The sequence below is a fragment of the Pontibacillus sp. HN14 genome, assembly GCF_021129245.1.
Lineage (GTDB): Bacteria > Bacillota > Bacilli > Bacillales > BH030062 > Pontibacillus.
Genome location: NZ_JAJOLR010000006.1, coordinates 57,672 through 173,014, shown reverse-complemented (window position 1 = coordinate 173,014; position 115,343 = coordinate 57,672). Strand labels below are relative to the sequence as shown.

The window sequence follows — 115,343 nt, the reverse complement described above, 5'->3', positions numbered from 1 at the left end:
TGGGAATAGGCTTCACTCAACAAATACGGAATAAAGCCTGTTCGCCAATCATGACAATGGAGGAGGTCAGGCTTATGCTTAAGTTCTGGTAATACTTCAAGAACAGCCTGACTAAAGAATGCAAAACGCTCAGCTTCATGAAAAGACTGAGGGTCTCCGTAAATTTCTTCCTCACCAAAATACTCTTCTTGTTCGACAAAATAATAACGGATTCCATCAAACACGGCTTCCTTCAAATGAAAACCCTTCTCTCTCCATCCTAGCCTGACACGGCATGTTGCCCTGGTATCCATCACGGTACGGAAATGAGATGGAATTGCTTTATATAAAGGGAGTATGACACTTACTTCAACACCCTTCTCTTGAAGGGCCTTCGGTAAGGACCCAAGAAGGTCAGCTACTTCATTTGTTTTACAAAAAGGCATGCATTCTGAAGCAATGTGTAATACGTTCATATTCCCTCTCCTTACATTCATCTTCTAACAGACGCTTAACAGTCTAAAAGGCATATAGAAAAATGTATGCACAGGTTGAAGAAACATGACGCTTTTCCGGTAGCATAAAAAAGCCCAACCACGCTTGTGGTCAGGCTTTTCTCTATCCTTCTATACTTCTCCATAGAGTAAGTGAGGCATAACTTTTGTATGGGGTCCACTCTGGACTCATGGCATCTATTTGGTCATGCTTTGGCTTTGACTCTAACTCAAAGTATCGCTTCAGTGCATTTTGAATCCCGATATCAGCTTTTGGTAAAAAGTCTGCTCGTCCTGCACCAAATAATAGCCAATTCTCAACTGTCCAGGGGCCAATCCCGCGGATCTTCGTGAGCTTCTTCATGACCTCTTCATTCCCAAGCCCAGTGAGCTCATTTAGGTCTAGCTCTCCATTAACAATCTTCCTCGAGGTATCGATTACATATTCCGCTTTTCGTTGACTGAACTGTAGCTCCCTAAGTTCTTCATACGGAATATCTGCTACACGTTCAGGGGTTGGATAGAACCATACTCCATCAATTTCATTCCCATAAGTCTTCACAAACCGAGTACTCAATGTATAGGCAAACTTCATATTGAGTTGCTGATGAATAATCGTTTTCATCAGGCAGTCATAAGGATGATAGTCTTTGACAATCGGCGTATGAGGGTGATCAGTAAATAATTGAGCAAGATTCGTATGCATAAAGTGCTCTTGAATCACCCCAAGGTCAATATCCCACTGAAATAAATCATGGATCCGGTGAAGCAACTCTTTTTTTCTATCCTCGGAGTCGCCCCTAATGACAAACTCAGGCTCTTCTCTTGTTCCTCTAGCTTCCACATGCACAACGTGTTGTTCATCCCCTAGTTGTACAGGAATAAGAACCCATCTTTCTTCTTTGCTTAAATGACTTAATGGATCAAGACTAAAGCGAATCAGCGTATAGTCAAAATCATAAGGGGTTGATAACCGAACGGTTTCCTCCCACACCTGAACCCTCTCCCTTCTTCGACGATCTGATTTCTTATTACGCTACCTAAAAACCTTCCTATTGTAAATCAATAAGGTTTTCTTGTTTACCCTTCCCTTAAAAAAGGAAAAGAAAAAGCAACAGAACGTAAACAATGCGAAGAGGTGAACATAATGGATGACAAATTAATCGTTAAAATTGCAACCATTGAAATCCCAGTTTCAGACTTGGACAAGTCACAAGAGTTTTATACTGAAATACTCGGGCTACACACAGTAGAGAAGAAAGACCATGTTTGTTACCTTTCTTTCGGCGAAAAGGGAACAGCAACCATTAAATTAACGGAAACAGATCAGGTTTCACCTTTATATTTTTCTAACTCAAACGAGAATATTGAGCACAATCCTGTCATAGATTTTTATACAACGGATATTCATGCCTGCCATCACTTCTTCCACGATGTGAGCCTCTCGGTAACCAATATTGAAGAAGCCGATCGCGGGAAAGCTTTTTACTTCCAAGATCCTGATGAGCACTGGCTATCCATGAGTTCCACGAACCACGCAAATGAATAGGAGTTGATTTCATGAGCTCCGAGCAAATGGGGGCGGTTCATTCTTATCCAGATTCCCCCAAAGGATATCATCATTTTATTCAAACGTGTGAAAGAAATGGCACCTGTTTCGTTAACAAGAACGTCTTAGTTCTAGGATGCGGAAGCGGCTCGTTCACAAACGCTCTCTCCCAACATCAAGTGCATGTTACAGGGCTTGATCGTTCTGAGGAGAAACTTAAAGTGGCCAAAAGCCAAAATGAAAAGATTATTTATCGCAAAGGAGATGCAGAGCACCTCCCATTTGAAAAGGACAGTTTCGATATCGTGGTGGCATTTGGGGTATGGCACTTATTTGACCGCCCTAAAGTATTAAGCGAAGTCAGTCGTGTCCTAAATGACAAGGGTCTCCTTTTCATCGCACAGGAAGCCATGCATTCGGCCGAGCGTCAAACCAAAATTCTCCCCCATTTCCCAGAGGTATGGAGCAAAGAATGGCAAGAAACAAAATGGCAGATCAAAGATCAGTGGCAAGTTCAGCCCCTCCCATCTTCCTCCGAACGTGAAAAAACGTTTTTTCAAAATGATCAACGTGTACACGAGACTAATTTTATGGAAGTAGAAACGAGCTATTCTTGTATTACCTTAAAGAAATAGCGAGCCTTTAGTAAAGGCTCGCTATTTTTTATAGTCCTGATAGCGTCTGCAACGGATCAGGTAACATCTGTTTTAACACGAGATCATCCAAGCTTTTAAATGTATAGCCTCTCTTATGAAGCTCATCGATCATATGTTCAAGAGCCAGCGCGTTATCTTCTGAAACGGTGTGCAATAAGATAATGGCCCCTGGGTGGACTTGTTGCATCACACTTCGGTATGCGTACTCCCACCCTTTTTGTCCATCTGTATGCCAATCAACGAAGGCAAGTGACCAGAACATCGTAATATAGCCTAATTCTTGAGTAGCAGCAAGACTATTCTCACTAAACGTCCCTCTAGGCGGACGTAGGTATTGCATCGAGTCTTGATCTGTTATCTTAGCCACAGCATCTTCGACCCGTTTTAATTCCTTCTTAATCTTCTCGGGAGACGTTTTGGAGAAATCAGGATGACTCCAGGAATGGTTGCCGACTATATGGCCTTCCTTCACCATTCGCTTCACAAGGTCCGAAGCACTGTTTACGTAATGCCCTGTCACAAAAAACGTGGCCGGTACTTCTTTGTCCTTCAGCACATCTAAAATCTCATCCGTGTATCCTTGCTCGTATCCATTATCAAACGTTAAATACACCACTTTCTCATCGGTCTTATCCATGTAATACCCACCGTACTTCTCAAGCAAAGGACCATATTTCCCAACATCAGGCGCCTCTCCCTCACCGCCTCTACTGAATCCCCACCCATAACTACCGTGAGCACTCACATCCGGAGCATACAACAAACTCATCACTACCATACTAATGAGTAAACAAATCCTCACAAGCACACACCACCTTTTTACATTAGTCTCCATCACCACCCACGAAATATACATCACAGAACTAAAGCGTGTCAGACACCCTTTAGCGCTGTAAAGATCTTCAGGGTGTCTGACACCCTGTACTTCTTTAAAGCATAAAAAAGCCTGCCCCGGTGTAGCGGGGCAGGCTAATGGAACATGTATTGATTTATAAGATAATCGCTGCGACCCAACCGAACACAAACAATGGAATGTTGTAGTGTATGAATGTTGGTACGCATGTGTCCCAAATGTGGTTGTGACGCCCATCGGCATTTAAGCCTGATGTCGGGCCAAGTGTACTGTCAGAAGCAGGAGAACCTGCATCCCCGAGCGCTCCGGCTGTACCAATTAGCGCGGCTGTAGCAAGTGGAGAGAACCCAACTGCCATACAAATCGGTACATAAAGAGCGGCTAAGATCGGAATAGTACCAAAGGAAGAACCAATTCCCATTGTAATAACAAGTCCTACAACGAGAAGAAGGAAGGCGATAACCATTTTGTTATCCCCTAGTTGCCCAGATGTTTGCTCAACAAGGGCATTCACAGCTCCTGTCTTCTGAATGACATTCGCGAATCCAGACGCAATTAACATCACAAACGCGATCGTCCCCATCATTCCGATTCCTTCAGAGACAACTTGATCGCCTCGTTTGAAAGGAACAACACGGAAGACAAACATTGAAACAAGGCCAACAAGCGCTCCTAACACCATGCTTCCTGTATACCACTGGATGCCTAAAGCAAAGAGAATCGCCAGGATAGTTAAAGCGTGGTTGAAGCCAAATGGTTCAGCCTTTTCTTCAGTAGCTGCGACCTCCGCTGTTTCAGAATCAACATGAATAACTTCCTTCGGGTCACGCGGCTTACGGTACGTTATGAATACCGCAATGAGTAAACCAACAATCATCCCTAATCCAGGAACAAGCATAGCTTGAGCAATTTCTGGAACAGAGACGGCTGCCCCATTTTCCTTCATGGAGTCCTGAATGGTTTTGTGGAAAATCAGACCGAATCCAGCAGGAATCATTAAATATGGTGCTTTTAAACCAAACGTTAATGCTGTTGCTACACCACGTCGGTCGATTTTCATTTCGTTAAAGAGCTTTAATAAAGGCGGAATGAGAATTGGAATAAAAGCAATGTGGATCGGCACAAGGTTTTGAGATAAAGATGCGACACCTGCAATAACAAGTAGCAGAATGGATCGCTTCCCTTTCATCACCTTTAATAAGTTCTGAACAAGAATTCCTGTAATACCTGAGTAGGCAATTGTGACGGCAAAAGCTCCTAACAAAATATAGCTCAAGGCGACTTCCGCTTGTCCTCCCATACCTTTAATAATTAAATCCAATGTTTCAGTTAAGCTAGCTCCTGTCATTAGACCTGCTGTAAGTCCGGCAGCAAGTATAGCAATAATGACGTTCACTCTGAGCAGACTTAATACAGTCATAACTAGAACCGAAACAACCACTGACCAAGCAAGCATGATTTATGAACCTCCTAAAACCTCAAGAATTTATATATTTTACGTCATCGTATTAGTTCGTTAACAATTTAATATGGTAAAGGACTAACGCAAAAAAATCAACCCTCTTGATTAAAAAAAGGGAGGTGGGAATATCTGATAGTTTTTGAATAAAAAAAAGGAAGCATTGGGATGCTTCCTTAGCTGAATAATAATTAACCCATACCTTTTATATCTGGATCACTAAATTGAATAATTTGGGGTGCAGTCTCTACACTATTATTTTGTTTGTAATCCGCATGTCCTACTTGAAGTGTAATTGCTATTGCAACCGCACTAATGAGCATTAGCGTTCTCTTCTTCAATGCTATTCCACCCCCTTTTTTGCAATTCCCTTAACGGCAGCTTCGAGAAGAAAAAATCTTTCTTTTCCTTCAGCAGCCTTTGATAAGAGTTATATAATACTTTTTCATCCCCTGTAGCTAAACCTAAATAATACTCTTGATAAGGAGTTAGTTCCTCTAGAGAATTCAATAAACGAACCGCCTCTTCAGCGTTACCTTTTACCGCTTCTAAATGCGCCGCTTCAGGTATATCATTAGTTTCTATACCGTCACAATCATTGTTTACCGCATGCATAAAAGGCACAATTCTATTATTAATTACCCCTAGAAAGTAGGATAAATCGTACTTAATGGCTATGTCTTTAGCCTCTTTGATGTATACTTTCGCTTTTTCAAAATCATCAAATACATAAGTTTCCGCTAAATTAGCAGTAACATAACATTTTTTTGCATAATTTATTAAAGAGTTTTCTATTAAATTTCGCCCATAGTTTCTAGCTGCCTCTATGTCATTTCGTTTAAAATGGTGAACGAACAACATTTCATTTTCCCTTAACTGAAAGTATATTCTTAACAAAGTATTATTTATTTTCAATAACTGTTTAGTTAAAATCCCTCTATAATTATCTATAACTTTAAAATCGAACTTGTCACAGTGCACGTAAATCTTAGTGAAAATTATCAAGCATTCTAACTCTGGGTCTGAAGTCTGAAATCTAGAGAAGAATGCCTCAAAGTCATCAATCTCAGCATTCCTCAATTTTCTATCCAAGAAGAATTGATAGAGATAAGCCCACTCCCGATTAATTTGATTTGCTGATTCTTCATTTATTTTAACTAGTTCTTGTACTTCGTCTAGCAATCCATTCATATACAAATACTCCAAACCGACTCGCTTATTTTCGTCAGTTTGGCAATGAAAACAAAATTCTTTCGTTAACTGTATAGTCGTGATCTCATCGTATTCCTTAGTTAACTGCTGCAACACGGTAAACAGCGCGGGTTCATCAGGACCCACTAGCTGCCGGACCGATTCTAATTGCTCAGAAGAACAGACTGGACCGGTTTCTTCATTTCGCATATGCTTAATCCCCTTATATAGAAGATTGAATTCACATCTGATAGTCTTCAAACAAGATGCCGGAATTCTAGTTGCTTTATGAGGTTCATTTATACGGTGTCCTTTTTCACATTTCTACATTGTCAATGATTCTCTTTAACTATCTTAGTTATCATCTTAATATAAAAATGGAATTTTTACCATTCTAAATGTTTAAAAATCAAGAATTTATAGAAAAATCAAGAAAATCTACAAACCCTCCTACATCAGTACCCTAAAACTTCTCCCTTTACTCACATGGTCGATTATACCCACGCACGTAATTCCTTATATGACTATAAAAAAAGACACCTTAAAAGGTGCCTCTTCCCTACATACGATCTTCTAATTCTTCTAGCATTTTAATTAAACGATCCACATCTTCAACAGATGTATGCTCAGGGTCTAACTCGTCAATCTTTGTCATGAATGTATTCAGACGTAATTTCAGTTCGTCAATTCTAGCTTCGTTACTCATGGGTGCGCTCCTTTTTCGGTTGAATTCATGTAGCTCTATCCTATTAGAAAAGTCGTATTTTGTCTAATGGCGCCGAGCGTTTATAGAGCCTCTCTTCAGTCCATGCTATAATAGAGCCATTATAAGGCATGACGGAGGTTTGGTTATGAACGATTGGGTAAGCAATGCACAAGGCTGGTATGACACATTCATTCAAATATTTGATTATAAAATTGTTCAAGTAATTGTAGCCGTTCTGCTCGTTTTCATCGGCGTTCGATTCATAAGACGGTCAATTAGATCCTTCTTTGACCGGACATCTTTCATAGAAGAACGAAAAGAAAAGACGCTTGAATCGATGATCAATTCTATCGTTTCCTATACAGCTACCATTGGAATTATTATTTATGTTCTCTCGGTATACGGCGTACCTGTTGGCAGTATGCTGGCAGGGGCTGGTGTGATTGGTATTATTCTCGGTTTCGGTGCCCAGAGTCTTATACGGGATATACTTTCTGGTATCTTCTTCATCTATGAGAAGCAGTTACACAAAGGTGATTTTGTCTCGATTAACGACAAATTTATTGGAACGGTTGAAGACATTGGACTACGTTTCTTAAAAATCAGGCAGTGGAGCGGGAAACTACTGACAATCAGTAATGGACAAGTATCTTCTATTCAAAACTATAATATAGACCATATGCGTGTCATTGAAGCCATTACAGTCAGCTTCACAGAAGACCCTAAGCGCGTCTTCTCCCTCTTAGAAGAAACGTGCGAACAGCTTAATGAGGAACTTGGACAATACCTCAAGAAAGATTTAACCGATAAACCAATTCAACCTTTCCAAGTGTACGGAATGACTTCTCTAAATAAAGACCACAGAGGGTACGAGTATACCATTGTCGGATTAACAGAAGACCTTGTCTACTGGACCGCAGCGAAAGAGGCCAGAAGGATGATTGCAGAGCGCCTATTTGATGCTGGTATTCAAATGTCACTCCAACACATCGACATCCCCTCACCACCATCCACTGAACAAAACCAATAAAATGCCTGCCCAAAACATGGGGCAGGCATTCTTTAATGCTGCAAAGAACTACCGCGTGTCAGACACCCTTTATCACTGTGAAGCAACGCTTGGTGTCTGGCACGCTTTATCATGCTAAAGTTATTGGATGCTAAAGTTGAAGGAGATGTGGTCTTGGATTGGGATCCAGGCTCCGATTCCTTGTTTGGTTACGTTTTTAACGACCAGGTATTTCTTTGAACCTTTAAGCTCAATGTAAACTTCACCGAACGTAACTTTACCTTTTTCATTTACGGCTGGTGCAAATGCACTTAGTGTCCCGATCTTCTTAGGCGGGATGCCGTATGAATTGTCTTTCTTTGTTCCTTTACCAAATACGGTATGGAAAGAAAGGGGTAAGTCAGTGTTATCTTGTGCTTCAAGAAGCATCATCTTCTTGATATCTTCAGTCTTATCAATCTTAGCTGTTAACCCACCTTTAATGTGCTTTTCAGCTTCTTGATTGTAATTAAGCTTTTGCGTTTCTTTTCCACCTAGATTGTTTAATTGATTTTGGTTAATCTTTTGATACTGCCAGTTGATGCTTGTTTCTTGCGACTCATATTGAAGGGGCCAATGTCCCATATAAATCATCCCACGATACCCAATCGCAACAGGAGAGGGGCGTAGGTTCGTTTCATTTAACATCTTAATCAATTGAGGGTTTTCAATTTTTACTTCTGACCCTTCAATCAGTTCTCTTGTTAGCTCACTTGGCTCTAACGTCATTTGGTCTTGTGTTGAATTTGGGTAGGTATTCTCTTTAGAGATATTTAACACATGACTTGGGATTTTCCCTCTTTCCTCTTGGTTTCCTTCTGGCGCCTTCTTCTCAGCAGCATTTGCAAACCCCGGAACAAGTAAAACAATAGCGACAATAAGAGCAAGGAATTGTTTCATATCTATTTTCATCGGTCACTTTCCTTTCGATTTTTGCTTAGTTTGATCGTCGATCAGGGTTTGTATGCATCTATTGCGCTATTTTTCATTGAACAAAAGAAGTCCTCAATGTAGGAAAAACGGGAGCATTTCTTCCAACAGATATAAAAAAAGAGCTCCACTGCTCTTTGGCAGTAAAGCTCTTTAAAAATTCAACTTAATTTAATTCAATCGCTTCAACCGTTTCCTCAATCTCAATGCTACCTTTTACGGACTGAACCATTGAACAATTCTTGCTGGATAGCTCCAGATTCTTTGAAAGCTTTGCTTCATCTAGGTGAGAGCCTTTCACGACGAAGTGCAAGTGAATCTTCTCAATACGATTCGCTTCTGCTTCGTTACGTGTCACATCAGCCGTTACCTGAATATCCTCATATCCAACTCGCTGCTTATCCAGAATCTTACGATATACAGAAAGACTGCAGCTCGCAATGGAAGACACCATTAACTGGAATGGGCGAAACCCTTTTTCTTCATCTGGTGAAATATCTAATTGACCGAATTCTGTTGAGGTACGAATACCTTCGTTTTTCAAATGAAATTGTAGTTGTGTCATTAAGCTTCACTCCTTATCCATACAGTTAAATTCGTTGATACTTATAGTGTAACCGATCTTAAGGGATTGATAACGTATTTTGCTTACATTTACCCTTCATAACTGTGCTACAGCCATTTATGTGAAACAAGAGAATGATTGGTTTTTTCTTGCTATTTCCAATAACCGTTAGTAGCATAAACAGATGAACACTTTTTGGAGGATGACATCATGCATTCAACACGTTTTCGTTTTACAGTACTCATTCTTTTGGTTTCTATATCAGGCTTTACCCAGGGGATGCTTTTACCGTTAATCGCCGTCATTTTAGAACAAAACGGCGTATCTTCTTCCATTAACGGCCTTCACGCCACTGGTTTATATATCGGTGTTTTACTAGCATCACCTTTCATGGAGAAACCGCTACAGCGAATCGGATTTAAGCCGATGATCTTAATCGGAGGTGGGCTCGTTTTTGTATCGATGGCCTTCTTCCCTTTTTGGGAATCTCTTTGGTTTTGGTTTATCTTGCGTGTAACGATCGGAATAGGAGACCATATGCTCCACTTCGGTACGCAAACCTGGATCACCACAACCTCTCCTGAAGAAAGACGGGGCCGGAATATTGCATTATACGGGTTGTTCTTCGGGGTAGGATTCGCAATCGGGCCGCTTATGACACGACTTGTCGACATTCATATCGCTTTACCGTTCTTACTATCAGCAGGACTTAGCGTACTCGTCTGGTCCCTTATGCTATTTGTTCGAAATCAGTTTCCAGAAGATGATGGGGGCTATACCTCTTCTTCTAGCTCCTTCTCACGGTTCTTTAAGGCCGGGAAACTGGCGTGGGTAGCCTTTTTGCCCCCGTTTGGTTACGGTTTCCTAGAAGCGACTTTGCATGGAAACTTCCCTGTGTATGGCATGCGGATCGGACATGACGTAGACATCTTATCCCTCATTATTCCAATGTTTGCCGTGGGGAGCATCCTTTCTCAACTGCCACTTGGCGTGCTTAGTGATAAAGTCGGCCGAAAGAACGTGCTTGTCGGCGTTATTCTTGCGGGAGTCGTTTGTTTCTTCCTGGCATCCATCTTTGAAGATTCGGTGGGCTGGCTATTTGTTTTATTTACACTTTCAGGTATCTTTGTAGGATCTATCTTCTCTTTAGGGATCTCCTACATGACTGATATCTTACCGAGGAGCTTATTGCCTGCTGGGAACATTATGTGCGGGATTGCCTTTAGTATTGGGAGCATTATCGGACCTTACACAGGTGGGATCTTTATAGACCTGTTCCCAGAAGCATCTTTCTTCCACATTATCACAACAATGCTCATCCTGATTCTGATTCCAATCTCGCTCAAAAAAGAAAAACCACTCTCCAAGCAACACTCGAGAGTCCCTTCAACACAGTAAAGGGTTAAACGGTGTCAGACACACAGCAGCACACTAAAGCACTAAATGGTGTCTGGCACGCTTCGTTCTGGTACAGCACGAAAGAGCCATCCCGATTACATCGGGATGGCTCTTTTTTATTGCCAGGCAACAGGGCTTGGCTGGATGGGTTCAGTAGGTTTAACGGACGCATCTTCCCCAAAGAATTTTTCGGAAAGCCGAGTCAGTGTTCCCTTTCTTCTCAACTCAATCAAGGCTTCATTCAGGTTTTCTTGTAAAGAATAGTCCTCTTTTTTCAGTAGAATTCCATGTTCGGTTGGATTCAGTTTAATATCAGGGTGTAAGACCAGATCATACTGAGGGTATGCCTGAAGTCCGAGCTTGGATAAATAGTAGTCATTGATAATAACATCGAGGATTCCTCTGTGAACATCCTTCAAATAAATTTCGTTTGAAACATTATCATATGTAACCACTCTTGCTCCATAATACCTGGCAATCTCACTAAATGTCGTCGTAGCTTCCCCGCCGGCTTTTTTCTCATCGAGGTCTTCTACAGTCTCAATTCCGCTAAGGTTCTCTTCGCGTACAATCATCGTTGTATAAGAATATTTATAAGGATTGGTAAATAAATAGTTCTCTTTTCGATCCTCATTAATTTGGAAGTCATTGATGGCAGCATCTACCTTACCGCTTTTAATTGCTGCGAACATATCATCGACTCCCATTTCTTTAAAGACGATCTCAATACCCAATTGTTCACCCAGGGCCTCCATCACTTCCACATCATAACCTGTCAGTTCATCAGAATCTTCCGGGGTATAGGAAACCCCCACCAGTGTTCCGGAAGTCCCAACCACAAGCTTCCCTTCTTCCTTTACCTGTTCCCATTTCGTGGGTTCACTCGGGTTTTCAGCACAACCCGATAAGAAAAAGGCGAAGCATAACAAAGCTCCGTACAATAAGCGTTTCAATTTGTTGTCACTCCTCATGATGTCATCCCACTAAATATAGCAACCACCCCTACTGAATTCAAGGCAAATTCACCACTCATTTATAGGCCCAAGCCTATTTCAAATATAAACCTTGACTTCGATCAAAAACGTGCTACTATTAAATTACATACTACATTATAATAATTCTAAATAAGAATCATTATCACTATTAATTAAGCCTTTCATAAACATAAAAAATCCATATGAGATAAATGAAAAGAGTTTTCATTCTCAATTAAAAAAGGAGAGTTGAGAAAATGTCAGCCGAATCTAAACCAATGAGCGCCTCCTCCACCACCCATACCTCAGTGGGCTTACCAACTTTTATGAATACGTTAAAAGAACATGGTGAGTTAATTGCAGCGATTCTAAGCGGAATCATTATTCTGACTGCGTGGCTTTCTGAAAGCACATTTAGCCAACCTGTTACCGTTAGTTTGTATGTGATCGCCTTTATTATTGGCGGTTTCGCTAAAGCAAAAGAAGGCATAGAAGAAACAATCGAGGACCGGGACTTGAATGTTGAAATGCTGATGATCTTTGCAGCAATTGGGTCAGCTTCCATCGGCTATTGGACTGAAGGGGCTGTTTTAATCTTTATCTTCGCCATGAGCGGGGCACTTGAGACGTATACGATGAACAAAAGCCAGCGAGAGATTTCCTCTTTAATGGACCTTCAGCCAGAAGAGGCCCTTCGCGTCCGAAGCGGGAAACAAGAGCTGGTTCACGTATCAGAACTTGCAGTTGGAGACCATATCCTTGTTAAAGCAGGAGAGCGCGTCCCTTCTGATGGAGAAATTATAAAAGGAAACACCTCACTAGACGAAGCAGCCATTACAGGTGAATCCGTGCCTGTGTCTAAAGAAATTGGTGCAGAAGTTTTTGCTGGAACAGTGAACATAAACGGAAGTATTACCGTTCAGATTACAAAACCATCTAATGAAACGCTTTTCCAGAAAATCATCCAACTTGTTCAGTCTGCTCAAAGTGAAAAATCCCCTTCTCAGCTTTTCATTGAGCGTTTTGAAGGAACCTACGTGAAGGTTGTGTTAGTGGCAGTAGCTCTTATGATGTTTATCCCCCATTATGCTTTTGGGTGGAGCTGGCAAGACACGATTTATAGAGCGATGATTCTCCTTGTTGTTGCGTCACCTTGTGCGCTTGTCGCATCGATCATGCCAGCAACACTATCTGCCATTTCAAACGGAGCGCGACACGGAATCCTGTTTAAAGGCGGTGTCCACCTGGAGAACTTATCTCACCTACAGGCCATTGCTTTCGACAAAACGGGCACTTTAACGAACGGAAAGCCAGTCGTAACAGACACGTATTTCCGCTCAGAAACGGAAGACCTTCTTCCTGTCTTAACGTCGATCGAACGAGAATCGAATCACCCTCTTGCTCAAGCCATTGTGAAATACGGAGAAACAAATGGGGCAAAAGAGCATCTCGAAGTGTTCGATATGACCGATGTATCAGGTAGTGGTGTAACAGCTAAAGTATTCGGAAAAGAATGGAAGATCGGGAAAGCTGCTTTCGTGGGAGAAGAAGAAGCATTTCGCTTCCAAGATGGCATAGCAGAGACTCTCGCTAAAGAAGGAAAAACGTTAACCTTTATCGCCGATGAAGACGGCATTGCAGGTCTTGTCGCCCTTAAAGATACCATCCGACAAGATACAAAACGCGCTATTCAAACATTACGCCAAAACGGGATCTATACAGTGATGCTGACTGGGGACCACGAGACAACGGCCAAAGCGATCGCTGCCGAATGTGGTATTGATAATTATGTAGCTGAGTGTCTCCCTGAAGACAAAGTCGAACAAGTTAAACTCCTTCGTCAATCATTTGATCAAGTGGCGATGGTTGGAGATGGGATTAATGACGCACCTGCCCTTGCCACAGCTAACGTTGGGATTGCGATGGGAGAAGGAACAGACGTCGCGCTTGAAACAGCCGATGTTGTTCTTATGAAAAACGATTTACCTAAAATCTCAAACGCTCTAAACCTTTCCACAAAAATGAACCGAATCGTTAAACAAAATGTGATTTTCTCGATCCTGGTTATTATGCTTTTAATTATTTCGAATTTCCTACAGTTTCTCAACCTCCCTCTTGGTGTGGTAGGTCATGAAGGAAGCACCATTCTCGTTATATTAAACGGACTAAGGTTATTACGATCTTAATACGAAAAAGCCCTGCTACGTTTTGTAGCAGGGCTTTTCTTATAGGAGAGAAGCCTATTTTTCAGGCTCACCCTCTATTTTTAATGGAAGTTATTCTTTTTGTTCGCAGAACTGCTTGTTTTGTGCTTTGAGTCATCAGACGTTTGCTTGTTCTGGTTTTTATCGCTGCGTGCTTTTTGGTTACGTTTGTTATTAGCCATTCGTCATCAACCTCCCTCTCGTGAAGTCCTCCTTAGAATGCGCGTTTAAGAGGTACTTTATGTACGAAGGAAGGAGTTACCGTTTAAACCATTGCCGCTCTCGAAGCATCGCATTGATTTCTCCACCAAGGATAATGACAACCCCCGAAAGGTAAAACCAAATCATAAGAATAATAACTGCCCCTAAGCTTCCATAGGTAGCTGAATAATTGCTCACCCCTGAATTCACATAAAAGGAAAACCCGAGTGACGCGGCCTGCCAGGTCACTGTCGCAAATACAGCGCCGAGAAACGATTGTCTGATATTCACATGGTGGTTCGGTGCCAAGATATATAAAGACATAAGTACAAGTAGAAATAACGTAGAGGATATCACCCACCTAAGGGCGTTCCAAATCGCTAAGAAGTCCTCAGATACTCCAAACCATGAAAAAATATAGACCCCTATCGCTTTCCCGAATACCGGAAGCATTAGTGCGACAAGAATAACAATAAACATCGCAATCGTTAGTACGATAGCGATCATCCGACTCTTAATAAAAGAACGATCCTCATCTACCTCATAAGCTCTGTTAAAGGCCCGCATTACAGCATTGGTACCATTCGAAGCAGACCATAATGTTGCAATTAAACCAACGGATAACAACCCCGAATTTTTCGTTTCGAGATTCGAAGTCAATAAGTCCATTGCTTCACTCGGAATATACCGAGACATCGCCAAGACGATATCTTCAATGGAAATGGGTAAATAAGCCATCAACGCAATTAAGAAAATCATAAACGGAAAGATAGATAACAGAAAGAAATAAGCCAATTGAGCCGCAAGCCCAGCTACCTCATGCTCTGAGAAGCGATGAAACAAATCTTTCCCGAACCTAATAATAGTCGACAAAATATCCCCCTACCTCACGTGAGAATAATAGAGTATTCCTACTCCGTAGATTCTTCGCTTTGGCTTTCGATCTTCTCTAGAAAGTCATTTAACTGATCCAGGATACGAACAGCCTGCTCAGAACCTGTAGTTACAGCTTGCGCCACATGCTCATATTTCAAACGAAGGTCATGCACGGCATCAGACGGGTGTGATGCATAGGCTTTTACCTTCTCACTCGTTTGTTTTACACATGTAACTGCCTCGGAACGTGTATCTTGATCAAAAAGCGCGTATGCTACACCCACTAAAGCGCCCACTAATAAACCTTTACCTAATTTAGATTCTCCCATGGGATCTCCTCCTATTTTATAACTGATAGGCTTCTTTTATGTCAGCTAAAAGATTCTCACAGCCTTTTTGAACTAACTCATACACTTCTTCAAAATTACCTGTAAAGTAAGGGTCTGGTACATCTTTCGAGTCACTGTCATACACGTAATCCATAAACGTAGCCACGACCACACCTTCATCAAATGACCTTAACGACTCGAGGTCGCTGTAATTCTGACGATCCATCGCAATAATGTAATCAAACTCATCCCAATCCGAAATAGCCACCTGTCGTGCTGTCATTCCTTCATATGAGACACCCTCAAGATCTAACATCCTCCGCGTATCCAGATGGGGAGGCTTTCCCTCATGCCAATTTCCCGTACCAGCTGAGTCGATCCGGAACTGTCCCCCCAGTCCTTCTTTCTCTGTTAAATTTCTAAACACCGCCTCAGCCATCGGAGAGCGACAAATGTTTCCAAGACATACAAACAATACGTTAATCAAACGATCACCTTCTTCTTTCATTCATTCTTCTTTTATTATATAAAATCCTCTACCCAATTACACATCATAGCTCTTTTCGTGAACTTATGAAAATTTTTAACGCGAGATCCCTTGACATTCACGCTAATTTTTCAGAATATTTATACTATACAAAAAAAGGAGGTCAGGTACTTATGCAAGAAAAGGTTTTGAAAGTCTTGGAAGATATAAGTGGATTTGTATGGGGAGTACCGCTTCTTGTTCTGTTAGTCGGAACAGGAATATACTTAACGATTCGCTTAGGTTTCTTACAATTACGTATGCTTCCCTACGCCCTCCAGCTTGCTTTTAGCCCGAATAAGCAAGACAAAAAATCAAAAGGGGATATCTCTCACTACCAATCATTAACGACCGCTTTAGCGGCTACCATTGGAACAGGGAATATCGCTGGTGTAGCTGGGGCCGTATTATTAGGAGGACCTGGCGCTATTTTTTGGATGTGGATTACAGCCCTATTTGGTATGGCAACCAAATACGCAGAGGCAATCCTTGCGGTTAAATATCGCGTTACAGACAAAGATGGGAAGATGTCCGGTGGTCCTATGTACTACCTTGAAAAGGGACTAAAAGCTAAGCCCCTTGGCATTTTATTTGCCTTCTTTGGTTCGATCGCCGCTTTTGGAATCGGGAATATGGCTCAGTCTAACACGTTAGCCGATGCCGTAGATACCACGTTTAATGTCCCGACTTGGCTAACTGGAATTATCCTAACAGCTTTAACCATCCTTGTTGTTCTAGGTGGAATTAAGAGTATCGGAAAAGTGACTTCTTTCTTTGTACCGATAATGGCAGTGTTCTACATTATTGCAGGTCTTATTATTATTATTTTAAATTTAGATCTTGTGGGCCCTGCCTTCGCAACTATCTTTAGAAGTGCCTTTACCGGAGAAGCTGCTGTCGGGGGAGCAATCGGGAGTGCAATCCGATACGGAGTAGCACGAGGAGTATTCTCAAATGAAGCAGGTCTTGGTTCCGCACCAATAGCGGCCGCTGCTGCCAAAACAGATTACCCAGGTCGTCAGGCCCTTGTTTCCATGACACAGGTCTTCCTTGATACGATTCTGGTTTGTACCATTACTGGACTCACTATTGTGATGGCGGACCTTTATACAGGAAACATTGACGGCGCCGATCTAACAAGTGCATCTTTCGAGAAATTCTTAGGTAACACTGGTTCGATCATCGTCGCAATTGGATTAGTCTTCTTTACATTCTCAACCATCGTCGGCTGGTCCTACTACGGGGAGAAATGCTTTGGGTATTTAACAAAAGAACGAATGCTACCAGCATACCGTCTTGTGTTTATTGCCTTTGTATTCGTCGGAGCTGTCGTAAAGATCGACATCGTTTGGACATTTGCTGATATCATGAACGGCCTAATGGCTGCACCAAACTTAATCGGTCTCCTTGGACTATCTGGCGTTGTCGTTTCCGAGACAAAACGATTCATGAGAGTCGCCAAAGAAGAACGACAAGCAAACTCAAAAGCACAAGTGCCCGGTTAGCAACGTATGGACTGGACTGAACCAGCGCGAGATAAAGGAAACACGATGAGCCTTGGCGAATCGATGTTGACTTATCGACCAGAGGTGAGGGAAGTCCACTAGTTGCTGGGCACTGGAGCTGGATGTAATCAAAAGCGCAAGTACCCGGTTAGCAACGTATAGACTCGACTGAGCCGGCGCGAGATAAAGGAAACACAAAAAGAGCATCCCTCCAAGGATGCTCTTTTTTCCTATAATTCTTAAGACCGAGGTCCCACATCTTTAATCGTAAATTGATCAATTAAATTCACTTGAATGGTGGCTTCTCCGTCTCCAAAGACCTTCTCTTTATAGTAAAGTTTCTCTCCCTTTTCCTCTTCACCACCAATGGTTTCTTCCTGATCCCAATTCACGTCCCAGCCAATTTGCTCCGAATAACTTTCAGCACGAACCGTTACATTGGCTTCTTCAGGAAGGTCTAACACCATACTTCTAGCTTCATCAATCATCCAATCGCCTGTAATCGTGCCAGTATTCAGGTTTATATCGCCTATGGATCCGCGAATCTCAACATCCACATCCTCTGGCAGAGAAATTGTTCGATTATAGAACGTTCGACTGTGATACAGACCGTCTTTAGAAGCACCTTGCAATAAACGAATATACATTTTGTCTCCCACTACATTTACAGAAGCTACATCGCTCTTTTCGATATCTGCTGATTTTTGAAAATCCGATCTGAACGTCCCAAATATATGAAGCTCCCGGGCATTATTCGTTTCAATGGCGAGATCATTATACGATTCTTCTAAAATAACCGTATCAATTTCTTCAGTCACCTTCTCCTTGAAAGACGGCAAAGAACCTTCCTCCCAGTCCGTATGCATGGCCCCCTTCACCTCATTAACTAAACCAAGGGAAGTCATTAAGTAGAGCCCAATCGCCACGGTTCCGAGTACTCCAATAAAGAAGATCGATAAGATATCATATTGAACGACCGGCTTTTCCTTCTTAGATAAGACAATATAGACCAATACTTCAACACCAAGTACGATTAAAATAAATGGCCACCAAGACATCGTTAAGGTTACAGGATCCCATTCTGTAAACTGACCAACCATAAGTAAAGCCCCTAAAAAGATAAGGGCAAGCCCCATCGATATTGTTCCGACTCTCCACTTCCTCATTTGCCTACCTCCTCATTCTTTACTTTCGAACCTAGTAATAGCTTGATTCCTCCGCCTATAAAGAGAAGGCAAACGATAATCATTTGGAAATAGCGTTCATAATAATAGTAAAGGTTAACTTGAAACGTCTCTCGTATTTCATCCGCTAAGACAGGCATGAGCACATCGTCTAACATGTAGAAGAATCCTAGCAGGATAAGCACAATACCAATCCAGCGCTGGTGATTGATAAAGTATTTAATGACCGGCACATCTTCAATCGCTTCATCTTCGTATCGGCTAGCAAGCTGAAGAGTATCAAAGAAGCTGAAGAACCAAATAATTGGAATCAGGAATAAGAAAATGGATAGATTCAATACATCGAGAATGTAAATCGATAATAAGAACGCCGCCATCAGTTGAAGTCCTCTGCGCTGTAACCCTAAGTACATATGACCCGCACCAGGGAAGATCCCAAGCAACGTGGCAATGACGCGGCTCTTCTTCCCACTGTCGCGATGACGATCGAAATCTTCTAGAATTGTCCGATCCTCTAGCGGCTCTCCATTATCTTTTTGGTTTAACAATTGAATCACATCAAATAATCCGTAAATCCAAATAATCGGAAGGGCCAATAGGAAGATTAAGAAACCTCCTGTGCTCGTTATAGCGGTAACAAAGAAGATCATCGTTCCAACTCCCAGGAAACCCGTTAAAAAGGTTAGCCCTCGCTGATTCAAACCAAGATAAAAGTGACCGACGCCTGGGATAAAAGATAGGAGAATCGTGCCCAATCGCTCCTGGCTTTCAGGTTGCGTGGCACTTGTTTCGTACCCTGTTTTATGAGATTCTTTCTCCCCTTTCTCTAATCTTCTCATAGCAAAAATCATATCTACCATGTTAGCCAGCCATACCAGACAGGCTAACGAGAAGGGAACAAGAAACAATGGGTCACCAGTCATCACAGCTGCACCTGCAGTAAGCACTAGCAAAGAAAAGAATAGCCCCCCAAACATCAATCCTTTCAATTTCCGTCCAAGATAAAGCTGCCCAAACCCTGGAACGAACGATAAAAAGAAGGCTAGAATTATTGATTTATTCATCTACATCACTCCCCATTTCTTCATTTACTTTCTGAAGTAAGCGATCGGTCTCACTTACAATATTTTTTGAGATGGAAGGTCTTTCTTTGAACGTATCCTCATCGAATACATGAATGACCTGCTCAAACGCACCTGACACCATCAAAACAAGCGTTAAACCAGCTGCGAGTCCGTAATGCATCAACGTGCGTTTTTGCTTTTGAACAGAGGTTCGTTTGACCTCAACTGTAGGCATAACTTGTTTCTCTATAATTTGATCAATCGTTTGATCAGTAAAATCATCAGCGAGTGATGGTTCCAATGTCCAGCTTTCTAGTTCCGTCATGTAAGCTTCAAAGCAAGAATCACATGTGTCTAAGTGTTCCTCTATGGCCATGCGCTCATTTTCGCCCAGTTGATCAAGAACATAGGCTTCTAATTGTGTCGTCTCAATATGCTTCATTAAAACTCATCCTCCTTCCAATGTTGTTTCATCCACTTCCTTGCCCGGTATAAGCGCATTTCTACGGTTTTCTCTTCCAGCGCCTGCTCTCTGGCGATCTCCCTGTAAGACTTCCCATCTATGTAATACGCCTGAACGACACCTTGATAATTTGCAGGTAACGATTGAATCGACTGGGACACAGCCGTAACTTTCTCATGTTCAAGCCAAACTTGTTCAGCACTTTTGCTTCGCTCATATTCAAGCACGTCATGAGACAAATCTTCTTTCTGCCTGGCTTTCTTTCTCTTAAAGTCAATCGCTTTGTTCATCGCAATTCGACTTAGCCAGGTCTTAAACCCTTGCGACTGATAGGAGGGGAGCGCATCTACCATCTTCATAAACGTCTCCTGCGCCAGATCTTCAGCCTCTTTCTCATCCCGAACGACACTGTAGGTCACTTTGAACACGTGCCCTTTGTAGCGCTCAATCAATAGTCTAAGCGCCTGCTGATGACCTGCTTTTACCTTTTCAATTAACCGCTCATCCTGAATTAAGCTCCCCTCCCTTCTCTTTAAATCCACCCTTATAGACGAAGCATACACGAAATCCCCTACACTTTTTAGGAAAATTTTTAAAATAGACGTTCGTATGCATCTTAAAGCACAAAAAAGCTCAGGATAATATCCTGAGCTTTGGAAGATGATTCGTTTACTACAATCTAGGTTAACGATTCGATACATGCAGGTCCTTCATTCTTCGCATGATTCACATACGTACTGACTGGATAAGCATCTAAAGCGTCCATTTGAAGATTAATCAGATAGTCATGAAGCTCGTTTACATCTCGCTTCTTCTGCTCCATCCACCATGCCTCATCTTCTCTCGGTAAAATAACAGGCATACGGCTATGAATCGGTTCCATGAACTCATTCGCTTCCTTCGTTAAGATTGTACAGGTGACGAGCTCCTCATCCCCTTGTTTAAAGCGGTCCCATAGACCAGCAAACGCAAAGAAGGATCGATCTTCAGGGAAAATACGATAAGGTTGTTTCTGACCATTTTCCTTCTTCCATTCATAGAAACTATCGGCTAAGATCAGGCACCTTTTTCTTTCTAATAACCGTTTAAAACTCGGTTTTTCATGAGCCGTTTCAGATCTTGCGTTAATCATTTTGTAGCCAATAGAAGGATCCTTCGCCCACACAGGCACGAGCCCCCACTTCAGTTGGCCAATCCGGTTCTTCTCTCCGTCATTTACAACCGTTACGACTTGTTGACCAGGTGCAATGTTATATCGCGGTTCTATCCAGGAATCACCAGGAGCGATCCCATACGCTTTTAAGATCTCATGCTCTTCTGCTGTAAAAGTAAATCGACCACACATCCCATACCGCTCCTTTCTATTTAATGGTAGTGTAAGCATTTTACAAATAGATTTCAACTCGCAGCTCCACCGTTAGAAGGAGGGCGAAATGATCTGGATGTTTTATATTTTTAGTGATAGAATTTTTAGACATCGAAATTAAGGAGGCACAACATGGACCAACGTTCTAGACTAAGGTTGCTTCTTGGAGCAGCTTTTCTGATGGCCACTTCTGCAATTGGCCCAGGATTCCTCACTCAAACCACCACATTCACAGAACAACTCGCAGCAAATTTTGGTTTTGTTATTCTCATCTCTATTATTATCGACATTGGCGCTCAACTTAATATATGGCGCATTATTTCTGTAAGCGGTAAGCCCGCACAGGATATCGCGAACAGCGTCCTCCCAGGGCTCGGCTTCGTTCTTTCGATTCTGATTGTACTAGGAGGACTTGCTTTTAACATTGGTAATATTGCCGGGGCTGGATTAGGGACGAATGTATTGTTTGGCCTTTCTCCTAAGATCGGAGCATTATTTAGCGGGATTGTAGCGATCGGAATCTTCCTCGTTCGAGAAGCCGAGAAATTAATGGATCGGTTCGCTCAAATTCTAGGATTTATTATGATCGGCCTTACCATCTACGTGATGTTTACAGCCCAACCACCCGTCGGAGAAGCCGTAATCCGATCCGTCGCACCTGAGAAAATTAACTTTCTTGCCATCGTAACACTCGTTGGAGGTACCGTTGGAGGATACATAACGTTCGCAGGTGGGCACCGCCTTCTTGAAGCAGGTATTAAAGGAAAAGAATCACTTGGTTACGTCAATCGAAGCGCGATCTCCGCCATCAGCATTGCATCCATTATGCGAATCTTTTTGTTCCTCGCAGCTCTTGGTGTAGTCGCTCAAGGAATTACATTGGACCCAAGCAACCCACCCGCTTCCGTATTCCAAGCAGCAGCAGGAAACGTTGGGTACAAAATTTTCGGCGTCATTATGTGGTCAGCAGCCGTAACGTCCGTAGTTGGAGCTGCCTATACATCCGTTTCCTTCATTAAAACATTCAGCCCGTTCATTGAACGAAATCAAAAATGGATTATCGTCGGATTTATTGCCGTATCTACCCTTGTCTTTAGCTTAGTTGGGAAACCTGTAAGCTTATTGATCTTGGCCGGCTCATTGAATGGACTCATCTTACCACTATCACTCGGGGTTATCTTGATCGCCGCGCATAAAAAGTCTGTTGTCGGTGATTATAAGCATCCCGTATGGTTAACGATCTTCGGTGGATTTATCGTAGTCGCCATGGCTTATATGGGTGTAATTTCCCTATTTGAAGGAATGAGTTCGTTGCTTTAAACACCGGTAAACATGCATAGAGCAAAAAAGCCGCTTCCCATCCCGGAAGCGGCTTTTTCTGACGACCTCTGTTCATCCAAATAAGGAAAAAAGCCCCTCTCAAGCATAGAGGGGCAGTATTTATCCATATTTCTTTTGATGTTCTTTCTTATAAGCTAAGTACTCCTCATCATTGCGTACTGTTTTCCACTTTTCTTCAAAGATACGAGCAGATTCTGCTTTCTCCTCATCAATGTCTCTTTCGTTCAAATTGCCATCCTTGTCATATTTCTTACCACCCTTGTAGTTGGCATACCTTCTTGCGCGTGTGTATCCCATTTGGGTATACTTACGAGCCATATCCATTCCTACAATGTCTTCTTCTTTTTTATACTTTTGAAAGAGTTCATAGATTTTATCAGCAGACTCTTGGGCAACATCAGGTGTTTTAAATCGCCAATGGGGCAGAATTTCACTCTTGTACGGCTCTACCATTAACACGCCTTGCTCTCCCCTGCCCACCCGGTAAAGGTCTGGACGTTTTCGAAAATCAATCTGATCAAAGTCCATGTCATAGTCAAAGCTCATAGAACAACCCTCCTCCTATGCTAAAATTCCCAATACACAGGAGGGGGAAACGCGTCAATCGTCGCTTGTCATGGCTTCAATAAAGTTGTTCAATGGTTCTAGCCTTTGGATATTCTGATTACACGCCACACTATCCTGGCAAATATAATGACCACGCTTCAGCTCAGACTCACCAGCCGTTTTAATATCGGCCATGAACAGCCCAACTCTCTCCTGACTATGGCAGATGGAACAGATCCCATTCCTTTGGCTTTTCCGGAAAGAACCTTTAATGCCTGTCCACCCCTCTTCTGTTCGAAACATGAGGAACTTTTGCCGAGATCCATAATCATCCCATCCTATATAGGTAAGATCTCTGTTGTCCACTCTTTCAAGAGACGGAACTTTGACCTTCTTCAAAGCCGGAAAAGCCCGCTGAACATTTTCCTCTTTAACCTCTGGGAAAGGATGCACATACTGACGTAATCTAGACAAATACAACGTCGCATCCGCTTGGTCTTGTACGTCGATAATCTTTACAATCAGTTCTTCCTGGTATTCCGTTAACGACCCAAACCTCTCTAGTACCTTCTCTTTCGTGACAGAACGTAAAGCATCAAGTACGCCTGCATCATTGACAGTCGCATGGCTGTGCAGTAAATGTTTAATTTGTTCTTCTATATAATTGAATTGATCGCTTCGAATGAAAGATTCCATAGGATAACCTCCTCCTATTTCCTTCCTCTCATTGTAAACAAGATTTAAGCTTGAAGCATTAAAAAAACTCGCCACAGTGGGCGAGTTTTTACTTAGTTTGATCCAACTTCTACTACGATTGAACCGTAAATGGCATTTGCAGACCAGAATCCATCATAAGGCCATCTGTATTCTCAAGAGGTTTAATAATAAGCCGATACTCTCCATTTGAATACCCCTTTTCAGGAGGCATGACTGTGATCGAGTCTCCTCTTCCGTTGCGCTTAAGAGAAGTAGCGATGGTTTCTCCTATACTATTAACAATGAAGATTTGCTCTCCATTTACAGAACTTCTATTGACCTGAGTGTTAAAGGAAATGGTCCACTCTTTATGAGCTCCATAAGCACTCTCACCAGCTTCCCAAATTGGATATTTCTGATAGAGGGCCTCAAGGGAATCAGATTGATAGAAGTTAGTAACCGATAGCTCACTCCCCGATTCATAGTGAGCGATGTCACCTGACTGAATCTTGACGGTATACGTCTCTTCCTGATCAAAATGAGGGCTGTCCACCTTCAATTGATACGTCCCTGATTCAAGGGAGCGTACGTTACGCTGAGTATTTCCTTTCTTCTCTAAGTAAACTTGTCCATTCTTTTCTAACGTTATTTGAGCTTTAGGATCCTCTCCATTCATCCACTCAAGGGTAAGGAAATGAATATCATTTTGATCCTCAAAGTAAATATCCTTAAAGGCAATATTCTCTCCTGTTGTAAAAGACCACGTACGTGATACATCAAAGGCCTCTCCATCACCAGGGGTTACTTGAGCTTGAACGCTGGCCTTATATTCCTCTCCAGGTGAGAGCTTATCATGTGGAATAATAAACACATGATGGTCCCCTTCATCTTCCATATCTGGGGTGATGGTATAGGACTCTACCACTTCACCACTTTCGTCCGTCAACTCAACATTGTCTACCTGAAGTTCATCAGAGGAAGGACCATAATACACATAAGAGATTGGATAACCTGTCCACACTTTATCTTGGTTAAAGAATCGAAGAGGATTTGGTGATTCATATGCATACCAAGATACTGGCACATCTTCCTGATTGGCATAAGGGTACTGAATGACATGGTGTTCTCCATTGCTACCCTCTCCGCCAAAATTCATGACGAAATCACCTTCATCATTGTATCCCGTCCCCGCTTCATTATAGAAAGGGTTCATCAAACTCATGCGGTGGTAAGGAGCATCAAATAAATGATCAATTGAGGCTTGTCCACCAGGCTCTTGATAAGTAATTCCTTCCCCTACGAACCATTTTGGATAACCAAAGAAGGCCGTACGCTGTGCTGGTTTCTTACCTGTAAATAAATCTTCATGACTAGCTGATTCATAGTGCCCTTTTGTATAGGACTGAATATAATTGGCATGGGCCTGTGCAGCGCTTTTCAGTTGATCATTCCGCTTAAGCATAGGTGCGCCTAATCGTTCACGGTATTCATTCGCACGTTGAAGCGCATCATCTTCAACTGTGGACAAGACGCTTTCATCTGTTGAAGCGAAAGGATTCAAATTACGACGGTCGACTTCAAATGACCACGTACGCTCAAGTTGCTTCACGCCGTGCACAACACTTCGAACCGTTACAGTATTCTCACCCGAGAGACCTTTCGCCTGATATGTAAGCATTCCTGATTCTTCATTATAGGAGGCGGAAACTTTCTCTCCATTCAACAACATCTCCATATCATAAGCCAAATCATAGTTTGATAGCTTCACATAATAGCTGATGACAGGTGATGCTGTCGGGACAAGGCCGTTAGGAGAGCCTTTCTCGTGATAGCTAATCGTATAGGACGTAGATTCTACTGCTACCGCATGATCCTCATCTCCGTATACAACCCCCGGAGAAAGAACAAACAGCATGAGCACAACTACTATCCAAATTCGGTGTTTGCTCATATTCATCACACCTCTCTAAGAACGTTTACTATCATTTTACTAAAAACAAGCGACCTCTCCTAGGGAATCGACAATTTTTTTACATGTTCTTCCGCCCCTCTTTACTTGAAATCCTCCGAGCGATCTCAGATAATAAAACAAATTGCCCGAAAGGAAGCTGATCATCCATGGCATCAACTCACGCATTTCTGAACCAAAGTCACCTTCTCATTTTCGACCTGGATGGGACTCTTTACGAAGACACCAACCACTTCGATCATTTCGCCTATAAATTAAAAGACCAATTACCTAAAGAGAAACAAGAGGCTTTCTTGAACGATTACAAGCGTGTTCAAGAAGGAAATCATCCATTATCAATCGGGAAGGTCTACGATGCTCAGGAAGATATCTTCTGGACATGGGATCCGTTTACTGAACAGCTAAGCAACCCACAGTCTTGGGAAGGGAAACACGTTCAGAGTCAAACAGCAGAAACGTTCCCAGCCTCGACATTCGACTTTGAGCGTTGGATCGCAATCGGAGATGGCTGGTGGCCCCCGTATGTGCTAGCCCTTCATTATGGATTGCCCATAATCGACTGTCACCAGGCCTATGACGACACGAAAGTCGACATGTCCTCACAAGAGGGCTGGCTGACCCAAACACCTGGCCTGCGCCCGTTTTTAGAAGAGATTAAAAAAGAGAAAACGATCGTACTGATGACCAACAGCGAAGCTACAGATGTGGACCGCTTATTGAAAGAGTTAAATCTTCATGACCTGTTTGACGACCGTATTACCTCAGCCACGAAGCCTGTGCAAACGAGCGAGCACTTCCATGAACTTCTAAAACGCTACAAGGTAAAGCCAGAAGAAGCTGTCTCTGTCGGAGATAATTTCATGAACGAAATCGCACCTGCCCTTCAATATGGCATGCATGCTGTTTGGCTCACACCAGATGAGCCAAATATCGAACACGAGAAACTACATCCTGTCAGGTCGTTAACAGATATTCTTTGAATTTGTCAGGTCCGTTGTGGTTGATGAGTGCTTGGGGGGGCTGGGGAACGACTCGCTTTCCACGGGCGAGCTGTCGAGCCTCCTCGGGCAAAAGAGCCTAGGTGAGACCCCGGAGGCCGGCTTTGCAGGCTGAGGAGGCTCACCAGCTCCCCACAGGAAAGCGAGTGGTTTCCAGGTCCACCTTACTCTCAACTAAGGCTAACGGTAACCTCGCTATAAAAGTATAAAGCCACTGCACTCTCCTTAGAGAACGCAGTGGCTTCTTTAGGTCATACCTGAAGACCATTCAAAATATAGTCGATTGTACGATCAATCTCCGCTTCATCATCCCATTCACCATCTGGCATGATGATAAATCGAGTCACTAAAAACCCGATGACTGTTGTAATGACTAACCGAAGAACCGTTTCGGTCGGGTAATCTTTAATAAGCCCTTGTTCCTGATAGTGGCTTATGAAACGTTCGAAGTGCGGCAATACTTCTGCACGAAACACTTCTTTATATCGATCCTGGAGCTCGGGGTGAAAGGCGACCTCCTGCAGGACGATTTTTAAAAGCGGGACATTCTTCTTCGCAAATTCAAATCGATTCACAAGAATCGTCCTCAACAATTCTTCGAAATCTTCATGTTCCCCTTCTTTAAACACTTGTTTCACAAAGGACTGAGCAATAAATGGAACAGCGAGCTTTGTAATAACAGGAGAAACAATCGCCAGTAAGAGGTCCTTCTTGGTTTTGTAATGACGAAAGATGGTTCCTTCCGCCACCCCAGCACGTTTTGCAATCTCGCTTGTTGAGGTCGATGCATAACCTTTTTCAGAGAACATTTCTATAGCCGCTTGCACAATTTGTTGTTGCTTCGGGGTAAGCTGCTCTTGATCATCTGATTCTAGCAGTTCCTTGAAAGCATCATATTCCGTCACGCTTTGACCCCCTTTTTCAATCTAACCTCTATTATAGCTTGCGATGCTTTTTCAACGCTACTATATTCAAGATAAAAAAGGTAAGGGCAAATGCTACTAATACGTATACGTCCATTTGAATATCGGTAAAACCTTCACCGCGGATCATCACCCCTCTTAACGCACTAGCTCCATAGGTGAGTGGCATAATTTGTCCAATCATCTTAATCCATGAAGCAACCGCATCGAGATTAAACAAGCCAGAAAAGAAAACTTGCGGGACGATCACGATAGGAATAAATTGAATCATTTGAAATTCATTGTTCGCAAAAGCGGACAGTAAAGTGCCAAAGGTGAGAGCGGTTAGCGCAAGTAACATCGACACAAGCAGCACATACCAAATAGAACCAGCCATCCACACATCTAATGCATAAATTGCGAAAAAGGCAATAAGAGCGGTTTGAAGAATCGTAAACAGGCCAAATCCAGATACATACCCCGTCACGATCTCCCACCTTTTAAGGGGAGTGGATAGAATCCTTTCAAGCGTACCTTGAGTTCGTTCACGCAAGAAAGAAACGCCTCCGATGATAAATACAAAGAAGAACACAAAGAATCCGATAAGCACAGGCCCCACATTATCAAATAACCCTAAACTATCTGAGCCATGAAGATAATCAAATTGAGGCTTAAAAGGCATTGATTGTGCGGGAACAGCATTTTGCATCGCCTTCTGCACAACACCCATCACAGCCTGATTAGTAGATGGATCACTTCCTTCAAGAGTCACATTCAACTCTGATTGCTGCCTATGAATAAGCGCATCTATTTCCAAATCGTCTAGTGCCTCTTCAGCTTCTGAGAGGTCCATCTTTTGAATCGTAACATCCTGCTCTTCTAGTAACTCGCTCATCTGTTCAGGAACGTTTACTAAGGCAATCGTTGGTTCATAACGATCCCCATCTAACACAAGCCACATTAGCGTTAGTACAAGAAGCGGCGCTAGAAGCATAAGGGCAAGAGATCGTTTATCCCGTCTAAATTGTCGTATAATCCGCAGCGTAATCGCTTGAACATTCATGAACGACCACCTCCATACGCTAGAAAGGCTTCTTCAATTGTCGCTCCACCCGTTTGTTGTTTCAATTCCTCAGGAGTTCCTGAAGCAATCACATAACCATCACGAAGCATTGCTAAACGATCACATTTATCTGCCTCATCCATTACGTGAGTCGTTACAATAATCGAAGCTCCCTTTTCTTTCCACCGATTTAGCTCAGCCCAGATGGATTGCCGCAACACTGGATCAATCCCTACTGTGGGTTCATCCAATATCAATACATTCGGTTCATGCAAAAGGGCAATCGCCAGAGAAAGGCGCCTTTTCATTCCACCTGAATAATTCCGTACAGGTTTATTCATGTGCTCCGTCAGCCCAACAACTCTCATCACATCTTCTATCCGTTCTTTTCGCTTTGGACGCTTCAATCCATAAATAGATGCAAAGAATTCCAGATTCTCACGGGCCGACAGTTCACTATACAACGCATCCGATTGAGCCATATACCCGACCTTCCTCATCTGCTCTAAAGAAGGCATCTTCACACCCTCTACCCATGCTTCACCAGTATCAGCTTCCATAATACCCACAATCATTTTGACAAGGGTGGTCTTCCCAGCCCCAGAAGGGCCTAACAATCCATAGATTTCACCGCTGCCTATGTTCATATTAATATCTTTCAAAACCGCTTCTTCCCCAAACGAATGGGCCATCCCCTTAACTTCAATTACTGTATCCATAATTCTCAACCCCTCTTCCACATAAGTGAGTGATTACTCACTTTTATAGTAAAACAGTTTTGCGCGCTTGTAAAGTGAGTAATCACTCACATAAATAATATGTATGCTTTCATTTGTTTATATGTGTTTGAACAAAATTCTATTTCCACAAAAAAAGAACCCTTTTCCACATGGGTTCTTTAAACGTTGAAAACTGGCTACTAGTCCAACACTCATAAACCAAATCGGCGTCGGATCTTACCACTATATCTCTTATAAGCACCTGATTGCTTCATCTTCCGCTTTTCCATAAGAGTTTGAAAATGAATCTCCTTTTCTTTTAACTCTTTCTGATAAGCCATTCGTTCTTCCTCATCCGTACAAAGTGCTACCAGTTCTTCAATACGAACAATTTCTTTCTTCACTTCCATTTCTTCAGGAAGCATATTCGCGTTCTTCAGGATCGTATAACTCGCCCTTAGATCCTCCGGTACAGCTTGAATCTCAGATAAATCAAGGGGTTTCCCTTTACCCGGAAGATCCTTAAACACACCTTCACGTTCAGCCTGCTTAATCTTCTCCTCAGCCATCATGGTTACGAAATCCAAATCGACTCCACCCCTTTACTTAAAGATCTACTCAACATTACAAAAATTGTAACATAACCTTTAGGAGGTTTCGACACGGATAAGTTAGGCTACATAATTAGGACGAAGACGATTGGGGGCAGCAAAATGGTTAAATTAAGCGATGACTATTTACAAGAAATTATAACTGAATATACACCGTATACCACTCAAGGAGAAGTCGTAGAAAGCCTTCCATGTGTGAGTGAGTTAAACCAAAACGATATCGGCATTGCTGTAATCGATTTGGATCAGAACATTTATACAGCAGGAACGAAGGACCTTTCCTTCTCTCTGCAAAGCGCCTCTAAGGTAGTCAGTCTTATGATTGCATTAGAAGATCTCGGAGAGGAGAAAGTGTTTCAAACCGTTGGTATGGAGCCAATGGGAGACCACTTCAATACTATTAGTCATCTCGAAGCAGATGATGTACATAGACCGTTCAACCCCATGGTTAACGCAGGAGCTATTGCCATATGCTCTCTAATCAAAGGATCAACCGTCGAGGAGCGCTTTGATCGAATCATGATGATGTTAAAGACTGTACTCGGTCACGATGACATCCACATGAACGAAGAAGTGTACGAATCCGAGAAACGAAAAGGAGACCGCAATCGTGCCCTCGCTTATTATATGAGTAGTACAGGTTCTGTAGCCCTTGACCCGGAAGAAGCACTCGACTTATACTTCCGAATCAACTCCATTCAGTTTCAGGTACGCGACTTAGCCTTATTAGGTTTGTTCTTTGCAAATGGCGGCCGGACGATTGAACAAGGAGAACAACTCCTACACCCTGATCATTTAACGACAATTGAAGCGATCATGATGACTTCGGGTATGTATAATGAGTCAGGTCGCTTCGCTGTAAACGTTGGATTTCCATGCAAAAGCGGAATTAGCGGCGGCATTTTCGGGGCTGTTCCAGGGAGATATGGGATTGGCGTCATAGGACCTGCTATTAACCCGAAAGGAAACAGTGTAGGGGGGAGTAAAATCTTAGAACGTCTTTCGAAAGATCTCGACCTGAACATCTTTCATCCAAAAGGTAAGAAATAATTTGAGTAAAACGAAAGACGCCTGGGAGATGACCTCCGAGGCGTCTTTTTTGGTTCAATCTATTCGGATAGTTTCCAATGAGAAATGTTTAATGTCACTTCTCCTGAAGCTGCAAACTGAACGGTACGATTGTTTTCTGACGGGTAATAACGGGCCGTAAAGACCTCTTCCCCACCATTGACGAACATCTCTATAGATGAGGTATCTACAAACAAATGAAGGTCCTCTAAGTTTCCAATCTTACACGTTCTTGATTCCGTACGACGATCTTCAAAGCGTTTACGCTCAAGCGTTAATTCTCCACTCGGTTTGTGATAAACAAGCCTTGCATCATTTCGTAACGTTAGTTCAAACACATCAGAATCATTGCTTTCAAATCCAACATGAAGCTCAAACGCATCCCCTTCGATTCCTTCAATCGTTGTTTCCACATCGTTTAACTCTACGCGTTCATAGGAAACTTCTTCTTTTCGAAGCTTCTCTAATTCTTGTACAGGCTTTTGAATAAGCTTATCTCCCTCAAGTATTAACTCTCTTGGAAGAGTAAGCGTATGGATCCATTTGTGTTTAATCGTTGGATGATGCTCTTCATCCTGGTCAGGTACACCCATCCATCCAACTAAAATACGACGACCATGTTCATCGACAGTGGTTTGCGGAGCGTAAAATTCGAACCCTTGGTCAAGCTCTTTAAAAGAACCGTGATTAAGCTTTCCTGTGTTGTAATTCATATCCCCGACAAAGTATCCAGATTGATAAACATTTTGATAATGGTTACCATCTGCTTCTAACCCTTGAGGAGATACGACTAAGATATGCTTGCCTTGCAGTTCGAATAGATCCGGGCATTCCCACATGAAGCCAAAGTCATCTAGTTGATCGGTATGAGCTCCTGTTACAATCCCCATATGCTCCCAGGCTTCAAGATCTGTTGAACGGAACAACGCAACGCGCCCCTGTAAATCGTGGTTCTGTGTTCCAACCACCATATACCAGGTGTCCTCATGTTTCCAAACTTTTGGGTCGCGAAAGTGAGCGGTATAATCTTCAGGTAATTCTAGTACAACACCTTGCTTCTCGAAGTGAATTCCATCTTCTGATGTCGCCAATACTTGATAGCTTTCTCGGTTCCCTTCTTCATCTTTCACATTTCCGGTATAGAACAGATTCATCTTTCCATTTGCTTCAATGGCACTACCAGAATAACAGCCATTCTTCTCAAACCACTCAGAAGGTGTAAGCGCAATAGGCTCCGCCTGCCAGTTTACGAGATCTGAAGACGTGTAATGCCCCCAGAACTTAGCCCCGTGCCCTGTTTTAAACGGCATCCACTGATAAAACATGTGGTAGGTGCCGTTATATTGAATGAAGCCGTTTGGGTCATTTAATAACCCCACAGGCGGCTGTATATGAAAGCGAAGACGATGAGGGTCGGCTTCTACCTGATCACGAAATTTCTCTATTTCTGCATAAGCCTCTTGGCGAAGCTGGTTATCTCTTTGAGACACAAAAGTCCCTCCTTAGGAAGATAAGTGTTGTTTCACTTGATCGATTGTTGGTAAAGCTGTCATAGCACCCTTAGTAGAAGCAGCAAGGGCACCTGATACACTAGCCATTTTCGCCATCTCAACAGCCTGCTCAATGGAGAGTTCCTCCATCGAAACATCTGCTTCATTGATTGCATATAAAATACCTGAAACGAATGCATCTCCTGCACCAGTGGTATCAACCGCATCCACTTTCATGGCGTCCACTTTAGCCATTTCTCCATTCGTCACCACGTAACTACCATCTCCACCAAGTGTTACAAGCATAAATGGAATATCATATTTGTCATTCATTTGTTTAATTCCGGATTCAATATCTTTCTCACCTGTAACAAACTCAAGTTCTTCCTCTGAAACTTTAAGCACATCAACCTGATCAAGCATAGAGACAATCGCTTCTTTCGCCTGATCTTCTGAAGACCATAAACTCATACGAAGATTAGGGTCAAAGGATACGACCAACCCTTTATCACGTGCGACCTGTACCGCATGCTTCGTCGCTTGTTTCGCTGGCTCATTAATCATAGAGATCGTTCCAAAGTGAAGGACACGGTGTTCATCAAACAAGGATTCTTCTACATCTTCGACACGAAGCATTTGATCCGCACTTGGATTAATAAAGAACTCAAAGCTTCTCTCTCCATTGTCTGCAAGGGTTACAAATACAACGCCTGTGCGCACGTCTTCTGTAAACGTCATACCATCTGTTTTAACACCATAAGAGGTTAAAGTGTCTTTAAGGAAGTGACCTAATGAGTCATCTCCTACCTTCCCTAAAAACGTAGACTTAGCCCCAAGGCGTGCCAACCCTACAGCAACGTTTGCCGGGGCACCACCTGGGCTCTTCTGATATTCTGTGTTTTCACTAGTCAATGGAATGAAATCAATCAGTGCTTCTCCCAAACTAATAATGCCTTTTGTCATGTTACGCTCTCCCTTCAAGAGTTCCATAGTTATAGATTATCAAAAACGCATAGCGCTGTCTCACATGAATAAAAGAAGTCAGGCAATGGGCCTGACTTCTTGTTCACTTGTTCTATTTTTTCTCTTCTTTCCAACCTAGAAGTAGTGTTGCTAAGAAGGCACCACCAATAGCGATCACAAGGCCGATGATATAGTTCAATGTGTCAGAACCAGTGGTTAAGGCAATCATCGGAAGACCGGTTAGACCAATACCGTTTGCAATGACACCAGTAAAGGTAACGTAGAAGCCACCTAGCGCACCACCGATCATCGCCCCTATGAATGGACGACGGTGTTTTAAGTTAACACCAAAGATGACAGGCTCTGTAATACCTAAGAATGCTGAGACAGCTGCTGGTAACGCAATCTCTTTCGTCTTTTTGTTCTTGGTTTTGAAGAACACAGCCAGACCAGCACCACCTTGAGCAACGTTTGCCATCGCCCAAATTGGTAAAAGGTAGTTACCTGTTTTAGTTAAAATCTCTGCTTCAATAGCGTGGAAGCTGTGGTGTACACCTGTTAAGACAATCAGAGAGTACGTACCACCAAACACAAGACCCGCTAACCCTTGAGCCGTACCGTACACAACATCCAGAACGGTCGTAATACCTGAACCAAGTAAGCGACCTGCAGGGCCAATAACAAGAAGGGCTGCGAAACCAGTTAAGATAACCGTTAAGAACGGTGTCACAAGTAAATCAATTACACCTGGCACAACTTTGCGGATATTCTTCTCAAGAAGACTCATGATATATACCGTTAATAGGACCGGAATTACCGTTCCTTGATACCCTAGCATTTCAATAGAAAATCCGAAGAAATCCATCGTCGGAATTTCTGCACTACCAGCATTCCAAGCGTTTAACAACGCCGGGTGCGTCATAATTCCACCGATAACAGCACCTAGATAAGGTGTAGCACCAAACTCTCTTGCTGCACTAAAACCAATTAGAATCGGTAAGATAATAAAGGCAGCAGAAGAGAACATATCTAACATGGTGAAGATCGCACCATCTGGGTCGCCCCATTCATAAGCTTTCATCAATCCAAGAAGACCCATTAACATACCGCTGGCTACGATTGCCGGAATGATCGGAACGAAAATATTTGAAAGCATACGGGCAAAACGAGCAAATGGATTCATGTTTTGTTTTGCTGCTTCTTTATGATTCACGCCTTCTTTTTGTTCCCCTTGCTCAATGCCTAATTCTTTAGCAAATGGTTGGAACACTTTGTTCACAACGCCTGTACCAAAGATAATTTGATACTGACCTGAACTTGAGAAAGCCCCTTTAACTCCATCAAGTTCTTCAATGGCAGATTGGTCGACTTGGCTTTCGTCACTAATAACCAAGCGAAGACGCGTCGCGCAGTGTGTTGCACTAACTACGTTATCCTTTCCACCTAACAACGGAACTAACTTCTGTGCTATATCTTTGTAGTCCATGTTGTTTTCCTCCCTTTTCAAAATAAGTTAACCCTAAACGTTCTAAAACATAAAAAAGGCAAGACCTAAACTATTTACAAAGGGTACACGTCACCCTCGTAAACACTTTAGGTCTTGCCTGCCAAAACAGTAACAATCCTGCTTTATTGAATTTGTAACTCCATTGTAATGTAAGCGTTGCCGATATGCAACACCTTTACTCTAAAAATACTTTCCAGACTAGGTACGTTCTAGCACTCTCTGGATGTGAAGAGCAATATACCCAACCTCAGAAGCAGGGAATGAAACTTCATACTCGTCTTTGATGAATTGGGCCATTTTCTGCGACAGCACAAAAGCGCCTTCATACTTTGTCTGAATCAGCTCGAGCATGTCCGGGTCCATATCGTGGAACGGTTCCCCTGTTTCAATACGGTTTAATGCAAAATGAAGGTGTGTCACCATACGTTGATGGGAAATCCCCTCAGGATCCACTGTTGAGCCAGATTCCTCTTCTAATACACCGATCATTTCATTAATCATAGTCGTATGCTTCATTGTGTTTTCCATTGTACTGGCACCGAGCTTTGCCGTATGAATGTGTAACGCAATGTGAGCCGCCTCATCTTCTGGAATCGCCACACCAGTCCTTTTTTCGATCAAATCAATCGCCCATAAACCAATCGAGAATTCTTGCGCATAAAGCGTTTTGATTTCTGTAATAAGCTTGTTTTGAATTCGGAAGCCTTGCTTAAGACGTTCAATTGCAAATGAAATATGATCGGTTAAAGAGATGTGAATATGATTACTAAGAGGAACTTTCAAGAAGCCCTCCGCATAGCTGATAATCTCTTCAGCAAGTTCAATTACATCTTCAGGCAGCGTTTTCAACAACTCCTGGAACTTTTTGTTTCCTTCTGACATCACGAAGATTTTCTCAATTTTAGACTGACTGATGACATCATTCTTCGATTTTTGAAAGGCAATCCCTGCCCCCATGACAATCTTTTCCTGATCATCTTCTTTTACAACAACCGCATTATTATTTAGGATTTTATTAATTTTCATATCGCCGCCACCTCCTATACGTTTCTAAAAAATAAAAGGTTGTGTTTATCATGGCAGTTTTCCATGATAAACACAACTTTAGATCGAGCAAATGGCGGCTACTATTTATTTTAAGGTTACTTTTAGAAGTTCCGTTTCACCTTTTGTTGTTTCGCCGCTATTTAAGCGCTCCATATTTTCTACTTCGTCACTGTTCGTAATGATAACTGGTGTAATAGTGCTTTTTGCTTTTTCTTTCACTTTATCTACATCAAATGTGATAAGAGAATCACCTGGTTTTACTTTATCGCCAACTTCAACGTGACCTTCAAAACCGTCCCCTTCCATACTTACCGTTTCAAGACCGATGTGGATTAATACTTCTAGTCCACCCGCTGTCTTAATTCCGATGGCGTGTTTAGTTGGGAACAACTGAACGATTTCCCCAGCGATCGGAGCAACAACATTCCCATCTGCAGGTTCAATCGCCAATCCTTCTCCCATCATTTTTTGAGAGAAAACAGGGTCTGGTACCTCTTCAAGATCTAGCACCTTACCGTTCAATGGCGCTACTAGTACTTCTTCAGAGACTTTGTCTTTTTTACCGAATAATTTCTTTAACATATTAGGTCACCCTTTTTCTGAATATTTGTGAAATAAAAAGACCTAAAACGGGTAGAAGACATCTACGTTTTAGGTCTTGCCTGATCGAGTCAGTTACAATCCAAGCTCTATTGTTTACTTTTAAGAGTAAACGTATCCATAGGGATTGTCAAGCACTGTCAACGTAGTCTACTTCCTATAGTAAATATACCCGTTACACATGGCTTTAACCCAATTCCTTTTAACCAAAGCACATCCCTCAACGAGGGAAAATCTAAAAAAATTACCCCGGAATTTATCCGGGGCTAAATGAGTTATTTACCAATAAATTGTTGCGTCCATACGTTTCCATCCTCAACAAAACCTACGCCAATGTGTGTAAAGTTCTCATTTAAGATATTCGCACGGTGACCTTCACTATTCATCCAAGCGTCAACTACTTCCTGCGGAGTTTGTTGACCTTTCGCGATGTTTTCCCCAGCAGTACGGTACTCAATGCCAAACTGCTTCATCATATCAAATGGAGAGCCATACGTTGGACTGTTGTGAGAGAAATATCCATTTTGAGCCATGTCTTGAGATTTCTTCTCTGCTACATTGCTTAATTCTTTATCAATCTTAAGTGGATCTAACCCTTGAGCTGCGCGTTCTTCATTTGTCAGTTCGACGACTTTCTGTTCAAACTGGCTTAAAGCATTTGTTTGCTGTTCTGTGGTTTGTTCTTTAGCTTGAGCTGGTTCTTGTTGTTGAGAAGTTGGCGCCTGTTGTTCCACTCTTTCTGGTGCTTTCTGCTGCGTTTGTGGTGCTTCTTGATCTGATTTAGGTTGTTCTTGTTTAGCTTGGTCCCATTTTATTTCATAGTTTGATAGATACTTATTAATATATTGATTTATTTGTTCTTGATTGAATTGTTGACCACTTTCAAATTTAAACGTTTTTGTCTGGATTGAATCTTGAGACTGGGCATGCACGTCAGACTGCATCACGCCCCCTGCCATTAGAGTTGATGCTAAAGCAGTCGTAATCGTTACTTTCTTAAACATGTAATCTCCTCCTGTAGTGTTCTTGTTTGGAACACCTTCATCATACCACCGGGTTTTATGTAATAATTTTGGGTAAAAATGGATGAAGGATAAAACGGGAGTCCTCTCAACTTCAGTACGACCTCTTCACAAATTGACAGATCAGGTAACAAGCAGAATTTAGAATACCGCAAAGCAACTACCACTATTTTACTTTAATAGAATTATTTTTAAGAGAATCACTATTGACGTACAATAAAAAACCCCTCCCTTTGTAACATAAGGGAGGGGTTGTAATAGACTTGTTACATTATTTCTGTTGTTCTTCTTTAAGCCATTCTTTCGCCCAGTTAGCCAGGTAGTCATAGTTCCAAACATCGGATGGATAGTCCACAAACATCTCTTCTCCGTCTTCATAAAGCTCTTGAAGGACTTCATTTAAAGAACCCATATAGAAGTCATAAAGGAATTCGTAACTAATGGTTTCCTTTGGCATATAGTTATCCGCACACACTTTCGGATCGGCGTAGTTCACATATGTTCTGCACGGTATGGGTCTAATCTCGTAAGCCATACACATGTTGCTCTCCGTATCCAACATCGGACAAGGTACCTGCGAAGCGATGTATTTCTTCTTAAATTCAGGATCATTCTCATGATCAATGGAAGTAACATGTTCAATTTCTTCCTTATAATTAGCTTTCCACTTCTCTAAATGATCCATAATCCGTTGCTTACGCTCTGCCGGCCAATGGTCAATAATCCGCTTCATCGTCTTCGCTTCTAATTCAGTTATGATGATTGGGAAGTAACAACAAAACGCACAGCCCATGAAACAAGATGCTTTCACATCCATGAACTGCTCCATGTTACTCATTTCTTCATTAACTTGTTGCAAGAACTGTTGAAACCCATCCATTATAATTTCATCAGCCGAGCGTTCACTAGCCAGTAGCTGATCTGTAATGGAAGCAAAATATCTATCGTTTAATTCGTATTGTTCATTTAACAATTCAATACGCTTTAAAATATCTTCATATGACAAATAGTGCTGTGATGTCACACCTTACACCCTTTCCTAATCCTTACCTACTTCCAATAGTTTAACATCAGCCCTCACCTTTGTACTAGTTTCGAAAAAGAATTCCCAGATATATGCTTCTGCATCCCCGGATGTGTGGAACTACAGACTCGCTCTATGACTTCACGCAAAAATTTTTGGGATATCCTTTCACTCGCTTGGAAAAGATGGTACAATAACACCGATGATTAATGCTCTTTATTAAATGCTATAGAAGAAAGGATGTTAGCCATGCATATCGGAAGCAAAGGCTGGTACGTTAATGAACTTAAAAAAACTGGCATGAGCCGTTACGAAGGCCGTAAGCTTGAAAGCTATAAAAAGCACATTCTTGCAAACCTATACTTCGGCAAAGCTGCTAAGTAAGGTTGCTTGAAAAACAGAGAGCCCCTAAAGCTCTCTGTTTTTTTATGCCTTTCTCCACCTCATCCTTCTTTAGCGCATTGGAATATATTGTTCATCAATCACGACATTCGACACCCCCACAAAAACTGGCCTATAAGAGAAATTCTATAGGAAGAAATACATCATTGGAGGAACGCTACATATGTTTTCTAATGCAGAAATTGGTATTGATTTAGGTACTGCGAACGTCTTAATTTACTCAAAAAATAAAGGGATCGTGTTAAACGAACCTTCAGTTGTTGCGATTGATACAGAAACAAAGAATGTATTAGCTGTTGGAAAAGAAGCAAAACAAATGGTCGGTAAAACGCCTAAAAACGTCATTCCGATCCGCCCACTTCGTGAAGGAGTCATTGCGGACTATGACATTACGGCACAGATGCTAAAAGAAATGCTCAAAAAGGTCAGCAAAAAGATGGGCCTATCCATGCGTAAACCAAACGTTGTGATTTGTACCCCTTCTGGCTCTACATCAGTAGAACGACGCGCTATTCATAACGCCGTGAAGAGCTATGGCGCTAAAAACGTCCACCTAATTGAAGAACCGGTAGCAGCCGCAATTGGCGCTGATCTTCCTGTAAGCGAGCCTGTTGCAAACGTTATCCTTGATATTGGTGGCGGTACAAGTGAAGTAGCGATCATCTCCTTCGGTGGCGTTGTTTCCTGCCGTTCTGTACGAAATGGCGGAGATACAATGGACGAAGAAATCATTCAGCACGTCCGTCGTCACTACAATGTTCTAATCGGTGAACGCACTGCAGAAGAAGTGAAGATCAACATCGGCTACGCTCTAGTTGATCACGAAGAGTTAACAATGGAAGTACGTGGACGCGACATGGTAACGGGCTTACCTAAAACGATCACGCTTAGCTCGACAGAAGTTCAGTCCGCTCTGCGCGAGAACTTAGAAAATATTCTTGAAACCGTACGCGCAACACTTGAAGATTGCCCACCAGAACTTAGCGGTGACATCGTAGACCACGGTGTTGTTATTACAGGCGGTGGTGCTTTACTAAATGGTATGGAAGAATGGCTGAGCAGCGAGATTTCTGTCCCAGTCCACCTTGCTCCAAACCCATTAGAATCTGTCGCAATCGGCACAGGCCGTTCACTGAAAATGATTCAAAAACTACAAAAAGCAGCAAAATAACAGCATCTAAGCCTGTCCCCATCTCTGGGGACAGGCTTTTTTAGATATTCGTGGCCGTTTTTCGACGTTCGGCCTCGTTTTTTCGACGTTCAGGCTCTCATTCTCGACGTCCGGGCTCTCTTTCTCGACGTCCGAGCTCTCTTTCTCGACGTCCAGCCTCTCTTTCTCGACATTCTGGCTCCCTTTCTCGACGTCCGGCCTCTCATTCTCGACGTTCTGGCTCTCTTTCTCGACTTCCGAGCTCGCTTTCTCGATGTCCAGCCTCTCTTTCTCGACGTTCAGCCTCTCTTTCTCGACGTCTGAGCTCTCTTTCTCGACGTCCGGTCTCTCTTTCTCGACGTCCGAGCTCTCTTTCTCAACGTCCACTCCCCACCACTCCAACTCGGTTGACATCCCAAGAAGATACCCGTAAAATAATTTAGTGAGTAAAAGCATAAAAGCATAAAAGTGTTAAAGTAAAATATTACATCTAAGACCTTCTTCACTACGAAAGGAATGCACGTTATGAATAAACAACCTAGCTTTCTACTAGCTCTGCTCCCACCAGCTGCCCTTATTGCAGCTGCTGCTTATTCCATTCCAAACGAACTAGGGATGTTTCTCCCTCTACTGATCGGCATTGCCGTAACTTGTATCGTTGGAATGGTTACTGGTTTCTCATGGGAAGAGCTACAAGAATATATGAAAACCGGAGTAGCAAGAGCTTTGCCTGCTATTTTTATATTATTTATTATAGGTACGATTGTAGGATCGTGGATGTTAAGCGGAACCATTCCTTCAATTATTTATTACGGATTAGAGTTTATCCAACCAAACTTGTTCCTTCCTACGATTGCATTAACAACAGGTATTGTTGCGATCACCCTTGGCAGTTCATTTACGGCTATGGCAACAGTCGGTGTCGCCTTCATGGCAATTGGTGCCGGAATGGGAATACCAGACCCATACATTGTGGGTGCCCTCGTTTCAGGGGCATTCTTCGGAGATAAGATCTCCCCTTTATCTGATACAACGAACATTGCCCCTGCAATGGTAGGGGTCAATCTCTTCGATCACGTACGCCATATGCTTTGGGATACAATTCCTGCATTTTTGATCAGTTTAATTCTTTTCTGGTTCCTTGGCTTAAATGCAAGTGGAGATGGTGCTCAATCTGAGAAAATCACTTCCATTATGGACGGACTAACGGACACTTTCACCATTCATCCTTTACTACTGACCCTCCCTGTAATCACGATCCTTCTAATTGTGAAGCGATTACCGGCGGTCCCTTCTCTTGTTATTGTGAGTGTTATTGGAGGAATGGCAGCCTTTTTCGTTCAAGGGAGCTCACTTGCTCAAATTATGGGGGCTATGACAGACGGCTTTGCCCCAAGCACAAGCTCAGAAACATTAAACGCACTGTTTGACCAAGGCGGAGGCATTACATCTATGCTACCAACGATCGGATTAATTATTGCAGCCACAGCACTTGGCGGAGTTCTTGAAGGAACAGGAATCTTCACAGTCCTTTTAAACCGAATTGTTCATACCATACAATCAACCGGATCGCTTGTGCTCAGAACCGTTCTCTCCACTCTCGTTGTCGCCTTTACGAGTGGAGAACAGTATCTTTCCGTCATTCTCCCATCCCGGGCTATGGCTGAAGCATACGAGAAACAGGGTATTCACCCGAAGAATTTATCTCGTACTGTTGAAGCTGCAGGTACAGTTGGAATTAACTTAGTACCTTGGGGAGTGACAGCTCTGTTCGTTAGTAACATTACAAACGTTAGCCCTTATAGCTTTATTCCATTTATTTTCTTTGCCTATCTCGTGATCGCGATTAACCTGTTTTACGGATATACAGGAATTTCTATTACTAAAGCAGAGGTTTCAGGTAAACAAGATGCGAATGAGCAGCAAAAAAGGGACAGGCTCCCTGTAGCACGATAATGTGCTACAGGGGTCTGTCCCCTTTTGTATAGTCTATTAATAATCCTGCAAATAGGTTTTCCATGTTTTCTTAATCATTTTCGTTAAGCCAAGTATAGCCAGAATGTTTGGAATGACCATTAATGCGTTGAACGTATCTGCCATTTCCCATACGAAATCGACTTGAACTAAAGCTCCTAACACAATACAAATCAATACGAGAGATCGGTAAAATGGGATCCCTTTATCTCCAAATAAGAACTTCACGTTCACTTCTCCGAAATAAGCCCATCCTAAGATAGTCGTAAAAGCAAAGAACAACAAACAGATTGCGATAAATGGTGTTCCAAATGAACCAAGACCTCTTGCAAATCCTTCTTGAGTAATGGCACTCGCTTCTAAACCGGACTTATGGGCATCAGTCAACAACACAACCATGGCTGTTAACGTACAAATAACCACTGTATCAATGAACACCCCAACCATCGCAACAAGACCTTGTTGAGCAGGGTGCTTCACATTTGCCACAGCATGAGCGTGAGGGGTGGAACCCATACCTGCTTCATTTGAGAATAAACCGCGCGCAATCCCATAGCGTACGGCTTCTTTAATGGTCGCCCCGAGCACACCGCCACCTGCTGCTTCTGGACTTATAGCAGACTGAACAATTAGTGTGAGCGTAGGAATCACCTGATCCCAATACATTGCCAGAATCACAAGACTCCCTATGATATATAAAAGGGCCATTACAGGAACGACATTCCCTGCGAAAGTAGAGATTCGGCTGATGCCACCAAAAAGAATCAAGCCTACAAAAAAGGCAATAAGCACACCAAGAATGACGTTAAAGAGTGTAGAATCATTCCCTACCGCTTCATTCATAGCGACTGTAATAGCATTCGACTGAACCATATTTCCGACAAATCCAAGCGCAAATACAATCGCAATAGCAAAGAATCCAGCTAAAAAGCGGCTGCCTAGACCATCTCTGATATAGTAAGCCGGACCTCCATGAACCTGATCTCCCTTTTTCACCTTATAAACTTGTGCCAGAACCGCCTCAGCAAAGATCGTTGCCATGCCAAAGAAAGAACTAATCCACATCCAGAAAATCGCCCCCGGACCCCCGGCAGCAATCGCCGTCGCGACACCAGCCAGGTTTCCTGTACCGACCTGTGCCGAGATAGAGGTCGCGAGTGCTTTAAACGAATTGATTCCATCCTCTTCTTGTTTCTTAAATAATGGCGCAAACGTACGCTTGAAACCTTCTCCTAAAAAACGAACCTGAATAAATCCAAGCTGGATCGTTAACCAAATGCCTGTTCCAAGCAAGAACAGGAGCATGACCGGTCCCCACAAGAAACTGTTGATCTGTTCAAATATAGTAGTTAGAAATTCCACAATGTATTCCTCTCGATCTCTTTTCATAATTCACGCATAATACCATAGAAGAGTATCGCACGTGGAAGCGTTTCACGGCAAGACATTTTCCACGGGAGATAGACAGTAATTTATGGGAGGTGGAATATGACGGGACGCACCTCATTTGTCACCCCCCTGAATGATAAGGACCAAAACAAAAAGAGGCCCCTATAAAGGCCTCTTTTATAATTGATCAAACGTTTGATCAAAAGAAAAACGGATAGTACAGACGTCCGATACCGAAGAATGGGAAGCGATATCTTCTGAAACGTCGGAAGCGCCTTGGGTAACCATAGCCACCGCCATACCACCCGTAGCCACCATATCCAAACTGACGTTCATCGGATGACTCTTCTTCTTCCTCTTCTCCCATCGGAACAAGCATATAGACGTTTTCTTTATCTACTTCATCAATAATCCCTTCATATTGAGAACCATCTTGCATTTCGATAATCACAAAGTAATGCATATGACTTTTCGCTTGATTTTGTTTATCTTTCATCGTCATGCCTTGATTGGACATCATACCGTTCCCTTGATTCATACCTTGCTGAGGCATCTGCATCCCGTTGCCTTGCCCCATCATACCTTGCTGAGGCATTTGCATCCCGTTGCCTTGCCCCATCATACCTTGCTGAGGCATTTGCATTCCATTTCCTTGCCCCATCATGCCCTGCTGAGGCATTTGCATTCCATTCCCTTGATCCATCATGCCTTGTTGTGGCATTTGCATTCCGTTGCCTTGATCCATCATGCCTTGTTGACCAGGCATTTGCATATAGTTTGGTTGATACACATTTATCTCCCCTTTATGTTTCTAAGTCGATGTTAGTGTATTCAACCGTTTGGGCAAATGTGACTCTTTTACTGTTCCTGACTCGTCATCTCAATACGATAGAGCTTATCATCATCAGGTTCTGGCGTCCCTCTTCCATCCGTATTATTCGTGACGAAATACATAGAATCGTCTTCAATAAGAAGGTCTCTGATCCGTCCGACTCCCTTTTTATAGATCTGTGAGGTACCCTTCTTCACATCAAATTGTCTGATTTGTTCTCCTCTAAGACCTGCCATATAAAGCTTCCCGTTATGATAGACCAGCCCTGATGGTGCCCACGTATCTTTCCCAGAATGAAAGAGCGGCTTCTCCATTCCAGCCTTTTGCTCATCTCCTCGAATAACAGGCCAGCCATAATTGGCTCCCGGTTTAATCAAGTTAATCTCATCATATGCTCTTGAGCCATGTTCCGCTGCATACATCGTTCCATCCTCAGCCCAAGCCAAACCTTGGGGATTTCGGTGCCCATAACTATAGACATAGGAGTTAGCAAATGGATTACTTTCAGGGATAGAACCGTCCATATTCATTCGCAGTATTTTACCCGCCAGGCTATTCCGGTCCTGTGCACTACTCTCATTCGCTGCATCCCCAGTCGTTATATAAAGAAGCTGATCAGGCCCAATCTCCAAACGCCCTCCGTTATGAATATTACTCCCAGGGATCCGGTCAATAAGAACGTTCTCTTCTTGCCAAGTCCCGTCGACAAGCTTAACCGTAAGAACTCGGTTAAACCGTCCCTGCGCTTCATACGTATGGTATAAAAAAGCCAACCCATTCTCCTTAAAATCAGGATGTAGCACAAAACCGAGGAGACCTCCCTCCCCTTGTTGGACCACCTTTTTATCCAATTGAAGAGGCATCTCTTTTTTCGTCCCATCTTCTTGGACATTCACAATCGTACCCCGACGTTCACTAATGTAAAAGGACTGCCCCACCTTGTTAATATCCCAAGGCACGTCAAGGTTTGAGGCAATCACTTCCCCTCTCTCCCCTTTATTATTTGAAACAGGTTCCCCTTCTTCTACTGGCTCACTCTCGTTACACGCAACTAATAAAAGCACTAATGCCATGGCCCATATGTACTTCACTCAAACCGACCCCTTTTACGTTTTATTACTATCACGATTCCCCATTAAGCATAGAAATAGACCCTTCAAACCTTCAAAGAAATGCTTTTAAATTGTGAGGGAGGCTTCACTCTTATTAGGGCGCATTGCTCATCAACCTGACCGAGAGCGTAAAAGAACAAAAAAACGACCAGAGTCTACCCTCTGATCGTTCTTCCTCATTCAATATCTACTCAAATGTTCCTTTCACCACAGCTTCTTTCTCTTCCACCATCAACTGTCCAAGGGCAAACACAGTGTCGACCTGAAGATCCTGATCGAGCAGAACAAGATCGGCATCTTTACCTTTCGTCAATTCCCCCTTATGAGAAAGTTTCAATATATGGGCTGGGTTTGCCGTCACTGTCCGAAGTGCTGTCTCAAGCTCCACACCTTCTTCTACCACAGCTTCTCTTACGGCTTTATAAAGAGTATCGACTTTCCCTAACTTCAGACCAATAAAGTCCCCTTTTTCATCGAAATCAGGTAGACTAGCTTGCCCATCTGAAGTAAACGTGATCTGCTCAATCGGGACACCAGCTTCTAACATTCTCTTAAGCGCCTGTCCACATTTCACTTCTCCCTCTTCAAGGAATTTCGGAATGGTGCTTGTCGTAAAATCAACATACCCACCTTTTAAAGCATACTGTATTCCTGCTTCAAACAACTGCGGATTCCGGTTCATGTGAGTTGGGTAGAATTGTTTAATTGGAATATCCGTTCCTTCGGCAATCTCCTCTAAAATCGCGACCCCATCAGCACTATCGCCAACATGAACATTCACAATACCAGCTTTTCCTGACAAGATCCCGCCAATCCTTGCTTGGGAGGCAATCTTCGCTAATTCTTCAACCGTAGGCTGAGAAGAACGGTGATCAGCTATGGCAATTTCGCCCGCCCCAATAATGAGATCAATTAAGATTAAATCATCTTCAATCTTCCCTGTTAAGGTCTTCACCGGTACTTGATAAGAGCCTGTGTGAGCGTAGCAACTAATCCCCTCTTCCCGGAGCCCTCTTGCCTTCGCAATGAGGTTCGTCATGGTCCGAGTCGTTCCATCTGTTCCTAACACACCCACTAACGTTGTCACCCCACTGAGTGTTGCATCTGTTAGCTGAAGTTCGGGCGTCCTAGTTTTATAACTTCCTTCTCCCCCACCTCCTGTAATATGGACGTGGGAATCAATAAATCCAGGAACAATTCGTTTTCCTGTAGCATCAATCACTTTCATATCTACAAAGTTATCTGGAACCGAAATCGAATCTTCAATCGCTCCGATCTTTTGATCGACAAGTAGAATGTCTTTCTTCCCGATATAGTTTGGTGCATATACGTCACCATTTTGAATGAGTGTTAACATAGTTTCTCACACCTTTCCTGCTGTCTCTTTATATAAAGTTAAGTAAAGATGCTCCTATAACAAATAAGGATCCTCCAATAAACAATCCAAGGAAGAATCTGATTACAAACTTAAACCAATGATACATGATATTCTTTGAGAATTCATCACGATTCATAGCCTCGCGCCGATAGAGTTTCTTTCGAATCGAACTGACCGGGACACGCTCCATCACACTGAGGGGGCGGGGAGGGGCTTGAGTCGCTCCACACGCAACTTGAGCCAAGAACTCCAAACTAGAGTCATTCATCCTAATCCTGAGTCAGTCTCCTCTAACTTGAGCTGTTATTTTGAATGCTTGAGCCAGTAACCGAAAAAGATGAGCCACACGCCTCCCGGTATGAGTCAATTCGCTGTAGCTTGAGTCGCAACACAAAAACTTGAGCCACTCCCCCAGCTCGAGCCACCACATCAAAAACTTGAGCCACTCCCCCCAGCTCGACCCACCACAACCTAAACTCGAGCCACTCCCTCAGCACAAGTCCACTCCACCACGCCCCTCTCATCAGACAAAAAAAGAACCCCCATAAGGAGGTTCTTTTTCAAGAAGAAAGAACGGGAAGTGTGATCACCACTGTAGTTCCAACGTTCACTTTGCTTCGGTATTGAATAGTGCCGCCTAGACTCTCAACGAACTTCGTGGTCACCATCATACCAAGGCCTGTCCCTTTTTCTTTCGTTGTGAAGAAGGGCTCACCAATTCGTTTAATTTGCTCGGATTCAATCCCTTTTCCGCTGTCCGTTATACAGACGACAACACAGTCAATCTCAGATCGGTACGTCCCCACCACGTTAAGGTCACCAGGACCATCGATGGCTTCAATTGCATTCTTTACGACATTAATAAAAATTTGCTTTAAACGTTTTGGATCTGAAGGCAGGTCAGGGATGGAAGCATCAAAGTCCGTCGTTACTCTCACGCCACCCTGACGACACTGAGCTCTGAAAAGGGCAAGAACATAATGAATAATATCTATAAGATTGATCTTTTCAAGCTCGACCTCTTGATCCGGTTTGGCTAAAAGCATAAATTCATTAACAATCGACTCAATACGTGATAACTCTGAAAACACAATATCTCCGTATTGACCACTCGTCTCACCTGACATCATCAGTTGCAAGAAGCCCTTGATGGATGTGAGAGGATTCTTAATTTCGTGCGCAATTCCGGCAGCTACGCGTGTAATCGTTTCAAACTGTTCAGAACGTGCAATGAGCTCGTCTTTTTCTTTGAGGTCTGTAATATCTTCATGAACACCTACAACCATGATTTTCTCAGCTTTTTCTAACGGATACCCTTTCGTACGAATCCACTTCCACACACCAGGTTCGAATTCAAAACGATACTCACAAGCTATCTTTTCAATACTCATTTGCCTGAGTGACTTAATAACACGGTCCCTGTCGCCTGCATGGATCCGGTCAAGCCAAGTACTATAGTCTTTCTCCACAGTAGGAATGGCGATGCCAAATATGGATTCAAAGGTCGGGCTCATGTATTCCCATGTTTGAAAGTTAGCAGATAACACCCAGAATGCTTCATTGATATTATCCGCAAGCAGAGAAAAGCGTTCTTCTGTCTCTTGAAGCGCATGAATGTATGTGTTCACCTCCGTGATATCTTGAATGAACACCGTTAATTCACGATTCGATGGATAAGCGGTAACATCGACCACCCTACCCCTTTCATAAATATAATCTTGAAATTTCACTACTTGATTTAGTTCAAATGCCTTCTCGTAATGAGTGAAATAATTATGATAGGTGCTCCGCGGGAACACCTCCCATAGATTATGATTACATAGCGTTTCAGAAGATCGTCCTAATATTTCCTCAAGAGTAGGGTTCACGTAGAGAATTTCCCAATCCCTACTAATGACAGCGAAGCCGTGAGGGATGTGTTCTACCACTTCTTTGAGACGGTTATAAACAATCGGACTAGCATTCGGTGAACCAAGCAAGTTCTCAATACTTTTAGAGTTTAGCGATTGATTCTTCATCTGATCATCAATTAAAGAGAGCCAGGTCATAAAATGATCCACAGACTGGGAGTTGGAAATTGTCCCAAGCTGACGCTCAAATTGATACCCCTGGTGGTCCGGCACGCTGGACGGAACTCGGCCTGAGATCATAATTCGATTAGCCGATGTTCTCTTCACGACCCCCTCTACAGGAAGACCCCCGGCGCCTGAAAGCAAAATGGATCTGGTTTCATCTTCATCAATTTCAAACAATTCCTGCTCCGTTTTCCCAAGCAAGGAGGCACACGTATCACGTTTCATGACAGAATGGTCTAAGCGAAACAGTTCCCTAAATCGTTCATTCACATGAACTTGATTTTGCTCCTCGTTCAATAAACAAAGCCAATTCCCCGATACATTAAACATTTCTAAGCACTCATCTATGAGAAAGTGCTCGTCAACTCTTTCTGTTTGAACCACACTCATCCCTCTCTTTTCCTTGCTCGCGTAGTTCTTACTCATTAGATACACGTATAATAGTACTCTCATCATATACTAAAAAAGTAAAAGTTTGTATAGATTCGAGGGTATTATCGGTTTTTCGTCATTGTTCGACATATCTACCAAAATAAAAACCGGCTAGAGGTGTGACCCTAGACGGTGTTTCAATTATGAAACGATCTCCAAAATTCCCCATTCTTATCGATGATCTCTGTAATTTGTTCAAACGGAATTTCAAATGTAGGAAAGCCAGCCACATACGGAGCAATTTCATAAGGAGCGTAATACACAAACAATGACGTTCCATTCACATAAAAAGGCTGGTCAGCGGCCACTTTCACATCCACATCATCAAAGTAATAGGAATCTTCTTGTGATTGGATTTGGTCGTTGACAATTTTCGTGAGTACCTCTGTATAAGGGCTGCCTTCTTTAAATAAATCAGCTAGTTGATAAAAGGTTCCCTCCACAAGGTTAATATTCGCATACACCTTAGTCGGCATAGGGTGGGCTGCTCCGAAGTAATATTGAGAGCCGTTTAACTCAATGACTACTAGGTCTTTATGAAAATATTCAACCGCAAAGTCGCCGAAATAGCTATAATCAAGCTTTTTATCTTTTGGGACATCTTTCACTTGCGATAAATCCCTTAACTTCTCATTAACGGCCTTCTGAATAGCACCGTCTTCCAATCCTCTAACCACTGGATAATAGACCAGGTAGTCGACGTTTGGCTTAAACTTCATCTTAAGAATTCGATATTGGTTGTTGAGACGAATAGTCCGTTTCGGTCTCCACACAACTTCACCTTCTTGTGTTAGATACAGAAGTTCATAATCAATCATCGCTTTAATAAGGGGGCCTTCTAAAGAAAGGGTCCCTTGACCAGGTAACACAGGTTTTCCTTGAGCGATGTTTCCTTTCCGATTGAGAAAGAAGGTATTCTCATTGTCGTGAGCTGAGGCCAATCCTTTCTCGTAATCTGTGACATTTTGATAGCGAAAGGGTGACAAAAGATCACCGTTTAGATTCGCAATAGCATAGTGACTCCCAAGATAAGTCTGTTCAGGAACAATAGCCTTCCCAACCGCAATTCGTTTCTCACCAAGACGATTTAGATCATCATAAATTGGCTTTATGATTTGCTTTCCTTTTTGGTCGATGAGGCCATAACGAAAGATATAGTCTTCAGCCACAGTCACGACGGCGCGCCCTTCTTTAAAAGCCTGCACATAATCGTAAGAAGGCTCTATAACCACACGCCCTCTTTCGTTAATGTACCCATACTTCCCTCCCCGGTCTTCTTGAAAAGCAAGTAACCCTTCTCCATAATTACCGACATACGGGTAATTGTACGTATAAAACGGGTTTCCATCACGATTAATTAATGCAAATTGATTTTCCTTCACCTGCACAACTGCCCGTGCATCTGTAAATGGATCAGCAGATAGATACTGAGCAGGAATGGCTTCTTCACCTTGGTTATTTAAATAGCCGTAATACGTCGTTCCGTCTTTCTCCAGACTAAAAAGGGCTAACCCATTTTGATAAGAACCGATATATGGATAGGGTCCAGGTGTCAGTATGGTCCCTTTTTCATTAATAACCTGAAATCCGTTATCTTTGTAAACCGTTGCCCGCCCTTCACTGAATTCCGTAACGGATTCATACAAAGGTTCAACCACATAGTCGCCCTTTGTGTCGATCACCCCACTGCGATTATCCACTTCCACAACCGCTAACCCATTCTTCTGAAAATCTCGCGCATACGAGTATTGAGGCTTAATCCGTATTGTCCCTTTACGGTCGATATATCCCCATTTCTCCCCGCTATCTGTTTGAACCAGCACTGGGAAACGCTTAATAGACATGCCCGTTCTACCTCCCTAAGCTAAACACGTTTACATTAGTTTATTCGTTTACTTGTGTAATGTGCCTAGGCAGTCGTAAAAGTTAGGTCATCATCATATAGTAAACAAAAAAGGAGGGATCACGATCGCAGATATTAAAGTAAGAGATAACGGACCCTTGTTCGTATCAGGGGAGTTCACGATTAAAGACGCCACCGGGCAAGAATATGTAACCAAGAAAGGCTGTTCCTTGTGCCGATGCGGATTATCGAACAATAAACCATTTTGTGACGGAACCCATAAAGGGGTATTTAAAGACGAATCCCGGGCCCCTAACCCCCCTTAAATCGGTCAGTTCTAAACACAAAAAAGCGGCCTATCTCGCATTCCGAGAAAGCCGCTTTTTCTATTCAAGATACCTCGCTTGCTTTAAACAAAGCATCAACCCGCTGAGCAAGTTCACTTATAAATCGATTCACATCTTCCGGGACGGTGTCCTGACTCTTCCAGTCTACTTCTCTGCTATTAATCATCTTAGGACGGCTTGATACAAATACCCAACCAACGTTCCCTTTCTTCACAAATGCCGTCCAGAGCCATTCTTCTCGCTCCCCAACACTAACGCCCACTAGTTTGTGTTCCGCTCTTCGATTCCCGCTACGCTCAATTCGTTTAAGCTGATGTTTCAAGTTTCCCACTCCCTGCTTTTTTCAACTAGTATGAACGACAGGGAGCTGAAACATACTACTGACTACATCTAATCTCGTTTATTGATTCGACTGAGAATAATAGACTTCTTCAAACGGTTGAACAATGACAAAGCCTTCTCCAGAGAATTTCATCTGAATCGACTCCCCGCTTCCACGGCCGAAGAAACTCTTTAACGTTACGTCCGTCTTAAATTCAGGCTGCAAATGCCCAGACCATGCGACAGTAGCATTTGGATCTGTCATGACAGGTTGATCTGGAGTAACTAAAAGCGTTAAAGGCTCATAATGAGATGTAATCGCCACAAGACCGCGACCTTCTAATCGAATATTAAAAAGCCCACCTGACATCATTCCGGCAACCTTTCTCATTAACTTGATGTCCCACTCAATCCCTGGTTCAAAAGCCAGAAGGTCATTGCCATTTACCGTAATGGCTTCATTGTTCAAGTGAAGAATCGTAATCTTCTTCCCTTGATCGGCTAAATATAGTTTTCCGTTTCCTTCTGCTTTCATAAGAGAAGCGCCTTCTCCTGAGAACGCCTTTTTAAACATCTTACCAATTCCGTGTTCAAGGATCCCTTCCCGTTCAAAACGAATTGATCCATTGTAGGAGATCATCGAACCCATCTTCGCCCACACATCTCCATTCAGATTCACTTCAAGCATACGAGGGGTCTCTAATTCAAAATAATCATTCTCTTCTTCATCTTGTTTCGTCTGGCGAATAAATTCATCAATAGAATAGTTGTTTTTCACCGGTAGCCCACTCCCTTTTCCATTTCTCTATTGTATAGATGGTGAAACTTCATTAGATTTAAAAAAAGCTGTCCCACCTTTTTTGTATGAGACAGCTTCACAAATTATGAATCGTATGATGTCTGGTCCTGGATACTGCCATCTTTCTTATGAATAATAACTTTCGTCCCCTTATTCTTGGCAATCTCCTTCGCTCGATCAATGGCTTCTTGCTTCTGGTCAAACACATCTGAAGGCTTCTTCGCCTGTTCCGTTTGAACCGCCCAACCTTCTTCATGAGCGACGACATGTTCACCTTTCTCGAGAAGTTCTGGGCGACTCTCGGACCGCTGTCCTTGATCGTCACGCTTCTTTAAATCCTGATCACTCATTTGTTTGACCTGATTAATCTCCTTCTCGGTCGCATTATCATACCATTCCTTCGCCTGTTCTGTTGCAATCGGAATGGCCCGATCCTCATCATACCCGTCATCTAACATCGCATTAGCTATATCAATCGCTTTCTTTCTTACAGGGGTTTCTAAATTCTTCAATGAACTTGGATAATCCTTCGTATCCCAAGGCATAACGCCCACCTCCAGTAACCTTTTTCTTACAGATTACCGCAATAAGAGGAACGATAAACCTATTTCGCTACCGGATAGTCTTGCACAAAACGCTTGGCCTCTTCCGGATCACTCGTTTCAAACACTAAAGCCTTCCAAGAAATCTCTGACTGCTTCACAACATGATCAGCCTTTTCGAAGAATAAATAGTACGGCTCTTCTTCCTTAGAATAGTTCGTGTGCGTGAGGAGTCCTTCCCACGTATCTTCAAAATGATCCCCGTGCCGATCCATCCGACATAAAAGATGCCCAGTTTCAAACCATGAATACTGATTAGATAGCTCCTCTAACGGTTGCACACAAGTATGAAACTGATCCTCATCTTCTGACTCCATAACGATATAGTTGCTTATAATAGGCATCTGCCCTTGTTCTTCAACCTCTTCTCTCTTTCGATCCGTACGAATAATCATGTACGCAAGGAAGATCGCCACAATCGCAAATAGTACGTAAATCATACCGGACCATCCCTCTCTTTAATGAAGTTCGTTACTCATTCTAGTATTTCCTCTTTACCTCAATCATTTACTTGTTTTTTAGATTTTAGAGATGTATCCATCTTCTACAATTATTTTTGTTAGTATTTTATCACGGAATCAGCCCAAAAAGAACGGCAAGAAAGTTTAGAATAAAGTCCGCCTCTGCTTGGCTTGTTTCCGTTCCTCCAAAATTCGGGCAAGGTGGTTCGGGAAATTGCGAGACTCCTGCGGCATAAGGAGCCTAGGGAAGACCCCACAGAGAGCGCAAGCGAACGAGGAGGCTTCCCAGCTCGCCGCGGAAAGCGAGTGATCTCCCGAACCACCTATACTCTGAACAAAGCAACGGAAACACTCCTCAATTTAGATCATATAAAAAAACTCGCTCATTTCCATTCGGAAATGAACGAGCTATGCTGCTTATTCATGGATAAGACGATACAACTTCCCAAGCTGGTCTTCAAACTCATCTACTGGAACAAAGCGAGCTTTACGGAACTGCTCTTTACCATCGGCATAAACCATCACCACAGGCACCGTAAAGATCGAAAACTCGCCTGCGATCTCTGGGATTTCATCTGCGTCAGCATGAACAGCTTCAACAGCTGGATATCGCTCTAGCACTTCATCAATCTGCGGCAAAAGAGCATGGCAAACGGAGCATCCTGGTCTTGAAATATATAAAAGATTTAAACCACTTTGTCCAATCGTTGAGTGAATCTCATCCATTGTGTGAACGTGTTTCATAGGTACACCACCTAGCTATAATCTGTTATTCGTATTGTACCACAGGGTGTCCCATCTTACTCCCTTATATGCTCATGGGGGTATTCGAATTTAAAGCGAAATAAGCTGTTGCGCACTCTTAGAGGTTTCATTGATATAAGCCCCGATTTTCTCACTGTCATCATTAAGACTTTCAATCGTTGCGCTCATTTCTTCCATACTTGCAGAAGCTTGCTCGATAATAGCAGCGAGTTCGCTCGTTGCTGCTTCGACCTGACGAGATCGATCTTCAACGTCTACGCTGATGCTGTTGCACTCATCCGTACGTTCCTTTACATGGCGTAACGAAGTTTGGATTCGTTCAAATGAAGAGACAACTTCATTCATGCTGCCTACACTTTCATCCAGTTTCTGACTCCCTGTTTTCATCTGATTCAGTGCTTGAGCGTTACTATCATTTAACTCTCCAAGGTTTGTGGTAATCTTTTTAGCGGACTGACCCGTTACTTCTGCTAGTTTGCGAATCTCCTCAGCTACTACGGAGAATCCTTTCCCAGCTTCTCCAGCTCTTGCGGCTTCAATAGAAGCATTTAGAGCAAGGAGGTTCGTCTGCTCTGTAATTTGCTGAATGTCTTCTGTAAACTGATTCGTTTCTTCAATTTTTCCTGTTAAAATATTAAACGTGTCATTAAGCATGTGAATAACATTCCGCAGCTCATTCATTTCCGTCTCAAGATGATAAATCCGTTCCTGCCCGCCATTAATTTCATCAGAAGCTTGATTCGTCTCTGATTGAAGAACGGTTAGGGATTCTTTCATTGTAGAAATAGTCGTCATTGTGCTTTGAGCATGGGCAGAGATATCGGTGATCTGCTCACTTTGACTTTGACCACCAGCTGAAACTTCCTGAACGGCTAGTTTCATTTCACCTTGTGCCTGAACGTTTTGCTGAACCTGATCATTCACACGAGAAATATTTTCGGCTATGAGCGTAGCCTCTTTTTCTAGCTTTTCTTTTTGTCTAGCTTGAAGCTCCCTTTCCTGCTCAGTAGAAGAAAGAATGGTTTCAAGTTTCTTAAATGTCTGACCAGCCAGATGGACCATTACCCCTAATATGACTCCCATTAGCACATAAATTAACACCATAGAGGAGAGTAGCGTGCCCATTAAATTAGCTTGCTCAGCATTTGACCAGGTATGACTGGCAATTAAAGCAATAAGACCAAGGCTATATCCTGTAGCAAATATTCTACGATCCAAGTGCACGGCAGAGAAAACAGCCAGGAAGAGAAGGATTAAGTCACCGGAAAGGGTCCCCCCTTCTACATAGATTAATAGACCATAGCCAATGATCGGCATACTTACTGCTATGTAAGCAAACATTCTCGGTTTATGTAAAATCCGTTGCAATCCAAACAACAAAATCCAGAACAAAGCTAGCTCCGTTCCGTAGATCGATGATCGAATAATCGTGCCCTCTTGTAAGGAAAGGGCTAGTGCTGACAACATTGCTATACTGTATGTAGATGTCATCAGTACGTTTTTCTTTTTCACGTCCAGTAAACGTAATTCTGAACCATTCATAATTAGGGTACCTCCAGAAGATGTCTTTTCTTTTTTTATCGACACATTCCTCTGTATACTTAAGATAAATGACAAAATTTGTAGTCTTCTTACATGTTATGGATTTTGAACCAGAAAGGACTTTCTCTACATGATTTCAAATGCACTAACGCTCATTCTACTCGCTCTCATTCTTTTAATTCTGATTTCCATCGTTACTCGCTCTTCTAAGAACGGCATCACGCCAACACCAACGAGCCCAAAAGTAAAGGAAGAAGTCACAGCAATCGTAAAGAACTATACCCCTACTACCATCGCTGACTTTGGGGCCGGCTGGGGGACGATGGCTTTCGCACTTGCGAAAGAATTCCCGCACACGGATATTTACGCCTATGAAACCTCACTGGTCCCCTACCTTTACATGAAAGGGATGGCAAAGCTTAAAGGATATTCAAATGTTAGGATTCTAAAAAAAGACTTCTTTACTGTTCGCGCGGGAGAATTTGATTTGATCTATTGTTACTTATTCACCGGAGCCATGAAACAACTGTCCCCTATGTTTGCTTCCTATAATGGGACCGTAATCTCAAACACGTTCGCCTTACCAAACACCGTGCCCACCGCCACCAAAAATGTAGCATCCTGGCTCGGCACAACTCCGATCTACATATATAAATAAAAAAGCGACCCCAAACGGAAAATCCATTTGGGGTCGCTTTACCTTCTTATGTAACCTGCCACCTCAAAGGATGGTTAAGTTCCCGCAGTCGTATCGATTGCGAGGTGGCATTGAAATTAAAATATCATAAGTGATGCAGAAATACAAGTTAGGCTGATTTAGCCGATTCCACAAGAAACGGAACCATTCTTCTGAAGATACTTTTGGTGATATTCTTCAGCATCGTAGAATTCGGAAACCTTATTCACTTCCGTTACAATTTCACTCTTGAAGAGTCCTTTATTATCCCATTCGCGAATCTTAGCTGCTGCAGTTTCTTCTTGATCTTCTGTAGCAAAGATGACGGAGCGATACTGATATCCTACGTCTTCTCCCTGACGATTTCGTTGAGTCGGATTATGACACTCGAAGAAATGGTCTACTAGTTCACTATAAGAAATCACTTCTGGATCAAATTCAACTCGAATCGCCTCTGCGTGCCCCGTACCTCCTGCTTTTACTTGTTGGTAAGAAGGGTTCACAACAGTACCTCCCATAAAGCCGACGCGTGTCGCAACTACGCCCTCAATACGTTCGAAATAAGCCTCTACTCCCCAAAAACATCCTGCTGCGAAAACTGCTGTTGCCATTCTCATCTCTTCCTTTCTTAAAACGACACTTCTTTCTTCGAGAGTACGATCACGGCCTCTTACATATAGAAGAGCCCTCTCTTTTTTATCCAAGAAAGGGCTCGTAAGTGTATATCCGTACGATCCTCTCATCTTCCAGGAATCAAGTTCCTGCAGGAATTGGCACCGTTCTCGTCAATGGTTACATTGACTTGATGGTTGCCGGGCATCAAAGGGCCAGTCCCTCCGCCTCTCTGGATAAGAAGTTTATCGCTATTTAATATTTTATGTTATCCCAAATCATACATGATCCCGTTAGTGAAGTAAAGTGATAAACACCTAATTTTTTCACATATTCTTAAACGTTAAAATTTTCTGATAACCTGTGATATGATATTCGTACTTGCTCCTTAAGGTGAGTATGTTCATTCATTTTGTATCCTCATTATATAAAAGGAAGCTTTCTTTTATGCCTGTATAGTTCAATTTAATAATGAGGGTTTTTTTTATTCAAGGGGGATCCCCTTTTATGCTTCCTAATCCAATAATTAAAGGAGTTTTTCAAAATGGTTAAAGCAATTTCAACGAACAAAGCACCAGAAGCAATTGGACCTTATTCTCAGGCAATTGACCTCGGTCAGATCGTATTTGTTTCCGGTCAAATCCCACTAAATCCAAGCACGATGGAAATCGTCTCTGATGACGTGAGCGAACAAACGACACAAGTTATGAAAAATGTTGGAGCGATCCTTGAAGAAGCAGGCCTAAACTATGCTCATATCGCTAAAGCCAATATTTATCTTGCTTCCATGGAAGACTTCCAAACAGTCAATGAGGTTTATGCAAGCTTTCTGCAAGAACCATACCCGGCTCGAGCAGCGATTGAAGTAAGCCGCCTCCCTAAAGATGTTAAAGTCGAAGTAGAAGTCGTTGCCCACCGCTCCGACGCATAACTTCGTATGAGCCTTTCTATTTGCTGAATTAAGATCATTACATGTGGTTGGGGCCGTTATTTCAACTTTTAATAAGGGGTGGCTGGGGAACGGGGAGACTCCTACGGGAGAAAGAGGTCGACGAGACCCCACAGAGAGCGCAAGCGAACGAGGAGGCTCGACAGCTCGCCCGTTTAAAGCGAGTCGTTCCCCAGCCACCCCAAACGCGCTCAACAAACGCAACGGCCCCCAAGCGCTCATAATAACAAAAAAGCCACCCTCGTCGGGTGGCTTTTTTGTTACCTTGCATTTTCGTCCATGTGGACAAATGGCAAGTCAGTATCGACCTCACCATAAATACGCGACACGTCAACGTCATTCCCTTCTAACCAATGAGCAAAGTCAAATTCTACTGGCTCTTTGTCTCCGCCAAGAGCAATCCAGGCGGTAAGGGTATTTGGAAAGTAAGCAGATGTATGGATCGTTCCTGCCCAGTTGCGATACTGCTTTGAGAATACACCTCGGTCAGAATCATTCATGAGGCGAAACGCTTCATATCCGCTAGTAATTCGCGTTTTTTCCTGATTGATAACATCCATACGACGCTCAGAATCTTTTAAGTAATTTCGATTCTCATCTTTCATGATTTCAAAATGGTTTGTACATACATTTGATTGGCGCACTTCAACACCCCGAGGAGAGGTTTCCACGACGAACGTTTCGCCTTTCCCGTCATAAACGATGTAACTAAAGGAGTGTCGATGAGGAATTTCTTGAAGCATGGCTACCGCTTCTTCCACGTTGGCACACGACTCAAGAATTAATCGACCAATCATACAACAAATAAAGCCATTCCCAGGATTTTTACGGTGCATAAAATTATATCCGATGGCCAGCCCCTTTTCATTAATACCATCCATTCGACCTGTTACACGCTGAGATGGACCAGCTATTGCGTAGCCTCCATCAGTTGGCTGATAGAAGACATAGCGACCTTCATACGTTTTCGGCTGGTAATCGTAGTTACGAATCATGTAGCCATCGCCTGTTACGATTGAGCAACCTGACTTCACATACTCAACCCGGTAACCACCAAACTCCATCATCACACGTTCCATGGTCCAACCAAGGGCATCCCTTAGCCCTAACAATTCATCCCAGACGCCAGGGGCAAACTTCTGAATCGCACGTTTCACTTCCTCTTCTTCAACAGTAAAACGCGGCTTACGGATCTTCCACTGCTTCTCCCTGTTTCGAATCGTGAGAGAATCTTTTAACAGCTCCCCTTGCTTATAGCCAAAGTCATAATGGGTCCCTCGGAATTGCAGTACTTCACTATAGATTTGTTTCAATGTAAAGCTCCCTTTCTAGATGGGCCTCTCCCTGATTAATCTTCATCTTTGATATCGGGATCTTCAGGAATCGGTTCATTTAAATACTCTTGGATATATTGGCGATACTTCTCCACCTGTTCAAAATGGGTCGTAAACTGATTTTGATTAATCAAATAGTGCTCTCCATCGAATAAAGCGCGTATGCGCCTCTCTCTGACAAGCTTTTCTATATACTCCACAGGTAACTCTAAATAGTCAGCTGTTTCTTGTATGGATAAATACATACCTTCACCTTCTACACTTCTGTTGTACGTTCAAATTACCAAACTCAGCATGAAAACACAATTATTCGATAAAAGGCTCGTTAAAGTTTTGTAGATTCGACACTAGTTTTGTCGAATCACCCATAAAGTCCTTACTCTTTTTGGTAGTTATGATACGTTTATGTTATCACGGTAATCGATCTAATTCTCACATGGCAATCATCATGCTTCTCTTCTAATGTTTCATCATTTATTGATTAAAAGGAGCGATTTTTTATGGAACTTGATCAATTAGAACGAGCTTCATCTACACAAGAAACGGATTTAGAAGAACAAACGAAACCATACTTAACAGCTTTAATTGGGTGGAGCCTCCCTGCTATAGAGGCTGCATCCAGATTGAATCGACCATTTGTTGTAGTTGGACCTCCTGACTTTGAAGCTTACGCGGAAAAACATGATATCGCCTTTGTCGGTTGGGACTTCCACAAACTCAATGAAGGATCTGACTTATTGTACAAAAAGTTACATGCACTTGGGGCTGAACTAGCGGTTCCATTATATGAAGAGTGTGTAGAATGGGCCGGTGCCCTGAACGCACGCTTCAGAGAAGAACCTCGCATTTTTAACCGTTCCCTTCTATTACGTGACAAAGGGATGATGAAACGGAAAGCGCAAATTGCTGGGATTAAGGTCGGTGTATTCGAAGAAGCACGCTCTATTGAAGACGTGAAATGGTTCTTAAGACGTGTGAACGAAGCGCTTCTTAAAATTGACGGCGATGTGTATGATCCAATCCATGTAAAACCTCTTGATAAAGCAGGTTCTGTCGGGCACCTAGCCATTAACACGATTGAAGATGTTGAGAAACTACAGGAGCAAGACTTCCCGTTATTGATGGAAAGCCATTTGGACGGGCAAGAGTTCTCGTGCGAAGCGTTTATTCATAAGGGCAAAGTCCGTTTCTTAAATATCACGGAATACATCCGGTTAGGCTACTCAAACTTCGTACCCGCTTCCCCTTCTTTAGAAGAGAAGCGTCCTCTAATTGAGAAGGCTGTCCAACAACTTGTTGATGCGTTCGAAATTGAATACGGCGTCATTCACCCAGAATATTTTATTATGCCAGACGGAACGCTTCATTTCGGCGAAGTGGCCGCTCGAGTTCCAGGGGGACACATCTTTGACTTAATTGAAAAGGCCTATGGATTTAGTGCCTATGAAGCTCAAATTCTATGCAGTGATCCAAATACAACAGACGAAGAATTAGAACTCTTCTTCCCTGATCCATCTAGTGCTGATGGCTATGCTGGGTGCCTAATGGTCCACCCTCACACGGACTACGTGGAGTCGTTAAACATTCCGGAAGAACTCGAAGAACACCCATACTTTGAGAAACATGATCTGTTCACCCCTGCTCAGGGAAAAGTTGCAGAGCGAATCGGCTTTGGTAACCATTACGGAACAATTTTCTTCCACGGAGAAGACAGCGAAGAAATGCGTCGATTACTACAGTTGTACGAAGAATATAATTTCTACCGTTAAGTTTCTAATGTAAAGGGAGAGTAGATATGGCTCAACGTACTGAAGATCTAGTCGAACGTTTCACCCATGCTTTACAAGCTTTAGAAACAGCTGCACCTTTTGCAAAATCACGATACCAAACCGACGTCTATCAAGAAGCGAACCGCCTTCTTCAAACAGAAGACGGGCTAGAGCAACTCTTTCATTTTGCTCATCAATTCGAAGAGATCGGCGTCTTCCAGGATGGCCCATGGGAAAAGGCTGAGAACCTTCAGCCCCCTCTTGTGTCCGGGTCTTTAAAGGCTAAAGGACTGCCAATGATTATAGAAATTCTAAGTGAATTACGAATGCTTGCCATAGCTAAGGGTGCCTTCACACATCCAAAGGTATCAGCTGAAATGGCAGAGGAGTTTTTAAATGAAGTATTAGCTTTGAATTTAAATCTCCTCTTCCCTGACGCCAGCGAAAGTGCACGAATTGAAAAGCATGAAAATGATGAACGAACAAGCGAAGTCTTTCAATTTATCGCAAGCTATTTGTCTACCAATGCATTAACGAAAACGCTCGTGTCTGAAATTACGAGAATTACAGCTCAGCGGCCAATCATGATTAAGCGTGTCGTGTCGATGATTCGAATGGGTAAAGAAATGCTGAAGTCAGACCTTGAATATGAGGAACGAGAATCGCTCCTGACTTATATTGAAGCGATTGAGGGGCCTTCCCCTCTAAGCAAACAATACAAAGACTTAAGCACTTACCGTAGTCGACTGCGTGAGTTGTCCCAGCAAGAATTGCGATCTGAGTGTGTTGCGATGGCCAACTCCATGAGAAAAACTGGCCTCACCTGCCCACATCACGCGACCCTTCTAAGAGTGCTTACGAAAAAGGTCCCTACCCTTATCCCGTATGCTCTTCAGCTGAACGGAAAAGGAAAGGCCAACCTAGAGGAACACCAGGATATGGTAACACAGCTAATTAAAGTGGCGATCTTTCCATCTACCTGTCAGTCCATCTACGGATTAGCTCTGATGCTTGAGCGCGGAGTCCTATCTTCCTCTCCGGTCATGCCTGGTTTAAGAAGGTTAATCGAATTGGATATCCTTCCAGATGTCCGAACCGCCCTTTTGAAAACCGTTCGAAACGGGGAAGGAATGACAGCAAATAGCATCCTGGTCGCCGGTGTCATCAGTGTTCTCGGGCAACCATTAGGAGTCGGGCAAGGGTTTAATCCCACATGCCAAGCCGCGCGCGGGATTAGTCTGTGGGCGCAGCACGCCCCAGGTGTATTGCTAGATTTAATCCCACGAGCAGCGCGGGATGGGGATATAGATTTCACATTCGAAGGCCTTCAGATCCACTCAAAAGATTTAAAAGGCGGCCTGGCCCCTGAGCTTCATACAGAACTTGATCCCGTTTCACTCGTCCTCGTGCCTCACCTGGATCGAATTTATAGTGAAATGATGACAAAAGTAGCTCTGCGCGGCGAAGATGGCCACCGTTGGGTCAATCCTGCATTTTATGGAAGCTGGGTATCGAAAGGATTCAGTACCGTTATTGACCCGCTTACAGGGTTTATCAATGATTTCTCAGGATTCGTACGCTTGTTTTACGCAACGCACCACCCTGATTACAACGATGATTACGAATTGATTTACCCAAATCCGGTTGGGATCTTTATCACCAATGTAAGGGGAAAATTACTCGGCTTCCATGCCGTTTCCATTATCCGAATTGCCAAAGACCAACAAGATCAATACCGGGTTTACTTTTATAACCCAAACAACGACAGCTCTCAAAACTGGGGCCAAAATATCGAACCAAGCGTCATGGGCAACGGTGAACAAGAAGGCGAATGCTCTCTACCCTTCCACGAATTCACCTCCCGCCTATACGCATTCCACTACAACCCATACGAACAAGGCGACGCCTACGCAGTCGAACCCCACCTCATCAACCAGGTCAAACAACTGGCAAAGGAGAGTTGGGGAGAGGACTATACTTGGGTTTAAGAAAAGCGCAGGCGACTGTTTAGCCCCGTACGCATAAGCAAGATGACGCAAGTTCGCGTAGCGGACTGGAGTTAGCTTGCTTATGACGCTAGGGGCTAGGAGCCGGAGCTGGACATCGTGAAAAGCGCTGGCCAGAATATCGACGTCTCAAAGTGTTTCTAGACGTCAGAGTCTCTTTTCTAGACATCACGCGACGCTTTCTCGACGTCAGGCTTTCTATTCTAGACGTCCTGCGATTCTTTCTCGACGTTAGCGTCTCTTTTCTAGACATCACACGACGCTTTCTCGACGTTAGTGTCTCTTTTCTAGACACCCCGCGACGCTTTCTCGACGTCAGTGTCTCTTTTCTAGACACCCCGCGACGCTTTCTCGTCGTCAGTGTCTCTTTTCTAGACATCACGCGACGCCTTCTAGCCGTCAGAATCGCAGTTCTAGACGTCCCAGCACTTTTTCTATCACCAACCTCAAAAAGCTGCCTTCCTAAAAGAAGGCAGCTTTTCTCTTTTCCTATCATATATAACTCTGTCGCTTCTCAAAGTAGTGGCGAATCCCGTTGCCTAGCAAATAAAATCCTACAACAAAAATGGTAATCGCTCCTGCTCCTGCGAAAGGAATCCAAACGCTTCCGAACACATCAGCGGTTGCTCGCTGGAAGAGCACCGGCCAGGCATTCGATGTATTTACGACCTTATATGCCGGTGTGGTCACAGATGGCAAAGCTTCAATCTTGTGACTAATAAACACTTGAATTAACCCAAGCTGCCCAATGACAAACATGACTCGACTAATATCTAACGAAACATTTACAGCCATATGAGGGAACAGTTGAGGGAAATAGTATCGCCTCAGCATTTGAAAAGAGGTATTCCCTGAAGTAATGGCCGTATCCATAAATGGCTTATAGGAGATCTCCTCCGTTTGCTTATACAATACATCACCCACTCTCCCTACTTCCACCACGGCCAAAATGATAATGAGCCAGGTTGTACGGTGGGGGGAGAAATACACATAAGGCAACATAAGGAAAAACAATACAATAAAAATCATCGGAACAAATGATAAAGTTTGATTTAAAAACTGCAACAAAGCTCGGACCGGACGATAATAGAAAGCCCCAAGCCCAAGAGGAATAGCTATACTATAGCGAATCAGCACGACAGACAAGACAACCGCCAACACTTCTTTCGTACCGACCACCAAGCGACTTAGTATATCTCTCCCATAGTGATCCGACCCTAGCCAATACTCACCAGATGGCGGGAATGGAGGAATTGTCATTTCTCCCTCCTCTGTGCGCATCATCCCTTTCGTTTCCACATTCTCATCGATAAATGGAAGGTATGGACCCAGAAAGGCGACAAACAGAAGGCCGACTAAAAAGATACACCCTGCTATTAGCTGTTTGTTCCATTTCACGAAGCCTCGCCTCCTCTTCGTAAAAGCTGATGAGCAGCTAGTTTGCTGAGGAGCTGGACTATTAGAACGATCCCTGTAAAGACGATGATATATTCGATCACAAGTGACGTATCTATGGATTGCGGGCTCCCGACTGTAAAGCTACCTCTGACGCGGAGGGCTTTATAGAACCTGTAAGCCGCTCCTCGATAAGATGTAATTAACTCAACGATAAATAAATTCGACAAAATATACAGCATAATCGTATTCAAATGACTCACAACTGCTAGCCAACAGTTACTGAGCATGTGTTTCCAAACTATTTTGAAACGGTTCGTCCCTTTGCTAAACGCGGTGCGTATGTAATCCTGCGTAGATTGTTGTTCCAAGCTCGAATACGTTAACCTAGCTATGTAAAAGGTCGGATAGATAGCCAGAAAAGTAATCCCAACCACTTTATTCGAAACAGCCTCACTTCCATATAAACTAATACGCGGAAGTCCATAATCCGCAAACGTAATGAGAGCCACCTGAATCATGAGTAACAAGAAAAAATCCGGTACGGAAAGAAAAAATACAGTCGCTTTTTCCCCCAATACATTAAACCGCCTCCGCTTCACGTAAAAATCATAGATTCCTTTTAGCACACCCAAAATCGAACTTATAATAAAACTCGGAACGATCAGCCATAAACTCTTCTTTAAATATCTCCAAACCTCATATTCTACCGAGTGAGTGTGAATGGTATCCCCTAAACTCTTATGTTCCCATGCATATTGAAGAAGTGTCGTCACATTTTGTCGGTATGCTTCCCAAGAGAAATCCGTAATCCCTTCCCTGTATTGTTCAGCCTGCTCTGTTCGGGATAGGTTACGGTCCACCTCCGGGTTCCCTCTCGGAATCAAGACCACGAGTATGAGCACAATCGTTACGAACAACCAAATGAAACACGTCTGGATCAACGTTCTCCCCAAATCTACGCCCCCCTCAAAAAATATTACACCCATACGATCATTCAACAATTTCTTCCAAAAAACCTTTTTTGTAGATAAAATCTCGTAAACTATGAATAAAAGGTAGAAAAATGAAAGAATTCGAAGCTATTTTAAATAAATCGGCTGTATTTTTAGCTCACCTTTAATTTTTCAGACTTTTCTATCAATTACTCCCTCAAACAGAAATTTAAATTTTCTGACGATTATGAGATACTGGTATACAGACTTATAAAATTTGGAAGGGGATGTCCATTAGGTGAAACGTTTATTTGCACTTTTTATCACAATTCTATCAATTGCTGTACTCGCAGCGTGTGGTAGCTCATCAGATTCAAACGGTGACTCTACAAATGGAGATAGCGGGGACAGCGGCGGCGATTCAGGAGAAAAAGAGACCTACACCGTTGCCACAGATGCAAACTTTAAGCCTTTTGAATATAAAGATCCAGACAGTGGAGAGATGAAAGGCTTTGATATTGATTTAATGAAGGCGATTGCGGATGAAGCTGGCTTTAACGTCGAATTTAAGTCCATGCAATTTGATGGACTGATTACAGGAATGCAGTCCGGACGTTACCCACTTGCTATTGCAGGGATCTCCATTACGGAAGAGCGAAAAGAAAGCATTGATTTCTCAGATCCATATTACGATTCTGGTTTAATTTTAATGGTTCAAAGTGATAACGATGAGATTAAATCGATTGATGATGTTGATGGAAAAGAAGTCGGCGTTAAGACAGGGACAACAAGTGAGGCATACTTAAAAGAAAATACAGATGCTAAAATCAAAGCCTTCCCTCAAATTATCAACGCATACATGGACGTTCGAAACGGTCGTGTAGATGCATCTTTATATGACAAGCCAAACGTTGAATTCTACATTAAAGAAAGCGGCAAAGATGAGCTAAAAACAGTTGGAGAAACGCTTCAAGGTGAGTCTTATGGTATTGCAATGGAGAAAGGATCTGACCTTGTAGAACCTGTAAATGAAGCACTCGCTACTCTAAAAGAAAACGGAAAATACGACGAAATCTATGAAGAATACTTCGGCAAAAAGCCAGAGTAATAGAACACTTAGGTTCATAACACCTTAGAAGGCACAATGAAAAGCGCAGCGAGTTATGAACTTGTTGCGCTTTTTTCTATTTCGTACTTAATTAAGGAGCGATTAAATCATGTTTGAAGCTTTTATGGATTCTCACTACGTTCGTAGTTTTCAGGCTGTCTTTCCTGAAGGAATATTACTCACACTAGGAATTACATTAGCTGGTTTATTTTTCGGATTTATCATTGGTGCCATCGTTGGACTCGGGCGTTTATCTAAGAAGAAATGGGTGAACATACCTGCTCTGTGGTTTGTAGAGATTGTACGAGGAACTCCGATGCTCGCACAGATTCTCTTTATCTACTCAGGTCTAACAGAAGATATTATTGGCTTTAACATTGCCGCGCTGCCTACTGCAATTATTGCAATCGCCATAAATGCCGGTGCATATATTGCTGAGATCGTTCGTGGTACGGTACACTCAATTGATAAAGGGCAACGTGAAGCTGGACGAGCACTAGGATTAAGTGAACGTGAAACGATGCGCCATATTGTATGGCCTCAGGCTTTTAAACGAATGATTCCGCCTCTTGGAAACCAGTTCGTAATTAGTCTGAAAGATACCTCTTTATTTTCCGTTATTGCCATAGGGGAGCTTCTATACCTTGGTAAGCAGTACTACAACATAACGTATACACCTTTCCAAACGTTAATAGTAGTTTGCCTCTTATACCTATGCATTACAATACCTGCCTCATTTTACTTAAGAAGATTAGAAAGGAAGCTGGACGTATAAATGATTACCGTAAAAGATCTCCACAAATCATTTGGTAAAACAGAAGTCTTAAAAGGAATAGATGCGAAAGTAGAAGAAAGTGAAGTGGTCTGTGTCATAGGCCCATCTGGCTCTGGTAAGAGTACATTCTTAAGGTGTTTGAATCTTTTAGAAGAGGTCACATCAGGAGAAATCGTCATCGATGGTGACGTCCTAACAGATCCAAAAGTAGATATTAATGCCGTTCGCTCCCAGGTCGGAATGGTGTTTCAGCACTTCAATTTATTTCCTCATAAAACCGTATTAGAGAACATTACATTGGCCCCCATTAAAGTAAAGGGGTTGTCTCAAAGCGAAGCGGACAAAACAGGACACTCTCTCCTTGAAAAGGTTGGTCTTGGAGACAAAGCGGATGTGTATCCTGAGAGCTTATCAGGCGGGCAGAAGCAGCGTGTCGCCATCGCTCGTTCTCTCGCCATGAATCCAAAAGTTATGCTCTTTGACGAACCGACATCTGCTCTTGACCCAGAGCTAGTCGGGGATGTTCTCCAGGTAATGAAAGACCTGGCTGTTGAAGGTATGACAATGGTCGTTGTGACACACGAGATGGGCTTCGCCCGAGAAGTCGGTGACCGCGTGCTCTTTATGGATGAAGGCATTATTATGGAAAACGGATCGCCTTCTCAAATCTTCGATGACCCACAGAACTCCAGAACACAATCCTTCTTAAGCAAAATTTTATAGCATGTAAAAAGCCTAAATCTTTGTCGATTTAGGCTTTTACTTTTTGCGATATAAAATTAGCTCATCATCTGTTCTACGACTCGCACGGCTTTCCCTTCTGAGCGAGGGATGGAGTTCGGTTTATTCACACGAACGTCTACTGAGACAAGGCAATTATTCTTCATAATCGTTCGGATTTGTTTGGATAAGGTATCACATTTCTCATGCTTCAGATCCCCATCAATACTTCCATAAAACGCCTCATCCACTTCTACCTGTAGTTCAACTTGCATCAGGCTCCCCTTTCGCATTAAATGGAGCTGATAATGAGGCACAATTCCTTTTACTTGCAATAGGAAATGTTCGATCTCAGACGGGAATACATTTACGCCACGGATGATTAACATATCATCAATCCGTCCTTTTACTCTCGACATGCGTGCTGTCGTCCGACCACATGCGCAAGGCTCATGGGTAATTGATGCGATATCGCCTGTCCGGTAACGGATAACAGGGAAGGCCTCTTTCGTTAAACTTGTAAAGACCAACTCTCCGTCTTCTCCATCCGGAACAGGTTGCATTGTTTCCGGATCAATAACTTCTACTAAGAAATGGTCCTCTGCAATATGAAGCCCTTCCTGTGCTTCGTGACATTCCATAGCTATCCCAGGACCTAACACTTCACTCAGTCCATAAATATCACAAGCTTTGATATCGAATTTCTCTTCAAGGGTACGCCTCATCTCCTCAGACCACGGTTCAGCTCCGAATATGCCGTACTTAATGGACGTGGCACGAGGGTCTTTCCCCATTAGTTCCATACGCTCTGCAATATTTAACATATAAGAAGGTGTGCCGCAGATGACGGTTGGTTTAAAGTCCTCAATCAAAGTGATTTGTCTTTCGGTATTCCCTCCAGATACAGGTACCGTGGCCATGCCCAGCTCTTCACTTCCGAAATGAAGACCCAGTCCCCCAGTGAACAATCCATAGCCATACGCATTATGAAGGATTTCCCCTTTCTTTCCTCCCGCTAAGGAGATCGCACGCGCTACAAGATCCGACCACATCTGAACATCGTTCTTTGTGTACCCCACAACGGTAGGCTTTCCGCTTGTCCCAGAGGAAGCATGCAAACGCACAATTTCACTTTGGTCGACTGCGAATAACCCAAATGGATAGTGGGCGCGAAGATCTTTTTTCTGTAAAAACGGTAGCTTTTGAACATCCTCAAGAGTTTGAATATCACTCGGCTTTAGGCCTAATGCCTCAAACTTTTCACGATAAAAAGGCACATTCTCATACACTCGTTCTACGGTTTTCTTCAATCCAGCAAGCTGAACGTGTTCCCTATCATTTTTTGAAGCGCTTTCATTTTTGTGCAAAATCATAGATCTTCCCCCATTTTCGTTTAGAATCCCAAAACCCGGCAGACAGAATGAATCGTATTGCACTTAAATTCCGAATAATTTTTTTTCGTTACATCATTTACTTACTAACTTATCTTGAAAGAAAAGGAAAGTCAATAAGTAATCAGAAAATTAAATCTTTTATACCGTCCAATCTTCCCTTTTTCTCGGTGATCTGTGAGATAATACCCCTATAAAAAATAAAGAGGTGGTACGATGAAGAAAATTTTTTACGGAGAACAAAAGGATCAATACGGAGAACTTCGAATCCCTGAGGGAGAAGGTCCTCACCCTGTTGCCGTTGTTATTCACGGAGGATTCTGGAGAGAACCCTTTACACTAGAACTCATGACAGACGCAGCAGAAGATTTAACCGCTCACGGTTACGCCACTTGGAATATTGAGTACCGCCGAGTTGGACAAGATGATGGAGCCTGGCCCAACACCCTCCTGGACGTTGGAAGGGCTCATGATTACGTTAAAAACCTTGCACAAGACTATAATCTGGATATAGACAAAACGATCACTATTGGCCATTCAGCTGGTGGTCATTTAGCTATGTGGCTCGCTGGACGCCATAAGATTCCTGCGACTAGTGAACTTTACTGCGAGAATCCTCACCCTGTTGCAGGAGCCATTAGCCTTGCTGGAGTTGTAGATCCTGAAACAATGTATACTGTCCATCATTTCAGAGACGCGTCCATGGGATCAGAACCCAACAACCCGGTGGCCGACTTATTAAAAGGAAAACCAGAAGAAGTACGGGAGCGTCTGCAAGCAGCTTCACCTCTTGAACTACTTCCTATTGAGGTTCCACATGTGCTTATTCACGGATCATTGGATATCCATGTCCCTATTGGAATCAGCTCTCGTTACCAGCGACACGCTGAAGAACTCGCTGAGTTTGTGAAGTTTGTGGAGCTGACAGAAGCTGAACATTTTATGCTGACAGACACCAAAACAGAAGCTTGGGAAGCTGTCCTTGAAGAAGTCGATTTACTTCTAAAAAGCATATAAGACTCCTCTTCTATAATATACAAACACCATCTCGCGCCCAGTGAATAAGATAAGAGCGTTCACTAAAGGAGGCGTTGATATGGATAAATTATTTAAGGCACGATTAAAAGGGAAAAATGAAGTTCCACCTGTCGAAACCCATGCATCTGGAATTGCAAAATTTGCTTCAAACAAGCATGACACGAAAATTAAATTCGTTTTAAAAATAGAAGATATCGAAAATTTTGTTCAAGCCCACATCCATTTTGGTAACAGAGAGCAGAACGGCCCCGTAGTTGCGTTCTTATTCGGCGCAGACCTTGAAACACTTCCAAATCAAAATGGAATATCGACTCAAAAAGGCGTGGTAACAGGTATCCTAAAGGATGAAGACATTGTGAAAAATGACGTCGGAATTCACTCTATTGCCGATCTTCTCGACTGCATGAAAAAAGAATTAACATACGTAAACGTTCACACCGAACAGAACCTCTCGGGTGAAATAAGAGGGCAAATCGTTCCCCTTCAAGAGGGTCGATAATTCATAGAAAAACCACGTAATGCGCTTTTCTAGATGTCAGGCCTTTGATTCTAGACATGACGGGCTTCTTTTTAGTCGTCCGGCTCAGGATTCTAGACGTCAATGACTCCTTTCTCGACGTCAGGCTCAATATTCTAGACGTCCCTGGCTGCTTTCTCGACGTCAGGCTCAATATTCTAGTCGTCCCTGACTCCTTTCTCGACGTCAGGCTCAATATTCTAGACGTCCCTGGCTGCTTTCTCGACGTCAGACTCAAAAATCTAGACATCACTGACTCTTTTCTCGACGTCAGGCTCAACATTCCAGACATCCCTGACTCCTTTCTCGACGTCAGGCTCAATATTCTAGTCGTCCCTGGCTGCTTTCTCGACGTCAGGCTTAATATTCTAGTCGCCGCTGATTCTTTTCTCGATGTCAGGCTCAATATTCTAGTCGTCGCCGATTCTTTTCTCGACGTCAGACCCGGAATTCTAGACACACAAACGAAAAAAGCCTGCTACTCCACATAGAGCTGCAGGCTTTTCTATTTAGGAATACCACTTATGCCACATGTTGTCGTTTCTTCCTCTTACGAAGCAATCGACTCGTTTTCTTTCCCAGGATACCGCGCCCGGACTTGAACGGACGCCACCTTGAGGAGAGCCAAGGTCCTTCCAATCACTCCACTTTGTCGCTTTCCATGTCTTCTTCCACAAGCTATTATTGTCTCCGCGGACGAAGACATCCAGTCGGTTCGATGACCAGGAGGACGCTGCCGGAGCATTTTCAAACCCTCCACGCGGGGCACCAAGATTTTCCCACTCGCTCCAAGCGGCCCCGTTCCACCACTTATGCCACAGTTTGTCGTTACGACCACGTACGAAACAGTCAATTCGATTGGGTCCCCATGATACAGCACCTGGAGCATCACGTAATCCACCTTGCGGAGAGCCAAGATCTTCCCATTGACTCCAAGTGGCGCCATCCCACCATTTGTGCCACATATTATTATCCTCACCTTGAATAAAGCAATCCAGGCGTCCCGACTGCCAGGAAGCTACTGCCGGTGCGCCTTTCATCCCTCTAGGAGGGGCGCCAAGGTCTTCCCAACCTCTCCACTGTGAACCATCCCACCACTTATGCCACATGCGGTCATTTCTACCACGTACGAAACAGTCAATTCGATTGGCACCCCATGATACAGCCGCCGGATAACTTCTTAGCCCGCCTCGTGGGGCGCCGAGATTCTCCCATTCCCTCCAGCGCGAACCATCCCACCATTTGTGCCACATGGCGTTATCCTCGCCCCGCACGAAGCAGTCCAAACGATTAGGCTGCCAGGAAGCCACAGCAGGTGCGCCCTTCATTCCTCTTGGCGGGGAACCTAAGTCTTCCCATGACTTCCAGCTGGCCCGATAAGCAGGTTCTGTATACGGCTCTACAGGAGGCTGGTACCCATAGGTTGTTGAAGGTTCATAATAAGGTTGTTGATAGGGCACATTCCCTCCCTGCCATCCTTGTCGTAATTGGTTATCATAAGGAGCTTGAATTTGATAAGGATCATAATACCCATTCGAATTCCACATTGATGTTCCTCCTATCCAGGCTATTCTTTACACTTTATGCCCAGGTCAGGAGGTTTAGAGGTCGTCCACTTGAAAAAAAGTCTTATCATCCCTCTTTTTCAAAGTCCGGGAATTTGTTATGACGAACCAAATCGTAAATCACCCTTCCATTACTCGGCTGTCCATCTGGATAATAAACAGGAAGAAAGTCAAATAAGACAAAATAAAACGCATAGAAAATAAACTGCGTCCAGAACGATTCCATGGGAATGCCATCGACTGCTAAAAGAGCGTTAACTCCAATCGCAACAATGATGTTACTCATAATAGGGGCTGAATAAATCACAATGTGCGCCCATTTCTTATCGAATTTCAAAGAATCATAGCTACACCAGCTGTACATAAAGTAATAACGACGAACTTCAAAAACCCCTAGCTGAAAGACTTTCGGACCGCAGCCAACTGTCACTTTCGAACTGCTCGCCCCTAATAAATAACTAGCAATTAAATAACCTCCTTCCCGAATGATTGATACAACGGGCAAAATAATAAATGCTGATAGGATCAGTTTAATGGCTCCTGCAATTCCAAACATGTTCTATTACTCCTTTTCTTTCTTTACAATTTATCCACAAAAAAAAGCCGAAAAGACGTCACATGACGTCTTTTCGGCTTATGTCTAGCTCTATTGTCTAGCCCATTTCCACCTACATCGGTTTATTCTTTTGAATGATTAACGTTATAAAACTCTGATCCAATTGAAAGTCCCAATCTACAAAGGTATCCATGATGTGAACATCCAAAATGGATTCATAGAGTCTCCGATCGAGCATATCTTTCTCTAACCTTCGTTTACTTAAACGCAGCGGCTGCTCATAACCAGAACGAATTAATTCTCTCTCAATATCTACTAGAATTCCTTTTCGTTGAATAACGAGCGTTCGATCATTTAAATAGAGAGAATTGGTCTCTTCCGGTTCTTTTTCTACTTGTGCGCTTACACGATTAATTTCTTTATGCAGCTTATCTTTTGCCGGATATTCGGCAAACGATTCATCTTTGTTCGTTTTATCTTCTGACAGGACGCCGAGGATCACTCCTGTCCGATTTTCTAATGACCAGTCATAATATAGGTTCTCTACATGCAGGTCAGCTACCACGGTTATGGTGGCTTTTAATTCATGCAACACCTGCTTCATTAAGAGATCTCGTGTCTCTTCGACCTTCTGATCGTGCCCTTGAGTACGAAGCACTCGTTCTGTTGGGGTGAGGAAATCCCGAAGATAAAATGTAATAAACGGATGCTTAATGGAAACATAGACCGAAGCCGGCCCTTTGCCATAATGCTCTCGTAAAAGCTTTCCGGTATAACTCGCTAACTCAGCTTGCATAGACTTCTCTTCCATCTCTCTCAACCCTTTTCTCTTGCAGTTTCTATTATTCTTCGATATACCACTTGAGAAAATAAGCTAAACAAAAGATTGCCGAAGCTGCATGTGAGTTGAATTGGAGCGTTCAAAAAAGCCAAAGAAGGCTGACCTTCGATGGCTTCGGTAGACAGTACTTGTGGTTTTCTATTATTGGAGAAAAGTTTATTCATTTCTCCCACAGCTATTATAACGCTGTTTCCATTATTTTTAAATAATAATGTTAAAACTTGGTGAAACAAAGTTATTTATATATTCATGCTCCATTTAGGAAGCTTGAATATAATACATTTTATGGGGTTGGGAACGCTATGTTTGATGAGAGGTTGGGGTGTCTGGGGAACGACTCGCTTTCCACGGGCCCCACACGAGGTGGGGTCGTTCGACGTTGTCACAGGACGTGACGGTTTTAGTCGAACTTCCGCTTCCTTATATGTTCCTCCTCAATCGCTACGCTCATTCCGGGGTCTCGTCTACCTCTCTCTCCCGTAGGAGTCTCCCCGTTCCCCAGACACCCCTGACTATAGTTTTACGAGCGTCCCCACAGCTGTAGGCATACCTTGAAAATCACCAGTTATTCAACCTTTTACTCAAGCGAAAGTAAAAAGAGTATTCTCCCCCTCTAGATCTAACTTAAACATGCGAGGTTTTGGATGGGCGTTTTTTTAATGGCTTTAGTGCTTTTATGGACATTGGAGCTGGTTGTTTTTTCTGATTTAAGTAGACGTAGACGGCTCCGACAAAGAAACCACCTCCGATGATGTTGCCAAGGGTGACAGGGATTAGGTTATGGATGAATCCTCCCATGCTCACGAGTGCTGTGTGAGGGGATGAGAGGGCTAGTGAGAATAAGGCGATGTTGGCAATGCTGTGTTCATAGCCTGAAATGAAAAAGGTGAACACGAGAAGCATCATCAAGAGAATCTTTGAGATATCTTCTTTGACTTGCATTGGAAGCCATACGGCTAAACACACAAGCCAGTTTGCTAAGATGGCGCGGAAGAATAGTTGAGAAGTCGGGACGTTCATTTTCTTCTCGGCAGCTGCAATGAGCAAGGATTCGTCTGGCAGAATTGTTTGAAGTAAGCCTGTCATGTAGATCATTCCGGTAAAGAATAGGATGCCGACCACATTTCCGGCATAACAGTAGCCCCACACCTTTAGCGTATCCACCCAGGTGGTTTCTTTCTTTAATGAAGACACCGTCATATACATCGTATTGGATGTAAAGAGTTCTGAACCGCCATAAATAATTAAGCAAAAGGCAATCCCGAAGAACAAAGCGTTTATCAAATAGGTTGAAGGTGCATGCTGTTCATAGAACGGTTGGGCCAATTGAAAAGATAGAATAAGTGCAAATCCAATATATATGCCTGCGAGCGCCGCCCTTATTAAATAATGACTCGGGCTCACCTCCACCATTTCTTTCTTCCCTAATGCTTTTTCTATAAGTAGGTCAATCGTTTTCTCCTCCATGTTAACCACCACCTCAATTAACTTGTGAACTATTTCACATATAATCATATGCTTGTTTCCTCTAATCAGCAACTGTTCTCACGATTTTGTCATATATAGAATTTGATAGCGCTTCCGATTCTGATATATATTGACATTTCCTATAGATATGGTTCCTCTTACTAAAAAAACCTCCCATACGTGTGTATGAGAGGTTCCGTATACGTTCATTACTTCTCCAGTTTCGCAGAACCAAAGCCTAGTAAACATCCTAAGATGGCTCCACCTAGTACCTCAACAGGTTGGTGGCCGAGAAGTTCTTTTAATTCTTTCTCACGTTCTACAAATTCAAAGCTAGGAAAGTCACCAGCTAAAGAGGCAAAACTATCTTCTAATTCATTAACAAGGCGTGCAATTTCACCAGTGTGGCGGCGAATGCCTTGTGCATCATACATGACAATTGCTCCGAAGACGGTTGCTAGAGCTGTTTCGGTGTGACGTGTTCCTTTATGAGAAGCTAAGTATGTGGCGAGCGCACACACGCCGGCAGAGTGTGAGCTTGGCATCCCGCCTGTTGTGGCAACCTGCGTTACATCCCATTTTCCTGAAAGCTTCTTATGGGTCAGGATCTTAAGTGCCTGTGCGATTCCAATGGATGAGATCGCGGTCAGAATTCCTCGGTTCATTTTCTTCATCGTTTCTTCCTCCAATCAATCATCTCATCTTCAGTATGGACTTATTTAATTCCATTACCCGATATTGAATGATTTAAGCGGAGAAATAGGCATCTATTCACACAACGGCTATAATCCTTTAAAAGATCACCCTGCCAACCCAGGCCCCATACCCTGTTTCCCACAAGTACAGGACAACCACCATAATACAGAACCAGGCTATTCTCCATACTTTCTCGTTTCGAACAAATTGAATGAAATAAAATACGCCCCAAAGCAAAAATGAGAACACGAGCGCGACCATTGCCGCAACATCTATACCACCTTCACCTATCCCAAACGCAAATAAAACGAGAAGATTGAAACAAAGAAGCACCAGTAAAACCAGTATATTATAGATATGAAAAGCTCTTTTATTCAAAGCTTACCCTCCTCTAAAAAGTTCCCTCACCATTAGGGAATTGGATAAACGGATAAACTGGCCACAAAATATAAGAATAAAATAACGTAGCAAGCACCGTTCAACAGAATTCCAAAGACAGAATAAGAGAATTTCTTTCTCAACCTAATCAGCCCAATTAATCCAAAAACGATCCCAATACCAGGTAATGGCATGAACAAAGCACCCGGAAGAATCATACGATCCGTTAGCACCAAAGCGTTCAGAAACACTAAGAAGATAAGGGCTAGGATGATGGATACCATCCCAAAGCGCGTTTCATTAGAAGAGCCTTTTTTCAATCGTAATTCCATAAGCGCACCTCCCCGACTTTCATATGCTGAATTTCCTTTTTGTCACGTAAAGACAGCAATTCTTCTACAGGTCCTGTCACGACACCGCCATAGATTGTAACGCCGTTCTTGTCTAGGTAATCATTCCGTTCTTTAAGGTCAAGCCACTTGGTCCTGGCTATATCTGTTGCCTGTTCTTCATACTGTTCTAACTCCCTCATAACCCGGAGGAATTGCTCCTTGTTCGAGCTGCCATTATCATCGATTCCTTCACGGGGGGACCATACCCGCTCGTTTGAATCCGTTGGATAACCAATTGGCGTTAGATAGCCGCCTTCTGTGCTTTTACCACTTGCCTCAAGACCTGTGTTAACAGCAAACCACTGCCATTCACTTCGCATGGACCCAAGTAGGTTCAATACTTCTCCTTCCTCATAAAGCTGATCAAAGGATACATATACTTCAGCTACCGTGCCATCAGGCAATGCTTCTAAGCGCTCCCAATCAGAATTGGGTGCAGGGTCATCAGGATGATAAAGCTTTTTCTCTTCTGGATGGGGGATATCAAGTGGTGGATCCCCAATCACATACTCCCGGTCCGGATAATCAGGATAATCCACCTTATCGAGCTCATAAAGCACATCCCAATCTCCAATCCGAACCTTCTCCCCGCCTATTTGTTTGTAGAGATCAAGGGAAAACGTAAGGTTAAAGAATCTGGCGCGAACGTCCAGACGATCGTCATCAATGGTGACATTCGGTTCTGTCAGATAAATGGTTTTCGTTGTGAGATCAACAAGCTTTCCTGCTTTCCCGACATAATACATCTTACTGCCTAATTCAAGAACTGGGATAATGAGGAGTAAAACCGTCAGTACAGTCGCAATCAGGGAAAAGCGCTGGTAGAACCATCCCTTCCGGATGACTTCCTGACTATTAATAAAAGGCTCTTCTTTCTCTTCTGACTGCTCCTCAAGAAATGATTGATACACATCAAACTTATCCAAATCTTGCTCCATTTCGTCTTCTTCCTCTTTCGATAATTCCCCTTCCTGATAGCGCCGTAGACGCTCTTTAAAATCATCCGTCATCTTCCTCCCACCTTTCATGAATCCACTTCTTTATCTTCGTCCGTCCGCGGAACAGATGACTCTTACATGTATTTTCTTTGATCGATAAGACTTGTGAAGCTTCCTTAATCGACAATTCATTCACATCCACCAACAGAATCGCTTGTCTCTGATTGTCTGGCAGCTCTTGTAACAACTCGTAGAAGACCTCCTGCTTCGAGCGATCTACCGCTTGATCTTCCGTTGTTACGGAATCAGCCAAAGTCCTGAAATCGCTTGGGTCTTTTGGATGGATCCGCTTCGTTTTCCGGTGATTGTCTACAAAGACTCTGTAAGCGATCGTAAACAGCCAAGGCTTCACCCGCATTGGCGGGTTCGCTCCAAGAGATTGAAAAGCCTTGATAAACGTATCTTGCGTGACATCTTCTGCAAGGTAAGGGTCGCCACACATCGATAAGATATATCGGTACACATCTTTTACATATTGTTCATAGTACTCCTCTATCTCCATGGCTCCCCTCCCTTCTGACCTAACCACGTATTTCATTTGGAAAAAGTTGCAGGTTATTCAACTTTTTATTCTCATTCGCTCCATAGTCAAAAGACCTCGGTTGCTAAGGGAAAACCTTAGCAACCGAGGTCCGTTCCGTGTTGTAGTTAGGCCGTGTCTGTTCTTCTCCACGTCATCACCATGATGAGGACAAAGAACGGGGAAAGCAAAAGAGCAGGACTATAGGTGAACAACAGATAGAATAGGACAGGAATCGCTCCACTTACGAGCGCACCTCTCACGCCATCTGATCGTTCCTTCACACAGTTCCCAGCATAAACCGAGGTAACAAACAAAAGTCCAATCACTACGATATGAATCATGGCCCCAATACTCATTCCGCCCAATCCCTTTCCTTATGTATTCGTAAAACGTTATCAGCCTTCTGTAATATTATTCCTTTAAATCCCATTATAACGAATTCTCCTTCTTTTGATAACGGAAAGCTTCTGTATAAACCACTGTCAGAGAAAACATACTAAAGCTGAACAAAAGGAGGGAATCAACCATGGCAAAGAAAACAAAGAAGCATGACGCAGAACAAAAGCATAAAAAAGGATTTGAACCGAAGAAAATGGATGTAGAATTCGGGCAGGAAGTGGCGGGCGAATTCGGAAGTGCTGCAGCGAATAAAGCACACAAAGAATCAGCTAAACGCGCACGCAAATCAAAGAATCCAGAACAAAATTAATCCCATAAAAAAAGGGCTTCCTCATTACAGGAAGCCCTAACTTCGTTTACGTAAAATCCCATTATCAATACAAATCTCCGCATTAAACTCTTTATAGCCAATCTCGTCAAATTGGATCGTAATGGCATCTCCACCATACTCTTTAATCACACCAGCACCAAATTTCTGATGCTCCACTGACTTTCCGACCTCAATTTCATCCCAGCCAAGTAAGCTCTCATCTGATAAATCAGGGGCTGGCTTTTTCCGTCTTGTCACAGCTCTCTTCTCATCAGGGAACTTGGCAATACGCCTTACATTTGTGACGAACTGGGACTCTGACACACGTTCTTGCCCTTTATAGCCATAGGTTAACAGCTCCAAATGCGTTCTGGCACGGGTCATCCCTACATAGAAGAGACGCACCGCTTCCTCCATCGGCCCATATTCCTTCTTACGGTACTGGTCCATATCATCTTTAGAAGGTACCACTCCGTTAATCAAGTCGATCATATACACTTTGTCATACTCAAGCCCTTTTGCACTATGGAACGTTGTCAGCGTAAGCGAACACGTCTGTTTATTATATTTAGATGTCTGGACCAACTGCTCAAGTTCTTTCAAACGGTCAGCGAATCCTTTTAAAGAACCCAGACCTTCTGCAATCTCCTCAAGCGTATCTAGAACCGTAAATAGATGTTCCCCGTTAAAGCCAAACTTCTCTACCATCTTCTGAATCGCTTTATCGTATCCGAGTCTGTCACGAATAACACGGATCGCTCTGGCTGGTTCCATCTTGTTCATTTCAGCGAATAGCTTCTTCGCCTGGGTCACGTTTTTCTTCTGATAAGAAGGAAGCTCTGTTTCAAGAAGGAGATCAAATACGGATTCCTGACTTTGTCGATTCTTAAGAAACGCGATCTGCCTCTTGGTGATATACGCATTAAACTTCGTATGAATTCTTTCTAGAATATCCGCCCGGCGATCATTGTACGTAAGCCTCATGAAGTTCAGAATGTCCTCAACAATCCAGTGCTTGAAGAACTTCGCATCAATATCTTTCATGTAGAAGTCGATCCCAGCTTTACTGAGCTTATCAGCAAGGGGCACAGCAGAGGCGTTATTTCTATACAGAACAGCGACCTCTTCTTCTGGGCTGCTCTTTTTCACCTGCTCCGTTACATACTTCAGCTGGTCCTCATAGCTACGCATTGCTTTAATCGCAATCGGGTTAGCTGAAGGGTTCTCTGTGAACATTTCTTTGTGAAATCGGTTCTGATTCCGCTTAATAAACTGATTAGAGACTTCAACAATCTCAACAGATGACCGATAATTCTGTGACATCGTCAAGACCGTAGCATCAGGATACGTCTTCTCAAATTGAAGAAGCTTCGTCACATCAGACCCCCGCCACATGAAGATCGACTGGTCATCGTCGGCTACGACACATAAGTTATCTTGAGGCTTAGCAAGCAGTTCAACAATCTCATGCTGAACGACGGAATTATCCTGACTCTCATCCGTTAAGATATACTCAAACTGTTGCTGATATCGATTTAGAATCTCAGGGTCATCCAACAAACTCTGATGACAATAGGTGAGCATATCGTCAAAGTCGAGCAACAGGGAGTGGGTATACTCCTTCTTAAACCGCTCATACGATTCGTAAATAGAAGCTGCATTCTTCACGTTCGCTTTCACTTTATAAAGCTCTTTCCCGGTAAGCATGCGATTCTTCACAAAACTAATATAGGTCATCAGCTCGTCCATCTCATCATCAGAGATTTGTGTCCCGTTCTCATCTTCAAAGAGCTTCTTCAGGATAAATTTCTTATGGAGCGGCACATGTTGACCGTCAAATCCTTTCTTCCACTCGCCCTCATTAATCTGTCCTTCGATTAGCTGAAAGTCTTGCCCTTCTTTCCTTAAAGCCTCCCGGACCACCTTGAAAGCGAAGCTGTGAATGGTGGAGAAATGAACTTTATCATTCGTTAATTCAGAGAAAAACTCATCAAAACGCTCTGACATATCCTGAGCCGATTGCTTACTAAACGTAATCGCCATAATGCGATCCGGCCTAACTTTCTTCTCTAGTAACAAGTACCCGATCTTCATATTAAGAGTTGTTGTCTTCCCTGACCCTGGCGAAGCTAACAGCAGCAGAGGGCCATCCGTATGCACGACAGCCTCTTGTTGCACCTCATTCAATCGAACTCCTGTTGCCTCTTCCATTCTTGTAAAGAAATCCATTAAAGCCTCTCCCTTTCATTTCATGTGAAAAAACGAAAAGAAAAATAGATGGAAGAAGGCACAGCACCCCTCTTCCATCTATTCCTCTCACGCGACTACTTCGGCCTATGTCCTACTCGTATTATATCTTCTATTTCTATGAGATTCTACCTCTTTTAAGGGAGTAAGCTATGTTAAAATATACTATTATAAGCACAACCACGTAGGAGTGAACGACCGATGGATAAGAAGGATATCGCCGGAATTCGCCGGCAGCTGAAAGTCGATAATGACCTATTAAAGATCCAGAACATCTTTAACGTCTATATTATGAGGGAAACAACTGAGATCTATCACCACCAGAGCCAGCCCTTTGAACTGCTAGAGCGAGAACAGCAGGAATTATTTATGAACAACTTCAAGAAATTGCTCACAGGACAGCTTGATGAGAAATTATTTGAACTTAAGTTTCAAAGAGAGGCCGAAAACCATGCGCAGCTCATCCTACATAAAGGCCTCTTAACCAATAATGTTCAGGACTGGATGCAGGAAATGCTCTATATGACAGAGAAAATGATCGCAGAACGCCCCTATGAACATGATGTCGTCATTACGTTCGTCCGGGCAGAATATCTGAAACCGACACGCAGAGGCGGTGGAGAATCGGAAGAAAGCGATCGTGATACCGTCTACTCTCATCCCTTCATTCTCTGTAGCGTAAATAAAACACAAGACCCTAAGAAAGAATATCAATTTGACTATGTGCAGAAAGAATTTAAGTACAACATCGAAGTCGACCCTGTGGTTGATCTGAATACCCCAATGGGAGGTTTCCTCTTCCCTACGTTCACGAATCACACAGCTGATGTGAACCATATTCTTTATGCTTCTGGAAAAGCTCATGAGCCGGATCTTCATTTCGTAGAAGAAGTGTTAAACGGAGAAGAGCCGATGACAGCGATGGAAGATAAGGCGGTCTTTGAGGAAGTCATTCGTGATGTTGTTGGGGACCAAATGAATCCCTCTACGCTTGGAAACGTCTACCGGGAGGTTAACCAGGTTGTTGAAGATCACGAGGAGGGGGATGAGCCTCCGAAGCTCGATTACAAAGACGTTGAACGGGTCCTCACAATGAGCGGTGTCGAACAAGAGAAAATTGATTCTGAGAAGATTAAAGAATCCTTTAAGAAGTACACAGAAAACGATAACTATGAATTAAAAGCAAGCAGTATTGTACCGAAATACAAATCAAAATCCATTAAAATCAATACAAAGCTCGCCAATATTTCAATCAGTCCTCAAGACTTAGAGCACGTCAAACAAGTCAACTTCGACGGAAGACGTTATCTAATGATTGAGCTAGAAGAAGACGCAGAGATCGAAGGCTTTAAGATGTTACCAGAAGCCTTTGGCGGAGCTTCAAAAGCAGAAGTTAATGAAGAGGGAGACAGTTAAACTGTCTCCCTCTTTTCCTTGATCAAACGTTTGATCAATTTAGGATTCGTAAGGAATTCCTTCATCCTCACACCATCTCTTAGCGACTTTGAGAAATTGAGTTTCGCGGTAAGCAACCCAATCTTCCTCAAGGCCCAGATCCCCGACCATATCTTTAAAGCGACGGAAAGCTCCTCGTCCACGGATGGCGCGGAGTAACTTGTTTCCTTTCTCTTCATCCTCTACCGATTGAGCAAAGGATTCCATCACCCTGTACTCGTCCAGGTCACGAGGTGTGGGCAATTCTACGAAGCGGCCATCCTCATCAGCTACAAACAAGTCAGCCCATTTGCGGTTTTCTTGCTGCCAATCAGGTAAATGATCAACTGGTTTTTCATCTTTTGCATCACGAATCTCATCATGTGTAATCTTGACCAATTGACCTGTCTCTTTGTCTAGATAGATATTTACATCGCCATCATTTATTTCTGCGTTTTCTGCAATGGTTTGAAGGTTCACTTTCATCAGTCTCATTCCTTCCTTACTATTTCTTGATCCTATCCTGAAAACTTGTAAGATTCGCAACCACGCACGTTGGTTTTCACTTTAAAGAGCCCGCCTGCATGTGGATATTTCTGAAGGTCTTCTTCACTCATGTCTTTCCTGGCAGTAGTGATAAACAGTTCATTCATGTTCTCTCCGCCGAAGACACAGCACGTTACATTGAGAGCAGGAACCTGGATTTCATCTACTTTTTCACCTGTCGCAGGGTTCCATCTGGACACTTTAGCTCCGCCAAAGTGCGCAATCCAAAGCATCCCTTCTTCATCGATCGTCATTCCATCTGGAGCACCCTCTTCCTGCTCAAATGAAAGTACTGAATCAGGATTCTGGATTTCACCTGTTGCCATTTCATACTGATACCGTACCACCTGATTGTCGAATGTATCAATGTAATACATGTACGTGTGATCCGGTGACCACGCTATTCCATTTGAAATGCCTACCCCAGTGACTTTCTCCTTAACAGAACGGTTCTCATCGAGGCAATAGAGAGTCCCGCTCCTCTTTTCCTCTTCTTTGTCCATTGTTCCTGCCCAAAATCTCCCCGCCGGGTCACACTTGCCATCATTGAAACGGTTATGAGGTAAATGTTCCTCAGGATTACAAATAAACTCGAACGTCTCACCAGCTCCATTATAAGCGTAAAATCCATTCTCAAGAGCAAGCACGGCTCCCCCATTTTCCCTTGGGGCAATAGCTCCAGGAACCTGTCCAACATCAATGGTTTTGTTCTCAGTAGTGTTAGGTTGATAAAAGTGGATTTGTTCCCCCAAGATATCAACCCAGTAAAGCACTTTCTTCTCACGATCCCAACTGGGTCCTTCCCCTAATAACGATTTCGAATCTACGATGAGTTCGACGTGCATCCCTATTCCTCCTCGGTGAGGCTTTTTGTCTTATTTTATACCCTTTCCACCAAGTATGTAATGCCTCCCTTAATAAAATCGATCCATCCCCCCCAATCACCTCACATGCCTATAAGCCTCGCTGATGTTATAATAGAGCCACGAAAGAAACATGGAGGTCGTTAACATGAGAATTGAAGTATGGTCAGATGTAGTTTGTCCGTTTTGCTATATTGGAAAACGTCGTTTAGAAGCGGCTATGAAGGAATTTGAACAAGCCGATCAAGTAGAAATTGATATACAGTTTAAAAGCTTCGAATTAGATCCAAATGCTCCAGTAAATAGCAATCAGACAACAAATGAAAAACTTGCTCAAAAGTACGGGAAAAGCTTGGAAGAAGCGAAAGAAATGACAGCAAACATGACTCAGCAAGCAGCTGCTGAAGGGCTTGATTTTGACTTTGATCGCACCATTCCAACGAATACGTTCGATGCTCATCGTCTGTTCCAACGAGCTTCTGAGAAAGGAATCGGCAACAAAGTATCAGAGCAGCTGTTCCATTCTTACTTTGAAGCCGGTAAACACGTCGGGGACCGCTCTGTCTTAAAAGAAATCGCCTTAGAAGCGGGTCTGTCAGAAGAAGACGTAAAAGCTGCCTTTACGGAAGAGAAATATGCTGAAGCTGTCAGAAATGATGAGCAAGAAGCGGGCCAAATCGGCGTTCAAGGCGTTCCGTTCTTCGTCTTCAACCGTAAATTTGCCATCTCCGGCGCTCAGCCGAAAGAAGTCTTCTTACAAGGGTTACAGAAAGCTTACGAAGAAGAGAAACAAGCACCGGCATTTGAATCCATTGGCGGGAAAGATACAGAAGTATGTACAGATGAAGGATGCGACATCTAAACTCTTCATTAGATGTACAGAAATAAGACAGGGCTCTAGAGCCCTGTCTTATTTTTTAACTAAATAGAATTGATCAAACGTTTGATCAAAAGCTTATCACCTTTGATATCAAAGGGATTTTGCCAATTTTTGAAGGATACTCTTTAAAGGAAAGACAGTAATAAAATTAGTAGTATTGGAACTACTAACACCATGTAAGCCATAGGACGTGCAAAGTTTATCGTCATTCCGATCCCGAACCGCTTCTCTACCAACACAGAAGGATCTTGCTTATTAAAGTAGATCATCCCACCGATCCAGTACCTGTCTTCATCATACTCCTCTATCTGATAATCTTGATCTGTCACAACCACTTCATCTAAATCAGAATCGACTTTCCCCACTTTAATGGCAAAGACGACCGATCCGGCCAATGTGAGAAACATGAAAATAAGAGGTACCAACATGATCATCATGTCGCCAAATATGTTCCCATAAAGCGTCATTACTTGCAGAAATGAGAATAGCATCGTTAGTAACAATGAGACCAATAGCAATAACCAGCTTGTGTATTTACGTAAGTTCATTTGCCTCTTTTTAGACGCTTGTTTATTGGTCGGGCGGATTTTAATACCAGAACGCTTCGTCATCTCGGTGATTCCTACGAACATTCCTTGAAGGACAAGCAATATAAGCGGAAGAGATAACACCGAAAAGACACTCTTTTCCGTATAAGCATCTGGTTTTCCATCCGCTCCCCAGTGGACCGGAATCTGATCTGGGAATTGATTATAGTTAGCTACTGTAAAAGCGATTAATCCAATCGTTAAAAGGACAGGCAGGGAAACCACATACCAAGGCAGCATTTCATCGTTGGCTCGTATAGTAAGGTCTGAGATTTTCACTTGCTTTTTCCCTTCAAACCAGCGCTTTTCCTTCTTCAACTTAGAGATCTTCACATGGAAATAGAAGTAAAGAGCAAGAGACGTAACAATCACGAGAAGCGGCAACATCATTCCCGCTAGCGCCATCTGGACATCGCTCGGACTCGTGCTCATGCTCCAAACTAAGAACGTGATAAGAACCCCAAGAGTTAACACACCGGTAATAAGAGAATAGATTTTCTTCGATCGCTTAATCACCGCGTGTTTCGTATGTTCCATCGGCACCGTCACACCAAACACAACAGTCCGTTTCACCAAGAACGGTATAGAAACTTGAATGACACTCACGATCAGCGTGGATAAGAATAAAATGATCCCTTCCATTTACTTCATCTCCCTTACATTTCTCATTATTGAGTCTACAAGCGCGTGAATCTGTTCATCATTCATCCCTGAAACCATAGCCTCAACAACAGTAGGTCGTAGCTTTTCAGACAATCTATCATGTTGCTCTTTAGAGATATCTTTCGTTGGATCCGCGTTTATAACAGCCCCTGATTTCGGTACGATCGTTATAACCCCTTTTGCCTCCAAGTCATGATAACTCTTATTAATCGTATGCATGTTCACACCAAGGTCTCCTGCAAGACCACGTACAGACGGCAATACATCACCAGCCTGCAATTCTCCGCGAATAATTTCTTCCATAACCTGCGTGCTCACCTGGGAATAGATCGGTATATCCGAGTCTGGCTCAATTTGAATATACATCCTCCCACCTCCATTCTGTTCTACTCTTATTATAACAAAATTGTTCTATTTGGTGTATAACAATTTGAAGAGGACAAAAAAAGACAAGAATCGATTTGCGATTCTTGTCTTTTTTGATTCTCATCTTAGTTTCATAAGAGATCTTAATTTGCTTGTTCTGGCATAACGACTTCCAGACTGACGTTGTCGATCTCAATGGAATGCTCTCCAGCAAATTGGCCCATTAGATATTTTAGAGAAACCGTATCATTTGCTGGCATCTCGAATTGATAAGTAAAAGTATTGTAGTCTTCGGTTAAGGAAACTTTTTCACTAAGGTATCGGTAATAACCAGCATTCTCTAACGTTACCTCGATATCACGTGGTACAGAAGATTTGGCGTCAAAAGATAACTCGTACGATATCCCTTTAGATAATTTTAAACCAGGTTGTTCTACAAGGACGCTCCAAGTTTCATTTCCTGCATTTGTGATATCAACATTCAAGGCTTCATCCACTACCTCTACATTAGCATTAGCATCAAAGTGAACGTAATTAGACCATAATTTCATACCTTCTAAGAAATAGCCATTCGTTAACGGACTCAAATCAACATCACTGTAATCAACATAACTAGATGTTTGATCCAGACGAACGTCATCCATATAAACGTTTGCCGCATCTCCACCCATGTTAAAGATCAGTTGACCATCCAAATCAGACATTTCTTTCGTCATTTCAAATGGAACGGTATACGTGTTCCATTCACTTCCTAAGGAAATAACTTCAGCTTCTTGATAAACCATGGATCCATCCTCATTCACAAAGCTAACGGATATCTCTTTATCTTGTTGAGCCTTCGCCCGGAATGTGAGGTCATAGGTGCTTCCTTTTAAGAATTGCAGACCGTTTTGCTTCAACTGAATATCTTTCATATCAGATCCGCCATCTGCAATATTCATATGCATAAATCGCTCTTCTGCTGTCACATAAGCTTCAGCTTCTGCGCTATTTTGGGTTACTGTTTCCCAGTAGACAAGTCGGCTGAAGTCACCTTGGTCGAATGTTCCGTTATACACATGGTTACCATCTGCTAACGGTTCTTTTTGATTTGATTCATCAACCTGCCCTGTAATGTCTTCTACTCTTACATTCCCAATCCAAACAGGGTTTGTTGAAGTCTGACCCATATTGAATTCTAAACGAGCGGCAAGATCTGTCTCTTGGTTAAGCGTAAACGTATATTCATATGACTGAACTTCACTTGTTAAGTTCATCGTTTGTTCACCAGAGTAATTGGCGTAGCCTCGTTCAGCACCACCAGATACTTTCGTCATCAAGGAACGATTCCCATCCGATTTAGCGTCAAAGCTCACCTTATAGGTGCGACCTTCACCAATCGAAACGTTCTGAATCAATTGCAGGGCCCATAGCGCATTACCCGGATTTATGATTTCCGTCTTGGCAAACGTAGTCCCGTTTACCTCATCTGTTTTAATACTACCTTCTCCAGCAAAGTCCGGTAGCGTAAGGAAATTCCAATATGTGTCGTTCATGTCAACGTTTGTTCCATCCACAATAGTGAATCCTTCATTATAAGATGTATCGTAAATCAGGTTTCCATCCTCTTGCGGTTGTTTCGCATCTTCAGGAAGAGTTTCAGGCTCATAGCTTGGCTCCACAGGTTCCATATAGTCACGACCTGTTAGTTCATAAACCCTCACATAGTCCACTTCCATCTTGCCAGGAAATTCAGTTGTCTCATCCACATCACCACCATACCAGCCACCAACAGCCAGATTTAAGATCATGTAGAATTCTTGATCAAATGGCGCAGGGAATGTGTAATTCGCTGCTTCATTGGTGCCTTTGCTAAACCATTTGTTTAACGTCTGGTACAGTTCACCATCTACATACCAGCGGAGTTCACCAGGCTCCCACTCAAGAGAGTAGGTATGGTAACCTGTGTAGTCCTCCCCTTCAGGGAAGTGGTATTCATCACCCGTATACGTATTGTTCGGCCATTCTTTACCGTAGTGAATCGTTCCGCCAACCGTACTCGTATCTTTTCCAGCTGCCTCCATGATGTCAATTTCACCAGATACAGGCCAGTTGCCGTAAACGCTGTCCTCAGGCATCATCCAAAACGCAGGCCAATAGCCTTGGCCCTCAGGAAGCTTCATACGCGCTTCGAATTTACCGTACTTTTTGCTGAATAAGCCTTTCGTTTTTAACTTGGCTGACGTATAGTCGTATGTTCCAAACTTATCTGATACCGTTTCTTCTTTCGCTTTAATCACTAAATGACCGTCTTCAATATAAGAGTTTTCTTTCGAATCGGTATAGTACTCCTGCTCATTGTTTCCCCAACCAGCAGCAACTCCATTTCCATCCTCATCCACAATCCAGTTTCCGAGGTCGTATGTCCACTTATCAGGATCTATGTCATCTGTTAAGAACTCATCATTCCAAACAAGCGTCCAGTCAGATGCTTCTTGTCCAAATGTATAGACAATCGCTTGATTGATGTCGGACTCAACCAATTTGATTGTATTTTGTATAGACGCTTCGATGTAAACATTACCCTCTACTGTCGCATGGTTCAGTACCGCATTACTAGCGCCTTTTGTTAAGAGTAAGTCCCCTTTAATCGTGACATTTTCAAGTGTAACGTCCGATTGGGTAATAAGAGCTGATCCCTCAACTGTCTTATTGGTGTATGTACCGGAAGTAAACACCGTATCAGCAAGAGACTGAATGTAAGCACCGGCTTGTCCCCACTTCACAGGCTTGTTAGACTTATCATCCGCATCCCATGTTTGATTTGGGAAGAAGTACGTTAATAGCTTAACAGCTTCACCGTGTTTAATAGCTGAATCCCCATCTCCCTCTTCATCTTGCCAATAACCTAGCTCTTCTGCTAGATTTAGGATCTCTTCTTCCTCCTCAGCAAATCCTACTGCTTGATTCAATAAATCTGCGAAAGCGAGTCTTGATGTCGCTGCATTTTCATTAGTAGGGTGAAAGTCTTTATGCTCCATCCACCTTCCTTCAACGTCTTTGCTTTTCGCTGCTTCCACTTGAACTGTACCGCTTAGTACCAAAGCTACCAACAGACAAAATACGAAAAGTTTCCTCATCCATCCAGCCTCCCATTATGTTGTTTTCAATACCGAAACCGGTTTCGTTTTCGGCATAAAAAATACTTCCATTGATCCATTCAAAGCAGAACGAATAGCCGAAAGCGGTTTCGAAATACCGAAAAAAAATGAAAGCGGTTTCTAATTGCTTTAATAGTATCATAGATCCCGGGCCTTTCAAGGAAAGTTTTTCGATATTTTTCTACAAACAGTCCCCCTTTTATGTCTGATTTGTCATGGATGGACATGAACAGCAAGACTTTATTTAGAACATCAACCTCTCTCTCCGATCGGTTTTCTATCATCCCTTTTATCTACCTGCTATACTGAAAACAGATTAAATGTGGGATGGTGAATACATATGAGTAAAACAGTTGGATTTATTGGCACAGGAGTTATGGGGAGTAGCATGGCTCGTAACTTGATGAAAGCTGGGTTCCCAGTAAATGTGTACACTCGAACGAAAGCAAAGGCAGATGAGCTTGTTTCAGAGGGGGCCAAATGGCAAGAGGATGTGGCACAGCTAGCCGAAAGCTCAGATATCATCATTACGATTGTTGGCTATCCTCATGATGTGGAAGAAGTGTATCTTGGAGACCAGGGCATTATCCAGCACGCCAAATCTGGTTCCTACCTGATTGATATGACGACCTCTTCTCCAAAGCTTGCTCAACAGATCTTTGAACAAGCTAAGGAAAAGAATCTTCATGCCTACGACGCTCCTGTATCAGGAAGTGACATTTATGCAGAACAAGGGAAGTTAACAATTATGGTTGGCGGCGATAAAGAACATTTTAATGCCGTACTGCCTGCATTCGAAGCAATGGGACAAAACGTTGTGCTACAAGGACCTGCCGGATCAGGTCAGCATACGAAAATGTGTAACCAAATTGCTATTGCTTCTACGATGATGGGAGTCGTTGAAGCCATAACCTATGCGGAGAAAGCAGGACTCGATACTAAGACCGTCTTAGAAAGCATTCAGTTTGGGGCAGCTGGCAGCTTTTCCCTAACCAATTTAGCACCACGAATGATTGAGGGGAACTTTGAGCCCGGTTTTTACGTGAAGCATTTTATTAAAGACATGAACCTGGCTATCGAATCAGCTGACAGAATGGAACTACCGGTACCCGGCTTAAAGCTAGCTAAAGAACTGTATGACCGCTTAAGTGAAGCTGGTGGAGATAATGACGGGACGCACGCGCTTTATAAGTATTATAAGATGATGGCTGAGGATCAATAGATTTAGAGTTAGATTTAGAGTTAGATTTAAATAAAAGCTGGGGATTCTCTTTTTGTAGAGAATCCCCAGCTTTCTTATGACTTATTTATTTGAACGTTTAAGGATACTCTTAAAGTGCGTAAACGTATCAAAGCTTGCTTTCCCATGGTAAGCTCCCATGCCACTATCGCCTACTCCGCCAAATGGAAGGTAGTGCGTAGTCATGTGATTAATTGTGTCATTAATGGCACCACCACCAAAGGAAACGTTGTTCAGTACATCATCTTGTACCGTTTGATCATCAGAGAATAGATACAGCGCTAATGGTTTTGGACGATTTGCAACTATTTCAATCGCTTCTGATGTCTCGTCATACGTCAGCACCGGAAGGATTGGACCGAATATTTCATCTTGCATCACTGGATCTTCTAATGAAACATTGTCTAGAATTGTTGGCTCAATAAACAGCTGAGCTCGATCTGAATCTCCTCCAACAGCTAAGTCTCCATTATCCAAGAAGTTGTGCAGACGATCAAAGTGTCGTTCACTTACTACGTGGTTATAGTCACTTGCTGACACGTTTTCACCATACGTGTTTGTGATCGCTTCTTTAATTTTAGTGATTAATTGATCTTTAATACGGCTATGAGCAAGGACATAGTCTGGGGCTACGCAAGTCTGACCTGCATTGGCGAATTTCCCGCCTGCAATTCGTTTTGCTGTTTCATCAAGGTCAGCATCCTCATGCACAATAGCAGGACTTTTTCCTCCAAGCTCAAGTGTCGTTGGCGTTAAATTCTTCGCTGCCGCTTCTGCTACAATTCTCCCTACGCCTGTACTGCCTGTAAAGAAGATGTAGTCAACGTTTTCTTTCAGAAGCGCTGTACTTGTCTCAACTTCCCCTTCAACAACACATAAGTATTCTTCAGAGAAGTTGTCATTAATCATCTTCGCTAAAAGCGCTGATGTATTCGGGGTTAGCTCAGAAGGTTTCAACACAGCTGTATTCCCAGCAGCAATAGCTCCTACAAGCGGGTTAACGGCCAATTGAACGGGATAATTCCAAGGCGCAATGACAAGCGCTGTCCCATAAGGCTCAGGTGTAATATAGCTTGTTGCACCAGCATGGGTTGATGGCGTTTCTACTTCTTGTGGAGTAGACCAGGTTGGTAAATGCTCAATCATATGATTGATTTCCGCTACGACGAGCCCAATCTCTGCACGCTTTGTTTCTCCTTCAGGTTTATTCAAGTCCGCTTTTAGAGCATTCAGGATCTCCTGCTCATGAGAGTTCATAAGATTTTTCAATTTATTTAACGTATCAATTCGATACTGCACGTCTTTCGTCTTTCCTGTACGGAAAAATGATTTCTGCTTTTGTATAAGATCTTGATAGTTTTCCATAATCAATTCTCCTTAATAATGCGTTAATAGAATAAATGGATGTTAAAATTTTAATCTTTATTGCATCTATCCTAGATAGAATGAAGCGTGCATATAAAGATACGCCTCAAGTAAGGAATGGTCAATTTATTTGTTTCGGAAAACGAAATAATCGAATACCACAATATTTTATCAATCCTATAAACTCTATAAGACCAGCTTTGAACCACAATATTCCTATACTTCAAAGGAAAGACCTATCCCTATTTCTTAAGAATTCTAGTAAAATGACAATAGATACGAAATGAATCTAGATAAAGAGAGGATTATGCAGCGATGTCTTACCAAATGATTATTCTAGACTTAGACGATACCTTACTAGGAAATGACCACAGCATTTCAGAGCGCAATAAACAGGCCTTAATGAAGGTGCAAGAACAAGGAGATAAAGTCGTACTCGCATCAGGGCGACCTACCTATGGAATGGTTCCCTTTGCCAAAGAGCTTTCTCTGGCGGAATACGGAAGCTTTATCTTGTCCTTTAACGGAGGAAAAATTATCAACTGTCAGACGAACGAAGAATTCTTCAGCCAGACGTTAAGCATCGATGCGGTTTCTCGCTTAGAAGAGATTAGTAAGCGTGAGAACGTGCAGATCCACACCTACGTGGGTGAGGAGATCGTAACAGCAGAGGCCAACCGTTATACCTCCATCGAATCTGACCTAACTGGTCTACCTATTAAATTAGTAGACTCCTTTATGGATGGTGTCACAGAACCTGTTGTGAAAGTATTAATGGTCGGTGAGCCTGAGCACCTCCAAGCCGTCGAGAAGAAGCTTCAAGACGAACTAGGAGACGAGTTCAGCGTGATGCGCTCGAAGCCATTCTTCCTTGAATTCACGGCTAAAGGTATCACAAAAGGAACAAGTATTGAGAAATTAATAGACGAGCTTGGTATAAAACGCGAAGAAGTTATTGCCATGGGTGATAGTTACAACGATCAGGAAATGATTGAATTCGCGGGTCTTGGCGTCGCGATGGGAAATGCACCAGAGGATATTAAAGAGATCGCTGACTTTGTGGCCGATACGAATGTAAATGATGGGGTAGCGCAAGTTGTTGAGAAATTCTTATTGAAAGAGAACTCCACGTATAAATAACGAATTACACAAGACGTAAAAGAAATCCCGAAGAACTAATGCAGTTCTTCGGTTTTCTATTTCAGCAAACGTTATGATTTAACATCATCAAGATTAATAATGGCAAGCGATGATGATTTTCCCACCCCCATTAACCTTCACACTCTTAACAGCGAGCCCCTTTTTTATGAAAGCCTGCTTTCTCCACTTCACCAGCAGAAGCTTTATTCCAGTACCCACCTCACTTTAAGTCAAGGAAATTATTTCCATAAATAATTAGACTTGAAATTCCATCATATGTATATTATCTTTAAACTATATTGCATTACAAAGTAGTAACATGTACTTGTATCGCTTATTTTTTAGCCCCACTATCTTGCATAACAATATAGTTTCACTTGTATAAATCAACCAAGGAGGAAATGAATTGTCTTCGAGTCAGATACTGAAAGGAATCTTAGAAGGGTGTCTCCTATCCATCATTGGAAAAGGGGAAACGTATGGCTATGAAATGATGGAGAAGCTCCATACCCATGGGTTCACCATGGTCAAGGAAGGAAGCATTTATCCACTCTTACTCCGTATGAAGAAAGAAGGGCTTGTCGCAACCACTCAGAAGAAAGTGCCCTCAGGCGGACCGAAACGTAAATATTACTCGTTAACAAAAAAAGGCGAGGACGAATTAGAAGAGTTCAAGAAGAGATGGAGTGCTATTTCTGGTAGTGTTGATTCTTTATTAAGAAAGGAAGGATAACGAAAATGAAAGTGTCTAAGGAAAGTCAGCAATTTCTAGATAACCTGAGAGTCTACTTATTATCCAGTGGAAAAAATGAACAAGAAATTAATGAAATCGTTGAAGAGCTAAAAGATCATTTACACGAGGCTGAGAAGCACGGGAAAGATGTAGAAGAAATCATCGGGCAGTCCCCAAAAGAGTACATGAATCAAGTAGCAGATGAAATGCCATTTGACCTTACTGGAGTGTTAAAGTATATCCCTATTATCTTCCTTGGTGCCTTTTCATTTATACTAATAGATGACGCGATTCGCGGTACTATGGAATATTCCTTGCTTGAACTCATCGGCTATCCCTTAATTTTATTTATCAACCTTTTTATTATGTTTAGAATTGCTTTTAGATATTTAGCAACCAGCTCATTATCCGAAACCAAGCAATGGCTCTTTTTATCCCTCGTTGGAATGATCCCTGCATCCTTATTTATCGTTATTTATTATGTAGATCGCTTTTTTGAAACCCCTTCTATTGAATTTGGAACCGTTGGCGTCATTCTAGCAGTCGCTGTTTCCATCTCCGTCTTTATCGGAGTCGCTCTATGGAGTAAATCATGGGTAACCATTATCATCCCTCTTCTTTGGTTCCTCCCAAGGGTGTTTATTGATATGACAAGTATTGCAGAGGATACAAAGCTCATCGTTTCCGGGACCCTCCCCCTTGCGTTGGTTGGTCTTTATCTATTGATTGTGTCGAAGAGAGAGCAACATAGTTGAGGGATGGGGGGACGGGTCCCTTGTCCCGCGGGACGAGGGGTCAGGTCCCTGGCCCCGCTTTTCTTCATCTGTTACCTTTTGTGTGATTTTTCATAAGAAAAGGGAACAGATAGCACTCCTCTCTTCCCTTTCACATCTGTGAAGCTATGAAAAGGTCACAGATCACCCTCTTCTCTTCCCTTTTACATCTGCGAAGCTATGAAAAGGTCACAGATCGGCTGACTCTGTGACCTTTTTCTTCATTATTCTCTCGGAAAAGTCATAGATCCTGACCTCAAACACATGGACAACTCTAGACAACCGCATGATAAATTCCTCTTGATCAAACGTTTGATCAATTAAAAAACATGCAGCCTAATAAGGCTACATGTTTCTTTTACTGCATATTCTCTATTGGATAGATTGGATAGGTACCTTCTTCTACATAGTTGCCGTGAACATCTGTGATCGTATTCGGCTCAATGATATACTCCACCGAATAAAGATCATCTACTGCAATCGTCTCAAAGGCAAGGCCTATAGGGTCTTCGAAGCCTTCATTATAGAGCTTGATTGCGGTCGACGTGTCATAGATAGCACCGTCTGATAGGTGAACCTCTTCAATTCCAGAACCAATAGGCTCTGAGAATATAACCGTTACCGTATCGTTTGCCTGATCCCCGACTACAAAAATCATCGGTTGAACGCGGTCTTTTGCTTCTTTGTTTTCCACACCATCGAAGACATTCCCAGCCAGATCTCTCAATCCTTCTCGGACCGTTACTTTCGGCTGTTTATATCCATCAACCTCTTCTAATTCCTGAACGGTGATCTGAACAAGTCGGTCTGCCGTGTAAGAATCGAGCTCTTCGTAATCCGTTACCCTACCGCCGACTTTCACATCCGTAATGGTATATCCTTCAACCTCGAACTGATCCTTATGCACAGAGTTTGGATCGATTGGCTCTTGGAAGAATAGCTGGATATGATCGATGTTTCCATTCTCATTAAAGTCTCGTGTTGCAATAGAATCGGGCTTGCGCATTAACTTTGGTTTGCTACTGTCTAGTACAACGACAGGTTCCAAATCAACCTGTTCGCCTAGAAGAGTTTTCGTACCTGAGGTCTCTTCTTGAGTTGATGGGTCCACCGCTGCATTCTGTACAGATTGCACACGCAGAAGTCCATCTGCGATTTCGCTCTCGTCTATGGGCAGAAGAGGATACAGGTTAATCGTTCCTTTACCACGCTTGTTGGTTAAAGTGCTCATGCTCATTTCCGTCTCCCGATAAGGCTCATCATTTACAGAAACGGCGAAATCGCGGAAATCAGCTTCTTTTAGCTTTTGGTTAAAGCGAAGGTGGATATGTCCATCGTCATCAATCACAATATCCTCAAGGGCTGGTTTAGTTGGTTGCTCTGGAATATGAGCTGTCGTCTCTCTCATAACCTGACCACTGTGGTTAGGAATACCTGAAACGACTACTGTGCCTCCGGCAATCGAATCATTTTTGGATTCAATTAAGACTCCTTGATGATCCGCTACATGAGAAAGGGTAAACTCATCAGCCGAAAGCCTATCCCCGTCTTTTGTCTGAACGTTATAATGACTCTGATCTAATAATGCGCTCTCTTCCATTTCTTCTACAAACAGAATATAGGCTGTTTGAGAATCTTGTAGAGAAACATCGGTTGAATCTGGTGAAAGCCACGTGAAATCTACCAATGGAGCTTTCTCCATGCTTGAAAATGTTTCTGTAATCGATTGAGGCTCCATTTCATTCTCGTTTTGAGAATAATCGACAATCCCATTTACAAACAGGGTAAACGTCTGGCTACCAGTTAGGGAAGAAGCTGTTTCAAGGGTTACTTTATCCCCTTTTTCATTTAACGTCGCATGGTTAATCGCCATATTTCCATGCTCTTCCGATGATAGTGCATAGCGAATATGATCTCCTGCTTGTAGCTCTTGAACCTGCTCTGAGAAGCTCACAACGATTTCATTCTGATCTTTATATGTCATTCCCGTTACTTCCGGAGGAGTTGTATCCTCATGAGAGAATGGGTAAACCCCGCCGCGCAGTGGATTGCCATCTTCATCTTCTATAAACGTCGTTCCTTGTGTGATCTGTCCATAATCGATCATGAACTCCTGGTACTCATATAAAGGGAATGGGAAATGAACCTCATAAACCGAGTCGTTTACTTTCGTAATGGACTCATAGCCTTTTACATCCATTCCATAGCGAATTCCTTCAATCGCACCTGAGGTTTTCACATGGCTCACGGGCTGATCGAACGTTAGTCTTACAGTTGTATTGTTTACCGCTTCGACGCTTAGCTCCGGTGTTTCCTGATTCGGTTTAAAGTAATCATTTAAATGCCTGGCTAAGAACGCCGAGAAATTCTGGCGACTGATTTCTTTGGTTGGGCGAAACGTTCCGTCCGTATACCCAATCGTAATCTTATGATGGGCAAGGGTGCTGATATACGAGTAGCCCCAGTAATCTTCTGAAAGGTCTTCAAACGACTCTTCATACGTTCCTTCCAGCTTATACGCATTCACAAGAATTTTAGCCATTTGAGCGCGAGTCAGTTTCCCTTCCGGTTGAAAGGTCCCGTCGCCCATTCCGTCAATAATGCCAAGCTCTTTTGCTTTTGCAACTGCTTTATAAGCATCATGGTCCTTCGATACATCCGTAAATCCAGGGTCTTCAACAGTTTCTAAATCGGGATCCAATTCACGCATAATCATTCGAACAGCATCAATTCGTTTAATCGGTGCCTTTGGGTAGAAGAGCGTGTCCGTAAACCCGTTCACAACTCCTGAATCTCTTAAATAATGAATCTCTTCATCGAAACGAACAAGGTCCTGAAAATCCTGATCCTCTTCAGCAATGACCCGTTCTGTTGAAGTCAGAAAAAGTAGTCCTACGATGAGGGCTACAATAATAGATCTTAATCTCAATGATGTGCCTCCTTGGTGTATGTAATGATTCTGTAACATTTGTAATCTTAACATAATATAGAGGAGAATATGGGATGGGATTTTTATCAAATTCAGGGCCAGGGGGTCACGTCCCTCGTCCCAGCTGGTCGCATCTGTTCCCTTTTGAAGCTATTTTAGTAAGAAAAGGGCACAGATAGCGGTCTTCTGTTACCTTTTGAGTCTTCAAAACTCTGAAAAGGGAAGAGAGACCCTTCCTCTATTACCTTTTGAACTCCTAACTATTGAAAAAGGTCACAGATCGGCTGGGTCTGTGACCTTTTCAACCGTTATTTTTGTTAAAAGGGCATAGATTCTACTCATTTCTCATCACCTCAGGAGAAATTGGGACAAGGAACCAGTCAGTCCCCTAGCAACACAAAAAAAGCGTCTGATTCACACCAGGCGCTTTTATCTTCATATTTTAAGGAATATCATCACAATCCCCAATAAAGGTAATTGGACTAATAGGTGCAGTGAACGTTGTTTCAAATGAATTTCCAAAGACATCATTCGCTTCTACCACCCATGTACCAATGTTACCCGCTCCAATCGTAAGTTCAATCGTGACTTCGAATATTCCTGTAAATACATTCCCTTGAGCTCGTGCAGTTCCGAAGACTCTGGCTACAGTATTGTCTTCGCACGAAATTATAATTCTTCTACCACCAATAAAGTTAATCGTTCTTCCTTGATTACCACCAAACGTCACGTTAAAGTTATCTACTGCCGGGTTACATCCAGGACCAGCTATAAAGCATTGAACAGAGGATACATTAATATCACCTGTAAGTGTTCGAGGAGTTCCATTATCCACCACGTTAACTGTTGCCCTGGCGCTATTGCCAGCTATTCCAATACGGAATTTACATGGGCATTCAGGAGGTAAGCAAATTACATTTGTCCCTACTGACATCGATACTCCTAACCCTTCAGCATTAACCGTAATAAGAACGGATGTGTTATCAATACCCTCAAGTACTGTTATAGGTGCTTCAAAATCACCATTTACATCCGACATAGTCGGTGGAATCGTAACAACGCTAGGAATAGCTGTAAAAGTAATCTCTACACCTTCCTGACCTACGTTTCCACAGCTAATGTTTCCACTTATATTACCCGTACACGTAATGAGCGCAGGCAGAGGGTCAAGTGTAAGACTACATGTTTGACTAGGACAGTTATAATTAACAAGTACATCTTGCATCAGTACATTTCCATCGAATGAGGCGGTAACTGTAATAGTTGCCGCTCCAGAAGTTCCAGGAGTTGCAGATAAACCGACTAGGAAGTTTCCATTTGTGCCTGTAGTGTCCGAATCAGGGGTCACTGTAACGTTTGTGTCATTGCTATTAAAGGTTACTACAGCCCCTTCAATCAAGGTCTCCCCACACCTAACTCTACCTTCTAGTACCCCATTACACTCAAGAAGATCAGGCTCAAATACGAACAATACACATTCTTCCGAACGACAGGAGATTTTCGTAGGCAGGGTAATCGAATACTCCACTTCATCAATGGTAGTAGTGGCTGTAATAGTAGCATCTTCAGGAACTCCAACTTCTACATTTGCCACCACTGTAAAGTTTCCATGCTCATCTGTATAGACTGGATTCATATCAAAAGTCACACGGACAGAATCAGAGGATAACGTTACCTCAGCCCCCACGATTGGTGCTCCACCACACCTCACATTTCCAGACAGTTCACGGCTACAAATAATCGTAGCGGGTACAAACAACCCAACCTCACACGGTGAACAAGTAAAATCAACCTCATCAGCAGGGATCGTTCGCTCCTCTTTCTGGTTAAAAATGACCCAGTCATAGACCTTGTTTGCGCGGATAGCATGAGGATATTTCTGTGAAGGGGATTTCCAAGTACCAGAGATCATTGGTTTAGAAGATTTTTTAGTAAGCGGCAAACACGTTTGCTCCGGTTCCATCAGCGGCCTCGGGGCACATACCCTCCCTTCTATTTCGAGGCAAGTTTCCGCCACCACTTGCACATTCTGGCACGTTTCAATCCACAATTTAACCGAAATAAATTCACCATTGCGACAGACAACACTTGCCCTACATCTAAATTTCGTTGCCTCACATTCAACTTCAGTTCCCTGTGGTGCACAAAGGAGCAGTTGTTCGAATAGCATAAAAGGAATCGGATTAGACAAACACCCGCCGTCTTCTCCATTGATTTCGACTACAACGAAACCTTGTTTCTGAATAAAGACATTCTGTAATGTCACTTCTTGTCCGTCAGGCAGGGTATATAGAACATCCTCACGATCCCCCACTTCCTCACATGTTATCGCATCAGTACGCACAGGGTTCCCCTCTTCATCTGACAAGAAACAACTCACAGTCGCTCCATTCTCAATCAAAAAACAAATATCAGGATTCATCTTTTTGCCTCCAATCTTTCTAGAATGACACTATTAGTTTATTAAGGTTAGAAGGGACGGGTACGCCCTTTTTACGGTAGGGACGAATGGGTGGAGAAGCCTCACCGCCTAAGAATTTTCATGTGGTAGGATCATATTCTTTTGTTATAATAGATGAAATATTGAAAAAGTTTAGATAAGGGGTGAATGCATATGCCTATTAATATACCTGAGACACTACCGGCTAAAGACATTTTAGAGAAAGAAAACATCTTCCTCATGGAAGACCCTCGTGCTAGTAAGCAGGATATTCGACCGTTGAATATTCTCATCTTGAACCTAATGCCAGAGAAAGAGAAAACCGAACGCCAATTGTTACGTTTACTCAGTAATTCCCCATTACAAGTAAACGTCGAATTCATTCACACATCTACATATGAATCCAAAAATATTAGTAAATCTCATTTATCACAGTTCTACAAAACGTATGACGAAATCAAAGAAAAGAACTATGATGGAATGATCATTACAGGGGCCCCTGTCGAGCAGCTGCCTTTTGAAGAGGTAGCTTACTGGGAAGAACTCACTCAAATTATGGAATGGACAAAAACGAACGTTACCTCTGTTCTGCACATTTGTTGGGGTGCACAGGCCGCACTGTATCACCATTACGGGATTCGGAAATATGAACTTCCTGAGAAAATATCCGGCGTCTTTCAACACCGTATTATGAATGAAACGAATAAATTAGTCCGTGGAATGGATGATGCCTTTCTGGCCCCCCATTCACGCTACACCGATGTATCAGAAGAAGAGATTCTCGCAAACGATCAATTGACGTTACTCGCCTCTTCGAAGGAAGCTGGAGCGCTATTAATGATGTCAAAAGATGAGAAGCACGTCATGATTACAGGGCATATTGAGTATGAGTCGACGACGCTCGCAGAAGAATATGAGCGGGATGTGGCAAAGGGACTCGATGTGAACGTCCCAACAGGATATTATCCAAACGATGATCCAGATCAGAAACCGCTCAACCGCTGGCGATCACAAGCTTATTTGCTATTTTCGAATTGGTTGAATTATTGTGTCTATCAGGAGACTCCTTATGAGTGGGACTCGGTGGATTCTTGGAGTATTTAAGCGATAGCGCGGGAATCGGGGTCAGGTCCCTCGTCCCAGTCGAGTGCCTCTGTTACCTTTCGCATCCATTTCACTTAGAAAAGGGAACAGAGAGCGGGCTTCTGTTACCTTTTAGGCTTCTAAAACCATGAAAAGGTCATAGATCGCCCTCTTCTCTTCCCTTTTAAGCTTTTAAGTGCAACAAAAGGTCACAGATCGGCTAGATCTGTGACCTTTTTGTCTTTGATTTATCTTGAAATGTCACAGATCAAGTATCCAAAAGGGACAAGGGACCGGGCCCACAACTCCCACAAAAAATGCCTGCCCCAATCAAGGGGGCAGGCATTCTCTTCTTTATTCTTCCGGACTATCCGTTGACTCTTCTTCACCTTCAACCTCTGTTGGCTCTGAAGGTTGTTGCTCTTGTTGAGCTTCCTCAAGTAGAGACTGAATCTCTTCCATAATTCGCCCGGCTTCTTGATAATTTCCTTCTGACGTTTGTTCCTGATACTGATCGAATAGGTCGGATACTTGCTGAAGCACTTGGCTCGATTCAAGCATCTCACCTGTATCAGGCGTCTCTCCTTGCTCCCCTTCTCCTTCCGGCGCTTCGCTGTCCGGATCAATGCGGGATAACAAGACTTCTAAAGCACGGTCAAAGGTCGGCTCCATCACAATCTGGTTCTGATAAGCGACAATCACCTGCTTCACTTCTGGTAGAGACGTTTCATTGGATGATTTGATATAGATCGGTTCCGCATAAAGGATGGTATCCTCAATCGGCAGAACGAGTAAGTTCCCGCGGATAACTTCAGAGCCACCTTGAGACCAGAGGTTCAACTGCTGAGATATATCACTATCCTGGTTAATCCGGTTCTCAATCTGCTGCGGCCCATAGACGTTTTCTTGTTTAGGGAATTCATAAACCATCATATCACCGTAGTTATCACCATCGTTTCGGACGCCCATCCAGGCGATCATATTTTGACGATTTCGTGGTGTAAATGGCGTCATTAGAACGAATTCCTCTTCCTCTGCTTCAGGAAGACGCATGGTCACGTAGTACGGTTCCATCGTTACATCTTCGTTGAAGTATTTCTCCGTCGGAATCTCCCAGTAGTCCTCGCGGTTATAGAAGACTTCAAGATTCGTCATGTGGTACGTCTGATAAAGCTGAGACTGAACCTTGAATAGGTCGATTGGATAACGGAAGTGATTACGCACATCTTCTGGTACCTCTTCTGTGAACAGTTCCGGGAAGATGTTTCTGTATGTCTGAAGGAGCGGTTCATCAGGATCAACAACGTAGAACGTCGTTTCCCCTGTATAAGCATCCACTGTTACTTTAACAGAGTTACGAATATAGTTTTTGCTACCTTCATAGGCTTCCGAATACGGATAATTGCTTTCTGTTACATATGCATCAATCATCCAGGCCATCGTGCCATCATCTCTTACGAAAATATACGGATCTTCATCATACTGAAGAAACGGAGCAATGCGCTCAACGCGATCCATAATGTTTCGCGTCTGAAGCATTTGACTGTCACCTGTTACTTGATCTGACACGAATAAACGGAACGACCCTTCATCAAGTGCAAAGAGCGCGCGATTAATACCTAAAAGCGGGATTCCTGTGTCTGCTTCAAATCGGTTCGACTTGTTCTCATCACCAGAAGGGTAATCAAACTCGTCGACTCCACTATTTACAACAACCGTGTCATATTGCTCTTCCCCGAAGTACACCTGAGGTCGTGTAATCTCAAGTTCCCCTTGTGGAGGCAAGTTCTGAACCATGTATTCCGGCTGCCCTTGTGGGGTAATTTCATGCACATTACTCATTGCAAGCCCGTACCCGTGCGTATAACGAAGGTTTTGGTTCACCCACGTCTGAGCTTGGGACGGTAAGTCTGATGTATTCAGCTCACGGGCACCAAGGAAGACTTGCTGATACTCCCCGTCAATGTTGTAACGATCAATATCGATATCATTAAATTCATAATACGTACGGAACGTTTGAAGCTGATTGTACACATCCAAAATCGGACGACTATCGTTAATGCGCACATTATTAATGGTATCCTGATTCCGTTCTACCATTTCCCGGTCTAGCGTATCTGCTCCCGGGTGCTGAGCTTCTGTCATATCTTCAAGCTCATAAGCCGTCCTGGTCATAGCCAGGTTCTCTTCCAAATACGGACGCTCTTTCGAGAATTCATTTGGCGATACAACGAAGTTCTGAACAATCATCGAAGCCCCCTGCGCTACAATCCCTACAACGATATACAAAATAATCGGCAGAATCATGCTCTTCCATTTGCCGCGGAACAGCGAAATAATGACCCAAATTGTTCCTAAGAGGGCCACACCAGCTAGCACGTATGAGGCTGGATTGTTAATGACATCATCGGTGTAGCTTAAACCATGGACAACACTTTGTTGCGCTACGTTCACTCGATTTGTTAGAAGTGAATAAAACGGTTCAAACACGTGCTGCGCTGCAAGAAGAACACCAATAATCGCAAGCGTCGTACCAAGATGGACTTGCGCTGTTCGGCTTGTGCGATACATAGTGAAGACGGAATACAATCCGATTTCCACAAATAAGAAGAAAATCGCAAGACCAAGCACAGTGGATAGTGCAAATTCAATGAATGGTAATACGAACATGTAGAATGACACATCGCGATCAAAATGGGGATCGCTCACACCAAACGGCTCGTAATTTAAGAACTTAAGCCATGGTTCCCATCCTATCCCCTGTACAATTGTACTTCCGATTAGACCGATGATTAAGGCCAGAAGAAGAACCAATGAGCGACTCCACTTTTTACTCGTTACAAGAGTTGGCAGCTGCCCTTCCGTAAAGTGCCTTAAATACGATTTCCTTACCCAACTAAACGTAATATACGTACAGACAGCAAACAGGATAAAACCAACGATTCCAAGCATAAACTTGCTTGTTAAAATCGTCATGTAGGAATCCTGGTAGCCCACACTCCCCATCCATATGTACTCTGTAATCCAGCTTAGAGACAAGAGGGTGAGAACCAAGAGAACAACCACGACAAGCGCAATTTTCCCAAACCATCCGCCAAACTTTTTCATCTTTTTATTCCCACCAGAGGGAAACCCTCTGACATTACTTGTTTCATTATCCAAACCATCGCCTCCTTTTTCTCTCTATCTAACTATACGATTGAGGTTCTAAAATGTTTCGTGAATCTATATTGAATATAACGAAATGCTCGTGGGACTTCAATCATAGTGCTAATGTTTGTGTTGATCAAACGTTTGATCAATTTTTTAGATCGGGGTCTTGCGGTGTTTGGAAGGGGTGTCGGGCGCGGGAGGTGTGAGGCGGGACGCGGTGTCAGGTACCCAGTCCCGCCTGGGGAGTCTGTTACCTTTTGATGGCTTTTTGTTAGGAAAAGGTCATAGATAACGGTCTTCTGTTACTTTTTGAAGGCTTTTAAGTAGTAAAATGTCACTGATTGCCCCTATCTCTTACCTTTTGAACGCTTTTATCTATCAAAAGGTCACAGATCAGCCCCCTCTCTTCCCTTTTTGAAAGATCTTCTCTCTAAAAGGTAATAGATCAGACGCCCGATAAGCCCATGTGCTATACTCTAGTTAGCCTCTTCAAGAAAGGAATGAAGAAATGCCGCTATACAAACCTCGAACGAAACCTTCCCACTTAACCATTCTAGAAACCCTACAAAAAAGAACTTCTCTATCCTCCAAAGCAAGCAGCGATTATGCCCGCTGGCTGAAAGGATTCGAAGGAGAACAACGATTCGATCATTTTATAGAACCTCTCGCCAATGAAGCTTATTTACTTCACGACCTCTTACTCAAAAAACAAAACACGACGTTTCAAATCGATACGCTTATGATTACTTCTGAGAAAATCTATCTCTTTGAAATTAAGAATTATGAAGGGGACTTTATTTACGAAGACAATCAATTCTACCGTTTACCGAAAAACGAGATTCTAAACCCTCTCCACCAGCTGCAAAGAGCTACCTCATTACTAGGTCAACTGTTAAAATCACAAGGATACACCCTCCCTATCGAAGGGTATGTCATCTTTATCAATCCCCATTTCCACCTTTACCAAGCACCACTCACACCAACCATCATATTCCCAACACAGTTAACATCTTTTCTAGACCAACTGAAGACCTCTTCTCCACTAACCTCTTTCCATAAGAAATTAGCAGAAGAGCTCCATGCGCTCCACATCACTGATTCTTCCTTAAATGAAACACCTTCTTATACATTTGATAATTTACGAAAAGGGATTACCTGCCTCCAATGCTCTTCCTTATCCGTTGAGGTTGAGGGTCATAAGTGTATATGCAAGAGCTGTGGTGCCAAAGAAAAATCCAGCCAAGCGATCTTGCGAAGCGTTGAAGAATTACAGTTGCTGTTTCCTGAAGAGAAAATCAAGACACAAATCGTTTATGAATGGTGCGGGCAGCTTGGAAGTCTCAAGAGGATTAGAAGCGTTCTGCAGAAGCATTTTACGATGAAAAGCGTGAATCAGTGGGCGTATTTTGAATAGGGCCGGGGAGCGGCGGGACGGGGTGTCAGGTACCCAGTCCCGCCCTGGCGCTTCTGTTCCCTTTTGCCTCTACCATACTCCGAAAAAGGAACAGAGAGAGTCCTTCTCTTCCCTTTTCAGCACATAAATCTCTCAAAAGGTCATTGATAGCCTTCCTCTCTTACCTTTCAAGCCTTTAAACGCAATAAAAGGTCACAGATTAAACGAATCTGTGACCTTTTTGACCTCTATTCTCTTCAAAAGGGAAGATATACACTGCTCCTCAAGACAACGACTCAGTTACTCAACCGCTCCATCCAATCCACCAACTCCTCAAAGCGACCATCCGTACGCAATCCTTCTGCCTCTTCCTTCATCCCGGCATTACGCTTAAAGCTGCTCGCTTTCCTTTTCTTTATCTCATCAGCATGCTCTTTCAATTTGTACGCCATCTTTAACGTATCCTCATAAATTTTATGACGATCCCAACGTTCGTTGCGCGCTTTACTAGCAACGAGTCGTGAGCCTGAACCGCCTTTAAATTCTACGTTCCAGGTATAGTTCAGCTCAAATTCGCTAAGATACTGCTCTTGGATAATCTGAAACCACGCTCCACTATATACGCCGGAGAACTGAAGGTTAGGCGCATGTTTCAAATGACCATCACATCCCGCCAGGCAAGGGATTCCCGCCTCGTTCACTGCTTTAACGAAGCATGCAATGTGCGGGTCCAGGTCTAATGCATCTACCTTAAGTCCATTCTTCCGGTTAACGAATGCTCTCCATCTGAAATGATACCCTTCCATACTGACAGGAAACTCTTCCCCGCGGTGCTCTGTGATTTTCTTCATCATCATGACTGGAAACTTGTTCGTAAGCAGTTGAAAACGATCGCCATTCCAGAAGATTGGGATATGCAGTTTGTTTAAAAGCATTTTCAAACTCCTAAGGTCCCTCTTTGAACTTCCACTTGCTAACATTAAGAACGGTCCTTCCTTCTTGACTAGAAACCCTCTCATCTCAAGTGCCTCGTGTAACCTTTCCTGCCCATTCATCATTTCAAGAGATAATAAATTTGACTTCATATCCATCGCCTCCTCATTTATTACCCTTAGTATAAAAGAAAGAGGATTACAAAATTGTAATCCCCTCTCTTGACCTGGAACCAGATCGCTTATGATTCTTATAATGGATGTTTCCTTTTAAAATAGTGTGATCCCAAACGTATAAATTTCCGTCTGTCTTAAGAAGCTTCTTTCCATCGATCCCTGTGGCTTTCTTGAGATCAGAACGAATCTTGTTCATCATCCTTGGGACATAAGAAGGGGACATTTCGACTGCGTTATACCCCCACAGAACTCCAGAGATCTGAGTCACAGTGAGGCCTCCCTCACTCAACAGGATCGCTTCTAAAATCTGCGCGTTTACGGAAGAAAAACTGACGCACTCCTCTTCCCCGTTAAGTTCTGTTCGGTAAGGGTGGATCATCAAGACAACGCATTCTCCACCAGATACACGATCCTCCAATTCATCCTCTGTTTCCACAATCGTTCCATGTTGTTCAGAAAGAGGAACATATCCCTTCTTTTTAGAACCTTTGATAGTCGCTTGATACGGTTTTAAGAACGCTCCGAGAACCGGATCCTGCTTTGCCTTCTCTTCTACTTTAAGTAAGTAACCATATGATTCTTTAAGTAAAAGCAGTTTGTAATAACCGAGGGCCATATTACAAAACAGTTTATAAGTCTGTTTATCATCAAGTCCAAGCTTAAGGGCACGCTCCGCGTAAAAAAGCGCTCCTTCAGGATGATCTTGGCGCATCAACAAAAAAGAAAGATGGTAGCAAGGCCTCGGATCTTCTGGATCAATATAGACAGCTTGCTTTAAATGACGCACCGCACGTGTGAAATTAGAAAACTTCATCTTTTCATTTCTTCCATAGTTCAGATAAAGTCTTGAGAGCTCCTGTAGATAGTCGCTTTTATTCTCTTTATCTACTTTGATGATCTTCTCGTAAAGAGCAATCCCCGCACCAATCCACTCCTGCTCTTCCTCTTCTTCATCAATGCCCTGCATGTTTTCCCAGTCGTGGAGTTGTTGGGTTAGTTGTTGGATGGTCTCCAAAGGCATAACTCCTCATCAAGGTTTATAGTGACTAGCATAATTATATGAGCATATCTTTTTAAATTTATATAGTGAAATAATTTTTAATATAAATAGTTATTTGAAGTAATGGTATAAGTGGTTTTGCCAAATTTCTTCTACAAGCGCCTTAGGATTTCCCTTCTCTATATCGCCAAAGGTGTTCATTGTCATTTTAAGATATAAAACACCATCTATCTCTTCACATTGTAAGGTTTCATTATAGGCATTATCGGAAGACGGATCCAAATGCACTCCATAGTATAAGTTAATACCCTTCATAAAACCTCCGCCTAACCACATTTTAATGCCCGTTTGATAACTTCCTCTATCATATAGCTTGAAAATATGCTTTTTATCTCCAAAGTTTTCTAGATTATAATCAAATCCAGAGTTCTGACTTCTTATATGGGCAAATAGTTCAGTAAACAAATCTTTCATTTCAGTATAACTGTTGGCTAAGAATTTTTCTTTATCTAAATCAGTTACTTCCCTGTTTAACTGAAAATCGCTCCCCGTAAAACGATTATCTGAACCACCCTTAGAAGCTTCCATTATTGCCTTCTGAGGAGATAGGTTTGGCTTCGGGCCAATTGGATTCACTTCATACAAGGGCACATTTTCAATACGATGAAGAAGTTCTTTAAACTTTTCTTCATACATCTCAACATCAGTAAAAGTTATTACATAATAACCTTTTAAATGGTAAGGAATTGATTCTTCAAAATTTCCGCCTCTTAATAAAAATATAAACTTATGAGGATTGTCTTGTAACTCATGTAAACTTAATCTAGTCTCAAAACCAACTCCTCCTTGCATTGATTCAGCTCTCTCAGCGTAATCCTGTGTTAATACAATAATTACTTTATCATTTTCCTTCATGCTATTTATCATCATTTCTTGAAGGTGAACTGTCCCTGATTGAGTCTCAAATTGATCAAATGTAGCATCAACACCATTTCTTCTTAGGTTCCTCACAAGGTCCATTACCCATTGTCTATGTTCAGAATCATCCCAACTGTAACTCACAAATACTTTTTTAATATCCTCAGTCATTTAAAACCCACCCTTTTTCAATTAATCAGGTCAAACCAGATTAATTTTTAACATTATCAAGCCTCTTCTTTCCCTCCTAGTTTCTACATTCAGACTTTAACGCATAAGCCACCGCAGAACCCTGCCCAAATTTATCAACTAATAGATCCTGTGATTGTTTTAAGTTAGCCAGCATATTCTCCTCTACAGGCGAGCCATCAAAAAAGCTCCGCCCAGACTCTTGACTTTCTTCGACTATATACCATTTAGAAGGTTGAAAGGCACACACAACTTTTCCTTTATTAATGCCTACAACATATTCAATATATTCAATTCTTTTTCTATTAATCTTCCAGTTCCCACGAGTAGCTTCGTAATAACTTTTTCCTTCTTTAATGCCATTATGGATCTTCACCATTAAAATCTCTTGCTTCACATTTCCTACCCCCTTGTAAATACAATTAGACCTTGAGAACATATAGGTTAATTGACTCTTTTAAAAGTAAAACTATGTAATTCTATGCTACCATAGATTTATCCTATAATGTTAAAGGGTGGAAATAACATTGCAAGACCTATTTCACAAAATCAAGCTATTCATAAACAAAATACAATACAGAGATTTCTCAGTTGCGTTAAAACAAGATCTTACTAAATGGCAACACAGTAAAGAGTCACTCTGGGCGAAGTCTTTGGCTTTAAAGAATCAGACCGAAATCATTACGAACCATCAAATCGAGACCCTTCAAGAAACGTATAATGAAGTGCTCAAAGACCAGCCACTAAAAGCTATCACGAACTCTTCTATACATAAGCATTTGGAACAGCTTAGAACACTGCCAATCTATAAAGACTACGAAGAAAAACGGAATGAACACAAAAAGGCCATTCGTTCCCTCTTAATCAAACTACCGTCTATCCAAGAAACCAGGAACAAAGTGATCACCATGCATACGGTAGAAGCTTATACATTCATGGAACGCGTCGATCTGTTAAAGAAGTCCTACATCACCCATTCTCATAAACAATCACTACTGGCTTCGTCTTATCAAAACGCTTATGACTTCTTTGAAGGAGGCCACCCGGATCGTACCATTCAACAGTTTAATGGACTGTTCGAGAACCTATCTGAAAAAATCAAGGATTGGAACAAGCATTACATCGATCAAGAACTACGTAACAATCAACACTTCTTTAATAATATCGATGGAAAATCACTAGACCACCAGCAGCGAGTGGCCATCGTAACAGACGAAGATAGCAACTTAATCCTAGCCGGAGCCGGGAGCGGGAAGACGTTAACGATCTCAGGCAAAGTGAAATACTTGATCGAACGAAAAGGGATAAAGCCAGAAGAAATCCTGCTTATCTCATTCACCAAGAAAGCAGCCGGTGAAATGCATGAGAGGATTGCGAAGAAACTAGGCGTTGAGATTGATGTGAAGACATTTCATAAACTAGGCCTTGAGATCATTTCAGAAGCCGGGAACGAGAAACCGGATATAGAAGATTCAATGGACGCCGTTCTCCACACCTTTTTCAAAGAACAGATGCACAAACACAAGAACTACATCCATAAGCTGATGCACTTCTTTGGCGTTTATTTAAAAATCCCTAAAGATATCAGCGATTTTAACACGCTCGGCGAGTACCATGAATATCACAAGAACCTCGACTTTGAAACATTGAAAGGTAAAGCACATAAACAACAAGAACACGTGAAGCAAAGCACGGACCAATTAGCGGCTCAAAAGAAGACGTACCAGGGCGAAACGGTGAAAAGTTTAGAAGAATTCATCATCGCCAACTTCCTCTATTTAAATGGAATTTCCTATACTTATGAGAAACCCTACGAATACTTAACAGGGAATCAACAGTACAGACAATATAAGCCAGACTTTTACTTAGATGATTATGGCCTGTACTTAGAACACTTTGGAATTGATGAAAATATGAGAGCTCCGCACTTAAGTGCGATTGAAGAAGAGCGTTACCTTGAGGATCTGAAATGGAAACGGGAATTGCACAAAGAGAACGAAACAAGACTTTTAGAGACTTACTCTTATTACAATCGAGAAGGGATTTTGCTAGAAGAATTAGAGAGGATGCTCAAAGAAGAAGGCGTAGTATTCCAGCCGATTGACAGTAAGAAGTTGTTCTCGCAAATCTTTGATCACCTTAACAACACCTACTTTCAGGATTTAAAAAAGCTAGTGAAAACATTTATTACCTTATTTAAATCATCTGGCTATGGAGCTGAAGACTTCCAAACGTTAGAGAAGCAAAATAAAAGAAACCTCTCCCTATTTATGAGAAAAAGAAACGAGATCTTCTTCTCCTTGGTGAAGCCGATCTATCACTATTACGAGAAGAGCCTTGCTTCCAAGAATGCCATTGACTTTAACGATATGATTAACCGGGCAACGAGCATTATAGAAGAAACAAAACCTCAGTTTCCCTATAAATATATCATCGTCGATGAATACCAGGACATCTCCCAAAGTCGCTTCCACCTCATTAACGCCATTAGAAAACAAACCGGGGCGAAAGTAATGTGTGTGGGTGATGATTGGCAGTCGATCTACCGCTTCGCTGGCAGTGATATTGAACTGTTCACAAACTTTGAAGCCTACTTTGGCGATCACGAACTACTACGAATTGAGAAGACTTACAGGAACTCCCAACAACTCATTGATACTGCAGGACAATTCGTAATGAAAAATCCGAGCCAATATAAGAAAAACTTAAGATCAGATAAAACAAACGAAACACCGATACGCATGTTCTTATTTAAAAACAGACAAATCATTCAACGCCTTGAAGATATCTTGGATGAAGTCGTAGCCGCAAAAGGAACGAATCAAACGATTATGCTCCTTGGGCGAAACAACTACGACATTCTCATCTTCGAGAAGAGTCCTGACTTTTATGCACAACACAAGAGTGGTAAAGTGACGTACAAGAAATATCCGAACCTTTCTATTCAGTTCCTATCTGTTCATAAATCAAAAGGATTAGAGGCTGATTACGTCATCCTTCTAAACGCTAAGAACGGGAAAACGGGCTTTCCTAACAAAATAGAAGATGATCCCGTACTAGAATGGGTCCTCCAAACGAAGGATCAGTTCCTCTTCTCAGAAGAACGCAGGTTGTTCTATACAGCAATAACAAGAACCCAAAACTCAACGTACATCCTGGTCCCTGAAAAAAGCCCTTCTTCATTTGTGAAAGAACTAAAAGAAGAGTACAACATAGCTTATGAGACAGGAGGGCATGTAGCAGAAGAAACACTAAAATGCCCTCGCTGCCACTCTGGTGACCTTACCATTCGAAATGATTCCTTTGTGGGCTGTAGCAATTACCCTCAGTGCGGGTACACCATTAATGATGTGAGTGTGCTTGAGCATCAGAAGAAATGCAGTCGCTGTGGAGGGTTTATGGCTAAACGAAAGAATAAAAGCGGGGAATATTTCTACGGGTGTAGTAACTATCCGCTTTGTAGTCAGACGGAAAATATAGAGTAGAATCTAGTAAAGAAAGGAAGATTAAATTGGGAGATATTAAACTCTTTCACATAAATGAAAATCACGCAGAAGAACTAGAAGGCCACGCCGTAGCTGTGGAGAAATCACTACAGCACATCATTGAACAAAACTCAGAAGCTTGTCTGGGCGTCCGCTTTCTCGCATCAGAATATAGCACAGGCAAACGTCACGGAGGTCGAATCGATACGTTAGGCATCGACGAGAACTACTCCCCTGTCATCATAGAATACAAACGATCCACAAATGAAAATGTGATTAACCAGGGCCTCTTCTACCTTGATTGGCTGCTTGATCATAAAGGAGAATTCGAACTAATGGTCATGCGCCAATACGGTGAAGAAGTCTCCAATGCTATCGATTGGACAAGCCCAAGGTTATTGTGTATAGCTGGCGGATTCACAAAGTACGACGAACACGCCGTGCAGCAGATCAATCGAAACATTGAATTATATCAATACAAGCACTACACGAACGACTTACTTCTACTTGACTTAGTCAATGCAACGACGGTTCAAGAAACACCGACTGGCGATTCAAAGCCAACCAAAAGTAAAACCGTGAGTGATTACTTAAAGCAGTCTAGCACAGAGCTTAGCGATCGCTATGAATTACTACAGGCTTATCTAGTAGCTCTAGGGGACGACGTGCAAATGAAGACGTTGAAGAATTACATTGCTTTTAAACGAATAAAGAATTTTGCCTGTGTGGAAGTTCACCCGGCTACGAAGAAGATTTTGCTTTATGTGAAAGTCGATCCTGAGACGGTTGAGTTGGAGAAGGGCTTCACTCGGGATGTGCGGAATATCGGGCATTATGGTACAGGGGATTTGGAGATTTCGATTAGTAGTGATGAGGATGTTGAAAGGGCTAAGGGGTTTATTGATATGAGTTATGATGTTAGTTGAGAATATTGAACGCTTGGCGAAGTTGGATTAGTAATATATTTCCCAAAAAGAGAGGGGGTGAGGCAATTCCCCCTCTCATACTAATCATCCTGGACATATCCTTAATTATGGTACGGTTCACCGTAACGTTAAATAGGGTAAAATAGACATTATAGTTGTAATAGTAAGGAGGTACACTCAGCTATCTCCTTACTTATAAAAAATTAAAAAATAGTCATTTCCAAGCTTTCTCTTGTTACAGGATTAATAATGATTGATTTACATTCGTTATTAAGCACATTATTCATTTCCTTTGAACATTTTGGTAATAGTCTTATAGCTACAGTAAGCATTCCAAACAAGTTAAGTAACATTAATATGTCCCCATTCTTTTCTTTAACGCACGAGAACAAGTGATTGTGGGAGGTTGTGTTTAAATGGTTTTTCACTTCATTTATATTTAATCCATTAAAAACTGCTAGCTGAAATTCAGGCTTAATTGATGGACTAAGTATCCCTTCACCTTTCCAGTATTTCCGCAATATACATCCTGTTTTTGTATATTCAAACCCGTTTAAGTATATTGTAGCTAAAGCATACATTGCTTTGATAAGCTCTTTTCTTATTATTTCACCATCAACTTCATACTTTAAGGATCCATTTATTGTTGTAACGGATTTTTTTAAATTAAATCTGACAGGTGTTATATTAGACTTCTGTGCTTTCTTTATCACAGCTTTAATATGATGTGTGTGATCTTGCCCTAGAAAGAACCTAGTACTGATAAGATCCTGAGGATTGTTTATTACCTTCGGATGAAGCTCATAAGTACTCCCCTCTTTACCTATCGTTATTTTACCTGTTGTGCGATTACCACTGCTCTCATTAAAATTAACTTTTTG

Annotated in this window: 110 protein-coding genes and 1 riboswitch (2 of these 111 cut by a window edge); of the genes, 34 read left to right on the top strand and 76 right to left on the bottom strand. The window is 42.6% G+C overall.

Features of this window, described 5'->3' with window-relative positions:
- Both LQ226_RS17210 and LQ226_RS17205 read right to left on the bottom strand, forming a co-directional pair.
- A protein-coding gene (locus LQ226_RS17210) for a glycogen synthase (RefSeq protein WP_231419287.1) crosses the window boundary here: on the bottom strand, positions 1–455 show its 5' portion. 985 nt of this gene lie to the left of the window's left edge; the window shows 455 of its 1,440 coding nt (coding positions 1–455); it begins with the start codon at positions 453–455; the stop codon falls past the left edge of the window.
- 142 nt (positions 456–597) lie between these two features.
- Positions 598–1,467: a DNA-3-methyladenine glycosylase family protein gene (locus LQ226_RS17205; protein ID WP_231419286.1), complete on the bottom strand. Its 870-nt coding sequence runs from the start codon at positions 1,465–1,467 to the stop codon at positions 598–600.
- 153 nt (positions 1,468–1,620) lie between these two features.
- On the opposite strand from LQ226_RS17205, the gene LQ226_RS17200 reads away from it, so the two are divergent.
- Together LQ226_RS17200 and LQ226_RS17195 are read left to right on the top strand one after the other, a co-directional pair.
- A complete protein-coding gene (locus tag LQ226_RS17200) occupies positions 1,621–2,022 on the top strand; it encodes a VOC family protein (RefSeq protein ID WP_231419285.1) in 402 nt (133 codons plus the stop codon).
- A gap of 11 nt (positions 2,023–2,033) precedes the next feature.
- Positions 2,034–2,657, top strand: a complete 624-nt coding sequence (locus LQ226_RS17195) for a class I SAM-dependent methyltransferase (protein WP_231419284.1) — start codon at positions 2,034–2,036, stop codon at positions 2,655–2,657.
- Between the two features lie 28 nt (positions 2,658–2,685).
- Here LQ226_RS17195 and pdaA read toward each other — a convergent pair whose 3' ends face one another.
- The 4 genes from pdaA to LQ226_RS17175 form a co-directional block, all read right to left on the bottom strand.
- Positions 2,686–3,456 carry a delta-lactam-biosynthetic de-N-acetylase gene (gene pdaA / locus LQ226_RS17190; protein ID WP_231419374.1) on the bottom strand — a complete coding sequence of 257 codons (771 nt, stop codon included), beginning with the start codon at positions 3,454–3,456 and terminating at the stop codon, positions 2,686–2,688.
- 211 nt (positions 3,457–3,667) lie between these two features.
- Entirely contained in the window at positions 3,668–4,987 is a 1,320-nt protein-coding gene (locus LQ226_RS17185; RefSeq protein WP_231419283.1) for a Na+/H+ antiporter family protein, read from the bottom strand.
- Between the two features lie 315 nt (positions 4,988–5,302).
- Positions 5,303–6,391: an AimR family lysis-lysogeny pheromone receptor gene (locus LQ226_RS17180; RefSeq protein WP_231419282.1), complete on the bottom strand. Its 1,089-nt coding sequence runs from the start codon at positions 6,389–6,391 to the stop codon at positions 5,303–5,305.
- A 349-nt stretch (positions 6,392–6,740) separates the two neighbouring features.
- Positions 6,741–6,887, bottom strand: coding sequence for an SE1561 family protein (locus tag LQ226_RS17175; protein WP_231419281.1), 147 nt, complete (start codon positions 6,885–6,887; stop codon positions 6,741–6,743).
- Between the two features lie 145 nt (positions 6,888–7,032).
- Here LQ226_RS17175 and LQ226_RS17170 point away from each other — a divergent pair, with 145 nt between their 5' ends.
- Positions 7,033–7,917, top strand: a complete 885-nt coding sequence (locus LQ226_RS17170; protein ID WP_231419280.1) for a mechanosensitive ion channel family protein — start codon at positions 7,033–7,035, stop codon at positions 7,915–7,917.
- A 120-nt stretch (positions 7,918–8,037) separates the two neighbouring features.
- Here LQ226_RS17170 and LQ226_RS17165 read toward each other — a convergent pair whose 3' ends face one another.
- Complete coding sequence (locus LQ226_RS17165; RefSeq protein WP_231419279.1) at positions 8,038–8,847, bottom strand: YfkD famly protein; 810 nt, start codon at positions 8,845–8,847, stop codon at positions 8,038–8,040.
- Positions 8,848–9,031: 184 nt separating this feature from the next.
- Positions 9,032–9,430, bottom strand: a complete 399-nt coding sequence (locus tag LQ226_RS17160; protein ID WP_231419278.1) for an OsmC family protein — start codon at positions 9,428–9,430, stop codon at positions 9,032–9,034.
- A gap of 210 nt (positions 9,431–9,640) precedes the next feature.
- On the opposite strand from LQ226_RS17160, the gene LQ226_RS17155 reads away from it, so the two are divergent.
- On the top strand, positions 9,641–10,828 hold the full coding sequence (locus LQ226_RS17155) for an MFS transporter (protein WP_231419277.1): 1,188 nt from the start codon (positions 9,641–9,643) through the stop codon (positions 10,826–10,828).
- A gap of 116 nt (positions 10,829–10,944) precedes the next feature.
- Here the strand turns inward: LQ226_RS17155 and LQ226_RS17150 are convergent, their stop codons facing one another.
- Entirely contained in the window at positions 10,945–11,781 is an 837-nt protein-coding gene (locus LQ226_RS17150; RefSeq protein WP_231419276.1) for a transporter substrate-binding domain-containing protein, read from the bottom strand.
- A gap of 278 nt (positions 11,782–12,059) precedes the next feature.
- Between LQ226_RS17150 and LQ226_RS17145 the strand changes: the two genes are divergently transcribed.
- Complete coding sequence (locus LQ226_RS17145; RefSeq protein WP_231419275.1) at positions 12,060–13,988, top strand: heavy metal translocating P-type ATPase; 1,929 nt, start codon at positions 12,060–12,062, stop codon at positions 13,986–13,988.
- A gap of 276 nt (positions 13,989–14,264) precedes the next feature.
- Here LQ226_RS17145 and LQ226_RS17140 read toward each other — a convergent pair whose 3' ends face one another.
- Genes LQ226_RS17140 through LQ226_RS17130 form a run of 3 tightly spaced genes read right to left on the bottom strand, consistent with a single transcriptional unit; the run spans position 14,265 to position 15,920 of the window.
- A complete protein-coding gene (locus LQ226_RS17140; RefSeq protein WP_231419274.1) occupies positions 14,265–15,080 on the bottom strand; it encodes a YihY/virulence factor BrkB family protein in 816 nt (271 codons plus the stop codon).
- A 38-nt stretch (positions 15,081–15,118) separates the two neighbouring features.
- Positions 15,119–15,412 carry a YtxH domain-containing protein gene (locus tag LQ226_RS17135; RefSeq protein WP_231419271.1) on the bottom strand — a complete coding sequence of 98 codons (294 nt, stop codon included), beginning with the start codon at positions 15,410–15,412 and terminating at the stop codon, positions 15,119–15,121.
- A 16-nt stretch (positions 15,413–15,428) separates the two neighbouring features.
- The gene (locus LQ226_RS17130; RefSeq protein WP_284526754.1) at positions 15,429–15,920 is read right to left on the bottom strand and encodes a low molecular weight protein-tyrosine-phosphatase; all 492 of its coding nucleotides are present in this window, start codon (positions 15,918–15,920) and stop codon (positions 15,429–15,431) included.
- Between the two features lie 152 nt (positions 15,921–16,072).
- On the opposite strand from LQ226_RS17130, the gene LQ226_RS17125 reads away from it, so the two are divergent.
- Complete coding sequence (locus LQ226_RS17125) at positions 16,073–17,443, top strand: alanine/glycine:cation symporter family protein (protein ID WP_231419269.1); 1,371 nt, start codon at positions 16,073–16,075, stop codon at positions 17,441–17,443.
- Between the two features lie 239 nt (positions 17,444–17,682).
- On the opposite strand, the gene LQ226_RS17120 is transcribed toward LQ226_RS17125, so the two are convergent.
- The 5 genes from LQ226_RS17120 to LQ226_RS17100 form a co-directional block, all read right to left on the bottom strand.
- Complete coding sequence (locus LQ226_RS17120) at positions 17,683–18,609, bottom strand: LiaF transmembrane domain-containing protein (RefSeq protein WP_231419267.1); 927 nt, start codon at positions 18,607–18,609, stop codon at positions 17,683–17,685.
- Positions 18,606–19,691: a hypothetical protein gene (locus LQ226_RS17115; protein WP_231419265.1), complete on the bottom strand. Its 1,086-nt coding sequence runs from the start codon at positions 19,689–19,691 to the stop codon at positions 18,606–18,608. Before LQ226_RS17115 ends, LQ226_RS17120 begins: the two co-directional genes overlap by 4 nt.
- The gene (locus LQ226_RS17110; protein WP_231419263.1) at positions 19,684–20,133 is read right to left on the bottom strand and encodes a zf-HC2 domain-containing protein; all 450 of its coding nucleotides are present in this window, start codon (positions 20,131–20,133) and stop codon (positions 19,684–19,686) included. The genes LQ226_RS17115 and LQ226_RS17110 overlap by 8 nt, the downstream gene beginning before the upstream one ends.
- Entirely contained in the window at positions 20,133–20,696 is a 564-nt protein-coding gene (locus LQ226_RS17105) for an RNA polymerase sigma factor (RefSeq protein WP_231419261.1), read from the bottom strand. The genes LQ226_RS17110 and LQ226_RS17105 overlap by 1 nt, the downstream gene beginning before the upstream one ends.
- A gap of 137 nt (positions 20,697–20,833) precedes the next feature.
- Positions 20,834–21,499 carry an SOS response-associated peptidase gene (locus LQ226_RS17100; RefSeq protein WP_231419259.1) on the bottom strand — a complete coding sequence of 222 codons (666 nt, stop codon included), beginning with the start codon at positions 21,497–21,499 and terminating at the stop codon, positions 20,834–20,836.
- A 153-nt stretch (positions 21,500–21,652) separates the two neighbouring features.
- Here LQ226_RS17100 and LQ226_RS17095 point away from each other — a divergent pair, with 153 nt between their 5' ends.
- Positions 21,653–22,840 (top strand): NRAMP family divalent metal transporter, encoded by a 1,188-nt coding sequence (locus LQ226_RS17095; RefSeq protein WP_231419258.1) that lies wholly within the window; start codon positions 21,653–21,655, stop codon positions 22,838–22,840.
- A gap of 120 nt (positions 22,841–22,960) precedes the next feature.
- On the opposite strand, the gene LQ226_RS17090 is transcribed toward LQ226_RS17095, so the two are convergent.
- The 3 genes from LQ226_RS17090 to LQ226_RS17080 form a co-directional block, all read right to left on the bottom strand.
- Positions 22,961–23,407 (bottom strand): DUF4385 domain-containing protein, encoded by a 447-nt coding sequence (locus tag LQ226_RS17090; protein ID WP_231419256.1) that lies wholly within the window; start codon positions 23,405–23,407, stop codon positions 22,961–22,963.
- Between the two features lie 54 nt (positions 23,408–23,461).
- Positions 23,462–24,103 carry a FusB/FusC family EF-G-binding protein gene (locus LQ226_RS17085; RefSeq protein ID WP_231419254.1) on the bottom strand — a complete coding sequence of 214 codons (642 nt, stop codon included), beginning with the start codon at positions 24,101–24,103 and terminating at the stop codon, positions 23,462–23,464.
- A gap of 112 nt (positions 24,104–24,215) precedes the next feature.
- Positions 24,216–26,054, bottom strand: a complete 1,839-nt coding sequence (locus LQ226_RS17080) for a CAP domain-containing protein (RefSeq protein ID WP_231419252.1) — start codon at positions 26,052–26,054, stop codon at positions 24,216–24,218.
- Between the two features lie 167 nt (positions 26,055–26,221).
- Between LQ226_RS17080 and LQ226_RS17075 the strand changes: the two genes are divergently transcribed.
- The gene (locus LQ226_RS17075; RefSeq protein WP_231419251.1) at positions 26,222–27,052 is read left to right on the top strand and encodes an HAD family hydrolase; all 831 of its coding nucleotides are present in this window, start codon (positions 26,222–26,224) and stop codon (positions 27,050–27,052) included.
- Between the two features lie 269 nt (positions 27,053–27,321).
- On the opposite strand, the gene LQ226_RS17070 is transcribed toward LQ226_RS17075, so the two are convergent.
- The 4 genes from LQ226_RS17070 to LQ226_RS17055 all read right to left on the bottom strand — a co-directional run bounded on the left by LQ226_RS17070 (position 27,322) and on the right by LQ226_RS17055 (position 30,341).
- Positions 27,322–27,975, bottom strand: a complete 654-nt coding sequence (locus LQ226_RS17070) for a TetR family transcriptional regulator (RefSeq protein WP_231419250.1) — start codon at positions 27,973–27,975, stop codon at positions 27,322–27,324.
- Positions 27,976–28,006: 31 nt separating this feature from the next.
- Positions 28,007–29,035, bottom strand: coding sequence for an ABC transporter permease (locus tag LQ226_RS17065; RefSeq protein WP_231419248.1), 1,029 nt, complete (start codon positions 29,033–29,035; stop codon positions 28,007–28,009).
- The gene (locus tag LQ226_RS17060) at positions 29,032–29,754 is read right to left on the bottom strand and encodes an ABC transporter ATP-binding protein (RefSeq protein WP_231419247.1); all 723 of its coding nucleotides are present in this window, start codon (positions 29,752–29,754) and stop codon (positions 29,032–29,034) included. The genes LQ226_RS17065 and LQ226_RS17060 overlap by 4 nt, the downstream gene beginning before the upstream one ends.
- Before the next feature lie 212 nt (positions 29,755–29,966).
- Positions 29,967–30,341 carry a DnaJ family domain-containing protein gene (locus LQ226_RS17055; protein ID WP_370635522.1) on the bottom strand — a complete coding sequence of 125 codons (375 nt, stop codon included), beginning with the start codon at positions 30,339–30,341 and terminating at the stop codon, positions 29,967–29,969.
- A 126-nt stretch (positions 30,342–30,467) separates the two neighbouring features.
- Between LQ226_RS17055 and glsA the strand changes: the two genes are divergently transcribed.
- The gene (gene glsA / locus LQ226_RS17050) at positions 30,468–31,415 is read left to right on the top strand and encodes a glutaminase A (RefSeq protein WP_231419246.1); all 948 of its coding nucleotides are present in this window, start codon (positions 30,468–30,470) and stop codon (positions 31,413–31,415) included.
- A 59-nt stretch (positions 31,416–31,474) separates the two neighbouring features.
- Here glsA and LQ226_RS17045 read toward each other — a convergent pair whose 3' ends face one another.
- The 7 genes from LQ226_RS17045 to LQ226_RS17015 form a co-directional block, all read right to left on the bottom strand.
- Entirely contained in the window at positions 31,475–32,923 is a 1,449-nt protein-coding gene (locus tag LQ226_RS17045; RefSeq protein WP_231419245.1) for a glycoside hydrolase family 32 protein, read from the bottom strand.
- Positions 32,924–32,935: 12 nt separating this feature from the next.
- Positions 32,936–33,886 carry an aminoimidazole riboside kinase gene (locus tag LQ226_RS17040; protein WP_231419243.1) on the bottom strand — a complete coding sequence of 317 codons (951 nt, stop codon included), beginning with the start codon at positions 33,884–33,886 and terminating at the stop codon, positions 32,936–32,938.
- A gap of 112 nt (positions 33,887–33,998) precedes the next feature.
- Entirely contained in the window at positions 33,999–35,372 is a 1,374-nt protein-coding gene (locus LQ226_RS17035) for a sucrose-specific PTS transporter subunit IIBC (protein WP_231419242.1), read from the bottom strand.
- 219 nt (positions 35,373–35,591) lie between these two features.
- A complete protein-coding gene (locus tag LQ226_RS17030; RefSeq protein WP_231419241.1) occupies positions 35,592–36,419 on the bottom strand; it encodes a PRD domain-containing protein in 828 nt (275 codons plus the stop codon).
- 105 nt (positions 36,420–36,524) lie between these two features.
- Complete coding sequence (locus tag LQ226_RS17025) at positions 36,525–37,022, bottom strand: PTS sugar transporter subunit IIA (protein WP_231419239.1); 498 nt, start codon at positions 37,020–37,022, stop codon at positions 36,525–36,527.
- Between the two features lie 293 nt (positions 37,023–37,315).
- Positions 37,316–38,044, bottom strand: a complete 729-nt coding sequence (locus tag LQ226_RS17020; protein ID WP_231419238.1) for a CAP domain-containing protein — start codon at positions 38,042–38,044, stop codon at positions 37,316–37,318.
- A gap of 289 nt (positions 38,045–38,333) precedes the next feature.
- On the bottom strand, positions 38,334–39,068 hold the full coding sequence (locus LQ226_RS17015) for a YkgJ family cysteine cluster protein (RefSeq protein WP_231419237.1): 735 nt from the start codon (positions 39,066–39,068) through the stop codon (positions 38,334–38,336).
- Positions 39,069–39,335: 267 nt separating this feature from the next.
- On the opposite strand from LQ226_RS17015, the gene LQ226_RS17010 reads away from it, so the two are divergent.
- On the top strand, positions 39,336–39,470 hold the full coding sequence (locus LQ226_RS17010; protein WP_231419236.1) for a YflJ family protein: 135 nt from the start codon (positions 39,336–39,338) through the stop codon (positions 39,468–39,470).
- A 181-nt stretch (positions 39,471–39,651) separates the two neighbouring features.
- On the top strand, positions 39,652–40,659 hold the full coding sequence (mreBH, locus tag LQ226_RS17005; RefSeq protein WP_231419235.1) for a rod-share determining protein MreBH: 1,008 nt from the start codon (positions 39,652–39,654) through the stop codon (positions 40,657–40,659).
- 6 nt (positions 40,660–40,665) lie between these two features.
- Here the strand turns inward: mreBH and LQ226_RS17000 are convergent, their stop codons facing one another.
- Positions 40,666–41,025 (bottom strand): hypothetical protein, encoded by a 360-nt coding sequence (locus LQ226_RS17000; RefSeq protein ID WP_231419234.1) that lies wholly within the window; start codon positions 41,023–41,025, stop codon positions 40,666–40,668.
- A 138-nt stretch (positions 41,026–41,163) separates the two neighbouring features.
- Here LQ226_RS17000 and nhaC point away from each other — a divergent pair, with 138 nt between their 5' ends.
- On the top strand, positions 41,164–42,594 hold the full coding sequence (gene nhaC / locus LQ226_RS16995) for a Na+/H+ antiporter NhaC (protein ID WP_231419233.1): 1,431 nt from the start codon (positions 41,164–41,166) through the stop codon (positions 42,592–42,594).
- A gap of 36 nt (positions 42,595–42,630) precedes the next feature.
- Here the strand turns inward: nhaC and LQ226_RS16990 are convergent, their stop codons facing one another.
- The 7 genes from LQ226_RS16990 to LQ226_RS16960 form a co-directional block, all read right to left on the bottom strand.
- Complete coding sequence (locus LQ226_RS16990; protein WP_231419232.1) at positions 42,631–43,974, bottom strand: alanine/glycine:cation symporter family protein; 1,344 nt, start codon at positions 43,972–43,974, stop codon at positions 42,631–42,633.
- 226 nt (positions 43,975–44,200) lie between these two features.
- Positions 44,201–44,791, bottom strand: a complete 591-nt coding sequence (locus tag LQ226_RS16985; RefSeq protein WP_231419230.1) for a hypothetical protein — start codon at positions 44,789–44,791, stop codon at positions 44,201–44,203.
- A gap of 68 nt (positions 44,792–44,859) precedes the next feature.
- A complete protein-coding gene (locus LQ226_RS16980) occupies positions 44,860–45,924 on the bottom strand; it encodes a PQQ-dependent sugar dehydrogenase (protein ID WP_231419229.1) in 1,065 nt (354 codons plus the stop codon).
- A gap of 208 nt (positions 45,925–46,132) precedes the next feature.
- Positions 46,133–47,302: a beta-aspartyl-peptidase gene (iadA, locus tag LQ226_RS16975; protein ID WP_231419226.1), complete on the bottom strand. Its 1,170-nt coding sequence runs from the start codon at positions 47,300–47,302 to the stop codon at positions 46,133–46,135.
- 28 nt (positions 47,303–47,330) lie between these two features.
- Positions 47,331–47,591, bottom strand: a complete 261-nt coding sequence (locus LQ226_RS16970) for a hypothetical protein (RefSeq protein WP_231419224.1) — start codon at positions 47,589–47,591, stop codon at positions 47,331–47,333.
- Between the two features lie 292 nt (positions 47,592–47,883).
- Positions 47,884–49,824 carry a PAS domain-containing sensor histidine kinase gene (locus tag LQ226_RS16965; protein ID WP_231419222.1) on the bottom strand — a complete coding sequence of 647 codons (1,941 nt, stop codon included), beginning with the start codon at positions 49,822–49,824 and terminating at the stop codon, positions 47,884–47,886.
- Positions 49,825–49,967: 143 nt separating this feature from the next.
- The gene (locus LQ226_RS16960) at positions 49,968–51,674 is read right to left on the bottom strand and encodes a WG repeat-containing protein (protein ID WP_231419220.1); all 1,707 of its coding nucleotides are present in this window, start codon (positions 51,672–51,674) and stop codon (positions 49,968–49,970) included.
- A gap of 157 nt (positions 51,675–51,831) precedes the next feature.
- Here LQ226_RS16960 and LQ226_RS16955 point away from each other — a divergent pair, with 157 nt between their 5' ends.
- Positions 51,832–51,999: a CDGSH iron-sulfur domain-containing protein gene (locus LQ226_RS16955; protein WP_255688781.1), complete on the top strand. Its 168-nt coding sequence runs from the start codon at positions 51,832–51,834 to the stop codon at positions 51,997–51,999.
- Between the two features lie 64 nt (positions 52,000–52,063).
- Here LQ226_RS16955 and LQ226_RS16950 read toward each other — a convergent pair whose 3' ends face one another.
- The 6 genes from LQ226_RS16950 to LQ226_RS16925 form a co-directional block, all read right to left on the bottom strand.
- The gene (locus LQ226_RS16950; RefSeq protein ID WP_231419218.1) at positions 52,064–52,342 is read right to left on the bottom strand and encodes a hypothetical protein; all 279 of its coding nucleotides are present in this window, start codon (positions 52,340–52,342) and stop codon (positions 52,064–52,066) included.
- A gap of 78 nt (positions 52,343–52,420) precedes the next feature.
- Positions 52,421–53,119 (bottom strand): AIM24 family protein, encoded by a 699-nt coding sequence (locus LQ226_RS16945; protein ID WP_231419217.1) that lies wholly within the window; start codon positions 53,117–53,119, stop codon positions 52,421–52,423.
- A gap of 104 nt (positions 53,120–53,223) precedes the next feature.
- A complete protein-coding gene (locus LQ226_RS16940) occupies positions 53,224–53,685 on the bottom strand; it encodes a DUF2188 domain-containing protein (protein WP_231419215.1) in 462 nt (153 codons plus the stop codon).
- A gap of 59 nt (positions 53,686–53,744) precedes the next feature.
- Positions 53,745–54,182, bottom strand: a complete 438-nt coding sequence (locus tag LQ226_RS16935; RefSeq protein ID WP_231419213.1) for a hypothetical protein — start codon at positions 54,180–54,182, stop codon at positions 53,745–53,747.
- Between the two features lie 438 nt (positions 54,183–54,620).
- The gene (locus LQ226_RS16930; protein ID WP_231419211.1) at positions 54,621–54,947 is read right to left on the bottom strand and encodes a thioredoxin family protein; all 327 of its coding nucleotides are present in this window, start codon (positions 54,945–54,947) and stop codon (positions 54,621–54,623) included.
- Positions 54,948–55,037: 90 nt separating this feature from the next.
- Complete coding sequence (locus LQ226_RS16925; RefSeq protein ID WP_231419209.1) at positions 55,038–56,510, bottom strand: methyl-accepting chemotaxis protein; 1,473 nt, start codon at positions 56,508–56,510, stop codon at positions 55,038–55,040.
- Positions 56,511–56,640: 130 nt separating this feature from the next.
- On the opposite strand from LQ226_RS16925, the gene LQ226_RS16920 reads away from it, so the two are divergent.
- Entirely contained in the window at positions 56,641–57,168 is a 528-nt protein-coding gene (locus LQ226_RS16920) for a methyltransferase (protein WP_231419208.1), read from the top strand.
- A 158-nt stretch (positions 57,169–57,326) separates the two neighbouring features.
- Here LQ226_RS16920 and msrA read toward each other — a convergent pair whose 3' ends face one another.
- The gene (gene msrA / locus LQ226_RS16915; protein WP_231419206.1) at positions 57,327–57,797 is read right to left on the bottom strand and encodes a peptide-methionine (S)-S-oxide reductase MsrA; all 471 of its coding nucleotides are present in this window, start codon (positions 57,795–57,797) and stop codon (positions 57,327–57,329) included.
- Positions 57,798–57,922: 125 nt separating this feature from the next.
- Positions 57,923–58,041, bottom strand: a riboswitch (SAM riboswitch).
- Positions 58,042–58,342: 301 nt separating this feature from the next.
- Between msrA and LQ226_RS16910 the strand changes: the two genes are divergently transcribed.
- Positions 58,343–58,729, top strand: coding sequence for a Rid family detoxifying hydrolase (locus tag LQ226_RS16910; RefSeq protein ID WP_231419205.1), 387 nt, complete (start codon positions 58,343–58,345; stop codon positions 58,727–58,729).
- 278 nt (positions 58,730–59,007) lie between these two features.
- Here the strand turns inward: LQ226_RS16910 and LQ226_RS16905 are convergent, their stop codons facing one another.
- Both LQ226_RS16905 and LQ226_RS16900 read right to left on the bottom strand, forming a co-directional pair.
- Positions 59,008–60,060, bottom strand: a complete 1,053-nt coding sequence (locus tag LQ226_RS16905) for a C45 family autoproteolytic acyltransferase/hydrolase (protein ID WP_231419197.1) — start codon at positions 60,058–60,060, stop codon at positions 59,008–59,010.
- A gap of 35 nt (positions 60,061–60,095) precedes the next feature.
- Positions 60,096–60,326, bottom strand: coding sequence for an excisionase family DNA-binding protein (locus LQ226_RS16900; RefSeq protein ID WP_231419196.1), 231 nt, complete (start codon positions 60,324–60,326; stop codon positions 60,096–60,098).
- A 255-nt stretch (positions 60,327–60,581) separates the two neighbouring features.
- Between LQ226_RS16900 and LQ226_RS16895 the strand changes: the two genes are divergently transcribed.
- A complete protein-coding gene (locus LQ226_RS16895; protein WP_231419195.1) occupies positions 60,582–61,850 on the top strand; it encodes an ATP-grasp domain-containing protein in 1,269 nt (422 codons plus the stop codon).
- Between the two features lie 26 nt (positions 61,851–61,876).
- The gene (locus tag LQ226_RS16890) at positions 61,877–63,838 is read left to right on the top strand and encodes a hypothetical protein (protein WP_231419194.1); all 1,962 of its coding nucleotides are present in this window, start codon (positions 61,877–61,879) and stop codon (positions 63,836–63,838) included.
- A 510-nt stretch (positions 63,839–64,348) separates the two neighbouring features.
- On the opposite strand, the gene LQ226_RS16885 is transcribed toward LQ226_RS16890, so the two are convergent.
- On the bottom strand, positions 64,349–65,254 hold the full coding sequence (locus LQ226_RS16885) for an ABC transporter permease subunit (protein WP_231419193.1): 906 nt from the start codon (positions 65,252–65,254) through the stop codon (positions 64,349–64,351).
- Positions 65,251–66,207: an ABC transporter permease subunit gene (locus tag LQ226_RS16880; RefSeq protein ID WP_231419191.1), complete on the bottom strand. Its 957-nt coding sequence runs from the start codon at positions 66,205–66,207 to the stop codon at positions 65,251–65,253. Before LQ226_RS16880 ends, LQ226_RS16885 begins: the two co-directional genes overlap by 4 nt.
- A gap of 277 nt (positions 66,208–66,484) precedes the next feature.
- Between LQ226_RS16880 and LQ226_RS16875 the strand changes: the two genes are divergently transcribed.
- From LQ226_RS16875 to LQ226_RS16865, 3 genes are all read left to right on the top strand, one after another.
- Positions 66,485–67,294: a glutamine ABC transporter substrate-binding protein gene (locus LQ226_RS16875; protein WP_231419190.1), complete on the top strand. Its 810-nt coding sequence runs from the start codon at positions 66,485–66,487 to the stop codon at positions 67,292–67,294.
- A 109-nt stretch (positions 67,295–67,403) separates the two neighbouring features.
- On the top strand, positions 67,404–68,069 hold the full coding sequence (locus LQ226_RS16870; RefSeq protein ID WP_231419189.1) for an amino acid ABC transporter permease: 666 nt from the start codon (positions 67,404–67,406) through the stop codon (positions 68,067–68,069).
- Positions 68,070–68,792 carry an amino acid ABC transporter ATP-binding protein gene (locus LQ226_RS16865; protein ID WP_231419188.1) on the top strand — a complete coding sequence of 241 codons (723 nt, stop codon included), beginning with the start codon at positions 68,070–68,072 and terminating at the stop codon, positions 68,790–68,792.
- Positions 68,793–68,848: 56 nt separating this feature from the next.
- Here LQ226_RS16865 and LQ226_RS16860 read toward each other — a convergent pair whose 3' ends face one another.
- The gene (locus LQ226_RS16860) at positions 68,849–70,162 is read right to left on the bottom strand and encodes a phenylacetate--CoA ligase family protein (protein ID WP_231419186.1); all 1,314 of its coding nucleotides are present in this window, start codon (positions 70,160–70,162) and stop codon (positions 68,849–68,851) included.
- Between the two features lie 234 nt (positions 70,163–70,396).
- On the opposite strand from LQ226_RS16860, the gene LQ226_RS16855 reads away from it, so the two are divergent.
- The 3 genes from LQ226_RS16855 (at position 70,397) to LQ226_RS16845 (ending at position 72,226) form a co-directional block, all read left to right on the top strand.
- Complete coding sequence (locus tag LQ226_RS16855; protein ID WP_231419185.1) at positions 70,397–71,197, top strand: alpha/beta hydrolase family protein; 801 nt, start codon at positions 70,397–70,399, stop codon at positions 71,195–71,197.
- A 79-nt stretch (positions 71,198–71,276) separates the two neighbouring features.
- Positions 71,277–71,717 carry a CHRD domain-containing protein gene (locus LQ226_RS16850; RefSeq protein WP_231419184.1) on the top strand — a complete coding sequence of 147 codons (441 nt, stop codon included), beginning with the start codon at positions 71,277–71,279 and terminating at the stop codon, positions 71,715–71,717.
- A 44-nt stretch (positions 71,718–71,761) separates the two neighbouring features.
- Entirely contained in the window at positions 71,762–72,226 is a 465-nt protein-coding gene (locus LQ226_RS16845) for a hypothetical protein (RefSeq protein WP_231419183.1), read from the top strand.
- 18 nt (positions 72,227–72,244) lie between these two features.
- Here LQ226_RS16845 and LQ226_RS16840 read toward each other — a convergent pair whose 3' ends face one another.
- The 10 genes from LQ226_RS16840 to LQ226_RS16795 form a co-directional block, all read right to left on the bottom strand.
- Positions 72,245–73,282 carry a PLL family lectin gene (locus LQ226_RS16840; protein WP_231419182.1) on the bottom strand — a complete coding sequence of 346 codons (1,038 nt, stop codon included), beginning with the start codon at positions 73,280–73,282 and terminating at the stop codon, positions 72,245–72,247.
- Positions 73,283–73,367: 85 nt separating this feature from the next.
- Complete coding sequence (locus LQ226_RS16835; RefSeq protein WP_231419180.1) at positions 73,368–73,856, bottom strand: hypothetical protein; 489 nt, start codon at positions 73,854–73,856, stop codon at positions 73,368–73,370.
- Between the two features lie 112 nt (positions 73,857–73,968).
- The gene (locus tag LQ226_RS16830; RefSeq protein WP_231419179.1) at positions 73,969–74,667 is read right to left on the bottom strand and encodes a Na-translocating system protein MpsC family protein; all 699 of its coding nucleotides are present in this window, start codon (positions 74,665–74,667) and stop codon (positions 73,969–73,971) included.
- 654 nt (positions 74,668–75,321) lie between these two features.
- Entirely contained in the window at positions 75,322–76,164 is an 843-nt protein-coding gene (locus tag LQ226_RS16825) for a formate/nitrite transporter family protein (protein WP_231419177.1), read from the bottom strand.
- Positions 76,165–76,373: 209 nt separating this feature from the next.
- On the bottom strand, positions 76,374–76,838 hold the full coding sequence (locus LQ226_RS16820) for a divergent PAP2 family protein (protein WP_231419176.1): 465 nt from the start codon (positions 76,836–76,838) through the stop codon (positions 76,374–76,376).
- A 118-nt stretch (positions 76,839–76,956) separates the two neighbouring features.
- Positions 76,957–77,238, bottom strand: a complete 282-nt coding sequence (locus tag LQ226_RS16815) for a hypothetical protein (protein ID WP_231419175.1) — start codon at positions 77,236–77,238, stop codon at positions 76,957–76,959.
- Positions 77,239–77,270: 32 nt separating this feature from the next.
- Entirely contained in the window at positions 77,271–77,570 is a 300-nt protein-coding gene (locus LQ226_RS16810) for a hypothetical protein (RefSeq protein ID WP_231419172.1), read from the bottom strand.
- Entirely contained in the window at positions 77,555–78,640 is a 1,086-nt protein-coding gene (locus LQ226_RS16805) for an anti-sigma factor (RefSeq protein WP_231419170.1), read from the bottom strand. The genes LQ226_RS16810 and LQ226_RS16805 overlap by 16 nt, the downstream gene beginning before the upstream one ends.
- Positions 78,630–79,130 carry an RNA polymerase sigma factor gene (locus LQ226_RS16800; protein ID WP_231419168.1) on the bottom strand — a complete coding sequence of 167 codons (501 nt, stop codon included), beginning with the start codon at positions 79,128–79,130 and terminating at the stop codon, positions 78,630–78,632. The genes LQ226_RS16805 and LQ226_RS16800 overlap by 11 nt, the downstream gene beginning before the upstream one ends.
- Before the next feature lie 146 nt (positions 79,131–79,276).
- The gene (locus tag LQ226_RS16795) at positions 79,277–79,492 is read right to left on the bottom strand and encodes a hypothetical protein (protein ID WP_231419167.1); all 216 of its coding nucleotides are present in this window, start codon (positions 79,490–79,492) and stop codon (positions 79,277–79,279) included.
- A 185-nt stretch (positions 79,493–79,677) separates the two neighbouring features.
- Between LQ226_RS16795 and LQ226_RS16790 the strand changes: the two genes are divergently transcribed.
- Complete coding sequence (locus LQ226_RS16790) at positions 79,678–79,860, top strand: hypothetical protein (RefSeq protein WP_231419165.1); 183 nt, start codon at positions 79,678–79,680, stop codon at positions 79,858–79,860.
- Positions 79,861–79,896: 36 nt separating this feature from the next.
- Here LQ226_RS16790 and LQ226_RS16785 read toward each other — a convergent pair whose 3' ends face one another.
- The gene (locus tag LQ226_RS16785; RefSeq protein WP_231419164.1) at positions 79,897–82,089 is read right to left on the bottom strand and encodes an ATP-dependent helicase; all 2,193 of its coding nucleotides are present in this window, start codon (positions 82,087–82,089) and stop codon (positions 79,897–79,899) included.
- 219 nt (positions 82,090–82,308) lie between these two features.
- On the opposite strand from LQ226_RS16785, the gene LQ226_RS16780 reads away from it, so the two are divergent.
- Positions 82,309–83,523: a DUF4317 domain-containing protein gene (locus LQ226_RS16780; protein WP_231419163.1), complete on the top strand. Its 1,215-nt coding sequence runs from the start codon at positions 82,309–82,311 to the stop codon at positions 83,521–83,523.
- A 39-nt stretch (positions 83,524–83,562) separates the two neighbouring features.
- On the opposite strand, the gene LQ226_RS16775 is transcribed toward LQ226_RS16780, so the two are convergent.
- Both LQ226_RS16775 and LQ226_RS16770 read right to left on the bottom strand, forming a co-directional pair.
- A complete protein-coding gene (locus tag LQ226_RS16775) occupies positions 83,563–84,027 on the bottom strand; it encodes a UPF0158 family protein (protein ID WP_231419162.1) in 465 nt (154 codons plus the stop codon).
- A gap of 32 nt (positions 84,028–84,059) precedes the next feature.
- Positions 84,060–84,938, bottom strand: coding sequence for an SMP-30/gluconolactonase/LRE family protein (locus tag LQ226_RS16770; protein WP_231419370.1), 879 nt, complete (start codon positions 84,936–84,938; stop codon positions 84,060–84,062).
- A gap of 160 nt (positions 84,939–85,098) precedes the next feature.
- On the opposite strand from LQ226_RS16770, the gene LQ226_RS16765 reads away from it, so the two are divergent.
- Positions 85,099–85,812, top strand: coding sequence for a DsbA family oxidoreductase (locus LQ226_RS16765; protein WP_231419160.1), 714 nt, complete (start codon positions 85,099–85,101; stop codon positions 85,810–85,812).
- 143 nt (positions 85,813–85,955) lie between these two features.
- Here LQ226_RS16765 and LQ226_RS16760 read toward each other — a convergent pair whose 3' ends face one another.
- From LQ226_RS16760 to LQ226_RS16750, 3 genes are all read right to left on the bottom strand, one after another.
- The gene (locus LQ226_RS16760) at positions 85,956–87,059 is read right to left on the bottom strand and encodes a DUF1648 domain-containing protein (protein ID WP_231419158.1); all 1,104 of its coding nucleotides are present in this window, start codon (positions 87,057–87,059) and stop codon (positions 85,956–85,958) included.
- Positions 87,060–87,446, bottom strand: coding sequence for a GntR family transcriptional regulator (locus LQ226_RS16755; RefSeq protein ID WP_231419156.1), 387 nt, complete (start codon positions 87,444–87,446; stop codon positions 87,060–87,062). It abuts the gene before it with no gap.
- Between the two features lie 143 nt (positions 87,447–87,589).
- The gene (locus LQ226_RS16750; protein ID WP_231419154.1) at positions 87,590–90,565 is read right to left on the bottom strand and encodes a carbohydrate binding domain-containing protein; all 2,976 of its coding nucleotides are present in this window, start codon (positions 90,563–90,565) and stop codon (positions 87,590–87,592) included.
- Between the two features lie 361 nt (positions 90,566–90,926).
- Between LQ226_RS16750 and LQ226_RS16745 the strand changes: the two genes are divergently transcribed.
- Positions 90,927–91,808 carry an NAD(P)-dependent oxidoreductase gene (locus LQ226_RS16745; protein WP_231419152.1) on the top strand — a complete coding sequence of 294 codons (882 nt, stop codon included), beginning with the start codon at positions 90,927–90,929 and terminating at the stop codon, positions 91,806–91,808.
- An 81-nt stretch (positions 91,809–91,889) separates the two neighbouring features.
- Here the strand turns inward: LQ226_RS16745 and LQ226_RS16740 are convergent, their stop codons facing one another.
- Positions 91,890–93,191, bottom strand: a complete 1,302-nt coding sequence (locus tag LQ226_RS16740; RefSeq protein ID WP_231419149.1) for an aldehyde dehydrogenase — start codon at positions 93,189–93,191, stop codon at positions 91,890–91,892.
- A 315-nt stretch (positions 93,192–93,506) separates the two neighbouring features.
- Here LQ226_RS16740 and LQ226_RS16735 point away from each other — a divergent pair, with 315 nt between their 5' ends.
- The 3 genes from LQ226_RS16735 to LQ226_RS16725 all read left to right on the top strand — a co-directional run bounded on the left by LQ226_RS16735 (position 93,507) and on the right by LQ226_RS16725 (position 95,819).
- Positions 93,507–94,331 (top strand): Cof-type HAD-IIB family hydrolase, encoded by an 825-nt coding sequence (locus LQ226_RS16735; RefSeq protein ID WP_231419147.1) that lies wholly within the window; start codon positions 93,507–93,509, stop codon positions 94,329–94,331.
- A gap of 406 nt (positions 94,332–94,737) precedes the next feature.
- Positions 94,738–95,064, top strand: coding sequence for a PadR family transcriptional regulator (locus tag LQ226_RS16730; protein WP_231419144.1), 327 nt, complete (start codon positions 94,738–94,740; stop codon positions 95,062–95,064).
- A gap of 5 nt (positions 95,065–95,069) precedes the next feature.
- Positions 95,070–95,819, top strand: coding sequence for an HAAS domain-containing protein (locus LQ226_RS16725; protein ID WP_231419142.1), 750 nt, complete (start codon positions 95,070–95,072; stop codon positions 95,817–95,819).
- A gap of 376 nt (positions 95,820–96,195) precedes the next feature.
- Here the strand turns inward: LQ226_RS16725 and LQ226_RS16720 are convergent, their stop codons facing one another.
- Both LQ226_RS16720 and LQ226_RS16715 read right to left on the bottom strand, forming a co-directional pair.
- Entirely contained in the window at positions 96,196–98,766 is a 2,571-nt protein-coding gene (locus LQ226_RS16720) for an S-layer homology domain-containing protein (RefSeq protein ID WP_231419140.1), read from the bottom strand.
- Positions 98,767–99,208: 442 nt separating this feature from the next.
- Positions 99,209–101,188 carry a BMQ_0737 family morphogenetic spore coat protein gene (locus LQ226_RS16715; protein WP_231419139.1) on the bottom strand — a complete coding sequence of 660 codons (1,980 nt, stop codon included), beginning with the start codon at positions 101,186–101,188 and terminating at the stop codon, positions 99,209–99,211.
- Positions 101,189–101,380: 192 nt separating this feature from the next.
- Between LQ226_RS16715 and metA the strand changes: the two genes are divergently transcribed.
- A complete protein-coding gene (gene metA / locus LQ226_RS16710) occupies positions 101,381–102,310 on the top strand; it encodes a homoserine O-acetyltransferase MetA (protein ID WP_231419137.1) in 930 nt (309 codons plus the stop codon).
- Positions 102,311–102,643: 333 nt separating this feature from the next.
- On the opposite strand, the gene LQ226_RS16705 is transcribed toward metA, so the two are convergent.
- On the bottom strand, positions 102,644–105,451 hold the full coding sequence (locus LQ226_RS16705; RefSeq protein ID WP_354665922.1) for a UPF0182 family membrane protein: 2,808 nt from the start codon (positions 105,449–105,451) through the stop codon (positions 102,644–102,646).
- A 499-nt stretch (positions 105,452–105,950) separates the two neighbouring features.
- Here LQ226_RS16705 and LQ226_RS16700 point away from each other — a divergent pair, with 499 nt between their 5' ends.
- Positions 105,951–106,856, top strand: a complete 906-nt coding sequence (locus LQ226_RS16700) for a nuclease-related domain-containing protein (protein ID WP_231419135.1) — start codon at positions 105,951–105,953, stop codon at positions 106,854–106,856.
- A 275-nt stretch (positions 106,857–107,131) separates the two neighbouring features.
- Here LQ226_RS16700 and LQ226_RS16695 read toward each other — a convergent pair whose 3' ends face one another.
- The 4 genes from LQ226_RS16695 to LQ226_RS16680 form a co-directional block, all read right to left on the bottom strand.
- Positions 107,132–107,920 carry a hypothetical protein gene (locus LQ226_RS16695; RefSeq protein ID WP_231419134.1) on the bottom strand — a complete coding sequence of 263 codons (789 nt, stop codon included), beginning with the start codon at positions 107,918–107,920 and terminating at the stop codon, positions 107,132–107,134.
- Between the two features lie 46 nt (positions 107,921–107,966).
- Positions 107,967–108,959, bottom strand: coding sequence for a tetratricopeptide repeat protein (locus LQ226_RS16690; protein ID WP_231419132.1), 993 nt, complete (start codon positions 108,957–108,959; stop codon positions 107,967–107,969).
- Positions 108,960–109,055: 96 nt separating this feature from the next.
- Complete coding sequence (locus LQ226_RS16685; protein WP_231419130.1) at positions 109,056–110,033, bottom strand: toll/interleukin-1 receptor domain-containing protein; 978 nt, start codon at positions 110,031–110,033, stop codon at positions 109,056–109,058.
- 76 nt (positions 110,034–110,109) lie between these two features.
- Positions 110,110–110,448, bottom strand: coding sequence for a hypothetical protein (locus tag LQ226_RS16680; protein ID WP_231419128.1), 339 nt, complete (start codon positions 110,446–110,448; stop codon positions 110,110–110,112).
- Between the two features lie 130 nt (positions 110,449–110,578).
- Here LQ226_RS16680 and LQ226_RS16675 point away from each other — a divergent pair, with 130 nt between their 5' ends.
- Both LQ226_RS16675 and LQ226_RS16670 read left to right on the top strand, forming a co-directional pair.
- Positions 110,579–113,536 (top strand): UvrD-helicase domain-containing protein, encoded by a 2,958-nt coding sequence (locus tag LQ226_RS16675; protein ID WP_231419126.1) that lies wholly within the window; start codon positions 110,579–110,581, stop codon positions 113,534–113,536.
- 26 nt (positions 113,537–113,562) lie between these two features.
- Positions 113,563–114,462 carry a DUF5655 domain-containing protein gene (locus LQ226_RS16670; RefSeq protein ID WP_231419124.1) on the top strand — a complete coding sequence of 300 codons (900 nt, stop codon included), beginning with the start codon at positions 113,563–113,565 and terminating at the stop codon, positions 114,460–114,462.
- Positions 114,463–114,665: 203 nt separating this feature from the next.
- Here LQ226_RS16670 and LQ226_RS16665 read toward each other — a convergent pair whose 3' ends face one another.
- On the bottom strand, positions 114,666–115,343 hold the 3' portion of the coding sequence (locus tag LQ226_RS16665) for an HNH endonuclease (RefSeq protein ID WP_231419122.1). Its footprint extends 243 nt past the window's final position; only the last 678 of its 921 coding nucleotides appear in the window; its start codon lies beyond the right edge, outside the window — the gene reads right to left on this strand; the stop codon is at positions 114,666–114,668.

What these genes read in the sequence shown, in the direction of transcription:
- LQ226_RS17200 (WP_231419285.1), top strand. Translation starts at nt 1,621, where the DNA reads ATGGATGACAAATTAATCGTTAAAATTGCAACCATTGAAATCCCAGTT.
- LQ226_RS17195 (WP_231419284.1), top strand. Translation starts at nt 2,034, where the DNA reads ATGAGCTCCGAGCAAATGGGGGCGGTTCATTCTTATCCAGATTCCCCC.
- pdaA (WP_231419374.1), bottom strand. Translation starts at nt 3,456, where the DNA reads ATGGTAGTGATGAGTTTGTTGTATGCTCCGGATGTGAGTGCTCACGGT.
- LQ226_RS17185 (WP_231419283.1), bottom strand. Translation starts at nt 4,987, where the DNA reads ATGCTTGCTTGGTCAGTGGTTGTTTCGGTTCTAGTTATGACTGTATTA.
- LQ226_RS17180 (WP_231419282.1), bottom strand. Translation starts at nt 6,391, where the DNA reads ATGCGAAATGAAGAAACCGGTCCAGTCTGTTCTTCTGAGCAATTAGAA.
- LQ226_RS17175 (WP_231419281.1), bottom strand. Translation starts at nt 6,887, where the DNA reads ATGAGTAACGAAGCTAGAATTGACGAACTGAAATTACGTCTGAATACA.
- LQ226_RS17170 (WP_231419280.1), top strand. Translation starts at nt 7,033, where the DNA reads ATGAACGATTGGGTAAGCAATGCACAAGGCTGGTATGACACATTCATT.
- LQ226_RS17165 (WP_231419279.1), bottom strand. Translation starts at nt 8,847, where the DNA reads ATGAAAATAGATATGAAACAATTCCTTGCTCTTATTGTCGCTATTGTT.
- LQ226_RS17160 (WP_231419278.1), bottom strand. Translation starts at nt 9,430, where the DNA reads ATGACACAACTACAATTTCATTTGAAAAACGAAGGTATTCGTACCTCA.
- LQ226_RS17155 (WP_231419277.1), top strand. Translation starts at nt 9,641, where the DNA reads ATGCATTCAACACGTTTTCGTTTTACAGTACTCATTCTTTTGGTTTCT.
- LQ226_RS17145 (WP_231419275.1), top strand. Translation starts at nt 12,060, where the DNA reads ATGTCAGCCGAATCTAAACCAATGAGCGCCTCCTCCACCACCCATACC.
- LQ226_RS17135 (WP_231419271.1), bottom strand. Translation starts at nt 15,412, where the DNA reads ATGGGAGAATCTAAATTAGGTAAAGGTTTATTAGTGGGCGCTTTAGTG.
- LQ226_RS17130 (WP_284526754.1), bottom strand. Translation starts at nt 15,920, where the DNA reads ATGAAAGAAGAAGGTGATCGTTTGATTAACGTATTGTTTGTATGTCTT.
- LQ226_RS17125 (WP_231419269.1), top strand. Translation starts at nt 16,073, where the DNA reads ATGCAAGAAAAGGTTTTGAAAGTCTTGGAAGATATAAGTGGATTTGTA.
- LQ226_RS17120 (WP_231419267.1), bottom strand. Translation starts at nt 18,609, where the DNA reads ATGAGGAAGTGGAGAGTCGGAACAATATCGATGGGGCTTGCCCTTATC.
- LQ226_RS17115 (WP_231419265.1), bottom strand. Translation starts at nt 19,691, where the DNA reads ATGAATAAATCAATAATTCTAGCCTTCTTTTTATCGTTCGTTCCAGGG.
- LQ226_RS17110 (WP_231419263.1), bottom strand. Translation starts at nt 20,133, where the DNA reads ATGAAGCATATTGAGACGACACAATTAGAAGCCTATGTTCTTGATCAA.
- LQ226_RS17100 (WP_231419259.1), bottom strand. Translation starts at nt 21,499, where the DNA reads ATGTGTGGTCGATTTACTTTTACAGCAGAAGAGCATGAGATCTTAAAA.
- LQ226_RS17095 (WP_231419258.1), top strand. Translation starts at nt 21,653, where the DNA reads ATGGACCAACGTTCTAGACTAAGGTTGCTTCTTGGAGCAGCTTTTCTG.
- LQ226_RS17090 (WP_231419256.1), bottom strand. Translation starts at nt 23,407, where the DNA reads ATGAGCTTTGACTATGACATGGACTTTGATCAGATTGATTTTCGAAAA.
- LQ226_RS17085 (WP_231419254.1), bottom strand. Translation starts at nt 24,103, where the DNA reads ATGGAATCTTTCATTCGAAGCGATCAATTCAATTATATAGAAGAACAA.
- LQ226_RS17080 (WP_231419252.1), bottom strand. Translation starts at nt 26,054, where the DNA reads ATGAGCAAACACCGAATTTGGATAGTAGTTGTGCTCATGCTGTTTGTT.
- LQ226_RS17075 (WP_231419251.1), top strand. Translation starts at nt 26,222, where the DNA reads ATGGCATCAACTCACGCATTTCTGAACCAAAGTCACCTTCTCATTTTC.
- LQ226_RS17065 (WP_231419248.1), bottom strand. Translation starts at nt 29,035, where the DNA reads ATGAATGTTCAAGCGATTACGCTGCGGATTATACGACAATTTAGACGG.
- LQ226_RS17060 (WP_231419247.1), bottom strand. Translation starts at nt 29,754, where the DNA reads ATGGATACAGTAATTGAAGTTAAGGGGATGGCCCATTCGTTTGGGGAA.
- glsA (WP_231419246.1), top strand. Translation starts at nt 30,468, where the DNA reads ATGGTTAAATTAAGCGATGACTATTTACAAGAAATTATAACTGAATAT.
- LQ226_RS17040 (WP_231419243.1), bottom strand. Translation starts at nt 33,886, where the DNA reads ATGACAAAAGGCATTATTAGTTTGGGAGAAGCACTGATTGATTTCATT.
- LQ226_RS17035 (WP_231419242.1), bottom strand. Translation starts at nt 35,372, where the DNA reads ATGGACTACAAAGATATAGCACAGAAGTTAGTTCCGTTGTTAGGTGGA.
- LQ226_RS17030 (WP_231419241.1), bottom strand. Translation starts at nt 36,419, where the DNA reads ATGAAAATTAATAAAATCCTAAATAATAATGCGGTTGTTGTAAAAGAA.
- LQ226_RS17025 (WP_231419239.1), bottom strand. Translation starts at nt 37,022, where the DNA reads ATGTTAAAGAAATTATTCGGTAAAAAAGACAAAGTCTCTGAAGAAGTA.
- LQ226_RS17020 (WP_231419238.1), bottom strand. Translation starts at nt 38,044, where the DNA reads ATGTTTAAGAAAGTAACGATTACGACTGCTTTAGCATCAACTCTAATG.
- LQ226_RS17010 (WP_231419236.1), top strand. Translation starts at nt 39,336, where the DNA reads ATGCATATCGGAAGCAAAGGCTGGTACGTTAATGAACTTAAAAAAACT.
- mreBH (WP_231419235.1), top strand. Translation starts at nt 39,652, where the DNA reads ATGTTTTCTAATGCAGAAATTGGTATTGATTTAGGTACTGCGAACGTC.
- nhaC (WP_231419233.1), top strand. Translation starts at nt 41,164, where the DNA reads ATGAATAAACAACCTAGCTTTCTACTAGCTCTGCTCCCACCAGCTGCC.
- iadA (WP_231419226.1), bottom strand. Translation starts at nt 47,302, where the DNA reads ATGTTAACACTCATTCAAAATGGTGACGTATATGCACCAAACTATATC.
- LQ226_RS16970 (WP_231419224.1), bottom strand. Translation starts at nt 47,591, where the DNA reads ATGAATGACTCTAGTTTGGAGTTCTTGGCTCAAGTTGCGTGTGGAGCG.
- LQ226_RS16965 (WP_231419222.1), bottom strand. Translation starts at nt 49,824, where the DNA reads ATGAGTAAGAACTACGCGAGCAAGGAAAAGAGAGGGATGAGTGTGGTT.
- LQ226_RS16960 (WP_231419220.1), bottom strand. Translation starts at nt 51,674, where the DNA reads ATGTCTATTAAGCGTTTCCCAGTGCTGGTTCAAACAGATAGCGGGGAG.
- LQ226_RS16940 (WP_231419215.1), bottom strand. Translation starts at nt 53,685, where the DNA reads ATGCCTTGGGATACGAAGGATTATCCAAGTTCATTGAAGAATTTAGAA.
- LQ226_RS16935 (WP_231419213.1), bottom strand. Translation starts at nt 54,182, where the DNA reads ATGATTTACGTACTATTTGCGATTGTGGCGATCTTCCTTGCGTACATG.
- LQ226_RS16930 (WP_231419211.1), bottom strand. Translation starts at nt 54,947, where the DNA reads ATGAAACACGTTCACACAATGGATGAGATTCACTCAACGATTGGACAA.
- LQ226_RS16925 (WP_231419209.1), bottom strand. Translation starts at nt 56,510, where the DNA reads ATGAATGGTTCAGAATTACGTTTACTGGACGTGAAAAAGAAAAACGTA.
- LQ226_RS16920 (WP_231419208.1), top strand. Translation starts at nt 56,641, where the DNA reads ATGATTTCAAATGCACTAACGCTCATTCTACTCGCTCTCATTCTTTTA.
- msrA (WP_231419206.1), bottom strand. Translation starts at nt 57,797, where the DNA reads ATGGCAACAGCAGTTTTCGCAGCAGGATGTTTTTGGGGAGTAGAGGCT.
- LQ226_RS16910 (WP_231419205.1), top strand. Translation starts at nt 58,343, where the DNA reads ATGGTTAAAGCAATTTCAACGAACAAAGCACCAGAAGCAATTGGACCT.
- LQ226_RS16900 (WP_231419196.1), bottom strand. Translation starts at nt 60,326, where the DNA reads ATGTATTTATCCATACAAGAAACAGCTGACTATTTAGAGTTACCTGTG.
- LQ226_RS16895 (WP_231419195.1), top strand. Translation starts at nt 60,582, where the DNA reads ATGGAACTTGATCAATTAGAACGAGCTTCATCTACACAAGAAACGGAT.
- LQ226_RS16890 (WP_231419194.1), top strand. Translation starts at nt 61,877, where the DNA reads ATGGCTCAACGTACTGAAGATCTAGTCGAACGTTTCACCCATGCTTTA.
- LQ226_RS16870 (WP_231419189.1), top strand. Translation starts at nt 67,404, where the DNA reads ATGTTTGAAGCTTTTATGGATTCTCACTACGTTCGTAGTTTTCAGGCT.
- LQ226_RS16865 (WP_231419188.1), top strand. Translation starts at nt 68,070, where the DNA reads ATGATTACCGTAAAAGATCTCCACAAATCATTTGGTAAAACAGAAGTC.
- LQ226_RS16860 (WP_231419186.1), bottom strand. Translation starts at nt 70,162, where the DNA reads ATGATTTTGCACAAAAATGAAAGCGCTTCAAAAAATGATAGGGAACAC.
- LQ226_RS16855 (WP_231419185.1), top strand. Translation starts at nt 70,397, where the DNA reads ATGAAGAAAATTTTTTACGGAGAACAAAAGGATCAATACGGAGAACTT.
- LQ226_RS16850 (WP_231419184.1), top strand. Translation starts at nt 71,277, where the DNA reads ATGGATAAATTATTTAAGGCACGATTAAAAGGGAAAAATGAAGTTCCA.
- LQ226_RS16840 (WP_231419182.1), bottom strand. Translation starts at nt 73,282, where the DNA reads ATGTGGAATTCGAATGGGTATTATGATCCTTATCAAATTCAAGCTCCT.
- LQ226_RS16835 (WP_231419180.1), bottom strand. Translation starts at nt 73,856, where the DNA reads ATGTTTGGAATTGCAGGAGCCATTAAACTGATCCTATCAGCATTTATT.
- LQ226_RS16830 (WP_231419179.1), bottom strand. Translation starts at nt 74,667, where the DNA reads ATGGAAGAGAAGTCTATGCAAGCTGAGTTAGCGAGTTATACCGGAAAG.
- LQ226_RS16825 (WP_231419177.1), bottom strand. Translation starts at nt 76,164, where the DNA reads ATGGAGGAGAAAACGATTGACCTACTTATAGAAAAAGCATTAGGGAAG.
- LQ226_RS16820 (WP_231419176.1), bottom strand. Translation starts at nt 76,838, where the DNA reads ATGAAGAAAATGAACCGAGGAATTCTGACCGCGATCTCATCCATTGGA.
- LQ226_RS16810 (WP_231419172.1), bottom strand. Translation starts at nt 77,570, where the DNA reads ATGGAATTACGATTGAAAAAAGGCTCTTCTAATGAAACGCGCTTTGGG.
- LQ226_RS16805 (WP_231419170.1), bottom strand. Translation starts at nt 78,640, where the DNA reads ATGACGGATGATTTTAAAGAGCGTCTACGGCGCTATCAGGAAGGGGAA.
- LQ226_RS16800 (WP_231419168.1), bottom strand. Translation starts at nt 79,130, where the DNA reads ATGGAGATAGAGGAGTACTATGAACAATATGTAAAAGATGTGTACCGA.
- LQ226_RS16795 (WP_231419167.1), bottom strand. Translation starts at nt 79,492, where the DNA reads ATGATTCATATCGTAGTGATTGGACTTTTGTTTGTTACCTCGGTTTAT.
- LQ226_RS16790 (WP_231419165.1), top strand. Translation starts at nt 79,678, where the DNA reads ATGGCAAAGAAAACAAAGAAGCATGACGCAGAACAAAAGCATAAAAAA.
- LQ226_RS16785 (WP_231419164.1), bottom strand. Translation starts at nt 82,089, where the DNA reads ATGGATTTCTTTACAAGAATGGAAGAGGCAACAGGAGTTCGATTGAAT.
- LQ226_RS16780 (WP_231419163.1), top strand. Translation starts at nt 82,309, where the DNA reads ATGGATAAGAAGGATATCGCCGGAATTCGCCGGCAGCTGAAAGTCGAT.
- LQ226_RS16775 (WP_231419162.1), bottom strand. Translation starts at nt 84,027, where the DNA reads ATGAAAGTGAACCTTCAAACCATTGCAGAAAACGCAGAAATAAATGAT.
- LQ226_RS16765 (WP_231419160.1), top strand. Translation starts at nt 85,099, where the DNA reads ATGAGAATTGAAGTATGGTCAGATGTAGTTTGTCCGTTTTGCTATATT.
- LQ226_RS16760 (WP_231419158.1), bottom strand. Translation starts at nt 87,059, where the DNA reads ATGGAAGGGATCATTTTATTCTTATCCACGCTGATCGTGAGTGTCATT.
- LQ226_RS16755 (WP_231419156.1), bottom strand. Translation starts at nt 87,446, where the DNA reads ATGTATATTCAAATTGAGCCAGACTCGGATATACCGATCTATTCCCAG.
- LQ226_RS16750 (WP_231419154.1), bottom strand. Translation starts at nt 90,565, where the DNA reads ATGAGGAAACTTTTCGTATTTTGTCTGTTGGTAGCTTTGGTACTAAGC.
- LQ226_RS16745 (WP_231419152.1), top strand. Translation starts at nt 90,927, where the DNA reads ATGAGTAAAACAGTTGGATTTATTGGCACAGGAGTTATGGGGAGTAGC.
- LQ226_RS16740 (WP_231419149.1), bottom strand. Translation starts at nt 93,191, where the DNA reads ATGGAAAACTATCAAGATCTTATACAAAAGCAGAAATCATTTTTCCGT.
- LQ226_RS16735 (WP_231419147.1), top strand. Translation starts at nt 93,507, where the DNA reads ATGTCTTACCAAATGATTATTCTAGACTTAGACGATACCTTACTAGGA.
- LQ226_RS16725 (WP_231419142.1), top strand. Translation starts at nt 95,070, where the DNA reads ATGAAAGTGTCTAAGGAAAGTCAGCAATTTCTAGATAACCTGAGAGTC.
- LQ226_RS16715 (WP_231419139.1), bottom strand. Translation starts at nt 101,188, where the DNA reads ATGAATCCTGATATTTGTTTTTTGATTGAGAATGGAGCGACTGTGAGT.
- metA (WP_231419137.1), top strand. Translation starts at nt 101,381, where the DNA reads ATGCCTATTAATATACCTGAGACACTACCGGCTAAAGACATTTTAGAG.
- LQ226_RS16700 (WP_231419135.1), top strand. Translation starts at nt 105,951, where the DNA reads ATGCCGCTATACAAACCTCGAACGAAACCTTCCCACTTAACCATTCTA.
- LQ226_RS16695 (WP_231419134.1), bottom strand. Translation starts at nt 107,920, where the DNA reads ATGAAGTCAAATTTATTATCTCTTGAAATGATGAATGGGCAGGAAAGG.
- LQ226_RS16685 (WP_231419130.1), bottom strand. Translation starts at nt 110,033, where the DNA reads ATGACTGAGGATATTAAAAAAGTATTTGTGAGTTACAGTTGGGATGAT.